General features: G+C 60.4%; 110 protein-coding genes and 1 pseudogene. 86 read left to right on the top strand and 25 right to left on the bottom strand.

Translation table 11 applies throughout. The features are described from left to right. The first annotated feature begins 627 nt into the window (after positions 1-627). Together EJA72_RS23475 and arfB are read left to right on the top strand one after the other, a co-directional pair. Positions 628-2,040: an amino acid permease gene (locus EJA72_RS23475; protein ID WP_157714243.1), complete on the top strand. Its 1,413-nt coding sequence runs from the start codon at positions 628-630 to the stop codon at positions 2,038-2,040. Positions 2,041-2,241: 201 nt separating this feature from the next. Then, a complete protein-coding gene (arfB, locus tag EJA72_RS23470) occupies positions 2,242-2,655 on the top strand; it encodes an alternative ribosome rescue aminoacyl-tRNA hydrolase ArfB (protein WP_157714241.1) in 414 nt (137 codons plus the stop codon). Here arfB and EJA72_RS23465 read toward each other — a convergent pair. The 6 genes from EJA72_RS23465 to phhA form a co-directional block, all read right to left on the bottom strand. Next, on the bottom strand, positions 2,652-3,851 hold the full coding sequence (locus EJA72_RS23465) for an MFS transporter (protein ID WP_157714239.1): 1,200 nt from the start codon (positions 3,849-3,851) through the stop codon (positions 2,652-2,654). The genes arfB and EJA72_RS23465 overlap by 4 nt on opposite strands. A 104-nt stretch (positions 3,852-3,955) precedes the next feature. Beyond that, positions 3,956-4,138 carry a hypothetical protein gene (locus EJA72_RS23460; RefSeq protein ID WP_034146244.1) on the bottom strand — a complete coding sequence of 61 codons (183 nt, stop codon included), beginning with the start codon at positions 4,136-4,138 and terminating at the stop codon, positions 3,956-3,958. A gap of 74 nt (positions 4,139-4,212) precedes the next feature. After that, positions 4,213-4,344 (bottom strand): hypothetical protein, encoded by a 132-nt coding sequence (locus EJA72_RS29385; protein ID WP_256679748.1) that lies wholly within the window; start codon positions 4,342-4,344, stop codon positions 4,213-4,215. A gap of 309 nt (positions 4,345-4,653) precedes the next feature. Further along, the gene (locus EJA72_RS23455; RefSeq protein ID WP_157714237.1) at positions 4,654-5,847 is read right to left on the bottom strand and encodes an amino acid aminotransferase; all 1,194 of its coding nucleotides are present in this window, start codon (positions 5,845-5,847) and stop codon (positions 4,654-4,656) included. Beyond that, positions 5,847-6,203 carry a 4a-hydroxytetrahydrobiopterin dehydratase gene (locus EJA72_RS23450; protein WP_157714234.1) on the bottom strand — a complete coding sequence of 119 codons (357 nt, stop codon included), beginning with the start codon at positions 6,201-6,203 and terminating at the stop codon, positions 5,847-5,849. The genes EJA72_RS23455 and EJA72_RS23450 overlap by 1 nt, the downstream gene beginning before the upstream one ends. 104 nt (positions 6,204-6,307) lie before the next feature. Continuing rightward, positions 6,308-7,096, bottom strand: a complete 789-nt coding sequence (gene phhA, locus EJA72_RS23445) for a phenylalanine 4-monooxygenase (protein ID WP_157714232.1) — start codon at positions 7,094-7,096, stop codon at positions 6,308-6,310. A 377-nt stretch (positions 7,097-7,473) separates the two neighbouring features. Between phhA and EJA72_RS23440 the strand changes: the two genes are divergently transcribed. The 51 genes from EJA72_RS23440 to flhB all read left to right on the top strand — a co-directional run bounded on the left by EJA72_RS23440 (position 7,474) and on the right by flhB (position 63,119). Beyond that, positions 7,474-9,036 (top strand): sigma-54-dependent transcriptional regulator, encoded by a 1,563-nt coding sequence (locus EJA72_RS23440; RefSeq protein WP_157714230.1) that lies wholly within the window; start codon positions 7,474-7,476, stop codon positions 9,034-9,036. Positions 9,037-9,383: 347 nt separating this feature from the next. Continuing rightward, complete coding sequence (locus EJA72_RS23435) at positions 9,384-10,124, top strand: flagellar basal body rod protein FlgF (protein WP_178129546.1); 741 nt, start codon at positions 9,384-9,386, stop codon at positions 10,122-10,124. Positions 10,125-10,169: 45 nt separating this feature from the next. Next, positions 10,170-10,955 (top strand): flagellar basal-body rod protein FlgG, encoded by a 786-nt coding sequence (gene flgG / locus EJA72_RS23430; protein WP_157714228.1) that lies wholly within the window; start codon positions 10,170-10,172, stop codon positions 10,953-10,955. Between the two features lie 52 nt (positions 10,956-11,007). Continuing rightward, positions 11,008-11,703, top strand: coding sequence for a flagellar basal body L-ring protein FlgH (gene flgH, locus EJA72_RS23425; RefSeq protein WP_157714227.1), 696 nt, complete (start codon positions 11,008-11,010; stop codon positions 11,701-11,703). A 27-nt stretch (positions 11,704-11,730) separates the two neighbouring features. After that, a complete protein-coding gene (locus EJA72_RS23420; RefSeq protein ID WP_157714266.1) occupies positions 11,731-12,819 on the top strand; it encodes a flagellar basal body P-ring protein FlgI in 1,089 nt (362 codons plus the stop codon). 11 nt (positions 12,820-12,830) lie between these two features. Beyond that, positions 12,831-14,129 carry a flagellar assembly peptidoglycan hydrolase FlgJ gene (gene flgJ, locus EJA72_RS23415; RefSeq protein ID WP_157714225.1) on the top strand — a complete coding sequence of 433 codons (1,299 nt, stop codon included), beginning with the start codon at positions 12,831-12,833 and terminating at the stop codon, positions 14,127-14,129. Positions 14,130-14,153: 24 nt separating this feature from the next. Further along, entirely contained in the window at positions 14,154-16,217 is a 2,064-nt protein-coding gene (gene flgK, locus EJA72_RS23410) for a flagellar hook-associated protein FlgK (RefSeq protein WP_157714222.1), read from the top strand. 13 nt (positions 16,218-16,230) lie between these two features. Then, positions 16,231-17,802 carry a flagellar hook-associated protein 3 gene (locus EJA72_RS23405; RefSeq protein WP_157714220.1) on the top strand — a complete coding sequence of 524 codons (1,572 nt, stop codon included), beginning with the start codon at positions 16,231-16,233 and terminating at the stop codon, positions 17,800-17,802. Between the two features lie 114 nt (positions 17,803-17,916). Then, positions 17,917-21,513 carry a glycosyltransferase gene (locus EJA72_RS23400; RefSeq protein ID WP_178129545.1) on the top strand — a complete coding sequence of 1,199 codons (3,597 nt, stop codon included), beginning with the start codon at positions 17,917-17,919 and terminating at the stop codon, positions 21,511-21,513. 217 nt (positions 21,514-21,730) lie between these two features. Then, the gene (gene rfbF, locus EJA72_RS23395; protein ID WP_157714218.1) at positions 21,731-22,504 is read left to right on the top strand and encodes a glucose-1-phosphate cytidylyltransferase; all 774 of its coding nucleotides are present in this window, start codon (positions 21,731-21,733) and stop codon (positions 22,502-22,504) included. After that, positions 22,486-23,568, top strand: coding sequence for a CDP-glucose 4,6-dehydratase (rfbG, locus tag EJA72_RS23390; protein ID WP_157714216.1), 1,083 nt, complete (start codon positions 22,486-22,488; stop codon positions 23,566-23,568). The genes rfbF and rfbG overlap by 19 nt, the downstream gene beginning before the upstream one ends. After that, positions 23,565-24,125, top strand: a complete 561-nt coding sequence (locus EJA72_RS23385; RefSeq protein ID WP_178129544.1) for a dTDP-4-dehydrorhamnose 3,5-epimerase — start codon at positions 23,565-23,567, stop codon at positions 24,123-24,125. The genes rfbG and EJA72_RS23385 overlap by 4 nt, the downstream gene beginning before the upstream one ends. Then, on the top strand, positions 24,122-25,348 hold the full coding sequence (locus EJA72_RS23380; RefSeq protein ID WP_157714214.1) for a class I SAM-dependent methyltransferase: 1,227 nt from the start codon (positions 24,122-24,124) through the stop codon (positions 25,346-25,348). Before EJA72_RS23385 ends, EJA72_RS23380 begins: the two co-directional genes overlap by 4 nt. Further along, complete coding sequence (locus EJA72_RS23375; RefSeq protein WP_178129547.1) at positions 25,345-26,202, top strand: NAD(P)-dependent oxidoreductase; 858 nt, start codon at positions 25,345-25,347, stop codon at positions 26,200-26,202. Before EJA72_RS23380 ends, EJA72_RS23375 begins: the two co-directional genes overlap by 4 nt. Next, entirely contained in the window at positions 26,192-27,262 is a 1,071-nt protein-coding gene (locus EJA72_RS23370) for a class I SAM-dependent methyltransferase (RefSeq protein ID WP_157714212.1), read from the top strand. Before EJA72_RS23375 ends, EJA72_RS23370 begins: the two co-directional genes overlap by 11 nt. Positions 27,263-27,279: 17 nt before the next feature. After that, positions 27,280-28,017, top strand: a complete 738-nt coding sequence (locus EJA72_RS23365; RefSeq protein WP_157714210.1) for a cephalosporin hydroxylase family protein — start codon at positions 27,280-27,282, stop codon at positions 28,015-28,017. A 54-nt stretch (positions 28,018-28,071) separates the two neighbouring features. Beyond that, positions 28,072-31,002, top strand: a complete 2,931-nt coding sequence (locus tag EJA72_RS23360; RefSeq protein ID WP_157714208.1) for a TIGR00180 family glycosyltransferase — start codon at positions 28,072-28,074, stop codon at positions 31,000-31,002. Between the two features lie 30 nt (positions 31,003-31,032). Beyond that, positions 31,033-32,034, top strand: coding sequence for a UDP-N-acetylglucosamine 4,6-dehydratase (inverting) (pseB, locus tag EJA72_RS23355; protein WP_157714206.1), 1,002 nt, complete (start codon positions 31,033-31,035; stop codon positions 32,032-32,034). Next, a complete protein-coding gene (gene pseC, locus EJA72_RS23350; RefSeq protein ID WP_157714204.1) occupies positions 32,031-33,194 on the top strand; it encodes a UDP-4-amino-4,6-dideoxy-N-acetyl-beta-L-altrosamine transaminase in 1,164 nt (387 codons plus the stop codon). Before pseB ends, pseC begins: the two co-directional genes overlap by 4 nt. A 4-nt stretch (positions 33,195-33,198) precedes the next feature. Further along, a complete protein-coding gene (gene pseF / locus EJA72_RS23345; RefSeq protein WP_157714202.1) occupies positions 33,199-33,894 on the top strand; it encodes a pseudaminic acid cytidylyltransferase in 696 nt (231 codons plus the stop codon). Then, positions 33,891-35,396 carry a UDP-2,4-diacetamido-2,4,6-trideoxy-beta-L-altropyranose hydrolase gene (gene pseG / locus EJA72_RS23340; protein ID WP_157714200.1) on the top strand — a complete coding sequence of 502 codons (1,506 nt, stop codon included), beginning with the start codon at positions 33,891-33,893 and terminating at the stop codon, positions 35,394-35,396. Before pseF ends, pseG begins: the two co-directional genes overlap by 4 nt. Beyond that, a complete protein-coding gene (pseI, locus tag EJA72_RS23335) occupies positions 35,389-36,441 on the top strand; it encodes a pseudaminic acid synthase (RefSeq protein WP_157714198.1) in 1,053 nt (350 codons plus the stop codon). The genes pseG and pseI overlap by 8 nt, the downstream gene beginning before the upstream one ends. A gap of 228 nt (positions 36,442-36,669) precedes the next feature. Then, a complete protein-coding gene (locus EJA72_RS23330) occupies positions 36,670-37,596 on the top strand; it encodes a ketoacyl-ACP synthase III (RefSeq protein WP_157714196.1) in 927 nt (308 codons plus the stop codon). Positions 37,597-37,675: 79 nt separating this feature from the next. Continuing rightward, positions 37,676-38,968: a motility associated factor glycosyltransferase family protein gene (locus EJA72_RS23325; RefSeq protein WP_157714194.1), complete on the top strand. Its 1,293-nt coding sequence runs from the start codon at positions 37,676-37,678 to the stop codon at positions 38,966-38,968. Continuing rightward, the gene (locus EJA72_RS23320; protein WP_178129543.1) at positions 38,965-39,237 is read left to right on the top strand and encodes a hypothetical protein; all 273 of its coding nucleotides are present in this window, start codon (positions 38,965-38,967) and stop codon (positions 39,235-39,237) included. Before EJA72_RS23325 ends, EJA72_RS23320 begins: the two co-directional genes overlap by 4 nt. A 237-nt stretch (positions 39,238-39,474) precedes the next feature. Continuing rightward, positions 39,475-40,326, top strand: a complete 852-nt coding sequence (locus EJA72_RS23315) for a flagellin domain-containing protein (protein ID WP_157714192.1) — start codon at positions 39,475-39,477, stop codon at positions 40,324-40,326. A 70-nt stretch (positions 40,327-40,396) separates the two neighbouring features. Then, positions 40,397-40,753 carry a flagellar protein FlaG gene (locus EJA72_RS23310; protein ID WP_157714190.1) on the top strand — a complete coding sequence of 119 codons (357 nt, stop codon included), beginning with the start codon at positions 40,397-40,399 and terminating at the stop codon, positions 40,751-40,753. Positions 40,754-40,836: 83 nt separating this feature from the next. Continuing rightward, positions 40,837-42,279: a flagellar filament capping protein FliD gene (gene fliD / locus EJA72_RS23305; protein ID WP_157714188.1), complete on the top strand. Its 1,443-nt coding sequence runs from the start codon at positions 40,837-40,839 to the stop codon at positions 42,277-42,279. A gap of 134 nt (positions 42,280-42,413) precedes the next feature. Further along, entirely contained in the window at positions 42,414-42,809 is a 396-nt protein-coding gene (fliS, locus tag EJA72_RS23300; protein WP_157714186.1) for a flagellar export chaperone FliS, read from the top strand. A 10-nt stretch (positions 42,810-42,819) separates the two neighbouring features. Further along, positions 42,820-43,116, top strand: coding sequence for a flagellar protein FliT (locus tag EJA72_RS23295; protein WP_157714184.1), 297 nt, complete (start codon positions 42,820-42,822; stop codon positions 43,114-43,116). Between the two features lie 173 nt (positions 43,117-43,289). Further along, entirely contained in the window at positions 43,290-44,765 is a 1,476-nt protein-coding gene (locus EJA72_RS23290; protein WP_157714182.1) for a sigma-54 dependent transcriptional regulator, read from the top strand. A gap of 109 nt (positions 44,766-44,874) precedes the next feature. Then, a complete protein-coding gene (locus EJA72_RS23285; RefSeq protein ID WP_157714180.1) occupies positions 44,875-46,086 on the top strand; it encodes a PAS domain-containing sensor histidine kinase in 1,212 nt (403 codons plus the stop codon). Positions 46,087-46,091: 5 nt separating this feature from the next. Continuing rightward, positions 46,092-47,477, top strand: a complete 1,386-nt coding sequence (locus tag EJA72_RS23280; protein ID WP_157714178.1) for a sigma-54 dependent transcriptional regulator — start codon at positions 46,092-46,094, stop codon at positions 47,475-47,477. 230 nt (positions 47,478-47,707) lie between these two features. After that, positions 47,708-48,037 carry a flagellar hook-basal body complex protein FliE gene (gene fliE, locus EJA72_RS23275; RefSeq protein ID WP_008072611.1) on the top strand — a complete coding sequence of 110 codons (330 nt, stop codon included), beginning with the start codon at positions 47,708-47,710 and terminating at the stop codon, positions 48,035-48,037. A gap of 14 nt (positions 48,038-48,051) precedes the next feature. Next, positions 48,052-49,839: a flagellar basal-body MS-ring/collar protein FliF gene (gene fliF / locus EJA72_RS23270; RefSeq protein WP_157714176.1), complete on the top strand. Its 1,788-nt coding sequence runs from the start codon at positions 48,052-48,054 to the stop codon at positions 49,837-49,839. Next, complete coding sequence (gene fliG / locus EJA72_RS23265) at positions 49,832-50,851, top strand: flagellar motor switch protein FliG (protein WP_007894195.1); 1,020 nt, start codon at positions 49,832-49,834, stop codon at positions 50,849-50,851. Before fliF ends, fliG begins: the two co-directional genes overlap by 8 nt. A gap of 7 nt (positions 50,852-50,858) precedes the next feature. Further along, positions 50,859-51,659 carry a flagellar assembly protein FliH gene (gene fliH, locus EJA72_RS23260; RefSeq protein WP_157714174.1) on the top strand — a complete coding sequence of 267 codons (801 nt, stop codon included), beginning with the start codon at positions 50,859-50,861 and terminating at the stop codon, positions 51,657-51,659. Continuing rightward, positions 51,649-53,007 (top strand): flagellar protein export ATPase FliI, encoded by a 1,359-nt coding sequence (fliI, locus tag EJA72_RS23255; protein WP_157714172.1) that lies wholly within the window; start codon positions 51,649-51,651, stop codon positions 53,005-53,007. Before fliH ends, fliI begins: the two co-directional genes overlap by 11 nt. Positions 53,008-53,013: 6 nt before the next feature. Beyond that, entirely contained in the window at positions 53,014-53,463 is a 450-nt protein-coding gene (gene fliJ, locus EJA72_RS23250; RefSeq protein ID WP_157714170.1) for a flagellar export protein FliJ, read from the top strand. A 188-nt stretch (positions 53,464-53,651) separates the two neighbouring features. Next, the gene (locus EJA72_RS23245; protein ID WP_157714168.1) at positions 53,652-53,951 is read left to right on the top strand and encodes an STAS domain-containing protein; all 300 of its coding nucleotides are present in this window, start codon (positions 53,652-53,654) and stop codon (positions 53,949-53,951) included. Positions 53,952-53,956: 5 nt separating this feature from the next. Next, positions 53,957-55,663 carry a fused response regulator/phosphatase gene (locus EJA72_RS23240; protein WP_178129542.1) on the top strand — a complete coding sequence of 569 codons (1,707 nt, stop codon included), beginning with the start codon at positions 53,957-53,959 and terminating at the stop codon, positions 55,661-55,663. 30 nt (positions 55,664-55,693) lie between these two features. Then, positions 55,694-56,062, top strand: coding sequence for an Hpt domain-containing protein (locus EJA72_RS23235; RefSeq protein ID WP_178129541.1), 369 nt, complete (start codon positions 55,694-55,696; stop codon positions 56,060-56,062). Between the two features lie 83 nt (positions 56,063-56,145). Further along, the gene (locus EJA72_RS23230; RefSeq protein ID WP_157714128.1) at positions 56,146-57,525 is read left to right on the top strand and encodes a flagellar hook-length control protein FliK; all 1,380 of its coding nucleotides are present in this window, start codon (positions 56,146-56,148) and stop codon (positions 57,523-57,525) included. Between the two features lie 183 nt (positions 57,526-57,708). Continuing rightward, positions 57,709-58,209, top strand: coding sequence for a flagellar basal body-associated protein FliL (gene fliL / locus EJA72_RS23225; protein WP_157714121.1), 501 nt, complete (start codon positions 57,709-57,711; stop codon positions 58,207-58,209). 9 nt (positions 58,210-58,218) lie between these two features. Beyond that, positions 58,219-59,187, top strand: a complete 969-nt coding sequence (gene fliM / locus EJA72_RS23220; protein WP_157714113.1) for a flagellar motor switch protein FliM — start codon at positions 58,219-58,221, stop codon at positions 59,185-59,187. A gap of 70 nt (positions 59,188-59,257) precedes the next feature. Continuing rightward, positions 59,258-59,716 carry a flagellar motor switch protein FliN gene (gene fliN / locus EJA72_RS23215; protein ID WP_157714105.1) on the top strand — a complete coding sequence of 153 codons (459 nt, stop codon included), beginning with the start codon at positions 59,258-59,260 and terminating at the stop codon, positions 59,714-59,716. Beyond that, positions 59,717-60,166 (top strand): flagellar biosynthetic protein FliO, encoded by a 450-nt coding sequence (fliO, locus tag EJA72_RS23210; protein ID WP_178129540.1) that lies wholly within the window; start codon positions 59,717-59,719, stop codon positions 60,164-60,166. Further along, complete coding sequence (fliP, locus tag EJA72_RS23205) at positions 60,166-60,924, top strand: flagellar type III secretion system pore protein FliP (protein WP_157714103.1); 759 nt, start codon at positions 60,166-60,168, stop codon at positions 60,922-60,924. Before fliO ends, fliP begins: the two co-directional genes overlap by 1 nt. Continuing rightward, positions 60,921-61,190: a flagellar biosynthesis protein FliQ gene (gene fliQ / locus EJA72_RS23200; protein WP_010456946.1), complete on the top strand. Its 270-nt coding sequence runs from the start codon at positions 60,921-60,923 to the stop codon at positions 61,188-61,190. The genes fliP and fliQ overlap by 4 nt, the downstream gene beginning before the upstream one ends. 3 nt (positions 61,191-61,193) lie before the next feature. Beyond that, positions 61,194-61,976, top strand: a complete 783-nt coding sequence (fliR, locus tag EJA72_RS23195; protein ID WP_157714101.1) for a flagellar biosynthetic protein FliR — start codon at positions 61,194-61,196, stop codon at positions 61,974-61,976. A 3-nt stretch (positions 61,977-61,979) separates the two neighbouring features. Then, on the top strand, positions 61,980-63,119 hold the full coding sequence (gene flhB, locus EJA72_RS23190) for a flagellar biosynthesis protein FlhB (RefSeq protein ID WP_157714098.1): 1,140 nt from the start codon (positions 61,980-61,982) through the stop codon (positions 63,117-63,119). A gap of 12 nt (positions 63,120-63,131) precedes the next feature. Here the strand turns inward: flhB and EJA72_RS29380 are convergent, their stop codons facing one another. Next, positions 63,132-64,247 carry an RHS repeat-associated core domain-containing protein gene (locus EJA72_RS29380; protein ID WP_256679746.1) on the bottom strand — a complete coding sequence of 372 codons (1,116 nt, stop codon included), beginning with the start codon at positions 64,245-64,247 and terminating at the stop codon, positions 63,132-63,134. Between the two features lie 356 nt (positions 64,248-64,603). On the opposite strand from EJA72_RS29380, the gene flhA reads away from it, so the two are divergent. The 14 genes from flhA (at position 64,604) to EJA72_RS23115 (ending at position 78,940) form a co-directional block, all read left to right on the top strand. Beyond that, complete coding sequence (gene flhA / locus EJA72_RS23180) at positions 64,604-66,733, top strand: flagellar biosynthesis protein FlhA (protein ID WP_178129539.1); 2,130 nt, start codon at positions 64,604-64,606, stop codon at positions 66,731-66,733. An 11-nt stretch (positions 66,734-66,744) separates the two neighbouring features. Next, a complete protein-coding gene (gene flhF / locus EJA72_RS23175) occupies positions 66,745-68,073 on the top strand; it encodes a flagellar biosynthesis protein FlhF (protein ID WP_157714096.1) in 1,329 nt (442 codons plus the stop codon). 116 nt (positions 68,074-68,189) lie between these two features. Beyond that, a complete protein-coding gene (gene fleN, locus EJA72_RS23170; protein ID WP_008001746.1) occupies positions 68,190-69,020 on the top strand; it encodes a flagellar synthesis regulator FleN in 831 nt (276 codons plus the stop codon). Next, a complete protein-coding gene (gene fliA / locus EJA72_RS23165; protein ID WP_007894214.1) occupies positions 69,017-69,757 on the top strand; it encodes an RNA polymerase sigma factor FliA in 741 nt (246 codons plus the stop codon). The genes fleN and fliA overlap by 4 nt, the downstream gene beginning before the upstream one ends. A gap of 167 nt (positions 69,758-69,924) precedes the next feature. Continuing rightward, complete coding sequence (locus tag EJA72_RS23160) at positions 69,925-70,296, top strand: chemotaxis response regulator CheY (RefSeq protein ID WP_003183998.1); 372 nt, start codon at positions 69,925-69,927, stop codon at positions 70,294-70,296. Between the two features lie 22 nt (positions 70,297-70,318). Then, positions 70,319-71,107, top strand: coding sequence for a protein phosphatase CheZ (locus EJA72_RS23155; RefSeq protein ID WP_157714094.1), 789 nt, complete (start codon positions 70,319-70,321; stop codon positions 71,105-71,107). 47 nt (positions 71,108-71,154) lie between these two features. Beyond that, a complete protein-coding gene (locus EJA72_RS23150) occupies positions 71,155-73,410 on the top strand; it encodes a chemotaxis protein CheA (protein ID WP_157714092.1) in 2,256 nt (751 codons plus the stop codon). Positions 73,411-73,459: 49 nt separating this feature from the next. Next, entirely contained in the window at positions 73,460-74,611 is a 1,152-nt protein-coding gene (locus EJA72_RS23145; RefSeq protein WP_157714090.1) for a chemotaxis response regulator protein-glutamate methylesterase, read from the top strand. After that, positions 74,611-75,351, top strand: coding sequence for a flagellar motor protein (locus EJA72_RS23140; RefSeq protein WP_157714088.1), 741 nt, complete (start codon positions 74,611-74,613; stop codon positions 75,349-75,351). The genes EJA72_RS23145 and EJA72_RS23140 overlap by 1 nt, the downstream gene beginning before the upstream one ends. A gap of 15 nt (positions 75,352-75,366) precedes the next feature. After that, complete coding sequence (motD, locus tag EJA72_RS23135) at positions 75,367-76,257, top strand: flagellar motor protein MotD (RefSeq protein WP_157714086.1); 891 nt, start codon at positions 75,367-75,369, stop codon at positions 76,255-76,257. Positions 76,258-76,300: 43 nt separating this feature from the next. Continuing rightward, the gene (locus EJA72_RS23130; protein WP_157714084.1) at positions 76,301-77,089 is read left to right on the top strand and encodes a ParA family protein; all 789 of its coding nucleotides are present in this window, start codon (positions 76,301-76,303) and stop codon (positions 77,087-77,089) included. 1 nt (position 77,090) lies between these two features. Beyond that, positions 77,091-77,987, top strand: a complete 897-nt coding sequence (locus tag EJA72_RS23125) for a CheW domain-containing protein (protein WP_157714082.1) — start codon at positions 77,091-77,093, stop codon at positions 77,985-77,987. A gap of 74 nt (positions 77,988-78,061) precedes the next feature. Then, the gene (locus tag EJA72_RS23120) at positions 78,062-78,547 is read left to right on the top strand and encodes a chemotaxis protein CheW (RefSeq protein ID WP_131061597.1); all 486 of its coding nucleotides are present in this window, start codon (positions 78,062-78,064) and stop codon (positions 78,545-78,547) included. Next, the gene (locus EJA72_RS23115) at positions 78,548-78,940 is read left to right on the top strand and encodes a DUF2802 domain-containing protein (RefSeq protein WP_157714080.1); all 393 of its coding nucleotides are present in this window, start codon (positions 78,548-78,550) and stop codon (positions 78,938-78,940) included. A 345-nt stretch (positions 78,941-79,285) separates the two neighbouring features. On the opposite strand, the gene EJA72_RS23110 is transcribed toward EJA72_RS23115, so the two are convergent. Both EJA72_RS23110 and EJA72_RS23105 read right to left on the bottom strand, forming a co-directional pair. Beyond that, positions 79,286-79,615 (bottom strand): EscU/YscU/HrcU family type III secretion system export apparatus switch protein, encoded by a 330-nt coding sequence (locus EJA72_RS23110; protein ID WP_157714078.1) that lies wholly within the window; start codon positions 79,613-79,615, stop codon positions 79,286-79,288. Next, entirely contained in the window at positions 79,612-81,186 is a 1,575-nt protein-coding gene (locus EJA72_RS23105) for a flagellar hook-length control protein FliK (protein WP_157714076.1), read from the bottom strand. Before EJA72_RS23105 ends, EJA72_RS23110 begins: the two co-directional genes overlap by 4 nt. A 196-nt stretch (positions 81,187-81,382) precedes the next feature. On the opposite strand from EJA72_RS23105, the gene ccmA reads away from it, so the two are divergent. The 10 genes from ccmA (at position 81,383) to EJA72_RS23055 (ending at position 88,753) form a co-directional block, all read left to right on the top strand. Continuing rightward, positions 81,383-82,018 (top strand): cytochrome c biogenesis heme-transporting ATPase CcmA, encoded by a 636-nt coding sequence (gene ccmA, locus EJA72_RS23100; protein ID WP_157714074.1) that lies wholly within the window; start codon positions 81,383-81,385, stop codon positions 82,016-82,018. Then, the gene (gene ccmB / locus EJA72_RS23095) at positions 82,015-82,683 is read left to right on the top strand and encodes a heme exporter protein CcmB (protein WP_157714072.1); all 669 of its coding nucleotides are present in this window, start codon (positions 82,015-82,017) and stop codon (positions 82,681-82,683) included. Before ccmA ends, ccmB begins: the two co-directional genes overlap by 4 nt. Positions 82,684-82,763: 80 nt before the next feature. Continuing rightward, positions 82,764-83,519: a heme ABC transporter permease gene (locus EJA72_RS23090; protein ID WP_157714069.1), complete on the top strand. Its 756-nt coding sequence runs from the start codon at positions 82,764-82,766 to the stop codon at positions 83,517-83,519. After that, positions 83,516-83,692 (top strand): heme exporter protein CcmD, encoded by a 177-nt coding sequence (gene ccmD, locus EJA72_RS23085; RefSeq protein WP_157714067.1) that lies wholly within the window; start codon positions 83,516-83,518, stop codon positions 83,690-83,692. The genes EJA72_RS23090 and ccmD overlap by 4 nt, the downstream gene beginning before the upstream one ends. Beyond that, positions 83,689-84,144 carry a cytochrome c maturation protein CcmE gene (gene ccmE / locus EJA72_RS23080; protein WP_008026817.1) on the top strand — a complete coding sequence of 152 codons (456 nt, stop codon included), beginning with the start codon at positions 83,689-83,691 and terminating at the stop codon, positions 84,142-84,144. Before ccmD ends, ccmE begins: the two co-directional genes overlap by 4 nt. 3 nt (positions 84,145-84,147) lie before the next feature. After that, positions 84,148-86,136 (top strand): heme lyase CcmF/NrfE family subunit, encoded by a 1,989-nt coding sequence (locus EJA72_RS23075; protein ID WP_157714065.1) that lies wholly within the window; start codon positions 84,148-84,150, stop codon positions 86,134-86,136. Next, positions 86,133-86,669 (top strand): DsbE family thiol:disulfide interchange protein, encoded by a 537-nt coding sequence (locus EJA72_RS23070; RefSeq protein WP_157714063.1) that lies wholly within the window; start codon positions 86,133-86,135, stop codon positions 86,667-86,669. The genes EJA72_RS23075 and EJA72_RS23070 overlap by 4 nt, the downstream gene beginning before the upstream one ends. Further along, a complete protein-coding gene (locus EJA72_RS23065; RefSeq protein ID WP_157714061.1) occupies positions 86,666-87,139 on the top strand; it encodes a cytochrome c-type biogenesis protein in 474 nt (157 codons plus the stop codon). The genes EJA72_RS23070 and EJA72_RS23065 overlap by 4 nt, the downstream gene beginning before the upstream one ends. Next, positions 87,132-88,334, top strand: a complete 1,203-nt coding sequence (gene ccmI, locus EJA72_RS23060) for a c-type cytochrome biogenesis protein CcmI (protein WP_157714059.1) — start codon at positions 87,132-87,134, stop codon at positions 88,332-88,334. The genes EJA72_RS23065 and ccmI overlap by 8 nt, the downstream gene beginning before the upstream one ends. Positions 88,335-88,348: 14 nt before the next feature. Beyond that, positions 88,349-88,753, top strand: coding sequence for a hypothetical protein (locus EJA72_RS23055; protein ID WP_157714057.1), 405 nt, complete (start codon positions 88,349-88,351; stop codon positions 88,751-88,753). Positions 88,754-88,810: 57 nt separating this feature from the next. Here the strand turns inward: EJA72_RS23055 and EJA72_RS23050 are convergent, their stop codons facing one another. The 3 genes from EJA72_RS23050 to EJA72_RS23040 form a co-directional block, all read right to left on the bottom strand. After that, a complete protein-coding gene (locus EJA72_RS23050; RefSeq protein WP_178129538.1) occupies positions 88,811-89,386 on the bottom strand; it encodes a PIN domain-containing protein in 576 nt (191 codons plus the stop codon). After that, on the bottom strand, positions 89,383-89,850 hold the full coding sequence (locus EJA72_RS23045) for a helix-turn-helix domain-containing protein (RefSeq protein WP_157714055.1): 468 nt from the start codon (positions 89,848-89,850) through the stop codon (positions 89,383-89,385). Before EJA72_RS23045 ends, EJA72_RS23050 begins: the two co-directional genes overlap by 4 nt. Positions 89,851-89,995: 145 nt before the next feature. Next, positions 89,996-90,715: an SDR family oxidoreductase gene (locus EJA72_RS23040; RefSeq protein ID WP_157714053.1), complete on the bottom strand. Its 720-nt coding sequence runs from the start codon at positions 90,713-90,715 to the stop codon at positions 89,996-89,998. 209 nt (positions 90,716-90,924) lie between these two features. Here EJA72_RS23040 and EJA72_RS23035 point away from each other — a divergent pair. After that, positions 90,925-91,227 (top strand): annotated as a pseudogene (locus EJA72_RS23035) (type II toxin-antitoxin system HicB family antitoxin); the annotation flags it as partial. 58 nt (positions 91,228-91,285) lie between these two features. Here the strand turns inward: EJA72_RS23035 and EJA72_RS23030 are convergent. Then, positions 91,286-92,491, bottom strand: coding sequence for an MFS transporter (locus EJA72_RS23030; RefSeq protein WP_157714051.1), 1,206 nt, complete (start codon positions 92,489-92,491; stop codon positions 91,286-91,288). A gap of 235 nt (positions 92,492-92,726) precedes the next feature. Here EJA72_RS23030 and EJA72_RS23025 point away from each other — a divergent pair, with 235 nt between their 5' ends. Further along, positions 92,727-93,356, top strand: a complete 630-nt coding sequence (locus EJA72_RS23025) for a DUF5666 domain-containing protein (RefSeq protein ID WP_157714049.1) — start codon at positions 92,727-92,729, stop codon at positions 93,354-93,356. A gap of 191 nt (positions 93,357-93,547) precedes the next feature. On the opposite strand, the gene EJA72_RS23020 is transcribed toward EJA72_RS23025, so the two are convergent. From EJA72_RS23020 to gcl, 8 genes are all read right to left on the bottom strand, one after another. Then, positions 93,548-94,543 (bottom strand): sulfate ABC transporter substrate-binding protein, encoded by a 996-nt coding sequence (locus EJA72_RS23020; RefSeq protein WP_178129537.1) that lies wholly within the window; start codon positions 94,541-94,543, stop codon positions 93,548-93,550. Positions 94,544-94,636: 93 nt separating this feature from the next. After that, positions 94,637-95,461, bottom strand: a complete 825-nt coding sequence (locus tag EJA72_RS23015; protein ID WP_157714047.1) for an ion transporter — start codon at positions 95,459-95,461, stop codon at positions 94,637-94,639. A gap of 21 nt (positions 95,462-95,482) precedes the next feature. Beyond that, positions 95,483-96,400 (bottom strand): urea transporter, encoded by a 918-nt coding sequence (locus EJA72_RS23010; protein ID WP_157714045.1) that lies wholly within the window; start codon positions 96,398-96,400, stop codon positions 95,483-95,485. A gap of 190 nt (positions 96,401-96,590) precedes the next feature. Continuing rightward, positions 96,591-98,006 carry a pyruvate kinase gene (gene pyk, locus EJA72_RS23005; protein WP_157714043.1) on the bottom strand — a complete coding sequence of 472 codons (1,416 nt, stop codon included), beginning with the start codon at positions 98,004-98,006 and terminating at the stop codon, positions 96,591-96,593. Then, complete coding sequence (locus tag EJA72_RS23000) at positions 97,996-99,276, bottom strand: glycerate kinase (protein WP_157714041.1); 1,281 nt, start codon at positions 99,274-99,276, stop codon at positions 97,996-97,998. The genes pyk and EJA72_RS23000 overlap by 11 nt, the downstream gene beginning before the upstream one ends. 144 nt (positions 99,277-99,420) lie before the next feature. Further along, positions 99,421-100,314, bottom strand: a complete 894-nt coding sequence (locus tag EJA72_RS22995) for a 2-hydroxy-3-oxopropionate reductase (protein ID WP_157714039.1) — start codon at positions 100,312-100,314, stop codon at positions 99,421-99,423. Positions 100,315-100,512: 198 nt separating this feature from the next. Then, on the bottom strand, positions 100,513-101,295 hold the full coding sequence (gene hyi, locus EJA72_RS22990) for a hydroxypyruvate isomerase (protein ID WP_157714037.1): 783 nt from the start codon (positions 101,293-101,295) through the stop codon (positions 100,513-100,515). Between the two features lie 143 nt (positions 101,296-101,438). After that, the gene (gene gcl, locus EJA72_RS22985) at positions 101,439-103,214 is read right to left on the bottom strand and encodes a glyoxylate carboligase (RefSeq protein ID WP_157714035.1); all 1,776 of its coding nucleotides are present in this window, start codon (positions 103,212-103,214) and stop codon (positions 101,439-101,441) included. A 267-nt stretch (positions 103,215-103,481) separates the two neighbouring features. Between gcl and EJA72_RS22980 the strand changes: the two genes are divergently transcribed. Together EJA72_RS22980 and EJA72_RS22975 are read left to right on the top strand one after the other, a co-directional pair. Beyond that, positions 103,482-103,922: a heme-binding protein gene (locus EJA72_RS22980; RefSeq protein WP_157714032.1), complete on the top strand. Its 441-nt coding sequence runs from the start codon at positions 103,482-103,484 to the stop codon at positions 103,920-103,922. A 196-nt stretch (positions 103,923-104,118) separates the two neighbouring features. Next, positions 104,119-104,577 carry a transposase gene (locus tag EJA72_RS22975; RefSeq protein WP_157714246.1) on the top strand — a complete coding sequence of 153 codons (459 nt, stop codon included), beginning with the start codon at positions 104,119-104,121 and terminating at the stop codon, positions 104,575-104,577. A gap of 133 nt (positions 104,578-104,710) precedes the next feature. Here the strand turns inward: EJA72_RS22975 and EJA72_RS22970 are convergent, their stop codons facing one another. Next, positions 104,711-105,316 carry a TetR/AcrR family transcriptional regulator gene (locus EJA72_RS22970; RefSeq protein WP_157714030.1) on the bottom strand — a complete coding sequence of 202 codons (606 nt, stop codon included), beginning with the start codon at positions 105,314-105,316 and terminating at the stop codon, positions 104,711-104,713. A gap of 134 nt (positions 105,317-105,450) precedes the next feature. Between EJA72_RS22970 and EJA72_RS22965 the strand changes: the two genes are divergently transcribed. After that, complete coding sequence (locus EJA72_RS22965; protein WP_157714028.1) at positions 105,451-106,365, top strand: DUF808 domain-containing protein; 915 nt, start codon at positions 105,451-105,453, stop codon at positions 106,363-106,365. Between the two features lie 66 nt (positions 106,366-106,431). On the opposite strand, the gene EJA72_RS22960 is transcribed toward EJA72_RS22965, so the two are convergent. Both EJA72_RS22960 and EJA72_RS22955 read right to left on the bottom strand, forming a co-directional pair. Beyond that, a complete protein-coding gene (locus EJA72_RS22960) occupies positions 106,432-107,220 on the bottom strand; it encodes a VacJ family lipoprotein (RefSeq protein WP_178129536.1) in 789 nt (262 codons plus the stop codon). Continuing rightward, a complete protein-coding gene (locus tag EJA72_RS22955; RefSeq protein WP_157714026.1) occupies positions 107,213-108,511 on the bottom strand; it encodes a serine/threonine protein kinase in 1,299 nt (432 codons plus the stop codon). The genes EJA72_RS22960 and EJA72_RS22955 overlap by 8 nt, the downstream gene beginning before the upstream one ends. Before the next feature lie 223 nt (positions 108,512-108,734). Between EJA72_RS22955 and EJA72_RS22950 the strand changes: the two genes are divergently transcribed. Further along, a complete protein-coding gene (locus tag EJA72_RS22950) occupies positions 108,735-109,103 on the top strand; it encodes a hypothetical protein (RefSeq protein WP_157714024.1) in 369 nt (122 codons plus the stop codon). 125 nt (positions 109,104-109,228) lie between these two features. Here the strand turns inward: EJA72_RS22950 and EJA72_RS22945 are convergent, their stop codons facing one another. Next, the gene (locus tag EJA72_RS22945) at positions 109,229-110,824 is read right to left on the bottom strand and encodes a beta (1-6) glucans synthase (protein WP_157714022.1); all 1,596 of its coding nucleotides are present in this window, start codon (positions 110,822-110,824) and stop codon (positions 109,229-109,231) included. Between the two features lie 286 nt (positions 110,825-111,110). Here EJA72_RS22945 and EJA72_RS22940 point away from each other — a divergent pair, with 286 nt between their 5' ends. The 3 genes from EJA72_RS22940 to EJA72_RS22930 all read left to right on the top strand — a co-directional run bounded on the left by EJA72_RS22940 (position 111,111) and on the right by EJA72_RS22930 (position 114,215). After that, positions 111,111-111,962, top strand: a complete 852-nt coding sequence (locus EJA72_RS22940; RefSeq protein WP_157714020.1) for a glycine betaine ABC transporter substrate-binding protein — start codon at positions 111,111-111,113, stop codon at positions 111,960-111,962. Positions 111,963-112,248: 286 nt separating this feature from the next. Beyond that, positions 112,249-112,560 carry a DUF485 domain-containing protein gene (locus tag EJA72_RS22935; RefSeq protein ID WP_157714018.1) on the top strand — a complete coding sequence of 104 codons (312 nt, stop codon included), beginning with the start codon at positions 112,249-112,251 and terminating at the stop codon, positions 112,558-112,560. Further along, a complete protein-coding gene (locus tag EJA72_RS22930) occupies positions 112,557-114,215 on the top strand; it encodes a cation acetate symporter (RefSeq protein WP_157714016.1) in 1,659 nt (552 codons plus the stop codon). Before EJA72_RS22935 ends, EJA72_RS22930 begins: the two co-directional genes overlap by 4 nt. Positions 114,216-114,712: the final 497 nt, after the last annotated feature.

Genomic DNA, 114,712 nt, shown 5'->3' with positions numbered 1-114,712 from the left:
TCAAATGTGGGAGCGAGCCTGCTCGCGATGGGGCCTGTCGCAGCGCTGCACTATCCCGGTTGGAATGTCGGCGTTACGGCATGTAACGAAAAATTGACGAAGACCGCTGATTGTCCAAGTGAAATCGTCGCCAGCTGAGTGCTGTAAGAAAATACTTACGTCCACAACCCGACCGAACGCCTTCTCGCGCTCTAGCCCGCTTGTTTCGTTGCCCCCGGACAGGTCAGATGCCCCCCACGCCTGTCGTGCAGGTGCATAACAAGAAGGAGGCGCAATGAACGCCGTGACTCATCTCCATTTCCCCTCGGGGCGTGATTGCCCAATCACCCCCGTCGAAGGCCCGCAAAGGTCTGACTACCTTTTTGCAGCCGCCCGAAAACGTCGGGGCGGACACAGGCAATCCCGGCATCCGACACGCTGATCCAGCGATGTCTGGCAGCAGGGGGTTACCGGTGTACAATGCGCCGCGTTTTACCTGTGACCTCCTGCGCACCTGCGCAAACCTCAAGGCTATCCGCCTTGTTCACTCCGCCGCGTCACAAGCGCGTCGGGTTCGATTTCGTCACAGATAAAAACAAACAGGTGACGCATGACCGTAGCAAATACGCTGAACGTGGGACCCCTTTCATGAGTGGACAAAACGCGCAAACAGGCGAGCTGAAACGCGGCCTGAAGAATCGCCATATCCAACTGATCGCCCTCGGTGGCGCGATCGGTACCGGTTTGTTTCTCGGCTCGGCCGGTGTACTGAAGTCCGCTGGCCCGTCGATGATCCTCGGCTATGCCATCTGCGGCTTCATTGCTTTCATGATCATGCGCCAACTCGGCGAAATGATCGTTGAAGAGCCCGTCGCCGGTTCCTTCAGCCACTTCGCGCACAAATACTGGGGCGGTTTTGCCGGCTTCCTGTCGGGCTGGAACTGCTGGATCCTGTACATTCTGGTGGGCATGTCGGAGCTGACCGCAGTCGGCAAATACATCCACTACTGGGCGCCGGACATCCCGACCTGGGTCTCTGCCGCCGGCTTCTTCGTGCTGATCAACCTGATCAACCTGGCCAACGTCAAAGTCTTTGGCGAGGCGGAGTTCTGGTTCGCGATCATCAAGGTCGTGGCGATTGTCGGCATGATTGCCCTGGGAAGCTACCTGCTGGTCAGCGGGCACGGCGGGCCGCAAGCGTCGGTGACCAACCTGTGGTCCCACGGTGGTTTCTTCCCCAACGGCATCAGCGGTCTGGTGATGGCCATGGCGATCATCATGTTCTCCTTCGGCGGCCTGGAAATGCTCGGTTTCACCGCAGCGGAAGCCGACAAACCGAAAACCGTGATCCCGAAAGCCATCAACCAGGTGATCTACCGGATCCTGATTTTCTACATCGGCGCACTGGTCATCCTGTTGTCGCTGACGCCGTGGGACAGCCTGCTGGCAACCCTCAATGCGTCCGGCGATTCCTACAGCGGCAGCCCGTTCGTGCAAGTGTTCTCGATGCTCGGCAGCAACACCGCCGCGCACATCCTCAACTTCGTGGTGCTGACGGCGGCGTTGTCGGTCTACAACAGCGGCACCTACTGCAACAGCCGCATGCTGCTGGGCATGGCCGAGCAGGGCGATGCGCCGAAAGCCCTGGCGAAAATCGACAAGCGCGGTGTGCCGGTGCGTTCGATCCTGGCGTCGGCGGCGGTCACGCTGATCGCGGTGTTGCTGAACTACCTGATCCCGCAAAACGCGCTGGAACTGTTGATGTCGCTGGTGGTGGCCACCCTGGTAATCAACTGGGCGATGATCAGTTTCTCGCACTTCAAATTCCGTCAGCACATGAACAAGACTAAGCAAACGCCGCTGTTCAAGGCACTGTGGTATCCCTACGGGAACTACATCTGCCTGGCGTTCGTGTTGTTCATCCTAGGCGTGATGCTGTTGATTCCGGGAATCCAGATCTCGGTGTACGCGATTCCGGTGTGGGTTGCGTTCATGTGGGTTTGCTATGGCATCAAGAACAAGCGCAGTGCTCAGCATGCGTTGCAGGCTGCCGTGAAATAACGCAGCGCGCAGAAACAACAAACCCGGCCATGTGCCGGGTTTTTTGTGGACGCTGCAAAACCCTGTAGGAGTGAGCCTGCTCGCGATGGGGTCGTATAAGTCGACATCACTGTTGCCTGACACGGCCCCATCGCGAGCAGGCTCACTCCTACAGAATCCTATTCGCGGTATCCTGCGCGTTCTGAATATGGACGCTTTTCCATGCTGGTGATTTCCAACAACGTGCATCTGCCGGATGCCGAGATCGAATTGACCGCCATTCGCGCGCAAGGTGCGGGTGGGCAGAACGTCAACAAGGTCTCCAGCGCCGTGCACCTGCGGTTCGATATTCCGGCCTCGTCCTTGCCCGAGTTCTACAAGGAACGGCTGCTGGCGCTGCGCGACAGTCGCATCACCAGCGAAGGCGTGTTGATCATCAAGGCCCAGCAATACCGGACGCAGGAGGCCAACCGCGCCGATGCGCTGGAGCGGCTGACCGAGCTGATCCTCAGCGCAATCAAAGTTGAAAAGAAGCGCCGGCCGACCAAACCGACGCTGGGTTCGAAGAAGCGTCGGCTCGAATCCAAGACCAAGCGCGGCAGCATCAAGGCCGGCCGCGGCAAGGTGGATTTCTAGCGCGCGTCGCGTTCTTCGCGATACTTTGGCGCCTGTCGGTACAGATAAATGCTGAGCGCCAACCCGCTCAACGCGGCGAGTGCGGCGAACAGGAAGATCGAGGCAAAGCCAAATCCTGCCGCAATCGCACCGGCCACCGGCCCGGTAACCCCCAGCGACAAATCGATAAACAGCGAATAGGCCCCGACTGCCGCCCCACGGCTGGATGCCGGCACCAAATTGACCGCTTCGACCCCAAGCGCCGGGAATACCAGCGAAAAACCGAAGCCGCTCAGGGCTGCACCGGCCAATGCCCAATGAGCATCTGGCGCCAGCCACAGCAGCAATAACCCAAGGGTTTCCACCGACAAGCAGGCAATCGCCACGCGAAAGCCGCCGAGGCGGTTGATCAGGTTGCCAAACAACAACCGCGCACCAATGAAGCTGGCGCCGAACAGGCTCAGGCACAGCACCGCGTTGGACCAATGCTGAGTGGCGTAATACAGGGTGATAAAGGTGGCGATGGTGCCAAAGCCAATGGAGCCCAGCGCCAGTCCGCAGCCGTGCGGCAGCACGCGACCCAGCACATGCATGAACGGCAGGCGTTCCCCGACCACAATCGGCGCCGCAGTCTTCGGCCAGGCCAGCGCCAGGCCCAACAAGGCGAGCAAGACGATGCTCACGCCCATGCTCCACAAGCCCAACTGACTGACCAACAGCACCCCCAACGGTGCGCCAACCGCCAGCGCACCATAACTGGCGATGCCGTTCCAGGAGATCACCTTGGCGGTATTCACTGCGCCAACCCGGCCGATGCCCCAGCCAATCGAACCGGAGCCCACCAGGCTTTCCGCGCTGCCGAGCACCAGTCGGCCAATCAACAGGCTGATCAGGCTCAACACCGGCAGGCTTTGGGTAAAGGCCGAAATCAGCATGAACACACCGCTCAAGCCACAGCCGGCAAGGCCATACATCACCGCCAGTTTGCTGCCCTTGTTGTCGATGATTTTCCCGGCATACGGCCGGCTGAGCAGGGTGGCCAGGTATTGCACGCTGATCACCAGGCCGGCGACCACCGCTCCGAAACCGAGGTCGCTGTGGACATAGCCCGGCAACACGGCCAGGGGAATGCCGATATTCAGGTAGCCGATGAAGGTGAACAGGACGATGGAGACAACTTGCAGCGTGACCGCCAGGGGGCGCTGTTTTTCAGACATGGGTAAAGGTCCACGGGAAAGCAGGATAGATAGGCTGCTTATGATAGCGGCGCGAGCGGCCGTGGCGCGTGAAAAAGTAAAACTATTTGCCGGGCGGCAATGGATCAAGGCTTGGCGGGGGCGACCAATTGCGTCGTGACCAGCGCGGCCAGGGCGTTTTCTTCGCTGCCGAATCGGGCCAGCAGGGCAGCCTGTTTTTCGGGGGAGAGCCGATTCCAGATCTCGATCATCTTCTCGGCGGTGCCGATCAGGACGCTGGCCTGGGTTTCAGTGAAATCATCGGTCATGGCGGGGCTCGCAGTTCAGGCGGTGTGGAAAGCGCATGTTAGCGCTTTCCACACGGTCTGGTCGTGCGGGTGTTTCAGTCTTCGCTGTCAGCCTTGCGACTGTCGGTGGCTTCTTTCGGCTCGGGCTGTTGGGCGCCGGCTTGTTGCGTGGGTGTCTGCTCAGTTTCGTGCAGGCTTGGGAAGGGGAGATTAGGGATCTCGTGCATGTTTCGCGCTCCTCGCAAAGTCTGTTGATAGATCTGGTAGATCCGCGCTTTTACAAAGCTTGAGCAGGATACAGCAGGGGAAATGACAAATAGACTTTTATATCCATTTGTTTCGACGGATGGGCTTGTCTAGACAGGTTTGGAAGAGCTCCACGGAGCCACTGTGGCGAGGGAGCTTGCTCCCGCTGGGCTGCGGAGCGGCCCCATTCTAAGACGGGCAGGTAGATCACGGCTTGCATTGATTGCGACCGCTGCGCGCTCGAGCGGGAGCAAGCTCCCTCGCCACAAGGAACCTGCCATTGCATCGGGTTATTTGCAAACTTCGGCGATGGCCTCGGCCAGCAAATCCAGGCGCGTCGCATCGATGCCCGCCACGTTCGCCCGACCAGAGTTGACCATGTAGACGCTGTGGTGATCACGCAGTTGCTTGACCTGATCCGGCGTCAATCCGGTGTAGGAAAACATCCCGCGCTGCACGCCGATATGCGCAAACCGCTCGCGCAAACCGTGAGGTTCCAGCGCTTCCACCAGACCGCTGCGCAATTGGGCAATGCGCAAGCGCATGGTCTCGACTTCGTCGGCCCAGAGGCATTTCAACTCGGGGTCACCGAGGATGGTGGCGACCACGGCCGCACCGTGATCCGGCGGTGTCGACCACAGGTTGCGGGCGATGTTGGCCAGTTGACTGCGGATATCCACCAGTTTCTCGGCGGTTTTCGCGCAGACGATCAGCGCACCCGTGCGATCGCGATACAGGCCGAAGTTCTTCGAGCAGGAGCTGGTTATCAGGACTTCCGGCAATTCGGCCGCGAACAACCGGGTCGACCAGGCATCCTGTTCCAGGCCATCGCCAAAGCCCTGGTAGGCGAAGTCGATCAATGGCACCAGGTCACGACTGCGCACCACCTCCAGCACCCGGCGCCAGTCGTCATGGGACAGGTCGAAGCCGGTCGGGTTGTGGCAGCAGGCGTGCAGCAGCACGACATCGCCCTTTGGCGCGGCTTTCAGGGTTGTGAGCATCGCCTCGACATCGAGACGGTTGTCACTGCCGACATAAGGGTAGTGACTGACCTTGACCCCGGCCGCCGCGAAAATGGTTTCGTGAATCGGCCAGGTCGGGTTGCTCAGCCACACGCCTCGACCCGGCAGGCACTGGGCGATGAAGTCTGCACTCAAGCGCAGTGCGCCGGTGCCGCCCGGCGTCTGGGTGGCGCCGGCCCGTTGTTCGGCGATCAGCGCGGAATCGGCGCCGAGCACCAGCGTACTGATCGCTTTGCCGAAGGCCGGTTCACCGTGACCGCCGATGTAAGTCTTGGTGGTCTGGCGATCCACCAGGCGTTGCTCGGCGAGCTTCACGGCCTGGGGGATGGGTGTCAGGCCCTGAGCGTCTTTGTAGACGCCCACGCCGAGGTCGAATTTGCGCGGGTTGGGGTCCTGCGCATAGGCCTCCATCAGGCCGAGGATCGGGTCGCCGGGCACCCGGCCGATGGCGTCGAAATGCATTATTTGCGGCCCTCGGCGTCCTTCGCTACTTCGTCGGTACGCGCAGCCATGATGAAGTCGTTGCGGTGCAAGCCCTTGATGGAGTGGCTCCACCAGGTCACGGTGACCGAGCCCCACTCAGTCAGCAGGCCTGGGTGGTGGCCTTCGGCCTCGGAGATTTCACCGACCGCGTTGGTGAACGCCAGCGCGTGTTTGAAGTTCTTGAACAGGAAAATCTTTTCCAGCTGCATGACGCCGTCGCGAACTTCGATGTTCCAGTCGGGGATCTGCTTGATCAGTACCGGCAGTTCTTCGTCGCTGACTTGTGGGGCATCGGCGCGGCAGGCTTCGCAATGGGCTTGGTTCAATGTGGACATGATATGTTCCTGAAATCGAATGATTGGAAATCGGCCGTCAGTGGCGCCACGCTAAACCAAAGCGTCGGTTCCTGACAGGCTCACTTGATTCTAAAAGCTGCGGATCACGCCGCTTTCTTAGGTGGGAATTTCGGCGCGTGCAACCCCAGCTGCATGCCTTGCTTGACCATGCCCATGATGTCTTCATGCGCCAGGTCGAACAGGCGCTTGAGGTTCGGCAGGACAAAATACAGCGGTTGCAGGATGTCGATGCGGTACGGGGTGCGCATGCATTCCAGCGGGTCGAAGGCTTGATGCTCCGGTTCGTCCGACAGGCAATACACGGTTTCTTTCGGGGAGGAGAGAATGCCGCCGCCGTAGATGCGTTGGCCTTGCGGCGTATCCACCAGGCCGAACTCGATGGTCATCCAGTACAGACGCGCCAGGTACACGCGTTCTTCCTTGGAAGCCTGTAGGCCGAGTTTGCCGTAGGTGTGGGTAAATTCTGCAAACCAGGGGTTGGTCAGCAGCGGGCAGTGGCCAAAGATCTCGTGGAAAATGTCCGGCTCTTGCAGGTAATCCAGTTCTTCGCGGGTACGAATAAACGTCGCCACGGGAAACTGCTTGCTGGCGAGCAATTCGAAAAAGGTCTGGAAGGGGATCAGTGCCGGCACCCGTGCAACCTGCCAGCCGGTGGTTTCACCGAGGACTTTGTTGATCTCACCGAGTTGCGGGATGCGGTCGTGGGGCAGACCGAGTTTTTCGATACCGTCCAGGTATTCCTGGCACGCACGACCCTCGATCACTTTCAGTTGGCGAGTAATCAGCGTGTTCCACACCGCATGTTCCTCGGCGGGGTAGTCGATAAAACCTTGCGCATCGGGCTCGCGAGCCACGTATTGCGTCTGCTTCATGCTGCTCTCCTGCTAGGGGATTTCGTTCTTGTTATGTCCTGCTATGGACTTAGAAATACCTGAAGGATTGCAGTGGTGCAGCATGTGAGTCCCATGTCGCGTAGGAAAATTCGCTGTTTTTTGTAAAGTATTCGTTACGGTTTGGTCTGTATGGCGCAGGTATTGAGTTTTCACGGTTTGAAAAGCTGTGTGCCTGTCACATAATCTTGACGACTATCTGAGCGCTCTCGCAAAAAAATTCCCTGTGGGAGCGAGCCTGCTCGCGAAAGCGTCGGCACATCCAGCATTGATGTATCAGACAGACCGCTATCGCGAGCAGGCTCGCTCCCACAGGTTTTGTGTTCGGCACTCACTCACCGTTTTTTCGGGCCTTTTATATGCGTATCAAAGTCCACTGCCAGAACCGCATCGGCATCCTGCGCGACATTCTCAACTTGCTGGTCGAGTACGGGATCAACGTTGCTCGCGGCGAAGTGGGGGGCGAGCATGGCAATGCGATCTACCTGCACTGCCCAAACCTGATCAACATCCAGTTCCAGGCGTTGCGTCCGAAATTTGAATCGATTGCCGGGGTTTTTGGCGTCAAGCGTGTAGGGCTGATGCCCAGCGAGCGCCGGCACATGGAGCTCAATGCCCTGCTCGGTGCTCTGGAATTCCCGGTGCTGTCGATCGACATGGGCGGCTCCATCGTCGCCGCCAACCGTGCGGCGGCGCAGTTGCTCGGCGTGCGGGTGGATGAGGTGCCGGGCATTCCGCTGTCACGCTACGCCGAGGATTTCGACCTGCCGGAATTGGTGCGAGCCAATAAATCGCGGATCAACGGATTGCGGGTGAAGGTCAAGGGCGACGTGTTCCTCGCCGACATCGCGCCCCTGCAATCGGAGCATGACGACAGCGAAGCCATGGCCGGCGCGGTGCTGACGCTGCACCGCGCCGACCGGGTGGGGGAGCGCATCTATAACGTGCGCAAGCAGGAACTGCGCGGGTTCGACAGCATCTTCCAGAGTTCGAAAGTGATGGCCGCGGTGGTGCGTGAGGCACGGCGCATGGCACCGCTGGATGCGCCGCTATTGATAGAGGGTGAAACCGGCACGGGTAAAGAACTACTGGCGCGGGCCTGTCACCTGGCGAGCCCACGCGGGCAATCGCCCTTGATGGCGCTTAATTGCGCGGGGTTGCCAGAGTCGATGGCCGAGACCGAGTTGTTCGGCTACGGTCCGGGAGCCTTCGAAGGCGCACGGGCCGAAGGCAAGCTGGGGCTGTTGGAGCTGACGGCGGGCGGTACGCTGTTTCTCGACGGCGTCGGAGAAATGAGCCCGCGCTTGCAGGTGAAATTGCTGCGTTTCCTGCAGGACGGATGCTTCCGTCGTGTAGGCAGTGATGAAGAGGTTTATCTGGATGTGCGTGTGATCTGTGCGACGCAGGTCGACCTGTCCGAGCTGTGTGCTCGCGGTGAGTTTCGCCAGGATTTGTATCACCGTTTGAACGTGCTTTCGTTGCACATTCCACCGCTGCGCGAATGCCTGGATGGCTTGACGCCGCTGGTGGAGCATTTCCTCGATCAGGCCAGTCGCCAGATTGGTTGCCCGCTGCCAAAACTGGCGCCGGCTGCCATGGAACGGCTCAGTCACTACCATTGGCCAGGCAATGTGCGGCAGCTGGAAAACGTGCTGTTCCAGGCGGTTTCGCTATGCGACGGCGGGACGGTAAAGGCCGAGCATATCCGCCTGCCGGACTACGGCGTGCGTCAGCCGCTTGGCGATTTCTCGCTCGAGGGTGGGCTGGATGCGATTGTCGGGCGGTTCGAGAAGGCAGTGCTGGAACGCTTGTACTCAGAGCACCCGAGCAGCCGGCAGCTGGGCAAGCGGTTGGGGGTTTCGCACACGACCATTGCCAACAAGTTGCGTGAGTATGAAGTCGGTAAAGAACCCGGCGCTTAAGTACTGCAATGATATTTTGTGGCGAGGGAGCTTGCTCCCGCTCGGGCGCGAAGCGGCCGCAAAACCACCCGGCGCGATCTACCTGTCAGATCTCGACAGTCCTTCTTGGGGCTGCTGTGCAGCCCAGCGGGAGCAAGCTCCCTCGCCACAAAGAGCGAGTCGTTGCCACTTACCGGCATAACACCGCCGGTTTTTCGACTTTGACACAATCCCCCATTCCTCTCTGAACCCCTCAAGTCCTTTGTTTGCCGGGCCCGGCGCCGTCAGAAAAAAGTTGGTCTGCAAATTGCTTATGGTCCAGCAGTACAGCAGTGGGCGGCAAACGTCCGGCATGCAGAGGAAAGAGTGTGGACAAGTACCTTTATGTGGCAATGACCGGCGCCAGCCAGAATGCACTGGCGCAGAAGGCTCATGCCAACAACCTGGCGAACATCTCCACGAACGGCTTCCAGAAAGACCTGGAGCAGGCGCGTTCGATGCCGGTGTTCGGTGACAGCTTTCCGGCGCGTGCGTTTGCGATGTCCGAACGTCCGGCCACCGACTTCTCTCCGGGTGCCATGATCGAAACCGGCCGCGACCTCGATGTCGCCGTGCAGGGCAATGGCTGGATCGCCGTGCAGAACCCCGATGGCGGCGAAAGCTACGTGCGCACCGGCAGCCTGAACGTTGACGCCCTGGGCGTGCTGCGTGCCGGCAACGGCATGCCGGTCATGGGCAACGGCGGGCCGATTGCCGTGCCGCCCGAGCAGCAGATCGAAGTGGGCGAGGACGGCACCATCAGCATCCGTGCGATGGGTGAAGGTCCTCGCGTGATGGCCGAAGTCGATCGCATCAAGCTGGTCAACCCTGACTTCAAGAACATGACCAAAGGCCTGGACGGCTCGATCCACACCAAGGACGGCCAGCCGGCGCAAGCCGATTCCGGCGTCAAGCTGATCTCCGGTTTCCTGGAGTCGAGCAACGTCAATGCCGTGGAAGAAATGACGTCGGTACTGGCTTTGTCCAAGCAGTTCGAGCTGCACATCAAGATGATGAACACCGCCAAAGACGATGACCAGGCCATGGCTCGGGTCTTGCAGATCAGCTAATTATCAGAACGTCGCGCCGTAAAACAGGCGCACGAGGAGAATCGAATGCTTCCGGCTCTATGGGTTGCCAAAACAGGTCTGTCCGCCCAGGACACTAACCTGACGACCATTTCCAACAACCTGGCGAACGTGTCGACCACGGGTTTCAAACGTGACCGCGCCGAGTTCCAGGACTTGCTCTACCAGATCAAGCGCCAGCCAGGCGCCCAGTCGACCCAGGACAGCGAATTGCCGTCCGGTCTGCAATTGGGTACCGGTGTGCGCATTGTCGGCACCCAGAAGAACTTCACCGCCGGCAGCCTGCAAACCACTGAGCAGCCGTTGGACCTGGCAGTCGACGGTCGCGGTTTCTTCCAGATTCTGCAGCCGGATGGCACCACGTCCTACACCCGTGACGGTACGTTCCACCTGGACTCCAACGGCCAGATCGTGAACGCCAGCGGCTTCGCCCTGGAACCGGCCATTGTCATCCCGAACGATGCCCAGACCTTCACGGTCGGTCGAGACGGCACCGTGTCCATCACCGTTGCCGGCAACCCGGCTTCCCAGGTGATCGGCAACCTGCAGACCGCCGACTTCATCAACCCGGCCGGCCTGCAAGCAGTGGGTAACAACCTGTTCCTGGAAACCGCTGCCAGCGGCGCGCCGCAAATCGGTACGCCGGGCCTCGCAGGTTTCGGCACCACGCTGCAGAACACCCTGGAAACGTCCAACGTCAGCACCGTTGAGGAGATGGTCAACATGATCACCACCCAGCGCGCCTACGAGATGAACTCCAAGGTGATCTCCACTGCCGACCAGATGCTCTCGTTCGTAACGCAGAATCTGTAATCAAGTCTATGAGGCGGCCATGAGGCCGCCTGCAACACCGTGAGGTAGGGTCATGAATCGCTTTGTATCTGTTCTGGCACTGAGTGGAGTCGCCGCGCTGGCCGGTTGCGTCGGTCCGACGCCCAAGCCCAATGACCCTTATTACGCCCCGGTGTTGCCGCGTACGCCGTTGCCGGCTGCCGCGAACAACGGCTCGATCTACCAGGCCGGTTTCGAACAGAACCTGTACGGCGACCGCAAGGCTTTCCGGGTCGGTGACATCATCACCATCACCCTGAACGAGAAGACCCAGGCCAGCAAGAATGCCAACTCGCAGGTCGGCAAGACCAGCAAGACCAGCATTGGCCTGTCCTCCTTGTTTGGCAGCACGCCGAACACGAATAACCCGCTCGGCAGCGGCGACCTGAGCCTGGATGCCGCGTACAGCGGTGACCGTGCGACCAAGGGTGACAGCAAGGCCGGGCAGGGCAACAGCCTGACCGGTTCGATCACCGTGACCGTCGCCGACGTATTGCCCAACGGCATCATTGCCGTGCGCGGCGAGAAGTGGATGACCCTCAATACCGGTGATGAGCTGGTGCGGATTGCCGGTCTGGTCCGGGCCGATGACATCGCCACCGATAACACCGTTTCGTCGACACGCATTGCCGATGCACGCATAACCTACTCGGGCACCGGTTCCTTTGCCGATGCGAGTCAGCCAGGCTGGTTCGACCGTTTCTTCCTCAGCCCGCTGTTCCCTTTCTAGGTGGCTACGTTGAATTTCAAACACCTGATGGTGGCTGCGTGCCTGATGTCCGCAGCCTTCGGTGCTCAAGCCGAGCGGCTGAAAGACATCGCCAGTATTTCCGGCGTGCGGTCCAACCAATTGATCGGCTACGGCCTGGTGGTCGGGCTTAACGGTACCGGCGACCAGACGACGCAGACGCCGTTCACCCTGCAGACCTTCAACAACATGCTCTCGCAGTTCGGCATCAAGGTACCGCCGGGTTCGGGCAACGTGCAGTTGAAGAACGTCGCGGCGGTCTCGATCAGCGCCGACCTGCCGGCATTTGCCAAGCCGGGTCAGCAAGTCGACATCACTGTCTCGTCCATCGGTAACTCCAAGAGCCTGCGTGGCGGCACCTTGCTGCTGACACCGCTCAAGGGTATCGACGGCAACGTGTATGCGGTCGCCCAGGGCAACCTGGTGGTCGGCGGTTTCGATGCGGAAGGTCGCGACGGTTCGAAGATCACCGTCAACGTTCCGTCGGCCGGTCGCATCCCTGGCGGTGCATCGGTTGAACGAGCGGTGCCGAGTGGTTTCAACCAGGGCAACAGCCTGACCCTGAACCTGAACCGTTCAGACTTCACCACTGCCAAGCGCATCGTCGACAAGATCAACAACATGCTCGGCCCTGGCGTCGCCCAGGCCATCGACGGTGGTTCGATTCGCGTCAGTGCGCCGCTCGATCCGAGCCAGCGGGTCGATTACCTGTCGATCCTCGAAAACCTCGAAGTCGATCCGGGGCAGGCGGTGGCGAAAGTCATCATCAACTCCCGAACCGGCACCATCGTGATCGGGCAGAACGTCAAGGTGTCCCCGGCCGCCGTCACCCACGGCAGCCTGACCGTGACCATCACCGAAGACCCGATCGTCAGCCAGCCCGGCCCTCTGTCCAATGGTCAGACGGCGGTCGTGCCGCGCTCGCGTGTCAACGCCCAGCAGGAAGCCAAGCCGATGTTCAAGTTCGGCCCAGGCACCACCCTCGACGAAATCGTGCGTGCGGTGAACCAGGTCGGCGCCGCGCCGGGTGACTTGATGGCGATTCTCGAAGCACTGAAGCAGGCTGGCGCGTTGCAAGCCGACCTGATTGTGATCTGAGGACGGCGACCATGGATATGCGCAAGAGCGGTCTGGTCAGCAGCAGCGACTCGGGTTCTTACTCGGACCTGAATCGACTGAACCAGCTCAAGGTCGGCGACAAGGACAGCGACGGCAACATGCGCAAAGTGGCGCAGGAGTTCGAGTCGCTGTTCCTGGGTGAAATGCTCAAGTCCATGCGCTCGGCCACCGAAGCGTTGGGGCAGGACAATCCACTCAACACGCCGGCCGCCAAGCAGTACCAGGAAATGTACGACCAGCAGTTGGCCGTTTCCATGTCCCGCGAAGGCGGCGGCATCGGTTTGGCCGACGTGCTGATGCGTCAGATGTCGAAGAACAAACCGCTGGCGCCGGGCGAGGCCGCCGCCGCGTCCGAAGCCAAGCAGGCTGCGGCGAAAGCCGCGGTGGAAACGCCGATTGCCGCTGGCACGGTCGCCACCAACGGACCGCTATCGCGCCTCAATGGCGAGCGTCCATTGTGGGCCTCGCGTTCGGTGCGCGCGCCGCAAGCGGCGGGTGAGGGCGGGCATCGCAATGACATGGCGCTGATCAATCAGCGACGCCTGGCACTGCCGCCGAAACTGGCGGATCGTTTGCTCGCGGGCCTGGTGCCCTCGGCAGCGACCAACGCACCGACTGCAGCCAAGGCACTCAATCAAATCCAGTTGCCGCAGAGCACCAGGACCGGTGTCGGTCCGCTGTACAACGGCGACTGGCTGGCCTCGCAAACCGGTTCGGCCTCGAGTGGCCAGATGCAGGTTTACGGCCGCGCCATGGCGCAGATTCCGCTGGCGCCCGCGAAGAAAGCTTTCAGTTCCGCCGACGAATTCGTCAACACCATGCTGCCAATGGCCAAGGAAGCGGCCGACCGCATCGGTGTCGACCCACGTTACCTGGTGGCTCAGGCCGCCCTGGAAACCGGTTGGGGCAAATCGGTCATGCGCGCCCAGGACGGCAGCAGCAGCCATAACCTGTTCGGCATCAAGACCGGCAGCAACTGGAAGGGCGATTCGGCGCGGGCGATCACCAGCGAATTCAGAAATGGCGAGATGGTCAAGGAGACGGCCGAGTTCCGTTCCTACGACTCGTACAAAGACAGCTTCCATGATCTCGTGACGCTGCTGCAAACCAATAATCGCTATCAAGATGTTGTGAAGTCGGCCGATAACCCAGAACAGTTTGTGCGCGAGCTGCAAAAGGCCGGTTATGCAACCGACCCGGAATACGCAAGCAAGATTTCGCAGATAGCCAAGCAGATGACGAGTTACCAGAACTACGCTGCGGCGGGCGCCTCCACTACGCCTCTTTGAGGCATAAGTTATAAGGTCTGAACCATGAGTTTGCTCAATATCGGGATGTCGGGGCTGTCAGCCAGCCAATCGTCGTTGGTGACTACGGGTAACAACATCGCCAACGTCGATACCGCTGGTTATTCGCGCCAGCAGACCGTGCAGGGCACCAAGGCTTCGCAGCAGTTCGGCAATGTGTTCATCGGCACCGGGACGACCCTGGCCGATGTCCGTCGGGTCTACAACAGCTACCTCGACGCGCAATTGCAGACCAGCACCTCGCTCAACAGTGATTCGGCTGCTTACCTGGGTCAGGTCACGCCGCTCGATACCCTGCTGTCGGACAGCAACACGGGCCTGGACGGCGCCCTGACCAAGTTTTTCGCTTCGGTGCAGAACGTCAACGCCAAGCCGGGTGACGATGCCTCCCGCCAGTTGTTGCTCAGTGATGCCCAGGCCTTGAGCAACCGTTTCAACTCGATGTCGAGCCAGTTGACCGCGCAGAACGCGAGCATCAACGGTAACCTCGCGAACATGGCCGATCAGGTCAACAAACTGGCCGCCACCGTGGCGCAGTTGAACCAGAAGATTTCCGAGATCTCCAACTCCGGCGGTATGCCGAACGACTTGCTCGACGCGCGTAACGAGACCGTCCGCCAGCTGTCGACCTTTACCGGCGCGCAAGTGGTCGAGCGCGAAGGCAATATCGACATTTACCTGGGCAGCGGCCAGCCGCTGGTCATGGGCAACACAGTCAACAAGCTGGAGACGGTGCCGAGCAAGGGTGATCCTAGTCGCCTGGGCCTGCAGCTGAACCGTGGTTCGAGCACCATCGATATCACCTCCATCATGACCGGCGGCGAAATCGGTGGCCTGCTGCGCTATCGCAGCACCGTGCTCGACCCGGCCATGAACGAACTGGGGCGCGTGGCCCTGGTCGTCGCCGACCAGATGAACAGTCTCCAGGCGCAAGGCATCGACAAGAACGGTGACTTCGGTTCGAACCTGTTCAACAGCATCAACAGTGCCACGCAAGTGGCTCAGCGCAGTGTGGCCTCTTTGGGCAACAGTGCGGGGTCGGGCAACTTCGGTGTGACCATCGAAGACTCCGGCAAGCTGACCATCAATGATTACCAGGTCACCTTCACCAGCGCCACCAATTACACCGTGCAGCGCCTGCCGGAAGGTACCTCCATGGGCTCCTTCAGTACGGCACCACCGGCAACGGCACCGGTCATCGATGGCTTCTCGTTGAACTTCGGCGGTGGTACTTCCGCGGCGGGCGATTCCTTCCGGATTACCCCGACGCGTAACGCGGCGACGAACATCAAGACCGAGATGACCGACTCCAAGCGCCTGGCCATCGCCGCGCCGTTGAGTGCGGCCATCGCTCCTGGCGGCAGCGGTACGCTGTCCATTTCGTCCAGCGGCCAGCCGACCCTGACGACTCAGTTCGATATCTACGATCCGGCTACCAGCAAGATCATGCAGGACGGGCTGAAGAACTCGACGCCGGTCAAAGTTGTGTTCGGTGCAGCCGGTGGTGCGACCCAGACGTATCAGATGCTGGATGCCCAGGGCAACCTGCTCAGCAGCGGCAGCATCGTGCCGAACCAGAACAACACCCTGAGCCTGACGGTTCCACTGGTGGATGCCAGCGGCGCAGCGATCATGGACCCGGGTCCACCTTCGGTACAACGGACCGTATCGTTCGACATGACCGTTGCAGGCTCGCCGGGCGCAGCGTCGGCGATCAACATTTCCCTCGCTCAGGCGGGCACGCTGGACAACCGTAACGGTACGGCACTGGCCGGTTTGCAGACCAAGCAGGTGGTGGATACCGGCAGCGGCAGCAAGGGTATTTCCCTGACCGACGCCTACGGCAAACTGGTTGAAGGCGTGGGCTCCAAAGCGGCCCAGGGCAAGCTCGACAGCGCTGCGACCGATGCGATCCTGGCCAATGCCAAAGGCGCTCGCGACTCGTTGTCGGGTGTCGACCTCGATGAGGAGACCGGCAACCTGGTCAAGTATCAGCAGTACTACACCGCCTCTTCGCAGATCATCAAGGCTGCGCAGGAAATCTTCAGCACACTGATCAACAGTCTTTAAGGAGTCGTAGCCCATGCGCATTTCCACCGGCCAGTTTTACGAGTCCACGGCTGCAAACTATCAAAAGAACTTCGCCAACGCGGTCAAGACCAGTCAAGAGGCCAGCAGCCTGGTGCGCGTCAACACCGCTGCCGATGATCCGGTCGGTGCCTCGCGCCTGCTGCAACTGGGTCAGCAGTCTTCGATGCTCGATCAGTACAACGCCAACACCAACACGATCAAGGCGACCCTGGGCCAGACCGAATCGGTCATGACCAGCATCAACAACGTGTTGCAGCGTGCGCGGGAATTGGCCATTGGCGTCGGCAACAGCGGTTACACCGATGCCGATCGCCAGGCCAACGCCTCGGAGCTGGGCCAGATCGAAGATCAACTGCTGAGCCTGATGAACACCAAGGATGAAAATGGCACGTACATTTTCTCCGGCTCCAAGGGTGATACCGCGCCGTTCTCGCGCAACGCCGACGGTACCTACAGCTACAACGGCGACCAGGTGACCCTCGATTTGCCGGTGGGCGATACCATGTCGATGGCCACCAACAGCACTGGTTGGGAAGTGTTCCAGCAGGCGATCAATACCAGCCGCAGCCAGGTCACCCTGACCGCGCCGGCGGTGGATGACGGTCGTGTGGCCCTGTCCAACGGCCAGGTGTCTTCGAACGTTACCTACAACAGCAAATTCCGCAGCGGTGAGCCGTACACGGTCAGCTTTGTCAGCGGCACCCAGCTGAAAATCACCGACTCGAGTGGTACTGATGTCACCGCCGAAGCCAGTCAGGGCGGCGTGTTTGACTCGACGGGTTCGCAAACCCAGGGTGTCACTTTCCGCGGTGTCGAACTGAGCCTCAACATCAACCTGCAGCCCGGTGATGTTGCAGGTACCGTGCTGCCTGGCCATAGCTTCACGCTGGCTGCCCAGCCGGATACCTTCACCGCGACCCGCGCCCCGGGCAACCCGACGACGTCGCAGGTGACGTCGACCAGCATCACCAACTCGGCCAACTACCACGCCAGTTTCCCGTCGGGCGCGGCTGTCCTGAAATTCACCAGCGCCACCGCTTTCGATCTCTACGCGGCGCCATTGACCGCCGACAGCAAGCCGGTGTCCTCCGGGACCATGGTCGGCAACGTTGCCACCGCATCGGGTGTGAGTTTCACCATGAGCGCTGCACCGGCGCCGGGGCCGAACGATCAATTCAACATCGCCGTCAACACTCACGAAACCCAGAACATTCTGGATACCGTGAGCCAGTTGAAGACCGCCCTGAACACGCCAACCAATGGCAATGCGCTCCTGATCCAGAAGCAGCAAGCCGCCGTGGCCTCGGGCATCGCCAACCTGGCCAGTGGCAACGATCAGTTGTCCAGCGCCTTGAGTTCGGTGGGCGGGCGCGGCGCGGCCCTGGATAACCAGGCCGAGATCAACCAAAGCCTGAAGATGGCCAACACAACGACCCAGTCGTCCATCCGCGATTCCGATCCGGCTGAAGTGATGACGCGCCTGACCTTGCAGCAAACCATGTTGCAGGCCTCGCAATTGGCGTTCAGCAAAATCACTCAGCTGGGTCTGTTCAACAAAATCTAAAGGCGTCGGGCGCGAAAGCGCCCGGCCGTAATTCGTCGAAGTCCAATCGCCTTTTTTCAGCGGTTTCAAAGGCTCACCCGGCCGGGTGAGCGCCCGCCGCTTGAGAGTCCCGCCGTGAACCCAGTCTCGTTAGTCAGCGTCGTCATTCCCGCCTTCAATCCACGCTTTTTCGCCCGGGCGCTGCGCAGTGCACTGGTCCAGCAATACGCCAACCTCGAAATCATTGTGTGCGACGACAGTCGCGGCGATGAGATCCGCCAGGTTGTCGAGTCGCTGACGGGCGATGCAGCGCTGCGGGTGCGATATGTACGAAACCCGCAGACCTTGGGTTTTGTCGGCAACCTGCTGGCGTGCCTGGGCGAAGCCAAAGGCGAGTACATCAAATTCCTGTGCGATGACGATCAGCTGTCGCCTGCCTGCATCGAACGTCAAGCGCAGGTGTTGGCTGAGAATGCCGACATCAATCTGGTGCTGGCTCAGCGTTTGTTCTGGGATGCTGACGATCACCCGTTGCCGTCGCGGTTGGAGAACAGCACGCTGTCGCCCGTTTGCGGAATCTTCAAGGGCGATGACCTGCTGGCGATTCTCGAGAACTTTCCGGTCAACTTTCTCGGGGGATTCAGTAATGCGCTGTTCCGCCGCGAAGACGTCCAGGAGCTGATGCCTGCCCTGACGCAACCCGGTCATTGCTTTGTTGCCTCCCTCGATTTGGCCTTGTACATCTGCCTGATGCGGCGGGGCAACATGGCGCAACTCAACTTCGTGCTGAGTGTCGAGCGTCTGCACACGCAGCGCTTGTCTCGCCAGCAAGCGATGAAAGACGCGACCGAGGTGGAAAGGCAATGGCTGGTGCAGATGCTCAAGGGGCGCGGTGGCGAAGGTGCGCCTGCGGGCGGATGGGCGCGTTACCTGCCATTGAGCCGCAACAAGGAAGAGCCGCGCGTCTGGGATGAGTTGCCCCTGGCTCGAACCCTGGGTGCCAGCCAGGCCAACCAGCAACATCGAGTGGGCATCGCCAGCGAGAGTTTTTCCCAGCTGTACGCCCAATGGCTGGCGTGCCGCACGCTCAACGACATTCAGCGACAACAATTGCCGGACACCTTGGCCGGCTGGTCGCGGCAACCGAAAATCGTCCCGATCATCATTGATGACCAGGCCAGTCGTGCCGGCCTGGACCTCACGCTTCAGAGCCTGGCCGCACAGCTTTACGCGCCGGACCTGATCCTGGTGTTGTCCAGCGCCTGCACCGAAGCGCAACTCGACGAGCGCGTGTTCAATGTGCCGTTGCAGGACGACTGGCAAGGGCAGGTCAACGGCTTGCTCGCGCAGCTTGACGGGGTTGACTGGTTCTATGTGGTGCGCGCCGGCGATCGTCTGGTGGAGCCCGCGCTGCTGCTGCTGGCCGAGCGCATCAGTGTCTCGCCGAATGCGTTGTGTCTCTATGGCGATGAAGGCGGATTGCGCGACGGTGAGTCGGAAGACCCGGTCTTCAAGCCGGATTTCAACCTGGACCTGATGCGCAGCTATCCCTACGTGGGGCGTTCGCTGGCGTTTCAGCGCGAGCGCTTCCTCGCACTCGGCGGCTTCAATCCGGGCTACGGCGAAATGGCGCCTCACGATGTGCTGTGGCGCATGGTCGAAGAAGACGGTGTCGATGTCGTCGAACATATTGCCGAGGTGCTGCTGGAGTCGACGTTCGGTCTCGCGCAGTGGCTGGCCCTGCCGGAAGTCATTGAACTCAACCCGCAGGTCGTGGAAGCGCATCTTCAGCGGTTGGGCGTTGCCCATGAGATTCGCCAGGGCAGTTACACCTCGCTCAATCGCGTCGATTACCTGCACGCAACGCGGCCGTTGGTGTCGATCATCATTGTCTGCAAGGACCAGTTAGCCGCCGTGCAGCGTTGCGTTGAAACGCTTCTCGAGCAAACCGCCTACAGCGAATACGAGTTGCTGTTGATCGACAATGGCAGCGAATCACCGCAGACCGTCGAGTGGCTCAATGGCATGGCGCAGTTGGGCAGCGACCGGTTGCGGGTGGAGGCGTTCGCGCAGCAAGGGAATGTCGCGGCAACGCGCAACTTCGCGGCGCAACAGGCTCGCGGTGAATATTTGCTGATGCTCGATCCCTATGCGGTGATCACCCGTGGCGACTGGCTGGACGAACTGCTCAATCATGCGCAACGTCCGGAAGTCGGCGTGGTCGGGGCCAAGCTGTTCAATCCTGACGGTCTGGTGGTGCATGCCGGTCTGATCCTGGGCCTGCAAGGGCCGGCTGGCTCACCGTTTTTCGGTGACCCGCTGAGCTCGGCGGGCTACATGCACCGCTTGCAGGTGGTTCAGGACATGAGCGCGGTCGGTGCCCATTGCCTGATGGTACGCAAAGAGCTATTCGTCAGTGTGGGAGGTCTGCAGGCGCAGGACTTTGCCTTGACCCTCAATGAAGTGGACCTGTGTCTGCGCATCCGTCAAAACGGCTACCTGGTGGTGTGGACACCGTATGCGCAACTGGCCCTCGGGACAGCGCCTGCGGTAGACGTGAGTGCGGCCGAGCAGGCGGTTTGCGTTCAGGAGCAGGAAACGTTTTACCACCGCTGGTTGCCCGTCATTGCCCGCGATCCGGCCTACAACCCTAACCTGATGCTGAATACCCCCGGGGGCTCCAGTTTTGGTCTGGAGCCAGGCTTGCGCACCGGGTGGAGCCCGTTTTCCGCTCGGCAAGTGCCCAAGGTCATGGCTGTGCCAATCAACGCTTCGGCGGTCGGGCATTACCGGGCGATCCAGCCGCTAATCGAGTTGGAGAAAGCCGGTCGGGCCACCGGGCGGATCTACTATGAAATGCCGTCGGTCATCGAAATCGAGCGTCAGTCGCCGGACGTCATCATTTTGCAGGGGCGCTACAGCGAGGGGCCGGTCAACGAGATCGCGGCCTTCAAGCCCTACACCAATGCGCGCCTGATTTTCGAACTGGATGACTACGTCATCAAGGCACCGAAGAAGAATCTGCACATTCGCAACATGCCGGATAACGTCGAGATGGAGCGTCTGGTCCGTCGCGCCATTGGCCTGTGCGATCGGGTGGTGGTCTCGACGCAGCCACTGGCCGACTCGTTGTCGTCCATGCACCACGACATTCGGGTGGTGCCGAACATGCTCGCCACGGACATGTGGAGCAATCTGCGCAGTCAGCGCAAGACGTCGAAAAAGCCACGGGTTGGCTGGGGCGGCGGTACCAGTCACTCGGGGGACCTGGCGATCATTGCCGACGTGGTTCGCGAACTGGCCAACGAGGTGGATTGGGTGTTCTTCGGCATGTGTCCCGAAGAGTTGATGCCTTACATGCATGAATTCCACGGGGTGATCGACCTGAGCGTCTACCCGGCGAAGCTGGCCAGTCTGAACCTGGACCTGGCGCTGGCACCGTTGGAATTCCATATCTTCAACGACTGCAAGAGCAACCTGCGCTTGCTGGAATACGGCGCATGCGGCTACCCGGTGGTCTGTACCGATACCGAGGCCTACCGGGGTTATCTGCCTTGCACTCGAGTCATCACCAACTCCACCGAAGAGTGGTTGCAAGCCATCCGCATGCACCTGAACGATCCGGATGCCAGCTACCGCATGGGCGATGAATTGCGCGAGGCCGTGCTGCGCGATTTCATGCTGCGCGGTGACAACGTGCGCTACTGGGAAAACGGCTGGCTGGCCGATTGATGCATCCCTCCAAGGTCGCCGCTGCCCAACGGTAGCGGCGGCTGCAGCGCCGCCGTTCGAGCTGGCGCGTTTCCTGCAAGTCCCCTGAAAATCGCCATAAATCTAGCATGTGCGACGCAGCCAGAAGCTGAAGGTTGCTGCCTCATGCGATTTATCCAGATGGTCGCCACGCCTTGTCAGGCTGGAGCAGGCCCTGTGACGAACAAGAGGGGAAACGATGAAGGCAGTTATTCTGGCGGGTGGTCTGGGCACGCGGATCAGCGAAGAGTCGCACCTCAAGCCCAAGCCCATGATCGAGATCGGTGGCAAGCCAATTCTCTGGCACATCATGAAGCAGTATTCCGCACACGGAATTCACGACTTCGTGATTTGCCTGGGCTACAAGGGCTACGCGATCAAGGATTTCTTCGCCAACTACTTCCTGCACACCTCTGACGTCACGTTCGACATGTGCAACAACCGCATGGACGTTCACCAGAACTACAGCGAGCCTTGGCGCGTGACCCTGATCGACACCGGCGAAGACACCATGACCGGTGGCCGCCTGCGTCGCGCCGCCCGTTACCTGGAAGGCGAGCAAGCCTTCTGCTTCACCTACGGCGACGGCGTTTCTGACCTCAATATCGGTGCGTTGGTGGACTTCCACCTGACGCACGGCAAACTCGCGACCGTGACCGCCGTGCAGCCGCCGGGTCGGTACGGTGCGCTGGAACGCGACGGTGACAGCGTCAAAGGTTTCGTGGAAAAACCACGCGGCGACGGCGGCTGGATCAATGGCGGCTTCTTCGTGCTGTCGCCGAAAGTGCTGCCGTACATCGCCGATGACCAGACGTCCTGGGAAGCCGAACCGCTCGCCGCACTGGCCAGCGAGCAACAGTTGCAAGCGTTCCAGCACGATGGCTTCTGGCACCCGATGGACACCCTGCGCGACAAAAACCACCTTGAGCACCTGTGGCAGAGCGGGGAGGCCCCATGGAAGCAATGGGACTGAGCCCGGAGTTCTGGCGCGGCAAGCGAGTCCTGCTGACCGGCCACACTGGTTTCAAAGGCAGTTGGTTGACGCTGTGGCTGCAAAGCCTGGGCGCCGAGGTCAGCGGTTTTTCGCTGGACCCTTCGACCGAGCCGAGCCTGTTCGAACTGGCACGTGTTCACGAAGGCATCAACGACCAGCGCGGCGACTTGCGCGACCTGGGCGCCTTGCTGGAATTGATCGCTGAAACCCAGCCGGAAATCGTCCTGCACCTGGCGGCCCAGCCGTTGGTGCGTGAAGGCTATCGCGACCCGTTGGGGACTTATTCCAGCAACGTGATGGGCACGCTCAACCTGCTCGAAGCGATTCGTCAGGTTGGCGGCGTGCGCGCCTGCGTGCTGGTGACCACCGACAAGGTCTACGCCAATCAGGAATGGTTGTGGCCTTACCGTGAGAACGAAGCCCTCGGCGGCCACGATCCCTACAGCAGCAGTAAAGCCTGCTGCGAATTGCTGGCGCAGTCTTACGCCGCTTCGTTCTTCCCGGCCGAGAAACATGCCGAACACGGCCTGGCCCTGGCCACGGCCCGCGCCGGCAACGTGCTGGGCGGCGGTGACTTTGCGCCGGAGCGCTTGATTCCGGATGTATTGAAAGCCTGGACCGCCGACGAGCCAGTCACCTTGCGTTACCCGCAAGCCGTGCGCCCATGGCAGCACGCACTGGAACCGCTGGCCGGTTACCTGCAACTGGCGGCCGGCCTCTACGAGCAAGGCCCGGAGTTTGCCGGCGCGTGGAACTTTGGCCCGAGCGAGGCGGACATGTGCAGCGTCGGCGAAGTGGTCGAGTTACTCGCCAATCGCTGGCCGCAAGCGCGTGGCTTGCGCATCGAACCGAGTGAATTGCATGAAGCAGGCCTGTTGCGCTTGGACAGCAGCCGCGCTCGTCAATTGCTGAACTGGCAGCCGCGCTGGTCGTTGCAACAGTGCCTGACCCAAACCCTCGATTGGCACCTGGCCTGGCAGAACGGCGACGACATGCGCGCCATCACCCTGGGTCAACTGAACCTGTACCGGGGCGCGCTGTGAGCGAATTTCTGTTGAAGCCGTTGCCGCTGGCCGGCCTGTTCAGCGTGCAACACAAACGCGTTGAAGATGACCGCGGACATTTCGCGCGACTGTTTTGCGAAGGCAGCCTGAGTGCATTTGGCCAACCCTTTCATATCCGTCAGATCAATCATTCCTGTACCCGCGAACGCGGCACCGTGCGTGGCCTGCATTATCAGGACGCCAACGCGCCGGAAGCGAAATTGATCACTTGTCTGCGCGGTGAAGTCTGGGATGTTGCAGTGGACTTGCGCCCCGACTCCGAGACCTTCCTGCACTGGCACGCCGAACACCTGCGCGCCGGCGATGGCCGCAGTCTGTTGATCCCGGCCGGGTTCGCCCATGGTTTCCAGACCCTCACCGACGACGCCGAATTGCTCTACCTGCACAGCGCGGACTACACGCCGGCGCACGAGGGTGGTTTGAGCGTCAACGATCCGCGGCTGGCCATCGCCTGGCCGCTGCCTGTCAATAATCTGTCGGCCAGGGATTCCAGCCATCCCTTGCTCGATGACCACTTCGCTGGAGTGCGAGTATGAACTGCCGTGGTTGCGGGACTTCCCTGGCCTTGCCGCTGATCGACCTCGGCACCTCGCCGCCGTCCAATGCCTACGTGCGCGCCGATCAGCTGGAGCAAGCCGAGCAATGGGTGCCGTTGAAAGTGGCGGTGTGTCAGCAATGCTGGCTGGTGCAGACCGAGGATTACACCAGCGCCGACAGCCTGTTCGACGCCGAGTACGCCTACTTCAGTTCGTTCTCCAGCACCTGGCTGGCCCACGCCGAGCGCTATGTCGCCGAAATGGCCGAGCGTTTCAGCCTGACGGCCGACAGCCGCGTGGTGGAAATCGCTGCCAACGACGGTTACCTGTTGCAGTACGTGGCCAAGCGCGGCATTCCTTGCCTGGGCGTCGAGCCCACCCGCAGCACCGCGCAAGCGGCGCGGGAAAAAGGCCTGGAGATCCGTGAGCTGTTCTTCGGTCGCGACACCGCTGCGCAATTGGTCAGCGAAGGCTGGTCGGCGGACTTGATGGCCGCCAACAACGTGCTGGCTCACGTGCCGGACATCAATGATTTTCTCGGTGGATTCGCGACCTTGCTCAAGCCGACCGGCGTGGCCACGTTCGAGTTTCCGCAACTGCTGACGCTGATGGCTGGCCAGCAATTCGACACGCTGTATCACGAGCACTATTCCTATTTGTCGCTGACCGCCGTGCAAACCTTGTGCGCGCGCAATGGCCTGGAAGTGTTCGACGTCAGCCAGTTGTCGACCCACGGCGGATCGCTGCGGGTCTTCGTGCAGCGCGCCGATGGCATTCGCCGCGACGTGCAGCCAGCGGTTGCCCGGCAGCTGCAAGCCGAGGTCAACGCCGGGGTGAAAAGCCCTGAGTACTACGCGACCCTCGCGCCGGCCGCCGAACGCATCAAGCATCAATTGCTGCGCTTCCTGTTGCAGGCCAAGGCCGACGGCAAACGCGTGGTCGGTTACGGCGCTGCCGCCAAGGGCAACACCTTGCTCAACTACGCCGGGATCAAGCCGGACCTGTTGGCCTGGGTCGCCGATGCCAACCCGCACAAGCAGGGCAAGTATCTGCCGGGCAGTCGCATCCCGATTGTGTCGCCAGCGCAGATCGATCTCGAAAAACCCGATTACGTGCTGGTCCTGCCGTGGAACCTGCTGCACGAAGTCAGTCAGCAACTGGCCCAGGTGCGTCAGTGGGATGGCCGTTTCGTGATCGCCGTGCCCGAGTTGACCGTCCTGTGAAAGTGCTGGTGACCGGTGCCACCGGGTTCGTCGGCCGCCATCTGGTCGAGGCCTTGCTTGCCCGTGGCTGCGAAGTCCGGGCCGTGGCGCGTAACGCCGAGACTGCCGCGCGACTGCCGTGGATCAATGCGGTGGAGTTCGTCGCGGCGGATATTCACGCCGCCGACCTGGACATCGTCGCGTTGACCGAAGGCGTCGATGCCCTGGCGCACCTGGCGTGGCCTGGCTTGCCGAACTATCAGGCGCTGTTTCACTTCGAGCACAACCTGATGGCCGATTACCGGTTCATCAAGGGTGCGGTCGAGGCGGGCGTGTCGCAGGTGCTGGTCACCGGGACCTGTTTCGAATACGGCCTGCAAAGCGGCCCGCTCAGCGAGCAGACCGCCGCGCAGCCAGGCAACCCCTACGGTTTGGCGAAGAACACGCTGCGGCTGTTTCTCGAAAACCTGCAGCGGGTTCAACCGTTCACCCTGCAATGGACGCGGCTGTTTTACCTGCACGGCGAGGGGCAAAACCCCAACAGTTTGTTGGCGGCGCTGGACCGGGCAATCGATGCCGGTGACACCAGTTTCAACATGTCGGCCGGCGAGCAGTTGCGTGATTATCTGGCCATCGATACCGCCGCGACTTACCTCGCCGCGATCCTGCAACAGCGCGACTTCGATGGCGTGATCAACTGCGCCAGCGGTCAGCCGATCTCGGTGCGGGCGCTGGTCGAGCAGCGGGTGCGCGAACGCGGCGCGTCGATCCATTTGAACCTGGGGCATTACCCCTACCCGACCCACGAGCCGATGGCGTTCTGGGGCGTGGCGGACCGTTTGCAACAGCTACTGGGAGCAGAGCATGAGGCATGAGTTGTATCGGGTCGCCGACCTGCCGGTATTGCAGAACCGAACCTTCGCCGATCCGGCGTCGGCCAGGGCTTCGGCGTGCGCGGACATGGTGCTGGTGCAGGATGAACAGAGCGGGTTGATCTTCAACCAGGCCTTCGATGCCGACAAGCTCAGCTACGACGCCGATTACCAGAACGAGCAAGCGCATTCCGGCCAGTTCCAGAAACACCTGGGCGACGTCGAAGGCATCATTGCCCGTCATTTCAAGGGTCAGGAACTGATCGAAGTCGGCTGCGGCAAGGGCTACTTTCTTGAGCTGCTCAAGGGCCTGGGCTACGCCATCACCGGCATCGACCCAGCCTATGAAGGCGACAACGCTGACGTGATCAAGGCGCCGTTCACCCGTGGCCTGGGCCTGGCGGCCGACGCCATCGTGCTGCGCCATGTGCTGGAACACATTCAGGACCCGGTGAGTTTTCTCGCCGAGATGGCCGACGCCAATCAGGGCGGGCAGATCTACATCGAGGTGCCGTGCTTCGACTGGATCCTCGAGCACCGCGCCTGGTTCGACCTGTTCTACGAGCACGTCAATTATTTCCGCCTCGATGACCTGCGCCGGATGTTCGGCACCGTGCACGAGGCCGGTCACCTGTTCGGTGGCCAATACCTGTACATCGTTGCGGACCTGGCCACGTTGCGCCTGACGCCCGAGCAACCGGTGCCGCGCCTGGCGTTGCCACAGGGTTTCACCAGCAGCCTGGAGCGCGCGGTACAGATTATTCAAGCCGCACCCGAACAAGGTTCGGCGATCTGGGGCGCGTCGTCCAAAGGCGTGATCTATTCGCTGTTCCTGCAACGGGCCGGTGTGGCGGTGGATCGCGTGGTGGATATCAACCCGGCCAAACAGGGGCGCTTCCTGCCCCTGAGCGGCGTGCGCGTGTCCTCGCCACAAGAAGCCATGGACGCCTTGCCCGAAGGCGCCAACCTGTTTGTGATGAATTCCAACTACCTCGAAGAAATCAAGCGGATGACCGGTGGACGCTACGTCTATCACGCCGTCGACAGCGCTTCGTTCCAGTGACTATTGAGATTAGAAAAATGACCGACAACACCATCAATAAAGCATTCGAAGCCCAATGCCAGGCAGAAATCGCGGCCCAGGGCGATGATCAGAAACTCACGGGCCTGGCCCAGGACTTCTTCAACGAGTCGGCCAAGCACAAGTACAGCTACCACTTTTCGTGGATGGGTCGTCCGATCATCCAGCTGCCGCAAGACATGATGGCGATGCAGGAAATCATCTGGCAGGTCAAACCCGACCTGGTGATCGAATGCGGCATCGCCCACGGCGGTTCGATCATCTACTACGCCTCGCTGCTGGAGCTGCAAGGCCACGGTGAAGTGCTCGGCATCGACCTCGACATTCGCCCGCACAACCGCGAAGCCATCGAGAGCCATCCGATGAGCAAGCGCATCAAGATGATCGAAGGTTCGAGCATTGATGCCGACATCGCCGGCCAGGTCCGTGCGGCCGCCGAAGGCAAGAAAGTCATCCTGGTGCTGGACTCCAACCACACCCACGACCACGTGCTCGAAGAGCTGCGCCTCTACGCACCACTGGTGTCGGTGGACAGCTACTGCGTGGTCATGGACACCGTGGTTGAAGACATGCCGGCCGATTTCTTCCCGGACCGTCCTTGGGGCCCGGGCGACAACCCGAAGACCGCCGTGTGGAAATACCTCGAAGAGAACGCTGACTTCGAGATCGATCGTCAGTTGCAGAACAAGCTGCTGATCACTGTGGCGCCGGACGGCTACCTGCGTCGCGTTCGCTAAGCAACGACATCATTGTTGAGTTCATCGGGCGAAATGCCGGTTGTGGGGAAGAAAATGCAAGGCAATTACGGTTCTGAAAGCGGATTACCACTGAACGAGTTGTTGACGGTGGTGATGGTCACCCATAACCGTCCGGCCTTTGCGCGCCGGGCAATCAAGTTTTACAGCACCTTGCCTTGCAGGATCCTGTTGCTGGATTCCTCGACCCAGGTCACCGACGGCATCGACGGCGTTTACCCCTCGGTCGATTACCGCCATGTGCCGCAGTTCGGCTACCAGGGCCTGCGGGCCAAGCTGGACTACGGCGTGAAGGAGGTGACCACGCCGTACATGGTGTTCGCCGCCGACGATGACTTCATTCTGCATGACGGGATCAAGTCTGCGGTCTCGTTCCTGGAAGACAATGCCGATTACGGCATGTGCCACGGCTACTGCCTGATGTACCTGACCCTGGCCAGCAGCGTGAGCTACTACCGCCGGGACAAGAAAGTCTGTGAAGACTATTCGTCGGAGCGTGCTCAGGACCGGGTCATCGATTTCATGCAGCAGTACATTCCGCCGTTCTACGCGGTTCACCGCGTCGAGCTGCTGCGCGACTGGTACGCGACCATGCCGGAGAACATCAGCTTCGAATGGCAGGAAATCGGCCACGCGTACTACATGCTGGCACGGTCCAAGGCCCGCATGCTGCCGATCCCGTACGTGGTGCGCGAGGTCAACTACATGGTCTCGGAGCACAAGACCGAGGTCTACACCACCCTGGCCGCCAACGACGCGAAATCGGTGGCAGAGCGCGAAGCGTTCGCCGAGCTGCTGTCGACCTTGCCACGCGAGCACACCGGTCTCGACCCGGCGCAGGGCAAGCAGTTGGCGCTGGAGAGTTTCGACGCCATGGCGGACTGCCTGCGCACCGGGCGCTCGCTGACCTCCGAACCGATTATCGAGTCGCGCTGGACCAACGTGCAGAAGGGGCCGGAACGTCGGTTTGGGCTGTTTCAGTACGTCGAGTTGCCTTACTACAACCAGCCGTTCTTCGATCTGTTGAGCGAGATCGAGTTTCTGCTGCACGCCATGCCGGCCGGCCGCGTTCAGCTGCAGGGGCTTGAAGGGATCTGGGCTGATCAGGAAAACATGATGCGCCCGCGCAACAACGACACCGCCGAAAGCGTGGTCGATCGGTTGTGGCATGCGTATGACGCGGGGCCTTTCAACCGCCAGGTGGTCAAGCGCCTGGTGCAGCAGTTGGAGCTTCTGGGCGAAGAGGAACCGGCGCGGGACATGCGCGCCTGGTCCGAGCGCTTGAATGCGGTATCGACACAAGGCAACGAAGAGGCGTTCGGTGCCATGCGCTCCGGCCGCCTGCTCAATTGGTTGGCGGCGCGTGCCCCTGATGCTGACGAAGTGGCGGCGACGTCGCGCTATCTGGCCGAGCACCGTGGCGGCCCGCAATTCGGCATTCTGGTGCTGGACCTCGACAACGACGCCGCCAAGTTGCAAATTACCCTCGACAGCTTGCTGGAAGGTCGCAACCACGCCTTCAAGATCGTGGTGTTCACCACGGGCGAACCGCTGGCGGCAACGACCGAGCACAACACGCTGCACTTTGTGCGCGTGACGCTGGCCAACCATGTCGACAAGCTCAACCAGGTGGTCCGTCAATCGGCGTGCGACTGGATGATTTTGACCGAGGCAGGTGACGAGTTCACCGCTGGCGGCCTGTTGCGCGCCGGTCTGGAACTGCTGGCCGCGCCGGAATGCCGCGCGGTGGCGTCGGACGAAATCCATCGCGACGCCCATGGCGCGCTGGTGGATGTATTCCGTCCTGGCTTCAACCTCGATCTGCTGCAAAGCCTGCCCGCGCTGATGGCGCGTCACTGGCTGATCCGCAAGGACGTGTTGCTGGCCGCCGGCGGTTATCAGGCCGACTTCAGCAAAGCGCTGGAATTCGACGTGCTGCTGCGCATCATCGAAGAGGGCGGCCTGGCCTGGCTGGCTCATCTGGACGAACCGCTGATGATCGCCCGCACGCCAGTGCTGGAAGACAATGCCCACGAACGTCAGGCCCTGGTCCGACACCTCGCTACCCGTGGCTACAAGGCGCAAGTCAGCTCGGAAGAGCCGGGCACTTACCGCATTGACTACCGTCATGCTGAACGTCCGCTGGTGTCGATCATCGTCCCGAGCCAGGACAACCTGGAGTCGTTGCAGCGTTGCCTGACCGGCATCTTGCAACGCACCCGCTACACCCGTTACGAAATAGTGATCGCCGACAACGCTAGCCAGTCCCCAGAGCTGCTGCAGTGGCTGGACGGTCTCGGCCAGCCGGGCGACCGCGTCCGCGTGCTGCGCTCCCATGAGCGTCTCAGCGAGTCGGCGCTGTTCAACGAAGCCAGTCGACAAGCCGAGGGTGAATACCTGGTGCTGCTGGCGGCGGACGGCGAAGTGGTCAACCCGAACTGGCTCGAATCCCTGCTCAACCAGGCCCAGCGCCCGGAAGTCGGCGTGGTCGGCACCAAGTTGCAGGACCACGACGGCAACGTGACCCAGGCCGGCCTGATCCTGGGCATGAACGACGGTGTCGGTTCGGCCTTTGTCGGCGAGAAGAAAGATGCCAAGGGCTACCTGAATCGTCTGGTGCTGGAGCAGAACTATTCGGCCGTTTCCGCCGTATGCCTGATGATCCGCAAAGCTTTGTTCGATGAAGTGGGCGGTCTGGACGAGGCTGCGTTCGCCGAGGCTTTCGCCGATGTCGACCTGTGCCTCAAGGCCGGGCAGGCGGGCTATCTGGTGGTGTGGACACCGCAAGTCCAGGTCATTCACCCGGGCACCTTGCCTGATGCGCCACAAGCCCTTCAGGCCTTGCGTGAAAAGTGGGCGGACGCGTTCCAGCATGACCTGGCGTACAACAAAAACCTCGCCCTGACCGGCAAGGGTTTCACCCTTGGCAACAACTCCAGTGTGAACTGGGCGCGGTTGCTGGCTTAAGTCTGGTGCACAGGTAAAAGGATTCGCGGCATGTTCAACGGTAAATCGATTTTCATATCCGGCGGCACCGGCTCGTTCGGGCGCAACTTCATCCGCCGGTTGCTGGAGCAATACCAGCCCAAGCGCGTGGTGGTGTTTTCGCGCGATGAGCTCAAGCAATACGAAATGCAGCAGACGTTCAACGCGCCGTGCATGCGTTACTTCCTGGGCGACGTGCGCGATGGCGAGCGTTTGCGTCAGGCCATGCGCGGCATCGACTACGTGGTGCACGCCGCCGCCCTCAAGCAAGTGCCGGCGGCGGAGTACAACCCCACAGAATGCATTCGCACCAACGTCAACGGCGCGGAAAATATCATTGCCGCCGCCATCGACAACGGCGTGAAGCAAGTCGTCGCGCTGTCCACCGACAAGGCGGCCAGCCCGATCAACCTGTACGGCGCGACCAAACTGCTGTCGGACAAACTGTTCGTGGCGGCCAACAACATTGCCGGCGAACAGCAGACTCGCTTTGCCGTGGTGCGCTACGGCAACGTGGCCGGCTCGCGCGGCTCAGTCGTGCCGTTTTTCAGCAAGCTGATCGCCGAAGGCGCGCAAGAGCTGCCGATCACCGATGAGCGCATGACGCGCTTCTGGATCACCCTCGATCACGGCGTGCAGTTCGTGCTCGACAGCTTCGCCCGCATGCATGGCGGCGAAGTGTTCGTGCCGAAGATTCCGTCGATTCGCGTCGTCGATCTGGCTCGGGGCATGGCCGAGCACCTGCCGCACAAAAACGTCGGCATTCGTCCGGGCGAAAAACTCCATGAACTGATGGTGCCGCTGGACGATGCCCGCATGACCCTGGAGTTCGCCGACCACTACACGATCCAGCCGTCGATTCGCTTCACCAGCGTCGATGTGGATTTTGCCGTGGACAAACTGGGCGAGCGGGGCCGGCCAGTGAGCGAAGATTTCGAGTACCGCTCCGACACCAACCCGCACTTCCTCTCGGTGGGCCAGATCGCTGACCTGCACGCGGAGCTGTCGGCATGATTCCCTATGGTCGGCAAAGTCTCGATCAGGCAGACATCGATGCGGTTGTCGCCGTGTTGCAGTCCGACTGGCTGACACAAGGGCCGACCATCGAGCGATTCGAGCAGGCCATGGCCGAACGGTGCCAGGCCCGTCACGCGGTGGCCGTGTGCAACGCCACTGCGGCGCTGCACATCGCCTGCCTGGCGGCGGGGCTCGGGCCGGGCGACCGGCTGTGGACCACGCCCAACACCTTCCTGGCATCGGCCAATTGCGGTCGCTACTGCGGGGCCGAGGTCGACTTCGTCGACATCGATCCGCTGACCTGGAATCTGGACGCCCATGGGCTGGCGGCAAAACTTGAACAGGCCGAGCGCGACGGCACCTTGCCCAAGGTGCTGGTGGCGGTGGCGTTCTCCGGCCAGAGTTGCGACTTGCGCATGATCGCCGGGCTGGCGGAGCGTTATGGCTTTACCGTGATCGAAGACGCCTCCCATGCGGTCGGCGCGAGCTACGCCGGGCGTCCTGTGGGTTGCGGTGAGTTCGCGGCGATGACGGTGTTCAGTTTCCACCCGGTGAAGATCATCACCACCGCCGAGGGCGGCATGGTCCTGACCAACCGCCCGGAGCTGGCCGAGCGTTTGCAGCGCCTGCGCAGCCACGGCATGACCCGCGATCCGCGACAGATGACCGAAGCCAGTCACGGCCCTTGGTATTACCAGCAAGTAGAGCTGGGCTTCAATTACCGAATCACTGATCTGCAGGCCGCCCTCGGCCTGTCGCAGTTGAGCAAGCTGGACGGTTTTATCGAACGTCGACGGGAACTGGCGGCGCGTTATGCGCGGTTGCTCGCCGACCTGCCCCTGACGTTGCCCTGTGCGCAACCCGAGGCTGAGTCGGCGTGGCACCTGTACGTGGTGCGGTTGCAGACGGACCGGATCAGCCTCAGCCATCGACAGGTGTTCGAAGGCTTGCGGGCTGCCGGCGTCGGTGTAAACCTGCATTACATCCCGGTGCATTTGCAGCCGTACTATCGCGACCTGGGTTTCGCCGGGGGCGATTTTCCGCAGGCCGAACGTTACTACGCCGAGGCGATCAGCCTGCCGCTGTTCCCCTTGCTGAGCGATGAACAACAGGACTACGTGGTCGAGCATTTGCGGCGGCTGGTCCTTGAGGAGTAAGACCTTGAGCAGCGTTGCGATCATTCCAGCGCGTGGCGGCAGCAAGCGAATCCCGCGCAAGAACCTCAAGCCGTTCGACGGTGTGCCGATGATCGTCCGGTCGATCCGCACCGCACTGGATTCGGCCCTGTTCGATCAGGTGATCGTCAGCACCGACGATGAAGAAATCGCCGACGTGGCGCGGGCGCACGGTGCGCAAGTGCCATTTATGCGGCCCGCGGCACTGGCCGACGATTTCACCGGCACCGCGGCGGTCGTGGTGCATGCCTTGCAGCAACTGCCGGCGTTCGATTTTGCCTGTTGCATCTATGCCACTGCGCCGCTGTTGCAGGCGCGTTATTTGCGTCAGGGGCAGGAGCTGCTGGTCCAGCATCCACACAAGTCCTTCGCGTTTTCCGTCGCCGGTTTCGGCTTCCCGGTGCAGCGTGCGCTGGTCCTCGACGAGGAGGGCGCCTTGACGTCGCTCTACCCGGAATTTCGCCAGACCCGTTCCCAGGATCTCCCTGAAGCCTTCCAGGACGCCGGCCAGTTTTATTGGGGGCGCAGCGACGCCTGGCTGCGCGGTGATGCGTTGTTTTCGACGGCAAGCCTGCCGGTGATCCTGCCCAGGCATCTGGTGCAAGACATCGACACCGCCGAAGACTGGAAGCGTGCCGAATACCTGTACGCCGCGCTCAAGGCCGGTGGTGAAGTGCAATGAGAGTGCTGATTCGCGCCGATGCGTCGCCCACCATTGGCAGCGGCCATATCGCTCGCTTGTTGCCGCTGGCCAGAACCTTGCGCCAGCAAGGCTCGCACGTCGCGTTTGCCTGCCGCCAGTTGCCCGGGCATCGGCTGGACATGCTCGCGGCGGAAGGTTTTGAAACCTTCGCGCTGCCGGCTCGTTATCCCGATGAAGACCCGCAGCAGGCCATCGAATCGATGTTGCCGTGGCAGGCGGACATCGATGCATTGGCACTCGCGCTGGAAAACCAATCGGCGTATGACTGGATCATCGTCGACCACTACGGCCTCGATCATCATTGGCAAACCGCAGCCCGACACTGGGCGCCACGGATTGCCGCGGTGGACGACCTGGCGACGCGCACTTACAGCGTCGATCTGCTGCTCAATCAGAATTTGTCCGGCACGCCGGAGGCTTACACCGCGTTGCTGCCACGCGGATGCCAAGCGTTGCTCGGCCCGGGTTTTGCCCTGCTGCGAGAGGAATTCTGCGGCGCGGCGATCGAGATCAAACCCCGGGCGAAGCGGGTGCTGGTGAACTTCGGCGGCTTCGATGCCGCGATGCAGACGCACCACGCGATGCTGGCGCTGGCAGAATTGCCCGGGCTTGAAGTCGATTTTGTGGCCGGTGCCGAGAACCCGGCCTGGGAAAAAATGCAGCGGCTGGCGGCCAATCGTCCGAACTGGCGCCTGCACCGTTTTGTCAGCGACTTCTACCGATTGATGACCGAGGCCGACCTGTTTGTCGGCGCCGGCGGCGGTACCAGTTGGGAGCGCGCGGCCCTGGGGCTGCCGACGATCTGCATCGCGGTGTCGAATAATCAGCAAGCCAATGGCGAGGTGATGGCAACGTCGGGCGCGCATGTGTACCTGGGGCCTCGCGAGCAGGTCAGCGTTGAACAATTGCGTCAGGCGATCGGTTTTGTCGCCGGCAATCAAGGGCTGCGCCAGAGCCTGGCCGAACGTTCGCGGCAGCTGGTCGATGGTCGGGGCGCGAAGCGCGTTGCGGCAGCGCTGGCCGGTGCGGTGTTGCGGGTGCGTCCGGCAACGTCAGACGACGCACGGTTGCTGTTCGACGGGCGTAATGCCGAAGCGGTGCGGCGCTGGTCGCTGGACTCCGGCATCATTGACTGGCAGCAACATCAAGACTGGCTGACGGCCAGTTTGAGCAATCCGCAGCGTTTGCTGCTGATCGCCGAAGCCGATGACGGCCCGGTCGGTGTGCTGCGTTACGACCTGCGCGACGTTGAAACGGAGGTCTCGATTTACCTGTTCGAAGGTCGATTCGGCCTGGGATGGGGCAGGGCGCTATTGGCGCAAGGCGAAGCGTTCGTGCGCGCCCTCTGGCCGCAACTGCAGGCCATCACGGCCCAAGTGTTGCCAGAGAACCAGCCCTCGTTGAAAGTGTTCCGCGAAGCCGGTTTTACTCAGAGTGCCTGCGCGTTCACGCGCGTATTGAAGGATGACAGCAATGACTAGTTTCAAGATCGGCAATCGCTCCATCGGTGCCGATGCGCCGCCGTTCATCATTGCCGAAATGAGTGGCAACCATAACCAGTCCCTTGAGGTGGCGCTGCAGATCGTCGACGCCGCGGCCAAGGCCGGCGCGCATGCCTTGAAGCTGCAAACCTACACCGCCGAGACCATGACCCTGGACCTGTCCGAGGGCGAGTTCTTCATCAAGGACCCGAACAGCCTGTGGGCCGGTACTTCGCTGTACGCGCTGTACGAAAAGGCGCATACGCCCTGGGAATGGCACGCGCCGATTTTCGCCCGGGCCAAGGAATTGGGCATGCTCGCCTTCTCGACGCCGTTCGATGACAGCGCCGTGGACTTTCTCGAAAGCCTCGACGTGCCGGCTTACAAGATCGCCAGTTTCGAGAACACTGATCTGCCGTTGATTCGGCGGGTGGCCGCGACGGGCAAGCCGTTGATCATTTCCACTGGCATGGCCAGCATCGCCGAACTCGACGAGACCGTGCGCGCCGCCCGCGAGGCCGGCTGCAAGGACCTGGTCTTGCTCAAATGCACCAGCACCTACCCGGCGACGCCCGCCAACAGCAACGTGCGCACGATTGCGCATCTGCGTGAATTGTTCGGCTGTGAAGTCGGCCTGTCCGATCACTCCATGGGCGTTGGCGTGTCCGTGGCGGCAGTGGCGCTTGGGGCGACGGTGGTGGAAAAGCACTTCACCCTCGACCGCTCGGCCGGTGGCGTGGACGCCAGTTTTTCACTGGAGCCCGCTGAACTGGCGAGCCTGGTGATCGAAACCGAGCGCGCCTGGCAGGCCATGGGCCAGGTGCATTACGGCGTCACCGAAGCCGAGCAGAAGTCGCTGGTGTACCGGCGGTCGCTGTATGTCACTCAGGACATGGTGGCCGGTGAAGCGTTCTCGAGCGCCAATGTGCGCGCCATTCGTCCAGGCCTGGGGCTGGCCCCCAAACACGCGCAAACCCTTCTGGAACGCCGCGCGCGCCACGCCATCAAGCGTGGGACGCCGCTGGACTGGTCGTTGGTCGAATAACGGCTCATCGCTTTGATTCGGCAAAATAGCGTGACCTGCGAGTCATAACGCGCATCTTCACTGTATTGTATCAATCGGGAAGGTGGCGCCTGGTCTGTGTCTGGCCCAGTGATAGCCCTTTGCTCTTCCCGCTGTCGCCTCTTCGGGGCGACGTTTTTCTTTGTTTGTCGGCGCCCCTCGAATCATTACGAGCGGTGGTATTGGGCTGTTTATTATTGGGAAGCCGTAATGATTGGCATAAAAAGCATTGCGAGCTACGTTCCTGTAGCCGGCGTGGACAATTACGCACAAGGTGCAAAATTCGAGAAGGATGAAGAATTCATCCTGGGCAAGATCGGTTCCGCTTTCCTGCCACGCAAAGACGATGGTCAGGAAACGTCGGACCTGTGTGTCGAAGCAGCCAACGCGCTGTTCGCCAACACCCCTGATTTGAAACGTGAAGCCATCGACGTGCTGATCGTTGTCACCCAGAACGGTGACGAAGAAGGCCTGCCACACACCGCGGCCATCGTTCAGGACAAACTGGGCCTGCCAACGACCGTGGCGGCATTCGACATTTCCCTGGGCTGCTCCGGCTATGTCTATGGCCTCTACGCGATCAAGGGCTTCATGGAAGCCGCGGGCCTGAAGAATGGTCTGCTGATCACCGCCGATCCGTATTCGAAGATTGTCGACCCGGAAGACCGCAACACCACCATGCTGTTCGGCGACGCCGCCACCGCGACCTGGATGGGCGAAAACGCACCCTGGCTGCTGGGCAAGGCGAAGTTCGGCACCGACGGTTCCGGTGCACCGCACCTGAAAGTGACCGATGGCGTGTTCTTCATGAACGGCCGCCAGGTGTTCAACTTCGCACTGCTCAAAGTCCCGGCGCATTTGCATGAACTGCTGGCCGATTCGCAACTGACCGCTGACGATGTCGATGCCTTCTGCATTCACCAGGGCAGCGCGGCAATTGTCGACGCGGTGGCGCGACGCTTCGAAGGTGAGCCGGAAAAGTTCATCAAGGACATGGTCGAGACCGGCAATACCGTGTCGTCGAGCATTCCGTTGCTCCTGGAAAAACACGTTCTCGATTCCAGCTGGAAGCGCGTCGCGCTGAGCGGTTTCGGGGTCGGCCTGTCCTGGGGTTCGGCGATCATTTATCGCCCTTGACGTGAACTTTGTGGCATAAAAAATAGCGCTCAAGGTGTAATCTTGAGCGCTATTTTTTTTGTATGGCGAGCGAGGCGATATGAGCGACAGCTTTGACCACAATGCTCAGGTGATAGAGCGACGCTGGCCGGCGCTGTTTGCGCGCTTGATCACTGAACGCAGCATGCAAGAGCAGGCTGAACTGGTGGAAGGCCTGGGCTCGACCCTGAGCATTTCCGGCATTCAGCTCACCAGTCGCCATGACCGCACGCGTGAAGCACGCCTGCAGGCTGCCAGCCTGCCGTCGGACGCCCCAGTGGTGCACGTCTATGGCACGGGCCTGGGCGACTTGCCGACCGTACTGCTTGAAAACGCCGATATTCAGCGTGTGTTCGTGCATATCCTCAACGGCGCGATTTTCCGGTTGACCCTGCAGTTGCTCGATCAACAGCACTGGCTCAACGACCCGCGGATCGAGTTGAGGTACGCCGGTGATGCGCCGGACATCTACATGCCGTTTTTTGCCTTGCCCGCCGAGATGCTGCTGGCGGACGACTTCAACGCGAAGATCCGTGATCGGCTGATCAGCGAAGTGCACCTGGCCTTCAACAATCGCGAGTTCGATCCGAACTCTCCGGAGATCATTCAGCGACTGGAAGAGAGTCTTGAACTCGTCAGCCAGGACGCCGACGTTGCTGAGCTGTTCTCGACCTGCTCAGGGCGAGAGGTGTACGTCATCGCCACGGGGCCTAGCCTCGAACACCACTTCGAACAGCTTCGTGCCATCCGCGAGCAAGAACCTCGGCCGTTGTTCATCAGCGTCGACACCGCCTACCGTCCCTTGCGCGAGCACGGCATTGCGCCGGACATCGTGGTCAGCATCGACCAGCGCATCGGCTTCAGGCACTTGCCGCCCGAGGACACGGGCGACATCCCCTTGGTCTATTTGCCCCTGAGCGACCCGCAGGTCCTGGCCGCCTGGCAAGGTGCCCGTTACGTCGGGTACTCCGCCAGCCCGGTTTATGCCGCGTTGCGTCAGGCGCTACCCAAGGCTGAGCTGTACGTGGGCGGCAGCGTGATTCATCCGGCGGTGGACCTCGCGGTGAAAATGGGCGCGGACCGCATCACCCTGTTCGGCGCCGATTTTGCGTTCCCCATGAATAAAACCCATGCCGGCTGGGGCGATGGCGACCTGGGGCCGGGCGTGAGCCAGGCCCGGCACTGGGTGCTCGACGGCAATGGCCAGCGGGTCAGCACGCAGTTGAATTTCCGCAGTTACCTGTGCGAACTGGAGCGCTACATCGCCGGGCACCCGAAGGTAAGTTTTTTCAACAGCAGTCGGGCGGGCGCGATGATTGTCGGTACCACGTTCAATCAGGAGTTCGTACAGTGAACGGGTTCGCACACTGCATCAGCGATTGCCGCCAATGCGCGCAGTTGTTCCGTCTGGGGCGTGATGTCGAGGCGGCGCTAAACATGGTCGATGTCTTCGAAAAGTCGCAGGCACTGTTCGATCAAATGCCTCAGGCAATTCAGCAACAGTGGGCGCAATTGCTCATGTCGATGTTCGCCGCCCAGGAAGCGCAGGACTGGCTGGGGTTGGCGGACTCGATGGAATACGAATTGGTTGATTTGCTCGAAACGGGCCAGTCCCGGGTTTGAATGTTCATTGCCGGTTGATGCGATTGAAGTCGCCGGCAATTCTCTGACGTCATTTTTCCTCTCTCGGGTGTCTTGCAAGCCTTTGTTTTCTTAGGGGTGGCAGTGTGATGGCAAATTTTTTTCAAAAAGCCCTCAAGCAACCTGCAATCGCGACGATAACTACTACGAAGGTTCTCTAGGCCATACCCGGCGGTTGCCAGGGCCGGAAGCCAGTACCCAACCAACGAGGAATTCATCATGCCATTAGGCGTAAACACTAACGTTGCATCCCTGAACGTTCAAAAGAACCTGGGCCGTGCTTCGGATGCTCTGTCGACCTCCATGACTCGCTTGTCTTCCGGCCTGAAAATCAACAGCGCTAAAGACGACGCCGCCGGCCTGCAGATCTCTACTCGTATGACCAGCCAGATCCGTGGTCAGACCGTAGCCATCAAAAACGCCAACGATGGTATCTCGATGGCGCAGACCGCTGAAGGCGCGCTGCAAGAGACCACCAACATTCTGCAGCGTATGCGTGAACTGGCTGTTCAAGCCCGTAACGGTACCAACATCACTGCTGACCGTACCGCAACCAACGCCGAATTCATCCAGCTGTCGGACGAGATCACTCGTATCGCTTCCAGCACCAACCTGAACGGCAAAAACCTGCTGGACGGTTCGGCTGGTTCGATGGTTCTGCAAGTAGGTTCCAACACCGGTACCAACAACCAGATCACCCTGACCCTGAGCACCAGCTTCGCTGCTTCCAGCCTGTCTGTTGGTTCGGGTACTACTGTTCTGACTGGTGCTACCTCGGCTGCTGCTTTCTCGGCAATCGACGGTGCAATCACCGCGATCGACTCGGCTCTGGCAACAGTCAACGCCGTCCGCGCCAACCTCGGTGCTTCGCAAAACCGTCTGACCAGCACCATCTCCAACCTGCAGAACGTTAACGAAAACGCCTCTGCTGCATTGGGTCGTGTACAAGACACCGACTTCGCTGCTGAAACTGCCAACCTGACCAAACAGCAAACTCTGCAACAAGCTTCCACCGCTGTTCTGGCTCAAGCCAACCAGTTGCCTTCCGCTGTACTGAAACTGCTTCAGTAATTCGGTTGAGTTTTAGCGGGGGAGTGCGCTTGTCGTGCTCTCTCGCTTTTTAGTTTCAGGAGTGATGGACATGGACATGAGCGTAAAGCTGAACTTGTCTTACCCGGCGGCTCAACCGGCGAACGCGGCGGTTGCTCAATCGGCTGGCGTTTCCTACAGCGCAAGCGATACCGATCAGTCGGTGGCTGGCAGTAAAGACTCGGATCCGAACAAGCTGAAACTGGCTGTGCAGGAAATCGAGAAGTTCGTCCAGTCGATCAAGCGGAATCTGGAATTCTCGATTGATGAGGCGTCCGGAAAAGTGGTTGTTAAAGTGATTGCCACGGAATCCGGTGAAGTGGTGCGACAGATCCCTTCCGAAGAAGCCTTGAAGCTGGCGGAAAGTTTGAACACTGCAAGCAACGTGCTGTTTGACGCCAAAGCCTGACAGCTGGCATGAATCGTGTTTGTGCGTTGATATGACGGCGTGATCGGTCAAAAGACCGGCGGCAGACATTTAGGGAGATGTACATGGCAAGTCCAATTACAACCGGTACGGGCCTTGGCTCCAACCTGGACATCAGTTCGATCGTAACCGCACTGGTCAACGCCGACAGTTCGGCCAAGCAGAACCAGATCAAAACCCAGACCACGATCAACACCGCGAAAATTTCGGGTGTCGGCGCGCTCAAAAGTGCCCTGGCCGCCTATCAGGCCGCGATGGATAAACTGAGCAGTGCGACCAGCCCCTCGTTCAGCGGTTTCGCAGCGACGTCGTCGGCGTCCACAGTACTGACCGCGACCTCTGACAACACCGCCGTCAATGGCACTTACACCATCAAAGTCAACAATCTGGCTACCAGCTCCAAAGTTGCCAGTGCTAATTTCTCCGGCGGTGCGAGCAGTGCCATTCCGACTGGTACTCTGAAAATCAGTCAAAATGGCACTGACTACAGCGTTGCTATTCCTGCCGGTGCGACGCTGCAGACCACTCGCGATGCGATCAACACCACGCTGAGCGCCCAGGGTATTTCGGCCAACATCGTCACTGACAGCAACGGCTCGCGGCTGGTCATCGGGTCGACCACGACCGGCAAGGGCTCGGACATGGTGGTCAGCGGTATCGCAGGCCTGAACATCGACGGCACGCAGGTGATGGGGACCATTCCCGATCCTTCGAACCCGGGGCAGACCCTGCCGGATCCGGCCAGTTCCGGAACCATCGGTGCGTTGGCCACTGATGCGAGCCTGTCGATCGATGGCCTGGCGGTGACCAGCAAAACCAACACCGTCAGCTCGGCGGTGAGCGGCTTGAGCATGACCCTGGTGGCTGCGGGCACTTCGACCGTGACCGTTGCGACCAACACGACCGGTTTGCAGACGTCGATCCAGTCGTTCGTCGATGCCTACAACACGCTGGTAAAAACAGTTAACTCGCTGACACAGGCCACTGCCGACGCTGATGGCAAGCTGACGGTCTCTGCACCTATGACCGGTGACTCCCTGCCGCGTTCGCTCCTTGCCGATATCCGCAAAGAGCTGACCACCCCAGGCCCTGGTGGGCAACTGTCGGTGCTGGCGCAATTGGGTATCACCACTGATCAGAAAGCCGGTACCTTGAACTTTGACACCACCAAGTTCAACACGGCGATGAAAGACAAATCGCTGGGCAGTCAGGTGCAAACGCTGTTCACCGGTACGAACAGCACCAACGGTCTGCTGGCCCGGATGAAAACGGCGATGAGCCCGTACGCGTCCACCGGCGGCATCCTGGACCAGCGCTCCACGAGCCTGAGCAAGCAGAAGACCGACCTGACGACTCAGCAGGCCGCACTGGATCTGCGCGTGGAGTCGATGACGAAAACGCTGACCGCCAAGTACAATGCGATGGACCTGTTGGTCGGGCAGATGAAGGCGACGGCGAGCAACATTACTTCGTTCTTCGACACCATGAATGCTCAAGCCAAAGCCTGATCGTTAAATTTATGGTACAAAAAAACCCGGCTGCGTTTTGAACGCGCCGGGTTTTTGTCTTCTGCTATAAAGTTTTTTGACTCGCCGACGATATATTGGTCAGGCGAGCCCTAGAGTTGTGATGAGGTAAGAACATGAATCCGATGTTGGCCCTTCGGCAATATCAGAAAGTTGGAGCGCAAGCTCAAGTCTCCGAGGCCAGTCCGTACCGTCTGGTGCAGATGCTGATGGAGGGTGGGCTGGATCGCATCGCTCAGGCCAAAGGGGCCATGGAGCGTAACGACATTCCGGGTAAAGGTGTCTTGATCAGCAAGGCCATTGGCATCATTGGCGGCCTGCGCGAGGGCCTGGATCTTGAGAACAAGGCCGACGAAGTCGAGCGCCTGGATAATCTCTACGTCTACATGATGCAGCGCCTGACAGAGGCCAACATCAAGACCGATCCAGTGATCCTGGATGAAGTCGCCGATCTGCTTCGCACCGTCAAAGACGGCTGGGACGGCATCGCAGAGCCAAGTCCGCAGTTTTGAGGAGATCACCATGAGTCTTGTATTGCAGCGAATCGAACAGACCCGCGAAGCGTTGGTCGGTGCATTGGCCGAGCGCAACTGGGAAGCCATTGGTGAACTGGACCTGGCTTGCCGTTCCTGCATGGAAGACGTCTTGAGTGAGGCGATGCTGGATGAGGCCGCGTTGCGCGTTAACCTTGAGGAGTTGCTGGGGGTGTACAAGCAGCTGCTCGAGGCGGCCATGGGGGAAAGGCAGGCGATTGTCGACGAGATGTCGCAGATCCATCAAGCACAGAACGCCGCAAAGGTTTACCATCTGTTTGGTTAATTAATCCTCTGTTAATCCAAACTAAGTGCGCCATAAATTTGACTGTGCACGGTTTTTTGACTTAACTAGTGGCTGGTTCCAGATTTCAGGCGTCTACAGGCGTAACGTGTCTGCAAGCGTCTAGCTTGCCCCATCATTTCGGGCATTGAGTTGACTAGGGAAGTTGCTATTGCATGTGGCGTGAAACCAAAATTCTGCTGATTGATGACGATAGCGTCCGTCGCCGCGATTTGGCGGTGATCTTGAATTTTCTCGGTGAAGAAAATTTACCCTGCGGGAGCCATGACTGGCAGCAGGCTGTCGGCTCTTTGTCGTCAAGTCGTGAAGTGATCTGTGTCCTCATTGGAACGGTCAATGCACCTGGTGCACTTCCGGGCTTGTTAAAGACACTCTCTACCTGGGATGAGTTCCTTCCGGTTTTGTTAATGGGCGATAATTCTTCCGTTGACCTGCCGGACGACCAGCGCCGTCGAGTGCTGTCGACCCTGGAAATGCCACCCAGCTACAGCAAACTGCTCGACTCGCTGCACCGTGCCCAGGTCTATCGCGAGATGTACGACCAGGCCCGCGAGCGCGGTCGCCACCGTGAGCCCAATCTTTTCCGTAGCCTTGTCGGCACCAGCCGGGCGATTCAACACGTCCGCCAGATGATGCAGCAAGTCGCCGACACCGATGCCAGCGTGCTGATCCTCGGTGAGTCCGGCACCGGCAAGGAAGTGGTTGCGCGCAACCTGCACTATCACTCCAAGCGCCGCGAAGCGCCGTTCGTACCCGTCAACTGCGGGGCGATCCCGGCCGAGTTGCTGGAAAGCGAATTGTTCGGCCACGAGAAGGGCGCCTTTACCGGGGCGATCACCAGCCGTGCCGGGCGTTTCGAGCTGGCCAACGGCGGCACGCTGTTCCTCGACGAAATCGGCGACATGCCGCTGCCGATGCAGGTCAAGTTGCTGCGCGTGTTGCAGGAGCGCACCTTCGAGCGCGTGGGCAGCAACAAGACCCAGAGCGTTGACGTGCGCATCATCGCCGCGACCCACAAGAATCTCGAAAGCATGATCGAGATCGGCACCTTCCGCGAAGACTTGTACTACCGCCTGAACGTGTTCCCGATCGAGATGGCACCGTTGCGCGAACGCGTCGAAGACATTCCGTTGCTGATGAACGAATTGATCTCGCGCATGGAGCACGAGAAGCGTGGTTCGATCCGTTTCAACTCCGCAGCGATCATGTCGCTGTGCCGTCATGGCTGGCCGGGTAACGTGCGCGAGCTCGCCAACCTGGTGGAACGCATGGCGATCATGCATCCGTACGGCGTGATCGGCGTGGTCGAGTTGCCGAAGAAATTCCGCTACGTCGACGATGAAGACGAGCAGTTGGTCGACAGCCTGCGCAGCGATCTCGAAGAGCGCGTGGCCATCAACGGTCACACCCCGGATTTCTCTGCCGGCGCGATGTTGCCGCCGGAAGGCCTGGACCTCAAGGACTACCTCGGTGGCCTGGAGCAAGGGCTGATTCAGCAGGCGCTGGATGATGCCAATGGCATCGTGGCGCGTGCGGCAGAGCGCTTGCGTATTCGACGCACCACCCTGGTGGAGAAGATGCGCAAGTACGGCATGAGTCGTCGTGACGGTGATGAACAGGCGGATGATTGACGCCTGTTTTTCAAGTCATTCATTTGTAGGCAGTTTTTTTTAGGCACGGGTATTGCTAAGTCCCTCGCAACGTTCCGTTTAAATGACGGTCAGCCAGCGAGTGAGCACGATGCCCCAAGCCGCCCAGATATCTTATGTCCCTGACGCTACGTCCGTAGAGCAGGCAAGCCGGCTTGGCCTCGAGCAGGCATTCGCGCTGTTCAGCCAAATGTCGAGCCAGTTGACTGACTCCTACAGCATGCTCGAAGCCCGGGTGACCGAGCTCAAGGGTGAACTGGCAGTCGTCAGCGCCCAACGCATGCAGGAACTGGCGGAAAAAGAACGCCTGGCCAACCGGCTGCAAAACCTTCTGGATCTGTTGCCGGGCGGCGTCATTGTCATCGATGCCCAAGGCATCGTTCGCGAAGCCAACCCCGCTGCCATTGAATTGCTCGGCCTGCCCCTCGAAGGCGAGTTGTGGCGCCATGTGATTGCGCGTTGTTTTGCGCCGCGTGAGGACGACGGTCACGAAATCTCCCTCAAGGACGGTCGGCGTCTTTCCATCGCGACTCGCTCGCTGGACGCAGAGCCCGGTCAGTTGGTGTTGCTCAATGACCTGACTGAAACCCGGCACCTGCAAGATCAACTGGCGCGGCACGAGCGCTTGTCGTCCCTCGGCAGAATGGTCGCATCGCTGGCTCATCAAATCCGTACGCCCTTGTCCGCAGCGCTGCTCTACGCCAGTCATTTGACTGAGCAAGCGTTGCCGGTCGCCACCCAGCAACGATTTGCCGGGCGCCTGAAAGAGCGTCTGCACGAGCTGGAGCATCAGGTTCGCGACATGCTGGTGTTCGCTCGCGGTGAGTTGCCGCTGACGGATCGCGTCACGCCGAAGCTGTTGATGCAGGCGCTGCAAGCGGCAGCGCTGACTCACGTTCAGGATCTGCCGGTCCGCTGGCAGTGCGACAGCCATGCGGGTGAGTTGTTGTGTAATCGCGACACCTTGGTCGGCGCGATCCTCAACCTGATCGAGAACGCCATCCAGGCCAGTGCCGGCAATGTGCGTCTGAAAGTCCATCTCTATACCCGCGACAACGCCCTGCGCCTGTGTGTCAGTGACAGCGGTAGTGGCATCGACAGCAAGGTGCTGGCGCGTTTGGGTGAGCCTTTTTTCACCACCAAAACCACCGGGACCGGCCTTGGGCTGACCGTGGTCAAGGCTGTGGCGCGAGCTCATCAAGGTGAATTGCAGCTGCGCTCGCGACCCGGTCGCGGCACGTGCGCGCAGCTGATCCTGCCGCTGTTTTCGAATGAGAAACCCAGCGTTCAGGGTGCGGAGTAGAGGACATGGGGATCAAGGTTTTACTGGTCGAGGATGACCGCGCGCTACGCGAAGCGTTGACCGATACGCTGTTGCTCGCCGGGCACGATTACAAGGCCGTGGGTTCGGCGGAAGAAGCGCTGGAGGCGGTCGGCGCCGAGGCCTTCAGCCTTGTGCTGAGTGACGTCAACATGCCGGGCATGGACGGTCATCAGTTGCTCGGATGGCTGCGGGCTCGCCAGCCGCAATTGCCGGTGTTGCTGATGACCGCTCACGGCGCCGTCGAGCGTGCCGTCGATGCGATGCGTCAGGGCGCGGTCGATTATCTGGTCAAGCCGTTCGAGCCCAAGGCGTTGCTCGACCTGGTGGCGCGTCATGCGCTGGGTAGTCTCGGTGTTGCCGACAGCGAGGGGCCTGTGGCGTTTGAACCAGCCAGTGCGCAGCTGCTGGAATTGGCCGCGCGGGTTGCGCGCAGTGATTCCACGGTGCTGATCTCCGGTGAGTCCGGGACCGGCAAGGAGGTGCTGGCGCGCTACATCCATCAGCACTCCCATCGCGCCCGTCAGCCGTTCATTGCGATCAACTGCGCGGCGATTCCCGACAACATGCTTGAAGCCACATTGTTCGGTCATGAGAAGGGCTCGTTTACCGGCGCCATCGCGGCCCAGGCCGGCAAGTTTGAGCAGGCCGATGGTGGCACTATCCTGCTCGATGAGATCTCTGAAATGCCCCTCGGTCTCCAGGCCAAGTTGCTGCGGGTGTTGCAAGAGCGCGAAGTTGAACGGGTAGGTGCGCGCAAGCCGATCGCGCTGGATATTCGGGTCGTCGCGACCACCAACCGGGATCTGGCCGGGGAAGTGGCGGCGGGGCGTTTCCGTGAAGACCTTTACTATCGCCTCTCGGTGTTCCCGCTGGCCTGGCGCCCGCTGCGCGAGCGCACCGCCGACATCCTGCCGCTGGCCGAGCGTCTCTTGGCCAAACACGTCAATAAAATGAAGCATGCCGCGGCGCGACTGTCGCCTGAAGCTCAGGCGTGCCTGATCGGTTATCCGTGGCCGGGCAACGTGCGCGAGCTGGATAACGCCATTCAGCGGGCATTGATTCTGCAGCAGGGCGGATTGATCCAGCCGCAGGATTTCTGCCTCGCCGGGCCGGTCGCCTGCGCGCCGTTGCCGGCATTGACGGCGACACCTGTGCGAATTGTTGAAGCCGAGGCTGAGTCCGCCGGTGCGCTGGGCGATGACCTGCGTCGCCGTGAATTTCAGATGATCATTGACACGCTGCGCGCCGAGCGCGGCCGTCGAAAGGAAGCGGCCGAGCGTCTGGGCATCAGCCCGCGCACGTTGCGCTACAAGTTGGCGCAAATGCGAGATGCGGGAATGGACGTGGAAGCCTACCTGTTCGCCACCTGATTCAACCCCGTAGGAGCGAGCTTGCTCGCGATGGACTAAAGAGCGCCGAGCCAATCCTGTTGCCCCGCGTTTTTATTCGCGACCATCGCGAGCACGCTCGCTCCTACAGGTTGCACGTTAATGAAGGGCTTTTGTTTAAAGTGGCCATGGAGCTGGCACCCTTGTTGCTAACACCTCACTACCCGCCGAGTGAGTGTCAAAAAATTGCGGGTCGCCAACGAGAATAGACGATGAGCCAAGGTATTGAATTTAATCGGTTGATGCTGGATATGCGTTCCATGCAAATGGATGCCATGTCTGCGCCTAAATCGACTGCCGCAGTCCCTGAACTGGGTGGCAGCAGCTTTTCCGACATGCTCGGTCAGGCCGTCAATAAAGTGAACGACACGCAGCAAGCGTCGAATCAACTGGCCAGTGCCTTCGAAATCGGCAAAAGCGGCGTCGACCTGACGGACGTGATGATTTCCTCGCAAAAGGCCAGCGTGTCCTTTCAGGCGTTGACCCAAGTGCGTAACAAGTTGGTTCAGGCATACCAAGACATCATGCAGATGCCGGTTTAAGGACGAATTGAGTCATGGCAGAAGCAGTCGCCGATAACGTTCCGGCCAAGGCCACCCCGATAGACGGCAAACCGCCGCTGTTCGGATTGTCAGTCCTGGAAAACCTCTCCGAGATGACCATGTTGCGTCAGGTGGGCCTGTTGGTCGGCCTGGCTGCGAGCGTGGCGATTGGCTTTGCCGTGGTGTTGTGGTCCCAGCAACCGGACTACCGGCCCCTGTACGGCAGCCTTGCCGGCATGGACGCCAAACAGGTCATGGATACCCTGGCCTCCGCCGATATTCCCTACACCGTAGAACCCAATTCCGGAGCTTTGCTGGTCAAGGCCGATGACCTGTCCCGTGCGCGGCTCAAGCTCGCGGCCGCTGGTGTCACTCCCAGCGACGGCAACATCGGTTTTGAAATCCTCGACAAGGACCAGGGCCTGGGCACCAGCCAGTTCATGGAAGCGACCCGTTATCGTCGCGGCCTCGAAGGTGAACTGGCGCGCACCATTTCCAGCCTGAACAACGTCAAGGGCGCCCGCGTGCACCTGGCGATTCCGAAAAGCTCGGTATTCGTGCGCGACGAGCGCAAGCCGAGCGCCTCGGTACTCGTGGAGCTGTATTCCGGTCGTTCGCTGGAGCCAGGCCAGGTACTGGCGATCATTAACCTGGTCGCGACCAGCGTTCCCGAGCTCAGCAAATCCCAGATTACCGTCGTCGACCAGAAGGGCACATTGCTCTCGGATCAGGCGGAAAACTCTGAACTGACCATGGCCGGCAAGCAATTCGATTACAGCCGTCGCATGGAAAGCATGCTCACCCAGCGCGTGCACAACATTCTGCAACCGGTACTGGGCAACGACCGCTATAAAGCCGAAGTCTCGGCGGATGTGGATTTCAGTGCCGTCGAGTCCACCTCCGAGCAGTTCAACCCGGACCAGCCGGCGTTGCGCAGCGAGCAGTCGGTCAATGAGCAGCGCACCGCCAGCAATGGTCCTCAAGGTGTGCCGGGGGCGTTGAGCAATCAACCGCCAGCACCGGCTTCCGCGCCGCAAACCACCGGTGGTTCGACCGCATCGGCAGGCATGGTGCAACCAGGCCAGCCACTGATTGACGCCAACGGTCAGCAAATCATGGACCCGGCCACCGGGCAGCCGATGCTGGCGCCGTACCCGGCCGACAAGCGTCAACAATCCACCAAGAACTTCGAGCTGGATCGCTCCATCAGCCACACCAAACAGCAGCAGGGCCGGTTGAATCGCCTGTCGGTGTCGGTGGTGGTCGATGATCAGGTCAAGATCAACGCCGCCAACGGTGAAACCACTCGCGCACCCTGGAGCGCCGACGAATTGGCGCGTTTCACTCGCCTGGTGCAGGACGCCGTCGGTTTCGACGCCAGCCGTGGTGACAGCGTCAGCGTGATCAACATGCCGTTCTCCGCCGAGCGCGGTGAAGTGATTGCCGATATTCCGTTCTACTCGCAGCCGTGGTTCTGGGACATCGTCAAACAGGTCCTGGGCGTGTTGTTCATTCTGGTGCTGGTGTTCGGTGTGCTGCGTCCGGTGCTCAACAACATCACCGGTGGCGGCAAAGGCAAACAGCTGGCCGGCATTGGCAGCGACGTCGAGTTGGGTGGCATGGGCGGCCTGGATGGCGAACTGGCCAACGACCGCGTCAGCCTCGGCGGCCCGCAAAGCATCCTGCTGCCGAGCCCGAGCGAAGGCTATGACGCACAGTTGAATGCAATCAAGAGTCTGGTGGCAGAAGATCCGGGTCGCGTGGCCCAGGTCGTGAAAGAGTGGATTAACGCAGATGAGTGATAACCGAGCCGTTGCCGCCAAACTGACCAAGGTCGACAAAGCCGCGATTCTGCTGCTGTCCCTCGGTTCGACTGATGCTGCCCAGGTGTTGCGCCACATGGGGCCCAAAGAGGTCCAGCGTGTGGGTGTGGCGATGGCCCAGATGGGCAACGTGCACCGCGAGCAGGTCGAGCAGGTCATGAGCGAGTTCGTCGACATCGTCGGCGACCAGACCAGCCTGGGCGTCGGCTCCGACGACTATGTGCGCAAAATGCTCACCCAGGCACTGGGCGAAGACAAGGCCAACGGCCTGATCGACCGCATCCTGCTGGGCGGCAACACCAGTGGCCTCGACAGCCTGAAGTGGATGGAACCGCGCGCCGTCGCCGACGTGATTCGTTACGAACACCCGCAGATCCAGGCGATTGTCGTGGCGTACCTCGACCCCGACCAGGCCGGCGAAGTGCTGGGCAACTTCGACCACAAGGTGCGACTGGACATCATTCTGCGGGTTTCCTCGCTGAATACCGTGCAGCCGGCCGCGTTGAAAGAGCTCAACCAGATTCTCGAGAAGCAGTTCTCCGGCAACTCGAATGCCTCGCGCACCACCCTGGGTGGCATCAAGCGTGCGGCCGACATCATGAACTTCCTCGACAGCTCGATCGAAGGTCAGCTGATGGACTCGATCCGCGAAGTCGACGAAGACCTGTCCGGTCAGATCGAAGACCTCATGTTCGTGTTCAACAACCTGTCCGATGTCGACGACCGTGGCATCCAGGCCCTGTTGCGCGAAGTGTCCTCCGACGTGCTGGTGCTGGCCCTCAAGGGTTCGGACGAAGGCGTCAAGGAGAAGATCTTCAAGAACATGTCCAAACGTGCCGCCGAACTGTTGCGCGACGACCTCGAGGCCAAGGGCCCGGTCCGCGTCAGCGACGTGGAAACCGCACAGAAAGAAATCCTCACCATTGCCCGCCGTATGGCCGAAGCCGGAGAAATCGTTCTCGGCGGGAAGGGCGGCGAAGAGATGATCTAAGGTCACTATGTCGTCCAAACATGATGAGTCCCAGACCGACCTGATTCGTGCCAAGGACGTCGGTGGTTTCGACGTTTGGTCGTTGCCCAGTTTCGACCCTTTCGTGCCGGAACCCGAGCCGGAACCCGAGCCCGAGCCTCCGGAAATGGAGGAAGTGCCGCTGGAAGAAGTCCAGCCACTGACCCTGGAAGAACTGGAAGGCATTCGCCAGGAAGCCTACAACGAAGGCTTCGCCACCGGCGAACGAGAGGGTTTCCACAGCACCACACTCAAGGTCCGTCAGGAGGCCGACGTGGCGCTGGCGGCCAAGATTGCTGGCCTGGAGCAGCTGATGGGGAACCTGTTCGAGCCCATCGCCGAGCAGGACACACAGATTGAAAAGTCCTTGGTCGACCTCGTGCAGCACATCACCAAACAGGTGATTCAGCGCGAGCTGGCCATCGATTCGACGCAGATCGAACACGTCATGCGCGAAGCCCTCAAGCTCTTGCCGCTGGGTGTGGGCAATGTGCGCCTGTACATCAATCCACAGGATTTCGAACAGGTCAAAGCCCTGCGCGAGCGCCATGAGGAAACCTGGCGCATCGTCGAGGACGAAGCTCTTTTGCCTGGCGGTTGCCGGGTCGAGACCGAGCACAGTCGCATCGACGCCACGGTCGAAACCCGTGTTGCGCGGGTCATGGACAAACTGTTCGATCAGTTGCACGAACAGGCCCTGCACCCGGCCGCGCCGGATCTGAGCCTGCAATTGCCGGTCGACGACAAACCTGCGGTCGCCCCGGCACTGGAAGATCCCGATGCGCCTTGATCGCACCAGCTTCGCCAAGCGCCTGGGCAGCTACGCCGAGGCCACGGAGCTGGCCGGCGCACCGATCCTCGAAGGTCGCCTGCTGCGCATGGTCGGCCTGACCCTCGAAGCCGAAGGCTTGCGCGCCGCCATGGGCAGTCGCTGCATGGTCATCAATGACGACAGCTATCACCCGGTGCAGGTCGAAGCCGAAGTCATGGGCTTTTCCGGCAGCAAAGTATTCCTGATGCCCGTCGGCAGCGTGGCCGGTATTGCGCCCGGTGCCCGCGTGGTGCCGATGGCCGATACCGGTCGCTTGCCGATGGGCATGAGCATGCTCGGACGGGTGCTCGATGGCGCCGGTCGCGCGCTGGACGGCAAGGGCGGGATGAAGGCTGAAGACTGGGTGCCGATGGATGGCCCGACGATTAACCCGCTCAAGCGCGAACCGATCAGCGAGCCGCTGGACGTGGGCATCCGCTCCATCAACGGTTTGTTGACGGTCGGTCGCGGCCAGCGTCTCGGCCTGTTCGCCGGTACCGGCGTCGGCAAGAGTGTGCTGCTGGGCATGATGACCCGCTTCACCGAGGCCGACATCATTGTCGTCGGCCTGATCGGTGAGCGGGGTCGTGAGGTCAAGGAATTCATCGAACACATCCTCGGTGAAGAAGGCCTCAAGCGTTCCGTCGTCGTCGCCTCGCCGGCGGATGATGCGCCACTGATGCGCCTGCGTGCTGCCATGTATTGCACGCGAATCGCCGAATATTTTCGCGACAAGGGCAAGAACGTCCTGTTGCTGATGGACTCCCTGACCCGTTTCGCCCAGGCCCAGCGGGAAATTGCCCTGGCCATTGGCGAGCCGCCCGCGACCAAGGGCTATCCGCCTTCGGTTTTCGCCAAGTTGCCGAAACTGGTGGAGCGGGCCGGTAACGCGGAGAAGGGCGGCGGTTCGATCACCGCGTTCTACACCGTATTGTCCGAAGGCGACGACCAGCAGGACCCGATCGCCGATGCGGCGCGGGGCGTGCTCGACGGGCACATTGTATTGTCCCGGCGTCTTGCGGAAGAAGGCCATTACCCGGCCATCGACATCGAAGCGTCCATCAGCCGGGTCATGCCGTCGGTGGTGTCGCCTGAACACATGATGCGCGCCCAGTATTTCAAGCAGCTGTGGTCGCGCTATCAACAGAGTCGGGACCTGATCAGTGTCGGCGCCTACGTTGCCGGCGGCGACCGGGAAACCGATCTCGCGATTTCCTTGCAGCCGCAGTTGGTCAGCTACCTGCGCCAGGGCCTGAACGACAGCATCGGCTTGGGCGAAAGCGAAGCCTATCTCGGCTCGATCTTCGCCCCTGCGGCAGGCGGCTAATCGACCATGGCCCAGAGTCGGGCAGGGCGTCTGGCGCCAGTGGTTCAAATGGCCGAAAAGACCGAGAAGACCGCCGCTCAGCGTTTGGGGCACTTCCAGGGGCAGGTTCGCCTGGCCGAAAGCAAGCTCGCCGACCTCGAAGCGTTTCGCCTCGACTATCAGGAACAGTGGATCGTGCGCGGCAGCAGCGGCGTATCGGGGCAATGGTTGCTGGGTTATCAGGGGTTTCTCGCGCAACTGGGGACGGCCATTGATCAGCAGCGACAGAGCCTGGCCTGGCATCAGAACAACCTGAACAAAGCGCGTGAAACCTGGCAGGCGGCGTTCGCCCGGGTTGAAGGCTTGCGCAAGCTGGTGCAGCGTTACGCCGATGAGGCGCGGCAGCTGGAAGACAAGCGCGAGCAGAAATTGCTGGATGAGTTGTCCCAGCGGTTGCCGCGTCAGGATCCGTATTGAGTCAGGTGGACCGCGTTATCGTTCTTCGCGAGCAGGCTCACTCCCACAGGGGATACGGTCAACCTGTGGGAGCGAGCCTGCTCGCGATGGCGTACTCAAGGACCCCGCACCGTTCCAACCTTGCCCCGACCTCTACCAAATGCTAAACCTTGTACAACCACGATCCCAAAAGACAAGGATGCCGTTCAATGTCAGTCGTTACCGAAGTCTCCCCGGATGGGCAAAAGCTGACGATCTCGATCAAGGGACGATTCGATTTCGCCAAGCATCAGGAGTTTCGTGAGTCATACGAGAGCAGGGATCTCGCAGAGGTCGTCATCGACCTGAAAGAAGCGACCTACCTCGACAGCTCCGCGCTGGGCATGCTGCTCCTTCTGCGCGATCACGCCGGCGGCGACGACTCGGATATTCGGGTCGTCAACAGCAGCTCGGATGTGAGAAAAATCCTCGCCATCTCCAATTTCGACAAGCTGTTCGACATCACTTGATCAGCGTGCAATCGCCATTCGAATCGCTGACGATACTGATCGCCGAAGACAGCGCGGCCGATCGCATGCTGCTGTCGAGCATCGTCCGGCGCCAGGGACATCAGGTGCTGACGGCCGCCAACGGCGCCGAAGCTGTCGAAGCGTTCCGCCAGCAACGTCCGCAACTGGTGTTGATGGACGCGATGATGCCGGTCATGGACGGTTTCGAGGCGGCGCAGCAGATCAAGGCGCTGGCCGGGGAAACCCTGGTGCCGATCATCTTCCTGACCTCGCTCAGTGAAAGCGAAGCACTGGCCCGCTGCCTGGAAGCCGGGGGCGACGACTTTCTGGCAAAGCCCTACAACCAGGTGATCCTCGCCGCCAAGATCAAGGCAATGGACCGCTTGCGACGTTTGCAGGCCACCGTCCTGCAACAGCGCGACCAGATCGCCAGGCACCATGACTACCTGCTCAACGAGCAGCGCGTGGCCAAGGCCGTGTTCGACAAAGTCGCCCACTCGGGCTGTCTGAACGCGGCCAATATTCGTTACCTGCAATCGCCCTATGCGCTGTTCAACGGTGATCTGCTGCTGGCGGCGTTTACGCCCGCCGGCGACATGCACGTGTTGCTGGGTGATTTCACCGGCCACGGTTTGCCGGCAGCGGTGGGCGCGATGCCCCTGGCCGAAGTCTTCTACGGCATGACCGCCAAGGGCTACGGCCTGTCGGAAACCCTGCGCGAGATGAACGCCAAGCTCAAGCGCATCTTGCCGGTGGACATGTTCTGTTGTGCAACGCTGTTATCCCTGAGCTTTCAGCGGCGCTCGGTGGAGGTCTGGAACGGCGGGATGCCGGACGGCTACCTGCACACTATTGTCAGTGGAGCGCGCATACCGCTGAAGGCACGGCATCTTCCGCTCGGCGTGTTGAGTCCGCAGACGTTTGATGATCGGACTGAAGTATTCCCGATGGCCGTCGGCGATCGGGTTTTCCTGTTGTCCGACGGCGTGATCGATACCTGCGATGCCAACGATCAGTTGTTTGGCGTGGAGCGATTGCAGCAGGTGTTTGCCGCCAATCGACAGCCCGACGAGTTGTTCGAGGAGATCGAGCAGGCGCTGCGGGATTTTCGTGGCGAGGCCCGCGACGATGTGAGCATGGTCGAGATCCGACTGTTGGATGCGGCACAAGTGAGTCCGCCGGCGCTGGTCTATTCCGACAGCGGCCAGTCCTGCCCGCTGGACTGGTCGGTGAGTTTCGAGTTTCGCGCAGCCACGCTCAAGCGCTTCAATCCGCTGCCGTACCTCCTGCAATTGTTGCTGGAGGTCCATGGGCTGCGGGGCCAGAGCGGGGCGCTGTACAGCGTGCTGGCCGAACTCTATTCCAACGCGCTGGAGCACGGCGTGCTTGGCCTGGACTCGAGCCTCAAGCGCGATGTCACAGGTTTTGCCCGCTATTATCAACAGCGCAATGAGCGCCTGGACGCCTTGCAGGATGGTTTTGTGCGGGTGCATTTGCAGGTGACACCCAAAGGCGAGGGCGGTTGCCTGACGGTGCGCGTCGAGGACAGCGGTCAGGGCTTCGACGTGGAGACCGTGATGGCCCGGCCCCTCGACAGCGTCCGTTTGTCGGGGCGTGGGGTCAGCCTGATTCGCCAACTGGGCCGCAACGCCAGTTGGTCCGACGATGGTCGAAGTGCCCGCGTGGAGTTTTTCTGGGAGGCTCTGGCATAATTCACCCATTCTTGATCAGGGAGTGAGCAAGTGGCTGACACACATCTGGACCTGGAGGTGCTGAGCGCATTGCGGGAGGTCATGGAAGACGAGTATCCGATGTTGCTGGATACCTTTCTTGCCGACTCCGAGGTGCGACTGAAGCTGTTGCGCGAGAGCGCCGATACCGCACAACTCATGGATACCGCCCATAGTTTCAAGGGCAGCAGCAGTAACATGGGCGCCATTCGCCTGGCTGCGCTGTGCCATGACCTGGAGCGGGGAGCCAGGCGACACAGCCTCGCCGACATAAAAAAACTGGTCGAGGAAATCGACAGGGAATACGCCACCGTTCGACCGCTTTACGAAGCGGAGCGCAAGCGCTTTCTCACGGCTAATTCGCGGCTTCAACGCTATTAACCCTGCCGAGCAAAAACTGGCTCGACCCTTGCAGTAATCTCGGTCAACTGTACCTACGATCCCAGTGCAGCGGAGACCGTGTCATGCCCGTTACCCCCAATATTCTGCTTCAGGCCGCCGCGCAGGCCAAGACTCAAGCCGCTTCCGCCAATACCCCGGCGGTGGCTGCCGAGCCCGGGGACAAGGCGTCCAGCTTCGCTCAGGTCTATGCCAATCAAGCCCAGAACAAGCCCGCCACCGTGAGCAGCGCTCCGGCCAAATCCGCGCGTGATCAAGCCCCGGACAGCGCCGGCAAGAAAGACGTCAGCAGCGACAAGCCTGCCGCCACCGAACCGGCCGTTGCCGATAGCGGCAATTCCTTGCCCGCCGAAAAACCGGCGCCTAGCGACGATCAGGCGACCAGTGACGATACCTCGTCGGATACGCCTGAAACGCCAGTTGTCGATGCCGCACCTGTCGACCCGACGCTCGATCCCGCCTTGATGCAGGCAGCGGTGACCTCTCCAGTGCTGACCGTTGCGCCAGTGGAGGCTTCAGTGGCCGCGCCGGTTGAAGCGCCGGTTGCCGCAGTTAAAACGACGGCGAGTGCGCCTGTTGCCACAGCGGCCGTTGCCACTACCGATACCGATTTCGACCCGGAAGCCGATCCTCTCGACGCGCTGCCAGCCGTGCGCATGGCCATGGAGCAGAGCGGGCACGTCTCCGCTTCCAGTCAGTCCCAGCCTAAAGCCGCAGCGACTTCAGCCCAGGCCCAGGCCGACGGTGAACAAACCTCGGCGCAGACCTTTGCCGCCGGCATGGCCAGCATGCTGGATGTGCAAACCGACAAGGACAGCACCAGCCAGGGTGGCGACAAGGCTTTCAGTGGCTTGATCGATGACGGCCTCAAGGACCTGAAGTCGGCCAGCAGCGACACCCGAGTCGATGACTTCGCCAACCGTCTGGCGGCGCTGACCCAGGCCGCCACACCGAAAACCGCCAACGCATTGCCGGTGAATCAGCCGATCGCCATGCATCAGAGCGGCTGGACCGAAGAAGTAGTGAACCGGGTCATGTACCTGTCCAGCGCCAATCTGAAGGCGGCGGACATTCAATTGCAGCCGGCCGAGCTGGGGCGTCTGGATATCCGGGTCAACATGGTCCCGGATCAGCAGACCCAGGTGACGTTCATGAGCGCGCACCCCAGCGTGCGTGAAGCGCTCGATGGCCAGATGCACCGCTTGCGCGACATGTTTGCGCAGCAGGGCATGGGCCAGGTTGACGTCAACGTATCCGACCAGTCCCGTGGCTGGCAGGGTCAGGGGCAGGACCAATCGCAGCAGGGCCAAGGCCAGGGCGGACGCACCAGCGCCAGTGGCGGTCGTGTCGACGCCATGGACGAAGAGCTGACCCCGACCGTCGCCGAAGTGGCTGCCACCGCGACCAGCGTGATCGGCTCCAGCGCCGTCGACTACTACGCCTGATCCAACGCAAAACCCCTGTAGGAGCGAGCTTGCTCGCGATGGAATTGAACGATAACGCGTGCTTCGCTGAAAAAATGCGTCGCTTTCAAATTCATCGCGAGCAAGCTCGCTCCTACATGGCATAACACTTGCTCTTGCCTTGCCGTGCGACTGTGAAAACCCGAATAGTGACGGATTATTGGCATGGCGAAGAGCGACGCAGCAGTAAAAGACCCCGCAACCAAAGGCAAACTCAAGCTGATCATCGTGATCGTGGTGGCCCTGCTGCTGGCGATCGGCGTGTCCGTGGGGGCGACCTGGTACTTCATGCACAGCGCCCAGAGCAAGCCTGTTGCCGCCGTGGATGCAGCCCCGGTGGGCAAGCAGCCTGCGATTTTCGAGGCCATGGCGCCGGCCTTCGTGGCCAACTACAACCAGAACGGCCGTCAGCGCTACATGCAGGTGAGCATCACCATGCAGGGGCGTAACCAGGCTGATCTGGAGGCGCTCAAGGTCCACATGCCGGTGATCCGCAATAACCTGGTCATGCTGTTCTCCGCCCAGGACTTCGCCACGCTGGCATCGCCGGTCGGCCAGGAAATGTTGCGTCAGAAGGCCACGGCCAGCGTCCAGGAAGTGGCGCAGAAAGAGCTCGGCAAAGTGGTCATCGAACAGTTGCTTTTCACTAATTTCGTACTGCAGTAGGAACACGACATGGCCGTGCAGGACCTGCTGTCCCAGGATGAGATCGATGCGCTGTTGCATGGCGTCGACGATGGTCTGGTACAGACCGATACCGCTGCCGAACCCGGCACCGTCAAAAGCTACGACCTGACCAGCCAGGATCGCATCGTCCGTGGACGCATGCCGACCCTGGAAATGATCAACGAGCGTTTCGCCCGCTACACCCGCATCAGCATGTTCAACATGCTGCGCCGCTCGGCGGACGTTGCCGTCGGTGGCGTGCAGGTGATGAAGTTCGGCGAATACGTGCACTCGCTGTACGTGCCGACCAGCCTCAACCTGGTCAAGATCAAACCGTTGCGCGGCACGGCGTTGTTCATCCTCGACGCCAAGCTGGTGTTCAAGCTGGTGGACAACTTCTTCGGCGGCGACGGCCGTCACGCCAAGATCGAAGGGCGTGAGTTCACCCCGACCGAACTGCGTGTGGTGCGCATGGTGCTCGAGCAAGCCTTCGTCGATTTGAAGGAGGCCTGGCAGGCGATCATGGAAGTGAACTTCGAGTACATCAACTCGGAAGTGAACCCGGCCATGGCCAACATCGTCGGCCCGAGCGAAGCCGTGGTGGTATCGACGTTCCACATCGAACTCGATGGCGGTGGCGGTGACCTGCACGTGACCATGCCGTACTCGATGATCGAGCCGGTGCGCGAAATGCTCGACGCCGGCTTCCAGTCGGACCTCGACGATCAGGACGAGCGCTGGGTCAACGCCTTGCGCCAGGACGTGCTGGACGTGGACGTGCCGATTGGTGCCACCGTTGCCCGTCGCCAATTGCGCCTGCGGGACATCCTGCACATGCAGCCGGGGGACATCATCCCGGTCGAGATGCCGGAAGACATGATCATGCGCGCCAATGGCGTGCCTGCGTTCAAGGTCAAGATGGGCTCGCACAAGGGCAACCTCGCGTTGCAAGTGATCGAGCCGATCGAGCGCCGCTGAGCGGCGCCTCCCGATTCGCTTTAACTGACCGCCCCTAATTGATTGAATTTTTGCCCGCCGAGGACAAATGATGGCTGACGATATGAATACCCAGGACGACCAGGCGCTGGCCGATGAATGGGCTGCTGCCCTGGAAGAAACCGGCGACGCCGGCCAGGACGACATCGACGCCCTGCTGGCGGCCGACGCTGCCAGCTCGCCGTCCAACCGTCTGCCCATGGAAGAGTTCGGCAGCGTGCCGAAGAACAACGACCCGGTCAGCCTCGAAGGCCCGAACCTGGACGTGATTCTCGACATCCCGGTGTCGATTTCCATGGAAGTCGGCAGCACCGACATCAACATCCGCAACCTGCTGCAACTCAACCAGGGCTCGGTGATCGAGCTGGATCGCCTGGCCGGTGAGCCGCTGGACGTGCTGGTCAACGGCACCCTCATCGCCCACGGCGAAGTGGTCGTGGTCAACGAGAAGTTCGGCATCCGCCTGACCGACGTGATCAGCCCAAGCGAACGCATCAAGAAGCTGCGCTAAGTGAAAAAGGTTCTGGGGTTCTTGCCGGCGCTGCCGCTCAGCGTCCTGGCTGCCGAGCCGGTGGCCACTGCCGCCACCGTGGCTGCGGCACCGGTGGTCAGCAGTGGCGTGGCCGGGCAATTGACGCAGTTGGTGCTCGGCTTGCTGCTGGTGCTGGGGTTGATCTTCCTCCTGGCCTGGCTGTTGCGTCGGGTCCAGCAGGCCGGGCCCGCCGGCAAAGGGCAGGTGATCGAGCTGATCGGTTCCCGCGCGCTCGGGCCCCGTGACCGCTTGATGCTGGTCCAGGTCGGCAACGAGCAAATTCTGCTTGGCCTCAGCCCTGGCACCATCACCGCGCTGCATGTCATGAAAGAGCCGATTGAAGTGCCGACCAGCGCCGAGAAAGCGACGCCGGAGTTTGCCCAGCATCTGATGAGGATGCTCGGCAAGGATCAGAAGGATACGAAGTAATGGGTGCGCTACGCATCGTCTTGACGCTGGCCCTGGTGCTGGCGACGCCGCTGGTGTTCGCCGCCGATCCGTTGTCGATCCCGGCAATCACCCTGGGCACCAATGCCAACGGCGCCCAGGAATACTCGGTCAGCCTGCAAATCCTGCTGATCATGACCGCGCTGAGCTTTATCCCGGCGTTCGTCATGCTGATGACCAGTTTCACCCGGATCATCATCGTCTTCTCGATTCTGCGTCAGGCCCTGGGCCTGCAGCAGACGCCCTCGAACCAGATCCTCACGGGCATGGCGCTGTTCCTGACCCTGTTCATCATGGCGCCGGTGTTTGACCGGGTGAACCAGGACGCCTTGCAACCGTACCTCGCGGAAAAAATGACCGCTCAGGATGCCGTGGCCAAGGCCCAGGTGCCGATCAAGGACTTCATGCTCGCCCAGACCCGCACCAGCGATCTGGAGCTGTTCATGCGCTTGTCCAAGCGCACCGACATCGCCACGCCGGATCAGGCGCCGCTGACCATTCTGGTGCCGGCGTTCGTTACCTCTGAACTGAAAACCGCGTTCCAGATCGGCTTCATGATCTTCATCCCGTTCCTGATCATCGACCTGGTCGTGGCCAGTGTGCTGATGGCCATGGGCATGATGATGCTCTCGCCGCTGATCATTTCCCTGCCGTTCAAGATCATGCTGTTTGTGCTGGTGGATGGCTGGGCGCTGATCATCGGCACCCTGGCGAGCAGTTTTGGCGGTGTCTCGCCATGACGCCAGAAGTTGCGGTAGACATCTTCCGGGAAGCGCTGTGGTTGACCACCATGATGGTCGCCGTGCTGGTGATCCCGAGCTTGCTGGTGGGCCTGTTAGTGGCGATGTTCCAGGCCGCGACCCAGATCAACGAACAGACCCTGAGCTTCCTCCCGCGCTTGCTGGTGATGCTGGTGACGCTGATCGTCGCCGGTCCGTGGCTGGTGCAGACGTTCATGGAATACATCCTGCAGTTGTACGGCAACATTCCTCAGGTCATTGGCTAAGCCATGTCCCTGCTGCAGCTGACCGATACCCAGATCAGCACCTGGGTGGCGACGTTCATGTTGCCGCTGTTTCGCATCGGCTCCCTGTTGATGGTCATGCCGGTGTTTGGCACGACCCTGGTGCCCAAGCGCGTACGTCTCTATTTCGCCTTGGCGATTACGGTGGTGATTGCCCCGGGGCTGCCACCGATGCCGCCGGTCAATGCGCTGGACCTGAGCGGGTTGATGCTGATTGCCGAGCAGATTCTCATCGGCGCGGTGCTGGGTTTTTCCTTGCAGCTGTTCTTCCAGGCCTTCGTGATCGCCGGGCAAATCATCGCGATTCAGATGGGCATGGGCTTCGCGTCCATGGTCGACCCCACCAACGGCGTATCGGTGGCGGTGATCGGCCAGTTCTTCACCATGCTCGTGACCCTGATGTTCCTGTCGATGAACGGCCATCTGGTGGTGTTCGAGGTCCTCACCGAAAGCTTTACCACGTTGCCGGTCGGCAGCGGTTTGATGGTCAATCATTTCTGGGAGCTGGCCGGCAAACTGGGCTGGGTGCTCGGCGCTGCGCTGATGCTGGTGCTGCCGGCGATCACCGCGCTGCTGGTGGTCAACATCGCGTTTGGCGTGATGACTCGGGCAGCGCCGCAGCTCAACATTTTCTCCATCGGCTTCCCGATGATTCTGGTGCTTGGGCTGTTCATTGTCTGGGTCGGCCTGGCAGACATTCTCAATCAGTATCAACCGCTGGCCTCCGAGGCCTTGCAGTTTTTACGCGAACTGGCGCGGGCGAGTTAAGCCATGGCTGAGAGCGAAAGCGGTCAGGACAAAACAGAAGACCCCACGGACAAACGCAAAAAAGACTCCCGGGACAAGGGCGAGATCGCGCGCTCCAAGGAGCTCAACACCCTGGCGATCATGCTCGCCGGTGCCGGCGCGCTGCTGATCTTCGGTGGTGCGTTGGCCCAGGACTTGATGGAGCTGATGCGGCTCAACTTCACGCTCTCGCGGGAAGTGATTCTGGATCAGCGCAACATGGCGACTTTCCTGCTGCACTCCGGCCAGATCGCGCTGATAGCGGTCCAGCCGGTGATGATCACCTTACTGCTCGCCGCCGTGATCGGCCCGATCTCCCTCGGCGGCTGGCTGTTCGCCGCCGGCTCCATGGCACCCAAATTCAGCCGCATGAACCCCGGCCCCGGGCTGAAACGGATGTTCTCCACCAAGGCCCTGGTGGAGCTGCTCAAGGCCCTGGCAAAATTTATCATCGTGTTGTTTGTGGCGCTGGCGGTGTTGTCCTCAGACATCGACGACCTGCTGCGCATCGCCCACGAACCGATGGATCAGGCGATTATTCACAGCCTGCAAGTGGTCGGCTGGAGCACCTTGTGGATGGCCTGCGGGCTGATCATCATCGCCGCCGTCGACGTTCCGGTTCAGCTCTGGGAAAGCCACAAAAAGCTGTTGATGACCAAGCAGGAAGTACGCGACGAGCACAAGGACCAGGAAGGGCGGCCAGAGGTCAAACAGCGCATTCGCCAGTTGCAGCGCGAAATGTCCCAGCGGCGGATGATGGCGGCGATTCCCGACGCCGACGTGGTCATCACCAACCCGACCCACTACGCCGTGGCGCTCAAATACGACCCGGACAAGGGTGGGGCGCCGATGCTGATTGCCAAGGGCAGTGATTTCCTGGCACTCAAAATTCGCGAGATTGCAGTGGCGAATGAGGTGTTGTTGCTGGAGTCGCCGGCGTTGGCGCGGTCGATCTATTACTCCACGGAGTTGGAGCAGGAGATTCCTGGCGGGTTGTACCTGGCCGTTGCTCAGGTGCTGGCTTACGTTTACCAGATTCGCCAGCACCGGGCAGGGAAGGGCAAGCGGCCGGATCCGCTTAAGGATGATTTGCCGATTCCGCCGGATTTGCGGCGGGATTCTTGAAGAACCTAGTGTTTATTGAAAATACTGACGGCGAATACGATATTTTTCAGCCAGTAAATCGGCGACTTGGCCAGGTATGGCTGAATTCATTCTTTTTTCGTATGAGGAAATTAATCCTTGATCCAGACCTTCACGACTTATGAGTGCAAGCCGGATTGAAATGTTAGGACCATGCATCTGTTTCAATCGATTGAATAGAATGCGATAACCTGCTTGGTCAGTAGCTGCTGCGTTAGTTATAAGGTTTTTGTAAGGCATTTCGAATGGATGCGCTATGTATTTCGGCTCCATAAATGTGCGGCTTTCGGGGCGTGCTGCCCTGTAAGCAAGTTGTTCAAGTCGCATGGAAGCCTGGGGTGGATTGCTGAATTCAGATGCGTCCAAATCGAACTGGTCACCTCTGAAGACCGACAGTTGAGCATCACTTATTAGCTCGGGTATTTGGGCTTCTATTTCAATAATTCGGGTATGAGCGCGCTTAACTTCTTCAGGGGTTATGCCTGGTCTTGATACAAATCGATCAGCAAACCTTTTAATTGGTGTTGGTGTTGGTGTTGAGGGTTGCCAGCCCAGTAGACGGGCAAAAAACTCTCGAACATGTCCTGTTGGATCGGTATTGTTAATTGGATCTCCCAAACAATACACATACGAATTCAACCCACCCCTCCCAAACGGACTCCAGCTATCCGGACTATTAAATCGCATTAACACCGGATTGAATGCCCGATACCCATTTCCCAATAAATAATGCCCGGTTACCGGATCGGGCCGCTCGCCGTTAAAACCGAGGAGGCTGAGTAACCCACTCGCATCGGGGCGGTGACCGTAGGACGAATACGTAATGGGTTGTCGTGGATGATTGGCCTTAAGCGTGTTTAACATCGAGCGCTGCTGATCGGTGGCCAGTAGGGTGGCATCGGGTGCTTCGCCCTCGCTCTGCTGTTGTGCTAACAGCTGATCGCCGTACTGGAATATCGAATACCGTTTCGCGCCCTGGATCTCGGTGGCCAAGCGACTCTTGCAATAAAACCGCTGATGCTCAGCTGTGCTCGGCGGCGCATTGGCGATCAACCGATCGAGAGCGTCGTAGTAATACTGGCAAAGCAGGGTTTCGCGCGCCGATTGCATGAACAGGTGCTCCAAGGATCCGAAAGGCTGGTACTCAGTATTCGCGATTACGCAACGATCGAGAACTAACAGAACTGATAGTTTTGGCGACACCATTCCCGAACTTCGCACCTGTAGCAGCTGCCGAGCCCGCGAGGCTGCGTTCGAGGACGCAGTCCTCGCCGGATTTTACGACGGCTGCGCAGCCGGACGCAGCCTCGCGGGCTCGGCAACTGCTACAGGGCTATCCAGTCAGTCCAGACATACCTGAAATGGCTCTATTTTCAGCCCCGGCTAAAGTTGGAAAGCTTCTTGCAGTACCCGTCCTGCGCCTGCTTCAGGCGTCAAAAGTTTGCTTTAAGGAACGGGGAAAACCGGTGGATCGCTCTCAGTTACTCAACAGTGCCCGCACAAACGTTGCCGACTTAAGTCGGGGCAATCTGGGCGTGCCGTTGTTGCTGCTGGTCATGCTCGCCATGATGATGCTGCCGGTGCCGCCGTTCCTGCTGGACGTGTTTTTCACGTTCAACATTGCGTTGTCGATCGTCGTCTTGCTGGTCTGCGTCTATGCGCTGCGGCCGCTGGATTTTGCGGTGTTCCCGACCATTCTGCTGGTGGCGACGCTGCTGCGGCTGGCGCTCAACGTAGCGTCCACGCGGGTGGTGATGCTTCACGGCCAGGACGGTCACGCCGCTGCCGGTAAGGTCATCCAGGCCTTCGGCGAGGTGGTGATCGGCGGTAATTACGTGGTCGGTATCGTGGTCTTCGCGATTTTGATGATCATCAACTTCGTCGTGGTGACCAAGGGTGCCGGGCGGATTTCCGAGGTGAGCGCGCGTTTCACCCTCGATGCGATGCCCGGTAAACAGATGGCCATCGACGCCGACTTGAACGCCGGTCTGATCGATCAGAACCAGGCCAAACTGCGCCGGATGGAAGTGGCCCAGGAAGCCGAGTTCTACGGGTCCATGGACGGTGCCAGCAAATTCGTCCGCGGTGACGCCATCGCCGGCCTGCTGATCCTGTTCATCAACCTGATCGGCGGCATGGCGGTCGGTATCTTCCAGCACGGCATGAGCTTTGGCGATGCCGGCAAGGTGTACGCGCTGCTGACCATCGGTGACGGTTTGGTGGCGCAATTGCCATCACTGTTGTTATCAACAGCGGCGGCGATCATGGTGACCCGTGCTTCCGGTTCGGAAGACATGGGCAAGCAGATCAATCGCCAGATGTTTGCCTCGCCCAAGGCGCTGGCAGTGGCGGCCGGCCTGATGGCCGTCATGGGCCTGGTGCCCGGCATGCCGCACTTCTCCTTCCTGACCATGGCGGCCCTGGCGGCTGGCGGCGCGTACCTGTTCTGGAAGAAGCAAAACATCGTCAAGGTGCAGGCCTTGCAAGAGGTCAAGCGTCAGCAGGAACTGCTGCCATCACCAGCCCGCGCCCAGGAAACCAAGGAGTTGGGCTGGGACGATGTGACCCCGATCGACATGATTGGCCTTGAAGTGGGTTATCGCCTGATCCCGCTGGTGGACCGTAATCAGGGTGGCCAGTTGCTGGCGCGGATCAAGGGCGTGCGCAAGAAGCTGTCCCAGGACCTGGGCTTCCTGATGCCGACCGTGCATATCCGTGACAACCTCGACTTGGCCCCAAGCGCCTATCGCCTGACCTTGATGGGCGTGATCCTGGCGGAAGCGGAGATCTACCCGGACCGCGAACTGGCCATCAACCCCGGTCAGGTATACGGTTCCCTCAATGGCATAACCGCCAAAGATCCGGCTTTCGGGCTGGAGGCGGTCTGGATCGAAATCAGCCAGCGTGCGCAGGCGCAATCCCTCGGTTACACCGTGGTCGATGCCAGTACGGTGGTGGCGACTCACTTGAACCAGATTCTGTACAAGCACTCCAGCGAACTGATCGGTCACGAAGAAGTCCAGCAACTGATGCAATTGCTGGCCAAAAGCTCGCCAAAACTGGCGGAAGAGCTGGTGCCGGGCGTGGTTTCGCTGTCGCAGCTGCTCAAGGTCTTGCAGGCGCTGTTGGCCGAACAAGTGCCGGTACGCGACATCCGCAGCATTGCCGAAGCCATCGCGAACAATGCCGCCAAGAGTCAAGATACTGCCGCCTTGGTGGCCGCGGTGCGCGTCGGCGTATCCCGCGCAATCGTCCAAAGCATTGTAGGGACTGAGTCCGAGCTGCCAGTTATCACCCTGGAGCCAAGGTTGGAACAAATATTGCTCAATAGTCTTCAGAAGGCAGGACAAGGCTCGGAAGAGGGCGTTCTGCTGGAACCAAGCATGGCTGAGAAGCTGCAGCGCTCGTTGATCGATGCGGCGCAGCGCCAGGAGATGCAAGGTCAACCGGTGATTCTGCTGGTGGCCGGTCCGGTACGCGCAATGTTGTCGCGCTTCGGCCGGTTGGCAGTCCCGGGTTTGCATGTGTTGGCTTACCAGGAAATTCCTGACAACAAGCAAGTGACCATCGTTGCGACAGTAGGGCCGAACGGCTGAGGTAGTGGTGTATGCAAGTTAAGCGTTTTTTCGCCGCCGATATGCGTCAGGCCATGAAACTGGTTCGTGATGAGCTGGGCGCTGATGCCGCCATCATTGGCAATCGCCGTATCGCCGGCGGTGTCGAGCTGACGGCTGCCCTCGATTACAAATTGTCTGCGCTGGCCCCGCGTGTTCCGAACATGGAACTCGAGGACGAGCTGCGCAAGACCCAGTCGCGGATCGTCACCGCCCAGGCCGAGTTGAGCCTGCGTGGCGATGGCGAGAGCGACAAGAGCACCAATCGCCAGTTGTTCGCCGGCCTGCCACTGACCGCCGCCGAGCCGCTGATCGAGCCGACCTACGCCGAACCTCGTCGTCCTGCGCCGGCCCCTGCGCCCGCCTCGACCGGTGTTGACCCGCGTGCGTTCGACTCGATGCGCTTCGAACTCAACAGCCTGCGTGAACTGATGGAAGTTCAACTGGGCTCCCTGGCCTGGAATCAGCTGCAAGGTAGCCGTCCGGCCCAGGCCAATCTCTGGCGACGCCTGCAGCGCATTGGCCTGTCCGGTCCGTTGTCGCGCGATTTGCTGGCGCTGATTACCGATATCGAAGAACCCCGTCAGGCCTGGCGCATGTTGCTGGCGCATCTGGCGCGGATGATCGCCACCCCGGAAGTCGAGCCGCTGGAAGAGGGCGGTGTGATTGCAATGGTCGGCCCTGCCGGTATGGGCAAGACCACCACCCTGGCCAAGCTCGCGGCCCGTTACGTGCTGAAATACGGTGCGCAGAACATCGCGCTGGTGAGCATGGACAGCTACCGTATTGGTGCCCAGGAGCAACTCAAGACGCTTGGGCGGATTCTCAATGTGTCGGTGACCCACGTCGACCCGGGCCAATCGCTGGTTCAGGCGCTGGATCCATTGCTGCGCAAACGCGTGGTGCTGATCGATACCGCCGGCCTGCAAGCCAGCGATCCGGCGCTGCGCATGCAGCTCGAGAGCCTGGCCGGGCGTGGCATCCGGTCAAAAAATTATCTGGTTCTGGCAACCACCAGCCAGAAACAGGTTCTAACTGCCGCTTATCACAGTTACAAGCGCTGCGGGCTCGCTGGCTGCATCCTGACTAAACTGGATGAAACGGCAAGCTTGGGCGAGGTGTTGAGCCTGGCCATCAGTCATGAATTGCCGGTGGCGTACCTGACCGATGGCCCGCGGATTCCGGATGATTTGCATCTGCCGCGCCGTCATCAGTTGGTCAGTCGCGCCGTGAGCGTGCAAATGCAGGAAGAACCCAGCGAAGAAGCCATGGCTGACATGTTCGCTGATATTTACCACAGCCCGACCAAGCAGGTTGGCTGAGGTATTAATGAACAGTTTTTGTACCTACATCGATGGTCTGCCATGCATTGTTCCGTTTGCGAACGCGCAGCCAGTAATGTGGCCTCCGTCTATGCAAGACAAGGTAAAGAAATAACATGGGCAGCATGCATCCCGTACAGGTGATCGCGGTGACCGGCGGCAAAGGTGGCGTCGGCAAGACTAACGTGTCAGTGAATTTGTCATTGGCCCTGGCTGAGCTCGGCCGTCGCGTCATGCTGTTGGACGCCGACCTGGGTTTGGCAAACGTCGACGTCCTGCTGGGACTGACACCCAAACGCACACTGGCCGACGTGATCGAAGGCCGCTGCGAGCTGCGCGACGTGTTGTTGCAGGGCCCTGGCGGCATCCGCATCGTCCCGGCCGCGTCCGGCACCCAGAGCATGGTTCATCTGAGCCCGGCGCAACACGCCGGCCTGATCCAGGCGTTCAGCGACATCGGCGACAATCTCGACGTATTGGTGATCGACACCGCTGCGGGTATAGGTGACTCGGTAGTCAGTTTTGTCCGCGCCGCGCAGGAAGTCCTGCTGGTGGTGTGCGACGAGCCGACCTCGATCACGGACGCCTACGCCCTGATCAAACTGCTGAACCGCGATTACGGCATGAACCGCTTCCGCGTCCTGGCCAACATGGCCCAGAGCCCGCAGGAAGGTCGCAACCTGTTCGCCAAGTTGACCAAGGTCACGGACCGTTTCCTCGACGTCGCATTGCAATACGTCGGTGCGGTGCCGTACGACGAAAGCGTGCGCAAGGCCGTGCAGAAGCAACGTGCCGTGTACGAAGCCTTCCCGCGTTCCAAGTGTTCGCTGGCCTTCAAGGCGATTGCCCAGAAGGTCGACACCTGGCCGCTGCCTGCCAACCCGCGTGGGCACCTTGAATTTTTCGTCGAGCGCCTCGTGCAACAAACGGCAGGACCTGTTCTATGACAGCCAGCGGTTACAACCTCTACAAGAAGTCGGCACGTGACGCGCAGTACGAGTTGATCGAGCGTTACGCGCCACTGGTTAAACGCATTGCCTACCACCTGCTGGCCCGTCTGCCGGCCAGCGTCCAGGTCGAAGACCTGATCCAGGCCGGGATGATCGGTCTGCTGGAAGTGTCGACCAAATACGACGCCAGCAAAGGTGCGAGTTTCGAGACGTACGCGGGCATCCGGATCCGCGGCGCCATGCTCGATGAAGTCCGCAAGGGGGACTGGGCGCCACGTTCGGTCCACCGCAATACCCGGATGGTCAGCGACGCAATTCGCTCGATTGAAGCTAAAACCGGTCGTGACGCTAAAGATCACGAGGTTGCGGCCGAACTCCAATTGAGTCTCGACGATTATTACGGGATTTTGAACGACACCTTGGGTAGCCGGTTATTCAGTTTCGACGATCTGTTGCAGGACGGCGAGCACGAAGGGCTGCACGAGGATGGCGCGAGTGCTCATCTCGAGCCGTCACGCGATCTGGAAGATGAACGCTTCCAGGCGGCGCTGGCGGACGCGATTGCCAATTTGCCGGAGCGTGAGCGACTGGTGTTGGCGCTGTACTACGACGAAGAGCTGAATCTCAAGGAAATCGGCGAGGTCCTGGGGGTCAGCGAATCTCGGGTCAGCCAGTTACACAGCCAGTGCGCGGCCCGTTTGCGGGGGCGTTTGGGGGAGTGGCGAGCGCGCTGAAGGCAGTGTGGGGACACTGCGAACGTGGCTGGTGTGGTGTTGAACTGCACCGGTCTCGATCTGCTGTGCTCCAGACAGTCATCGAGTGCTTTGCCGGATTGATTGAAATGGCGCGTCCAGGTGCTGGGCGCGTTTAAGACTGCTTGGAGGTCGAATTGGACAAGAACATGAAAATCCTCATCGTTGATGACTTCTCAACGATGCGGCGGATCATAAAAAACCTGTTGCGTGACCTTGGGTTCACCAACACGGTCGAGGCCGACGATGGCACTACCGCCATTCCGGTTCTCAACAGCGGGAGCATCGACTTTCTGGTAACGGACTGGAACATGCCTGGCATGACCGGTATCGATCTGCTGCGCCACGTGCGCGCCGATGAAAAGCTCAAGCACCTGCCAGTGCTGATGGTGACCGCTGAAGCCAAGCGCGAGCAGATCATCGAAGCAGCCCAGGCCGGCGTAAACGGCTATGTGGTCAAACCCTTCACGGCCCAGGCGTTGAAAGAAAAAATCGAGAAGATTTTCGAACGCATCGGTTGATGGACTGCGCCACGGGGGAGCTATGGAGCATAAAGAATCTTCATTGGGCGATTTTGAATCGACCCTGAAAAAACATGCGGTCGAATTGGTCGAAAGCCTTGAAAAAGGCAAGTTCGGCGACGCTGTGCAACTGATCCATGAGCTCAATCAGACCCGTGACCGTGGCCTGTATCAGGAAGTGGGCAAGCTCACCCGTGAGCTGCACAGTGCGATCGTCAATTTCCAGATCGACCCGAACATGCCGCAAGCCGAGGAAGTGTCACAGATCACCGACGCCACCGAGCGTCTGGGGTATGTGGTCAAGCTGACCGAGGCTGCGGCCAATCGCACCATGGACCTGGTGGAAAACGCCACGCCGCTGGTCAACCGCCTGAGCGACGAAGCCCAGGCCTTGAGCACGGACTGGGGTCGGTTCATGCGTCGCGAAGTCGGTGCTGAAGAGTTTCGTGAGCTGGCCCGTCGAGTCGACGGTTTCCTGACACGCAGCAGTGAAGACAGCCGCGTAGTGTCGAGCAACCTCAACGACATTCTGCTGGCCCAGGATTACCAGGACCTCACAGGTCAGGTGATCAAGCGTGTGACCCAGCTGGTCACCGAAGTTGAAAGCAACCTGCTCAAGCTCGTGCTCATGGCCAGTCAGGTGGACCGCTTTGCGGGCATCGAACATGACCGTGCGTCGATCCTTGCAGAAAAAGATCCGCAAAAACATCTCTCTCAGGGTGAAGGTCCGCAGATTCATGCCGATAAAAGAGAAGACGTTGTGTCCGGTCAGGACGATGTGGACGATTTGCTATCCAGCCTAGGGTTTTAGGATTTTAGGTTTTTTAGGTTTTTAGACCTGTTAGGAGCACCCCATACATGAGCTTCGGCGCCGATGAAGAGATCCTTCAGGATTTTCTGGTTGAGGCCGGCGAGATTCTGGAGCAACTGTCCGAACAGCTGGTCGAGCTTGAAAGCCGACCGGATGATGCGGACTTGCTCAATGCAATTTTTCGCGGTTTTCACACTGTAAAAGGGGGCGCCGGCTTCCTCCAGCTCAACGAGCTGGTGGAGTGCTGTCACATCGCCGAGAACGTGTTCGACATCCTGCGCAAGGGTGAGCGACGCGTCGACTCGGAACTGATGGACGTGGTTCTCGAAGCGCTGGACGCGGTGAACAGCATGTTTACCGAAGTCCGCGAACGCAGCCCGATCACGGCGGCGACGCCGGAGTTGCTTGCGGCGCTGGCGCGTCTGGCCGAGCCGCAAACCGCCGATGAATCGGCCGTGTTTGCCGAAGTCGTCGAAGAGCCTGTCGCTGAAAGCGAATCGGGCGACATCACCGATAACGAATTTGAACAACTGCTGGACTCGCTGAATGCCGTCAAGGCCCAGGCCGAGGCTCCTGCGGTAGCTGCTCCGCTGCCTGCCGGCGATGCCGCCGGCAGCGACGAAATTACCGATGCCGAGTTCGAGTCACTGCTCGATCAGTTGCACGGCAAAGGCCAGTTCGCCGTCGACGCGGTGGCCGCGCCTGCTGCACCCGCAGCACCGGCCGCGCCGAAAGCGGCGGGTGACAGTTCCGACATTACCGACGACGAGTTTGAAGCACTGCTCGACCAGCTGCACGGCAAGGGTAACTTTGCTGTCGATGCGCTGGAATCGGCCATTGCCTCTGTGCCAACCCCGGCTGCGCCGGCTGCCGCGGCGGCAGGCAGCGATCTGATCTCGGATCACGAGTTCGAATCGTTGCTCGACGAGTTGCACGGCAAAGGCAAGTTCACTGAAGTCGGTTCCGCTTCGGCGGCGTCTTCGGTGGCTGCGCCTGTTGCCAAGGCTGTTGCTCCCAAGCCGGTTGCCAAGTCACCCGAGCCCAAGGCTGAAGCACCGAAACCGGCTGCCGCTGCTGCACCGGCTCCGGCCCGTGCGCCGTCCGCACCGCCGCCTGAAAAACCGGCCAGCGAAGCCGAGACCACCGTGCGGGTCGACACCGCGCGTCTCGACGAAATCATGAACATGGTTGGCGAACTGGTGCTGGTGCGTAACCGCCTGGTCCGCCTCGGTGCCAACAGCGCCGACGAAGCCATGTCCAAGGCTGTGTCCAACCTCGACGTGGTCACGGCCGACCTGCAAACCGCGGTCATGAAGACCCGGATGCAACCGATCAAGAAGGTCTTCGGGCGCTTCCCGCGCCTGGTTCGCGACCTGGCTCGCCAGCTCAAGAAAGAGATCAACCTGGAACTCGTCGGCGAAGAAACCGACCTCGACAAGAACCTCGTCGAGGCCCTGGCCGACCCGCTGGTCCACTTGGTGCGCAACGCGGTCGACCACGGCATCGAGTCGCCGGAAGAACGCGAAGCGTCGGGCAAGTCCCGCGGCGGCAAGGTGATCCTCGCGGCCGAACAGGAAGGCGACCATATCCTGCTGTCGATCTCCGATGACGGCAAAGGCATGGACCCGAATGTGCTGCGTTCCATCGCCGTCAAACGCGGTGTGATGGACAAGGACGCGGCCGATCGTTTGAGCGATACCGAGTGCTACAACCTGATTTTCGCGCCGGGTTTCTCGACCAAAACCGAGATCTCCGACGTGTCGGGTCGTGGCGTGGGCATGGACGTGGTGAAAACCAAGATTTCCCAGCTCAACGGTTCGATCAATATCTTCTCGGCCAAGGGCCAGGGCTCGAAAATCGTCATCAAGGTCCCGTTGACCCTGGCGATCATGCCGACGCTGATGGTCATGCTCGGCAACCAGGCGTTCGCGTTCCCGCTGGTGAACGTCAACGAGATTTTCCACCTCGACCTGTCGCGCACCAACGTGGTGGACGGCCAGGAAGTGGTGATCGTGCGGGACAAGGCACTGCCACTGTTCTACCTCAAGCGCTGGCTGGTCAGCTCCGCCGCTCACGAAGAGCAGCGCGAAGGCCATGTGGTGATCCTTTCGGTGGGCACCCAGCGGATCGGCTTCGTCGTCGATCAACTGGTTGGCCAGGAAGAAGTGGTCATCAAGCCATTGGGCAAAATGCTCCAGGGAACCCCGGGCATGTCGGGCGCCACCATCACCGGTGACGGCCGCATTGCGCTGATTCTCGATGTTCCGAGCATGCTCAAGCGTTACGCCGCACGGCGTATTTGATTCTGGTGGGGCGGGGCGACTGAGCCTCGCTCCGTCTAACGGAGTGTTTATGGCAGTCAAAGTCCTGGTGGTGGACGATTCGGGGTTTTTCCGCCGCCGCGTCTCGGAAATTCTTTCAGCGGATCCGAACATCCAGGTCGTCGGCACGGCGACCAACGGAAAAGAGGCGATCGATCAGGCCCTGGCCCTCAAGCCTGACGTGATCACCATGGACTACGAGATGCCAATGATGGACGGCATCACGGCGGTGCGGCACATCATGCAGCGCTGCCCGACGCCGGTCTTGATGTTTTCCTCGCTGACGCACGAAGGCGCCCGGGTCACCCTGGACGCGCTGGATGCGGGGGCCGTGGACTTCCTGCCGAAGAACTTCGAAGACATCTCGCGCAATCCCGAGAAGGTCAAGCAATTGCTGTGCGAGAAGATTCTGAGCATCTCGCGCAGCAACCGTCGTGCCAGCGCCTACAGCGCTCCGGCACACGTCGCCGCGCCAGCCCCGACACCGACACCGGCGCCTTCGAGCATCGGCAGTTACGGCAACAGTGCGCCGGCACGTCCAGCACCGACACCGATTCCGGCCCCAACGCGTACCCACGCACCGGCCTCCTCGGGTCCGTCGTCGCCTGCGCCAAAACGCAAGAACTACAAACTGGTTGCCATCGGCACCTCCACCGGTGGCCCGGTTGCGCTGCAACGGGTGCTGACCCAGTTGCCGGCCAGCTTCCCTGCGCCGATCGTCTTGGTCCAGCACATGCCGGCCGCGTTCACCAAAGCGTTCGCCGAGCGCCTGGACAAACTCTGCCGCATCCACGTCAAGGAAGCCGAGGATGGCGACATCCTGCGTCCGGGCCTGGCGTTGTTGGCACCGGGTGGCAAGCAAATGATGATCGACGGCCGTGGCGCGGTGAAAATCCTGCCGGGCGACGAGCGTCTGAATTACAAACCCTGCGTGGACATTACCTTCGGTTCCGCGGCCAAGTCCTACGGCGACAAAGTTCTGGCGGTCGTGCTGACAGGGATGGGCGCTGACGGTCGCGAAGGCGCGCGTCTGCTCAAACAGGGCGGCAGTTCGATCTGGGCTCAGGACGAAGCCAGTTGCGTGATCTACGGCATGCCGATGGCCATCGTCAAAGCCGAGCTCGCCGACGCGGTGTACAGCCTCGATGACATTGGCAAGCATTTGGTCGAGGCGTGTATCTGATGGATGTTCTAAGCCTGATTGGCATCATCATGGCGTTCGTCGCCATCATTGGCGGCAACTACCTGGAGGGCGGTCACCTCGGCGCCCTGGCCAACGGCCCGGCGGCGTTGATCGTACTCGGCGGGACCATCGGCGCAGCGTTGCTGCAATCGCCGGTAAGCGCCTTCAAGCGTGCCATGCAGATACTCGGCTGGATCCTGTTTCCGCCTCGCGTGGACCTGGCCGGCGGTATCGATCGCGTTGTGAACTGGAGCCTGACCGCACGCAAGGAAGGTCTGCTCGGTCTGGAAGGGGTGGCCGACACCGAACCCGACAGTTACTCGCGCAAGGGTCTGCAACTGTTGGTGGACGGCGCCGAGCCGGAAGCGATTCGCAGCATTCTGGAAGTCGATTTCTACACCCAGGAAAGCCGCGACATCGAAGCCGCCAAGGTGTTCGAAAGCATGGGCGGCTACGCGCCGACCATCGGCATCATCGGTGCCGTGATGGGCCTGATCCATGTCATGGGCAATCTGGGCGATCCGTCGCAACTGGGCAGCGGCATCGCCGTGGCCTTCGTCGCGACCATCTACGGCGTGGCCAGTGCCAACCTGGTGCTGCTGCCGATTGCCTCCAAACTCAAATCCGTTGCATTGCGTCAGTCGCGTTATCGCGAAATGTTGCTGGAAGGCATCCTGTCGATCGCCGAAGGTGAAAACCCTCGCTCTATTGAGTTGAAGCTTCAGGGCTTCATGGATTGATGGGGGTAATGGATTATGGCTCGTCGCCGGCAACCTGAAGAACACGTCAACCATGAACGCTGGCTCGTTTCCTACGCCGACTTCATCACGTTGCTGTTCGCGTTCTTTGTGGTTATGTACTCGATTTCTTCGATCAACGAAGGCAAGTACAAGGTCATTTCCCAGGCGCTGATCGGCGTCTTTACCGACGCTGATCGCTCCCTCAAGCCGATTCCGATTGGCGAAGAGCGACCGAAGACGGTTACCCCGGCCAAACCGTTGGTCAAGGACAGCGAGCAGGTCGATGCCGGCGTCGCCGGTGCCAGCGATCCCCTGAAAAGCATCGCCGATGACATCAGCGCCGCGTTCGGCGACCTGATCAGCTCCAACCAGATGACCGTGCGCGGCAACGAGCTGTGGGTGGAAATCGAGCTCAATTCCAGCCTGTTGTTCGGCAGCGGCGATGCCATGCCCAGCGACATGGCGTTCAACATCATCGACAAGGTCGCCACGATCCTGAAACCGTTCGACAACCCGATTCACGTCGAAGGGTTCACCGACGATCAACCGATCCGCACCTCGCAGTACCCGACCAACTGGGAGCTGTCGTCGGCCCGTTCGGCCAGTATCGTGCGCATGATGGCGATGCAGGGCGTGAACCCGAGTCGCCTGGCGTCGGTGGGTTACGGCGAGTTCCAGCCGGTGGCCAACAACGCCACTGCCGAAGGCCGGGCGCGCAACCGTCGGGTGGTGTTGGTGGTGTCGCGAAATCTCGATGTCCGCCGCAGCCTGACCGGCACCGGTACCGCGAATGCAAAACCGGACGCCGCATTGAAGCGTGCTGGCACACAAACTGCACCGACCCCGGTCAAGTCGCCGGGACGAGAGAGCGCCGTCAATTCTCCGTCACCCGCATTAACACGCTGAGCTATTTCTCGGCCGACCTTGTCGGCCGGGAGGAACAATCCGAATGAGAGTCTGGGCAGTCGCCAATCAAAAGGGTGGTGTCGGTAAAACCACTTCCTCTATCGCTTTAGCCGGTTTACTGGCCGAGGCGGGCAAGCGCGTGGTTGTGGTCGATCTCGACCCCCACGGCTCCATGACCAGTTACTTCGGTTACGACCCCGATAGCCTGGAACACAGCAGCTACGACCTGTTTCTGCACAAGGGCAGCGTGCCGCAAGGCTTGCCCGGTCAGTTGTTGTTGCCCACCAGTCACGACAGTATTTCCTTGTTGCCATCGAGTACCGCGCTGGCAACCCTCGAGCGCCAGTCGCCGGGCCAGAGTGGCCTGGGCCTGGTGATTGCCAAGAGCCTGGCGCAACTGTGGCAGGACTTCGATTACGCCGTGATCGACAGCCCGCCGTTGCTCGGCGTGCTGATGGTCAATGCCTTGGCGGCGAGCCAGCAGTTAGTGATCCCGGTGCAGACCGAGCACCTGGCCGTCAAAGGCCTGGAGCGCATGGTCAACACGCTCGAGATGATCAACCGCTCGCGCAAGCAGGCTTTGCCTTTCAGCATCGTGCCGACCCTGTTCGACCGTCGCACACAGGCATCCCTCGGGACGCTGCGCGTGCTGCGTGACAAGTACCCGGAAGAAATCTGGCAGGGCTACATCCCGGTCGACACGCGGTTGCGTGACGCCAGCCGGGCAGGGGTCACGCCTTCGCAATTCGACGGCAAGAGCCGTGGAGTCCTCGCTTACCGCGCACTGCTCAAGCATCTGCTTGCCCAGCAGCTCGTTCCGCAGGTGGCCTGAGATGAATCGGCCGGTAAAAATCACCTCCCGTCCGCAACTGGCGCTCCAGTCTTATCTCGACAGCCTGCTGCAGGACGCGACCGAAGAATTACCGCTGGAAGTCCAGGCGCTTAACGAAGTCGTCGAGGTGGTCGAAGCGGTCGAGGTTGAAGCCGCGCTGGACGAGTTCCAGGCTGCGGTGCTGGAAGAACAGGCCCGCGATGCGCAGAAACCTGCGGTGGTGGCTGCACCGGTTGCCGCGCCGGTGGTCACTCCAGTCGAGAAAGCCCCGCTTGCGTTGATCGAAGCGCCGACGCCGATCCTCGCGCCCGTATCGACCATCGCGCCGATGCTGCAAGCCTTGGTGCCGCCGGTGGTTGAAGTCCATCTGCCGCCGAGCAACACGCCACCGCCGGTGGAAACCGACGGTCGCCCGTCCTGGGCAGCCGAGCCGTTCGAATGCCTGTTGTTCGATGTCGCCGGGTTGACCCTTGCCGTGCCGCTGGTGTGCCTGGGATCGATTTATTCACTGGCCGGGCATGAGCTGACACCGCTGTTCGGTCAGCCGGAATGGTTCCTCGGCATCCTGCCGAGCCAAGCCGGCAACCTGAAGGTGCTGGATACCGCGCGCTGGGTCATGCCCGATCGTTATCGCGATGATTTCCGTCAGGGCCTGCAATACGTTATTTCGGTTCAGGGCTACGAGTGGGGGCTGGCGGTGCATCAGGTCAGCCGATCGTTACGCCTGGACCCGAACGAAATCAAATGGCGCAGCCACCGTGGTCAACGGCCATGGCTGGCGGGCACGGTGATTGAACACATGTGTGCGTTGCTCGATGTTTCCGCATTGGCCGAGTTGATCGCCAGCGGTGGGGCAAAGCACATGGGCGGCAGCAAGCCGCCGCAAAAGCTGACATAACAAGCACGCGACGGCATTGTTGAATGCCGCCACAGAACACACACCGCTAGGGCGGTTTTTTGAGGGGTCAGGGTATGAATGATAAGGCGTCGTCTGCAAAGGGTTCCGAAGATCCGATCCTGCAATGGGTAACCTTCAAACTGGACAATGAAACCTACGGCATCAACGTGATGCGCGTTCAGGAAGTCCTGCGCTACACCGAAATCGCCCCGGTCCCGGGTGCTCCGAGCTACGTGCTGGGCATCATCAACCTGCGCGGTAACGTGGTCACCGTAATCGACACCCGTCAGCGCTTCGGCCTGATGAATGCCGAGATCAGCGACAACACCCGTATCGTCATCATCGAAGCCGACAAGCAAGTGGTCGGGATCATGGTCGACAGCGTGGCCGAAGTGGTTTACCTGCGTCAGTCGGAAATCGAAACCGCGCCGAACGTCGGTAACGAAGAATCCGCCAAGTTCATTCAAGGCGTGTGCAACAAGAACAACGAACTGCTGATCCTCGTCGAACTGGACAAGATGATGAGCGAAGAAGAATGGTCGGACCTGGAGAACATCTGATTGATTCTTGAGGTAGCGGTCATTGTCCTGTTCCTGTTCTGGGCAGGCACGCTGGCGATGTTTCTGGCGTACATACGCGGCCAACGGCTGATCGCGGCGCAACAGGCCGAGGGCGATGCGCTGCGCGATCAGCGCATCAAGGACCTGGCCAAACGCGTCGACAACTACCAGAGCGGCAACGTGCGCATGGGTGAAGACCTGCACGAACTGCGCGCGGTAGTCGGCCCGTTGCCGGACAAACTGGCTCAACTGGAGCAGCGTGACCCGTCGAGCCTGTCGTTTGCCCAAGCGGCAAAACTGGTCGGCATGGGCGCAAGCGTCGATGAATTGACCCAGTCCTGCGGGTTGACCCAGGCCGAGGCGGAATTGATGAGCAAGTTGCACAAGAACTGATTTTTTCGATTCGGCTGATACCGCTTTCGCGAACAGGCTCGCTCCCACATTTGCTTGGTGGTGGACACAAAATGTGTGACCGCCGCCAGTTCCAATGTGGGAGTGAGTCTGCTCGCGATGGCGCTGTGTCAGTCACCGTTGATGTTGAACATGGTGCCGCCTTCGCGGGCAAGCCTCGCTCCTACAGGTGATGCAGTCCGAACACATAATACGTGAGCGCCGCCGAACCCTGTAGGAGCGAGCTTGCTCGCGATGGACTCAATGGCGACGCGTGCATTCTGAAGAAACGCGGCGTTCATGCCTCCATCGCGAGCAAGCTCGCTCCTACAGGGTGTTGTTGATACCTCAGTAGTCGTCGCCACGCGCAGTGATGTCCTTCTCGACCATCACTGCCTGCGGATCATGCCCCGCCGGAAATTTGCCCTTCAGATTCCACGCAAACGCGATGATCTCGGCAATCGTGCGATACAACTCTTCCGGAATACTGTCCCCTAATTCCATCCGCGCGAGCAGTTTCACCAGCTCGGGGTTTTCGTAGATCGGCACCTCACAATCGCGGGCGATCTTCAGAATGGCTTCGGCCAGTTCTTCGTCGCCTTTTGCCGTGAGGGTCGGGGCGTGGGTGCCGTCGTATTTGAGGGCGATGGCCTGGCGGGGGGCGTTAGGGGTACTCATGCGGTTTCGTCGACCCAGCGTTGTTCGAGGCGGGTTTGCGGGCCTTGCGGCGGTGTTCCGAGGTGGCAATCAAGATCGCCGACGTTAAGGCCTGACGCCAGTAAGCGTTCGCGCAGTCCGGCCAGATTGCTCTCGATCAGGCTGGCGGTGTACGGCCGTTCGGCCCAGAGCTGACTGGACAGGCTGCCCCTGATCAACTGCGCCTGGACTTGCAGCGGGCCCAACGGCTCCATGTCGAACGCCAGGTCGACGCGCCACAATGGCTGTTTGGGTTCACGTTCGTCGCGGCGTTCGTGGGGTTGCTCTTTCTCGGGGGCTTCTTCGCGCTGCAACTTGACCTGCAACGGCACGATGTCTTGCAGGTTGCGCATCGGGATTTCCAGCTGCCAGGTGCTGAGCAGGCGACCGTCGTCGGTCACGCCGGTCTGTTCGAGGCTCGACAGCTGATGGCTTTGCAGGCGCGACACCGCTGCAGCGGCCAGCCGCAACAAGTGCTCCAGGTCGCCTTCGCCGTCCATGCTTTGCAACAGGCGTTCGGGGATCGGAAAACTGGTGGGTAGCGGTTTCGCGCTGACCTGGCCGAGCATGCCGAGGGCGCTGCGCACGAAGCTCGGCATCGCCTGGGCCAGCGTGTTGGCGGCGATGATCGCATTCAGATTGGTATTGGCCGGCAATCCCGGCGTCAGTTGGGCGATCAGCTTGAGCAGGTCGCCCTTCATGTCTGGCGCCAGCGTCGGATTCTGCCCGGTCAACAGTTTGGCCTCGAGGAACAGGCCGCTATTGGCCAGCGCCTGGGCGAGGCCTTTCGGCGAGCTGAGCTGTTGAACGTCCGGCAGACCGGCGAGCAGCTTCTCTACCGCAACGCGCAGGTCACTGGACGTCTGATCGGACTGCGGCAGGTTTTGCAGGAGTTTGATCAAGCCATCCAGCGAGCCTTGGCGGCTTTGCTGGCTGACCAGTTGCTGGGTCACGGCCAGTTGTTCTTGACGGCTACTCAAGGGCACGAACTTCAGGGTCTGCGTGTCCTGCACCAAGGCGCTCAACAACGTGCCGATGCGCAGGGGCGTCGGGCTGTCGATGCTCAACGTGCTGCCGCTCAACGCGGTGTTGAGCAGGCTCACCATCGACCGAAACACCGTCGGCTGGCCCGGCACCTGCGGCATTACCTGCGAAGTCAGTACTTTGCCTTGCAACAGGGTGCCGACCGGCAGTTGCGCGGTGTCGATGCGGGTGAGGGTGGCGACGCTGGACGCGATGGCCTGTTGCACAGTGATCGCCAGGTTGCTCGCCGACGGCTGGGTGATCGCCAGGCTGGTGCCTTGTGGCAACGGCTGCGTGCTGGTGGCCTGGACCGTGGTCTGGCGGCCGCTGTCGGTTGTCACCTTCAGCAATAATTGAAACGTCTGATCCGCCTGCTTGAGCGACAGCACTTCGGCTTTCGCGGTCTGGCCGGCCGTGATCAAGCCCTCCATCGGCGCCAGCAGCTTCAGCAGGTCGCCACTCACCATCAGCGGCCGCGTGGTCGCGGGCGTGGTTTGCGGTAGCGGGAGGATGTTCATTTCGCCTGTCATACGCGGTCACAACCTGAGGAAAATGCACTCTTTAGAGTAGGGCATGGCATGTATAATGCCGCCCGTCTTTCGGGGAGTGGCGAAAACATTGCAATTGTTTGACGCAGCTCTCTAGAACAGGCCGCCAATGCATCTATGCTGCATCTCTTTAGCGGCCGCTACGCCGCCGACTTGAACCGTAAAGGCCCGTGATCTCTTGACCAGTCCTGTCCTGCAAACCGTTGCCCTCGCTTGTGAGCGAGACCTCCGGCTGCTCTTCGAAAATCTCGAATTGAGACTGGCCAGTGGCGAAATGCTACAGATCAGCGGCCCCAACGGCAGTGGCAAGACCAGCCTGTTGCGCCTGCTGAGCGGTCTGATGCAGCCGACCGCCGGTCACGTGTTGCTCAACGGCCAGCCGCTGAACGAGCAACGCAGTGAGCTGGCGCGCAACCTGCTGTGGATCGGTCATGCCGCCGGCATCAAGGATCTGCTGACCCCGGAAGAGAACCTCAGCTGGCTCTGCGCTCTGCATCAACCGGCCTCCCACGACGCCATTGGGCAAGCGCTGGCTGCCGTCGGACTGCGCGGGTTCGAAGATGTTCCCTGTCACACCCTGTCCGCTGGGCAGCAACGCCGTGTGGCACTGGCGCGCTTGTACCTCGACAGCCCGCCGCTGTGGATTCTCGATGAGCCCTTCACGGCGCTGGACAAGCAAGGCGTGGCGCAACTCGAAGAACACCTGGCCGCGCACTGCGAACGCGGTGGCATGGTGGTGTTGACCACGCACCACACGCTGACCCGAATGCCGACCGGCTATCGCGACATTGATCTGGGGAACTGGGCAGTATGAGTGTTTTCGGCCTGTTGGTCGCCCGTGAGGCCCGTTTGCTGTTTCGCCGTCCGGCGGAGTTGGCCAATCCGCTGGTGTTCTTCGCGATTGTGGTGTCGCTGTTCCCGCTGGCGGTGGGTCCCGAGACTCAATTGTTGCAAACCTTGTCTCCGGGACTGGTCTGGGTCGCGGCCCTTTTATCGGTTCTGCTCTCGCTGGACGGGCTTTTCCGCAGTGATTTCGAAGATGGATCCCTCGAACAGTGGGTCCTTTCGCCGCACCCCCTGCCTCTTCTGGTTTTGGCCAAGGTGCTGGCACACTGGTCGTTTTCCGGGCTGGCACTGGTTTTGCTCGCTCCACTGCTGGCGTTGATGCTCGGTTTACCAACCGCTTGTCTGCCGGTGTTGCTGCTTTCTTTATTGCTGGGTACACCGGTGCTGAGCCTGCTCGGTGCGGTGGGCGCGGCCCTGACGGTGGGATTGAAACGTGGCGGCCTGTTGTTGGCGCTGCTGATTCTGCCGCTGTACATCCCGGTGTTGATTCTTGGCAGTGGCGCCTTGCAGGCAGCCTTGCAGGGCATGCCGGCGACCGGTTATCTCTTGTGGCTTGGTAGCCTGACCGCCCTGGCGATAACCCTGACACCCTTTGCAATAGCTGCTGGCCTGAAGATCAGCGTCGGCGAATAATGAGGTCTGATCAATATTTGATCAGTAAAGACCCTTTGGCTGCTTCGTGAACACGAACGGCAACCGTGATGGAAACAGTAATGAACTGGACCTGGTTTCATAAGCTCGGCTCACCCAAGTGGTTCTACGGCATCAGCGGCAAACTGCTGCCATGGCTGAGCATCGCTGCGTTGCTGCTGATTGGCGTCGGTGTCGTGTGGGGCCTCGCCTTCGCGCCGCCGGACTACCAGCAAGGCAACAGCTTTCGCATCATCTATATCCACGTTCCGGCCGCCATGCTTGCGCAGTCCATCTACGTGATGCTGGCGGTGTGCGGCATCGTCGGGCTGGTGTGGAAGATGAAACTGGCGGACGTTGCCCTGCAGTGCGCGGCGCCGATTGGTGCCTGGATGACCGCCGTGGCGCTGGTCACCGGCGCAATCTGGGGCAAACCGACGTGGGGCTCGTGGTGGGTCTGGGATGCACGACTGACGTCCATGCTGATTCTGCTGTTCCTGTATTTCGGTCTCATCGCGCTGGGCAACGCCATCAGCAATCGCGACAGCGCCGCCAAGGCCTGCGCGGTGCTGGCGATTGTCGGTGTGATCAACATCCCGATCATCAAGTACTCGGTGGAGTGGTGGAACACCCTGCACCAGGGCGCGACGTTTACCCTGACCGAAAAACCGGCGATGCCGGCCGAGATGTGGTTGCCATTGCTGCTGACGGCGCTGGGTTTCTACTGTTTCTTTGGCGCGGTGCTGCTGCTGCGCATGCGCCTTGAAGTGCTCAAGCGCGAAGCTCGCGCCAGTTGGGTCAAGGCCGAAGTGCAGAACAGCCTGGAGGCCGCTCGATGAGTTTTGCTTCATTCGGCGACTTCCTCGCCATGGGTCATCATGCCCTGTATGTCTGGTCAGCCTATGGCATCTGCCTGGCGGTGCTGGGCCTTAACGTGGCGGCGCCAATCCTGGCCCGCAAGCGGTATCTGCAACAAGAGGCGCGTCGTCTGCGCCGGGAGAACGGCAAGTGAATCCGCTGCGTAAAAAGCGTCTTATCATCATTCTCGCGATCCTGGTCGGTGTCGGCGCTGCCGTCGGCCTGGCCTTGAGTGCCCTGCAGCAGAACATCAACCTGTTTTACACCCCGACCCAGATCGCCAACGGCGAAGCCCCGCAAGACACGCGTATTCGGGCGGGCGGCATGGTCGAGAAAGGTTCGCTGCAACGTTCCGGCGATTCCCTGGACGTGAAATTCATCGTCACCGACTTCAACAAATCCGTGACCATCAGCTACCGCGGCATCCTCCCGGACCTGTTCCGCGAAGGGCAGGGCATCGTCGCACTGGGCAAGCTCAACGCCGATGGCGTGGTCGTGGCCGATGAAGTGCTGGCCAAGCACGACGAAAAGTACATGCCACCGGAAGTGACCAAGGCGTTGAAAGACAGTGGTCAATCCGCCCCAACACCCGCGAAGGAGGGTTGATCGATGACTTCCGGCATTTTTATTCCTGAGTTGGGCCACCTGGCCATGATCCTCGCGCTGTGTTTCGCGCTGGTTCAGGCCGTGGTGCCGTTGCTGGGTGCATGGCGCGGTGACCGCTTGTGGATGAGCCTCGCCCAGCCCGCCGCCTGGGGGCAGTTCGCGTTTCTGGTGTTCGCCTTCGGTTGCCTGACATACGCGTTCATGACTGATGACTTCTCGGTCGCCTACGTAGCCAGCAACTCCAACAGCGCCTTGCCGTGGTATTACAAATTCAGCGCCGTGTGGGGCGCGCACGAAGGGTCATTGCTGCTCTGGGCCTTGATCCTTGGGGGCTGGACCTTCGCGGTGTCGGTGTTCTCCCGCCAGTTGCCGCAAGTGATGCTGGCGCGGGTGCTGGCAGTGATGGGCATGATCAGCACCGGTTTCCTGCTGTTCCTGATCCTCACCTCCAACCCGTTCTCCCGGATCCTGCCGCAGATTCCTGCCGACGGTCGCGACCTCAATCCGTTGCTGCAAGACATCGGCCTGATCGTTCACCCTCCGATGCTCTACATGGGTTATGTCGGTTTCTCCGTGGCATTCGCGTTCGCCATCGCCGCGTTGCTCGGTGGTCGTCTTGATGCAGCGTGGGCGCGCTGGTCGCGTCCGTGGACCATCGTCGCCTGGGCTTTCCTCGGCATTGGCATCACGTTGGGCTCATGGTGGGCGTATTACGAACTCGGCTGGGGTGGCTGGTGGTTCTGGGACCCGGTGGAAAACGCCTCGTTCATGCCATGGCTGGTGGGCACGGCGCTGATTCACTCCCTGGCCGTCACGGAAAAACGTGGCGTGTTCAAGAGCTGGACCGTGTTGCTGGCCATCGCGGCGTTCTCGCTGAGTTTGCTCGGGACCTTCCTGGTGCGTTCCGGCGTGCTGACTTCGGTGCATGCCTTTGCGTCGGACCCTGAGCGCGGAGTGTTCATCCTGATATTCCTGCTGTTCGTGGTCGGCGGTTCGCTGACGCTGTTCGCCCTGCGCGCGCCGGTGGTCAAGAGCCATGTCGGCTTCAACCTCTGGTCCCGGGAAACCCTGCTGCTGGGCAATAACCTGGTGCTGGTGGTCGCGGCGTCGATGATCCTGCTCGGTACGCTGTACCCGCTGATTCTGGATGCGATGACCGGCGCCAAGCTGTCGGTCGGCCCGCCGTACTTCAACGCGCTGTTCATTCCGTTGATGGCGTTGCTGATGGTGGTGATGGCTGTCGGGATGCTGGTGCGCTGGAAAGACACCCCGGTCAAATGGCTCATGAGCATGCTGACGCCGGTGTTTCTCGGCAGCGCTGCGTTGGCGGTGGTGGCCGGCGTCGCCTACGGCGATTTCAACTGGGCGGTGATCGCGACGTTCATGCTCGCAGCCTGGGTATTACTCGCCGGTGTGCGCGACATCTTCGACAAGACGCGTCACAAAGGCCTGATCAAAGGCCTGCCGACCCTGACCCGCAGTTATTGGGGCATGCAGGTCGCTCACCTCGGCATCGCCGTGTGCGCGCTGGGTGTCGTGTTGTCGAGCCAGAACAGTGCCGAGCGTGATTTGCGCCTGGCACCGGGCGAGTCCATGGACCTGGCCGGTTACCACTTCGTGTTCGAAGGCGCCAAGCACTTCGAGGGCCCGAACTTCACGTCCGACAAGGGCACCGTGCGGGTGATCCGCGATGGCAAGGAAGTCAGCGTGCTGCACCCGGAAAAACGTCTCTACACCGTGCAGAACTCGGTGATGACCGAAGCCGGGATCGACGCCGGTTTCACCCGCGACCTCTACGTCGCCCTCGGCGAACCGCTGGGTGATGGCGCCTGGGCCGTGCGCGTCCACGTCAAGCCGTTTGTGCGCTGGATCTGGTTCGGCGGACTGCTCACCGGCCTGGGCGGGTTGTTGGCGGCGTTGGATCGCCGTTATCGGGTCAAGGTAAAAAGCCGCGTGCGCGAAGCGCTGGGCATGACGGGAGCCACTGCATGAGACGTTGGTTGATGCTGTTGCCACTGGCGATATTTCTGGTGGTGGCTGTTTTCCTTTATCGCGGGCTGTATCTGGACCCGGCCGAGCTGCCATCGGCCATGATCAACAAGCCGTTCCCGGAGTTCTCCCTGCCTGCGGTGCAGGACGGCAAGACCCTGACCAAGGCCGACATTCTCGGCAAGCCGGCACTGGTGAACGTCTGGGGCACCTGGTGCATCTCGTGCCGGGTCGAACACCCGGTGCTGAACAAACTGGCCGAGAAAGGCGTGGTGATTTACGGCATCAACTACAAGGACACCAATGCGGACGCCTTGAAGTGGCTGGTGGAATTTCATAATCCGTACCAGCTGAATATCCGTGACGATGAAGGCTCGCTGGGCCTGAACCTTGGCGTGTACGGTGCTCCGGAAACGTTTTTTGTCGACGCCAAGGGCATCATTCGCGACAAGTTCGTCGGCGTGATCGACGAGCAGGTCTGGCGTGAAAAACTGGCGGCCAAGTATCAGGCGCTGGTCGACGAGGCCAAGCCATGAAACGCTGGATCGCCGCCGCAGTATTGGGCTTGAGCATGGCTGGCGTGGCGCACGCGGCCATCGACACCTACGAGTTTGCCAAAGAAAGCGATCGCGAGCGTTTTCGCGAGCTGACCAAAGAGCTGCGTTGCCCCAAGTGCCAGAATCAGGACATCGCCGATTCCAATGCGCCGATTGCCGCCGACCTGCGCAAAGAGATTTTCCGCATGTTGGGCGAGGGCAAGGACAATCAGCAGATCATTGACTTCATGGTCGACCGCTACGGTGATTTCGTCCGCTACAAACCTGCGCTGAACGCTAAAACCGCACTGCTCTGGTTCGGCCCTGCCGGCCTGTTGCTGGGCGGCTTTGTGGTCATTGCCGTGATCGTCCGCCGTCGTCGCGTGCAACGCGCTGACACCCGGGACGATCTCTCCCTTGATGAGCGCGAGCGCCTCGACCACCTGTTGGAAAAAACCAAGAATGATTGATTTCTGGCTCGCTGCAGGTCTGCTGCTTCTGGTTGCCCTGAGTTTTCTGCTGATCCCCGTTTTGCGTGGCCGCCGTGCTCAACTCGAAGAGGATCGTACGGCCCTGAACGTCGCGCTGTATCAGGAACGCGTGGCTGAGTTACAGACTCAGCAGGAGGAGGGCGTTCTCGACGCGGCGCAAATGGACACCGGTCGCGCTGAAGCGGCGCGTGAATTGCTCGCCGACACCGAAGGTGTCGAGGCACTGCGGGTGTCCCGCTTGGGCAAGCCGTTGCCACTGCTGGCCGCGCTACTGGTGCCGGTGTTGGGCCTTGGTCTTTACCTGCATTTCGGCGCCAGCGACAAGGTTGAACTGACCCGTGAATTCGCCCAGGCGCCGCAGTCAATGGAAGAGATGACCCGTCGTCTGGAACGGGCTGTCGCGGCGCAACCGGACTCGGCCGAAGGCCTGTATTTCCTGGGGCGCACGTACATGGCACAGGATCGTCCTGACGATGCGGCGAAAATCTTCGAGCGCACCGTGAACCTGGCCGGTCGCCAGCCGGAGTTGCTGGGTCAGTGGGCGCAGGCTCAATACTTCGCCGACGGTAAAAGGTGGTCGGACAAAGTGCAGGCGCTGACCGACGAAGCGCTGAAGGCTGATCCAAAGGAAGTCACCAGCCTTGGCCTGCTCGGCATCGCGGCCTTCGAAGGCCAGCGTTACCAGGACGCAATCAACTACTGGAATCGCCTGCTGGCGCAACTGCCTCCGGACGACAACTCGCGAGAAGCCTTGCAAGGCGGAATCACCCGAGCCACCGAGAAACTGCAAGCCAGCGGTGGCAAGGTGGCCGAGGCTCCGGCGGCCAAAGCGGCAGCGCGGCTTAAAGTTACCGTCGACCTGGCGCCCGGCCTGAAGGACAAAGTCCAGCCAGGTGACAGCGTCTTCATCTTTGCCCGCGCCACCTCCGGCCCGCCAGCACCGCTGGCCGCCAAGCGCCTGACCGTGGCCGACCTGCCGGCAACCGTCGAACTGGGCGATGCCGACGCGATGATGCCGCAATTGAAACTGTCGAACTTCCCTGAAGTCCAACTGGTTGCGCGCGTCTCCCGTGCCGGCCAACCGACTGCCGGTGAATGGATCGGTCGCGGCCAGCCCTTGGCCAGCAGCACCACCGCGCCGCAACAACTGACCATCGACAGTCCCGACAAATAACAGGAACTCCCGCTATGACCGCCATCGCTCGTATCACCCTGCTCAGCCTGGTTCTGGGGTTAAGCGCCTGTGCGGTCCAGCGGCCGGAACCGACGTCACTGCCACCGATCCCGCCGTCGCAGCCACGTCCTACTCCGTCTCCGACGCCAACACCGGGCAAGCCGAGCATTCCGGCCAAACCCGCCAAGCCGATGCCACGCACCTCCGCCAGCTTCGCCCCGCCGCCGGGTGGCAACAGCCATTGGGATGCCAAAATGGGCGTTTACGTGCTTGATGATCAGCCCAACACCTTCTACCGCCAGCGCACGTACTACCGTTGGAACAACGGCTGGAGCCGGTCGATCAGCCCGAACGGGCCTTGGGAAGAGACCGACATCCATGGCGTGCCGGGTGGGTTGGGACGGCAATTCGGGCAGTAAATGGAAACGGCGATCCCAGCATCGCCGTTTTGCTGTCTGGGGTTTGGAAAAGACGTTTTAGAGAATCGCGCGGTACTCGGTCAATGCCTTGCTTGACTGAACCAATCCCTGGCGTAACAGAAGATCAAGGTATTTGCCGACATCCATCGGCGGCAGCTTCAGCTGTTTGCGTTGCCGTTGCGCCGCCGCGACCACCGCTGCCGGGTCCAGATCGAAAAGATTATCGACAAACTCGTCCGGGTGCTGAGCTTCAATACCGAAGGGACTCAGTGCGGCGCAGGGGAAGTCTTTCTGATTGAAGGTCACGATGACGCTGGCATTGCAGTGAATGGCAGCAGCCAGGACATGTCGGTCATCGACGTCGGGTAGCGTCAGTCCTTCAATCAGCGCCTCGTAGCCGGACACACAAGCGTCGGGTAATGCCTGATCCATCAGTTCTGACGTGCGGTTTAATTGTCCTGCGGTCAGATCCGGACGGTTTTTGAGCAAATTGCGTTTCCATTCGCAGTGTATCTCCAGAGTCCATTTCGCTCTAAAACGTCCGGAGAGTGCGAGCCACATCAGAAAATCTCTCAGCGGTGCGGGGTAAAGCACACATGCGTCATATACAGCGGTAAAAGAGGATTGCCTCACTCGTAGCCTGTCCTTAACGCTTGTGCCTGCTCGGCGAGAAGCGTCATTGCTCGCTCGCTGGCGGTATCGCGTCGGGATTTATAGTCCATCAAATCAGCAAAGCGCACACGTCGGTGCTTGCCGGTTTTGTGGTAGGACAAGTCGCCAGATTCCAGCAGTTTGATCAGGTGCGGGCGTGAGACATTGAGCAAGTCTGCCGCTTCCTGAGTGGTGAGTTCCGCGTGGACCGGGACCACTTTGACGGCGTTGCCTGCGGCAAGCTCAGCCAGGATGTCGACCAGCAACCGGAGTGCCGAGGTAGGCAGTTCAACGGTGTGAGCTTCGTTTTGTTCGTCAAAAATCTGAATGTGTTGAGTTTCGAATTGAGTCGCCAGATAAGCCGCCAACGCCCGTTGGCCTTCAATAGCAGCCTGTATTTCGCGTGCGAGGGGCAGTTTGGTTGGTGGGTGAATGAGGTTTTGCATGGTGATTTTCAGCGTCCTGAATCAGCGATGCTGGCAGGCTATTCGAATTATTCGAAAATCGCAATAAACGAAACTGATAGGGGTTTCTAAACCTCTTTCAATAAAAATCCCCCCCATATACTCCACAAGCAGTCGAGCCTTTCCGCTAGAACGCCGCTTTGCCAATCGAAGCACCGCCATCGACAAACAGCGTTTGCCCCGTGATAAACCCGCTTTGCTCGGACAACAAAAACGCAATCGCCGCCGCGATTTCCTGTGGATGCCCCAGACGCCCCATCGGCACGCCGGCCAGATAACGTGCCTCGCCCTCGCTGCCTGGCGGGTTGTTGGCGCGGAACAGTTCGGTTTCGGTGGGCCCCGGGGCCACGGCGTTGACCGTCACACCGGTTTGCGCCAGTTCCAGCGCCCAGGATCGCGTGAAGCTGATCAGCGCCGCCTTCGCCGCCGCATAAGCCGTGCGCTGGGTGATGCCGAGCACGGTCAAGCTGGAAATGTTGACGATTCGTCCCCACGCTTTGGTGCGCATGTTCGGCAGCAGTGCCTGTGTGGCCTGCAGGGCTGAATGCAGGTTGACTCGCATGACGTCGTCGAAGGTGTCCAGATCGATGTCACCCAGCCCTTGCGGGCGCACCAGGCCGACGTTGTTCACCAGACCGTCAAACTCATAGCTCCGGGCCAGGTCTGCCAGCACTTCCTGAGTCAGCACCCGGTCGCTCAAATCCAGCGGAAACAAAATGCCCGGAAAGCTCAAGTCAGGTGTCCGGGCAATGCCGACCACCCGGTGCCCGGCCCGGTCCAGATGCTCGGCCACTGCGCGGCCAATGCCTTTGCTGGCGCCGGTGATGAGAAAAGTACGTCGGGTCATTTCAAGCTCCTTGAAAGAACATGCCGCGAGTCGGACAGCATTTGAAAGGGTCGGCCGCGAATGGCATCCAGCATCGCTTGAGGCTCAGTTGGCTGAGTGTAATCGGTGTTGATGTCGGTGTGACGGCTGTCATTGCGCAAAAGAATCATTCCTGGGAAACATGCAGTCGATCCCATCACATTCTGCAAAACAACTGAACGTCGAGAGCGGACGCCTACAATGCGGTGGTCGAGATTGCCCACATCATGCTTCAGGAGATTGCGGCTGACGGGGAGTCCATTCCCATGCCGACGTCTGCCGCTGCACACCGTGGGAACGCGGAGTTTGCCGACATGGGCTGGGGGATGCTGGAGCTGGACATTTCGCCCTACATGGGCAAAACCGAGAAGGTCAACGTGACGCTGCCCGGCTATGTCATTCAGCGCATTGACCGGTATGTGCGAGAACACAATGTGAAGAGTCGTTCTTCTTTTCTGGCCGATGCGGCGATGGAGAAGCTGGTTCGACACTAAGCAACATCGCCCGGACCCACTAAGCTCCGGGCGACGCACCGACGATGGGTATGAAGCGTCAAGCCGTCGCGAGTGATGCCTTCTGCGAAACGCTCAAGAACCGCAGCAACGCCAACAACGGAAACGCACTGCCGACTATCACGATCCATAACCAGCCGCCGTGTTCATACACCGCGCTGGCCACCGAAGAGCCAAACGCGCCGCCAATGAAGATGCTGGTCATGTACAGCGCGTTCAGACGGCTGCGGCTCTTGGCGTCGAGGGCATAGACCGCGCGTTGGCCCAGGACCATGTTCATCTGCACGCAGAAGTCGAGCACCACGCCGGTGACGGCGAGGCCGATCACGCTGTAGGCCGGATGGATGAATGCCGGCAGGAAACTCAGGCTGGCGAACAGCAACGCCAGCAGCGATGCAATGCGAGTATGGCCGGCGTCGGCCAGTCGACCGGCAATCGGCGCAGCGATGGCGCCGATGGCACCGACCAGGGCGAAGATCGCGATCTGGGTTTGCGACAAACCATGATTGCGCGCCAGTTCCAGCGGCACGGCGGTCCAGAACAGGCTGAACGTGGCGAACATGCAACCCTGGTAAAACGCGCGCTGACGCAACACAGGTTGTTGGCGCAACAGCGTCCACAGCGAACCCAACAGCTGGCCGTAGGAGGCGCTGTGATCGGGCTGGCGCTTGGGGATCGTCAGGGCCAGCACGATGCTGATCGCTGCCATCAACACCGCCGCAATCACAAACATCGCCCGCCAGCCAAAGTGGTCGGCCACGACACTGGACACCGGACGCGCCAATAGAATGCCCAGCAGCAAACCGCCCATGATTCCGCCGACCACGCGGCCACGGGATTCCTCGGGTGCCAGGTGCGCGGCCAGCGGAATCAGGATCTGTACCGACACCGAACTGAAACCCACCAACAACGAGATCAGCAAAAACACATTCGGCTGATCGGTGAACGCTGCGCCCAGCAGACTGGCAATCGCCACGAGGGTGGTGATGATCATCAACCGGCGGTTTTCCAGCAGATCGCCCAGCGGCACGAGGAAGAACAGGCCCAGCGCATAACCAATCTGAGTCAGTGAGACAATCAGGCTGGCCATGGTGCTGGTCAGGCCGATGTCCGGCGCAATCAAGCCAATGATCGGTTGGGCATAATAAATGTTGGCCACGATGGCACCGCAGCAGAAGGCAAATAGCAGCACCATGCCTTTGGTCATTGTCGTGGCACCGTGGGGCGCCTGAGTGGCTGAGGTCATTACGTGTCTCGCTGAACAGAGGGGAATGCGCGAAGGCTAAAGAAGGATCGGATTCGGCAGAAGAGGGAATGGAGTGATAGTCATCATGCCGTTGAGCAATGATTGACGGACCTGAGTGATGTCTATCGATGAACCTTGCGTCAAAACGTTGAGGTCCGATGATACATTCACTTACATCCTGTTCGATAGCGTGCTTATGTTCTCTCCTCACGTTTCATAACCGGAAGGCACTTCCATGAATGCGATGTTTCGTCACCTGGTTCACGGCGTTTCAGTTGTTACCTTGATTGGCCTGTTCACGGCAGGCCTCGCCCTGGCCGCCGACGCGCCGGGCACGCGCATCGGCGTGCGTGGCGAGATAACGGGGGTCAGTCCCGACGCGTTGAAAGTCCACGCCAACAGCGGCGAAAACGTGGTGATCAACCTGACCAGCGACACCAAGGTCCGTGCGGTCACCCTGGCCAATATCGAAGACATCAAACCCGGCAGCTACATCGGCTCGGCGGCCATTCCGCAGGACGATGGCACCCTCAAGGCGCTGGAAGTCCATGTCTTCCCACCGGAACTGGCCGGCAGCGGCGATGGGCATCGGCCCTTTGATCTGGTCAAGGGCAGCAGCATGACCAACGGCAGTGTGGGCGACCTGGTGGTCAGCAATGGGCGGGTGTTGACGGTGAACTACAAGGGCGGGCAGCAGAAGATTCTGGTGCCGGAAGATGTGCCGATCGTCAACCTGATGCCGGGGGATCGCAGCTTGCTGAAGGTGGGGGTGAAGATCGTGACGTTCGTGACCCAAAGTGCGGACGGGACGTTGACGGCTCAATCCATCTCGGCGGGCAAGGATGGCGTCACGCCGCCGATGTAGCTACATGTCGCAGATCCTGTGGGAGCGAGCCTGCTCGCGATGGCGGCGTATCAGCCACCATCAATGTGAATGACCCACCGCTATCGCGAGCAGGTTCGCTCCCACAGTGGATCTCCAGCGACCACAAATCTTCCATCAGATGCAGAAAAGGCGACCTTCTCAGGTCGCCTTTTTCATTAGGCTATCAGCCTTTACTGAGCGTAAATCTGATCAAAGATCCCGCCATCATTGAAGTGCGTTTTCTGCACGGTCCGCCAGTCACCAAAGGTCTTCTCGACCGACAGGAAGTCCACTTTCGGGAAACGGTCGGTGTACTTGGCCAGTACCGCAGGATCGCGCGGGCGCAGGTAGTTCGCCGCAGCAATTTCCTGACCTTCCGGCGACCACAGGTACTTCAGGTATTCTTCGGCGGCCGCGCGGGTGCCTTTCTTCTCGACGACTTTGTCGACCACCGACACCGGTGGCTCGGCTTCAGCGGAAACGCTTGGGTAGATCACTTCGAACTGGTCACGTCCAAACTCGCGGGCAATCATTTCCGCTTCGTTTTCGAAGGTCACCAGCACGTCACCGATCTGGTTGGTCATGAACGTGGTGGTCGCTGCACGGCCGCCGGTGTCCAGTACGGGCGCTTGCTTGAACAGTTTGCCGACGAAGGCCTTGGCCTTGTTCTCGTCGCCACCATTCTTCAGCACATAACCCCAGGCCGAGAGGTAGGTGTAGCGGCCGTTGCCCGAGGTTTTCGGGTTAGGCACGATCACTTGCACGCCGTCCTTGAGCAGATCCGGCCAGTCTTTCAGGGCTTTCGGGTTGCCTTTGCGGACAATGAACACCGTGGCCGAGGTGAACGGCGCGCTGTTGTTTGGCAGGCGGGTGACCCAGTTGTCCGGGACCAGTTTGCCGTTGTCCGCCAGGGCGTTGATGTCGGTGGCCATGTTCATGGTGATGACGTCAGCCGGCAGGCCGTCGATGACCGAACGCGCCTGTTTGCTCGAACCGCCGAAGGACATCTGCAACGTGATGTTTTCGTTGTGCTCGGCTTGCCAGTGTTTCTGGAAGGCAGTGTTGTAGTCCTTGTAGAAATCGCGCATCACGTCGTAGGAAACGTTAAGCAGGGTCGGTGCGGCCTGAGCCACGCTGGTCAATGCCAGGCCAGCGGCCAGAAGTGAGGCGCCAAAGAGTTTTTTCACTGCGCAGTCCTTGTTCTATTTTAAAAATGAGGCAATTTGCCAGCGACTATAACTGGGCTCGCATAGTCCTTTAAAGATTAAAAAGCACTTTGCTTATTCCAGTTTTTTGAACAGCTGATTGCCGCAGCGTGAGCAGAACGCCGCGCCGTGTTCGTGGCTGTTTTTCTTGCACACCGGGCAGTCATGTTGCAGTTGTTCACCGCGCATGGCGTTGGCCAGCTCGGCGGTAAAAATCCCGGTCGGCACCGCGATGATCGAGTAACCCGTAATCATCACCAGCGACGAAATCACCTGGCCCAGCGGCGTCTTGGGCACGATGTCGCCGAAGCCCACCGTGGTCAATGTCACGATAGCCCAGTAGATGCCCTTGGGGATGCTGGTGAAGCCGTGTTCAGGGCCTTCGATCACGTACATCAACGTACCGAACACTGTCACAAGCGTGCAGACGCTGACCAGGAACACCACGATCTTCTGCTTGCTGCCGCGCAGCGCCGACATCAGATAGTTGGCTTGCTTGAGGTAGGGGCTGAGCTTGAGTACCCGGAAAATCCGCAGCATCCGGATGATCCGGATAATCAGCAGGTACTGCGCATCGGCGTAATACAGCGCGAGAATGCCGGGCACGATGGCCAGCAGATCCACCAACCCATAGAAGCTGAACGCATAGCGCAGCGGCTTGGGCGAGCAGTACAGGCGCAGGCCGTATTCGATGGCAAAGATGACCGTGAAGCCCCACTCGATGTATGCCAGCACGTCGGCGTAGTTCTGGTGGATCGCGTCGATGCTGTCGAGCATCACGATGATGATGCTGGCGAGAATGATCAACAGCAGGATGCCGTCGAAGCGACGCCCTGCCTTGGTGTCGCTCTGGAAAACCATGACGTAAAGCTCTTCACGCCAGTTTTTGCTGCTGTCCATGGATACCGCCTGAATCGAGAATCAGCGAAGCCTAGGTTGATTCTCCTCCAGAGCGCAAGGCGTAGCGGTGACAGAGGTTTTGCCGAACATCTGAACCAGCGTGCGGATCAGCCAGCAGGCGAGGATGAACGGCGCGGTCAGCGTCGGCAGGCCGATGGCAGCAAACATCGGGGTCAACAACAGCGCTGAGGCAATGCCGACCGCCGGTAGCCACGGTTGCTGGCGCTGCGAGCTGAAGGCGAGGGCGGCGAGTATCGCGTTATATCCGCCGAGGCCGATCAGCGCGGTGTAGAAGTCGTGATGCAACAGGCTCCAGCCCATGCCCGCAACAGACGCCAACATGGCCCAGCAAAAGGCGCGGCGATCCGCGATCAGCAAACCCGCGGCAATCATCGCACCGGCCAGCGGATGTCCGAGAAACATCACCTGGCCGAAACCTTTCAGTGGGGCGGCGAGCATGTTCAGCGTGTTGATTTCGATCAGGTGCGCTGTTGCAGAGGGAGGAGTGGCAAAGCACAGCAGCAACCAGCCCATCCCCACGAAAGGCGCGGTGTAGGCAGGCAGGTAGTGGCTGAGCCGGACGCGTTTTAGCCACTGTTGAGTGATCATCGCGCTCAGGCCACCGGCGGCGAGGATCAGCAGCGGAAGCATCGCGGACCAGGGGAAATACAGGCTCAGCAGCAAGCCGAGCAGCACGCCGTTGTAACTGAAGAGCCCGGCCTGGCGATCGGCCTTGGCGTAATTGCGCCGTTGCGCGGTGAGCAAACCGGCGACGCCGCCCAGCAGCGCACCTCCGAGCAAGGCTGGCGCGGTAAACAGAATGGCCAACAGGCACAGCAGCCCGAACAGCGGATGACGCTGGAGGAAGATCTGGCTGAAACCGTTGAACAGGGCAGTCGCCCAATCGGGGCAATGGGTGTTGAAGTGGTTGGCAGGCATTATGGGGTCTAAGGGCAGAGGGAAGTCCAAGGTCTTGCATTGCCTGTGTGGCGAGGGAGCTTGCTCCCGCTGGGCTGCAAAGCAGCCCCAAAATCGGCGAATGCGGTCGTTCTGGTGGAACCGTCATGCCGAAGCGACGACTGCTTCGCAGCCGAGCGGGAGCAAGCTCCCTCGCCACAGAGGTGATTTTTTAAATCAATGTTTCTATTCGTAGAGAGTTAGTCGACCCCGGCTGCCCGAAAGGCACACCCGCCGTGATCAATAACGTATCGCCGCGCTTGGCCATCCCTTGCGCCTGTGCAATCTCCAGCGCCGTCGAACACACCTCGTCAACCTGCCGCAACCGATCATTGACCACCGAGTGCACCCCCCACGCCACCGTCAACCGGCGCGCGGTCTGAAGGTTCGGCGTCAGGTTCAGGATCGGCACCGTCGGCCGTTCCCGCGCCGCTCGCAGGCTCGATGTCCCGGACTCGCTGTAATTCACCAGCACCGCCACTGGCAGCACGTTACTGATGCGGCGTATCGCGCAGCTGATCGCATCGGAAACGGTCGCCTCGGCTTTCGGCCGGCTCACATCCAGTTGCGTTTGGTAATCCGGGCCGTTTTCCACTTGGCGAATGATCTTGCTCATCATCTGCACGGCTTCCATCGGGTACTCGCCGGAGGCGGTTTCCGCTGACAGCATCACGGCATCCGCACCTTCGGCCACGGCGTTGGCAACATCGGTTACCTCGGCACGAGTCGGCGCTGGAGAGAAGCGCATCGACTCCAGCATCTGCGTCGCCACCACCACCGGTTTACCGAGCTCGCGGCAAAGGCTGATGATGTTTTTCTGAATCTGCGGCACGCTCTCGGCCGGCACTTCGACGCCAAGGTCGCCACGCGCGACCATGATTGCGTCGCTCAATTCGGCGATTTCCCGCAGCTGGGTCACCGCCGAAGGCTTCTCGATCTTGGCCATCAGGAAGGCTTTGTCGCCGATCAGTTCACGGGCCTCGCGAATGTCTTCCGGGCGTTGCACGAACGACAGCGCCACCCAGTCCACGCCCAACTCCAGGCCGAAGCTCAAGTCGCGACGATCCTTGGCAGTCAGCGGGCTCAGCTCCAGCACCGCTTGCGGCACGTTCACGCCTTTGCGGTCGGACAGTTCGCCGCCATTGAGCACCGTGGTGTCGATGGCATCGGAATACTTGGTGACCACGCGCAGACGCAACTTGCCGTCGTCCAGCAGCAGGTCCATGCCCGGCTCCAGCGCGGCGATGATTTCCGGGTGGGGCAGGTTGACGCGACGTTGATCGCCCGGCGTCGGGTCCAGGTCCAGGCGCAACGCCTGTCCGCGATGCAGCTGCACCTTGCCCTCAGCGAATTTGCCGACCCGCAGTTTCGGTCCTTGCAGGTCCATCAGGATCCCGAGCGGATAATTCAGCTGGCGCTCGACTTCACGAATCCATTGATAACGCTGGGCGTGGTCGGCGTGATCGCCGTGGCTGAAGTTCAGGCGGAAGATGTTGACCCCGGCCCGCACCAGTTCACGGATGTCTTCGAGCCCATCGGTGGCCGGGCCGAGGGTGGCGAGGATTTTGACTTTTTTGTCAGGCGTCATGTTTAGGGCTCTCGAGAATCAGAATGGCGCGGAAGTCGTTGACGTTGGTACGGGTTGGCTCGGTGACGATCAATGCGTCCAGCGCCTCGAAATAGCCGTAGCCATTGTTGTTATCGAGTTCATCGCTGGCGCTCAGGCCAAGGGCGGCGGCGCGGGCGTAGCTGTCCGGGGTCATGATTGCGCCGGCGTTGTCTTCGGAGCCGTCGATGCCGTCGGTGTCACCGGCCAGGGCATACACGCCGGGCAGGCCTTTGAGGCTGTCGGTCAGGCTCAGCAAGAATTCGGCGTTGCGCCCGCCGCGACCATTACCGCGCACGGTGACGGTGGTTTCACCGCCCGAGAGGATCACGCACGGCGCCGCCAGCGGTTGGCCATGCAAGACCACTTGCCGCGCGATGCCGGCGTGAACCTTGGCCACTTCCCGGGATTCGCCTTCCAGATCGCCGAGAATCAGCGGGCTGAAACCGGCTTGCCGCGCTTTCACCGCCGCCGCTTCCAGCGACTGCTGCGGGCGGGCGATCAACTGGAAGTGGCTGCGTGCGAGGCACGGATCGCCGGGTTTGACGGTTTCCGATTCCGGGCTTTGCAGCCAGTTGCGCATGGACACCGGCACTTCAATGCCATAGCGCTTGAGGATCGCCAGGGCTTCAGCCGAAGTGCTCGGATCGGCCACGGTGGGGCCGGAAGCGATGACCGTAGCGAGGTCGCCCGGTACATCGGAAATCGCATAGGTATAAACAGTCGCCGGCCAGCAGGCCTTGCCGAGACGGCCGCCCTTGATCGCCGAGAGGTGCTTGCGCACGCAATTCATCTCGCCGATGGTTGCGCCGGATTTGAGCAGGGCTTTGTTGATCGACTGCTTGTCGGCCAAGGTGATGCCGGCGGCCGGAAGGGCCAGCAACGCGGAACCGCCGCCCGAGAGCAGAAAGATGACGCGGTCGTCTTCAGTCAGGTCGCTGACCAGTTCCAGTACCCGTTGGGCGACGGCCAGGCCCGCCGCATCCGGTACCGGGTGAGCGGCTTCGACGACTTCGATTTTTTCGCACGGGGCACCGTGGCCGTAGCGGGTGACCACCAGACCCGACACTTCACCCTGCCAGCAGCGCTCGACCACCTGGGCCATGGCGGCTGCGGCCTTGCCGGCGCCGATGACGATCACGCGGCCGCTGCGATCAGCGGGCAAATGGGCTTCGAGGACTTGCTGCGGATGGGCCGCGTCAATGGCTGTGGCAAACAGCTCGCGCAGGAATTGTTGCGGATCGACCGACATGGCGGGCTCCCGGAATTCTTGTTATTGGAGGGCGGAGCAACCTTGTGGGAGCCAGCCTGCTGGCGATTCAGGCGCCGCGGTCTATCAGACACACCGCGTTGATTTCATCGCCAGCAGGCTGGCTCCCACAGGTTCAGGCAAGGCTTACTGCTTATCGCGAATCGAGAAATTCGCCATGTGCTCCAGCCCTTTGATCAGCGCCGAGTGGTCCCAGTTGCTGCCGCCGATGGCCGCGCAGGTGCTGAACACTTGCTGGGTGTTGGCGGTGTTCGGCAGGTTGATGTTCAGTTCCTTGGCGCCTTGCAGGGCCAGGTTCAGGTCCTTCTGGTGCAGGCTGATGCGGAAGCCTGGATCGAAGGTGCCCTTGATCATGCGCTCGCCGTGCACTTCGAGGATCTTCGACGAAGCGAAACCGCCCATCAGCGCCTCACGCACCTTGGCGGGATCGGCACCGTTTTTCGAGGCGAACAACAGCGCTTCGGCCACGGCCTGGATGTTCAGCGCGACGATGATCTGGTTCGCCACTTTCGCGGTTTGACCGTCGCCGTTACCGCCCACCAGCGTGATGTTCTTGCCCATGGCCTGGAACAGCGGCAGCGCGCGTTCGAAGGCATCGGCATCGCCGCCGACCATGATGCTCAGGGTCGCGGCCTTGGCACCGACTTCACCGCCGGACACCGGGGCGTCGAGGTACTGCGCGCCTTTTTCGTTGATCCTGGCGGCGAACGCTTTGGTGGCGGTCGGCGAGATCGAGCTCATGTCGATGACGATTTTGCCCTTGCCCACGCCGGCTGCAATGCCGTCGGCACGGAACAGCACGTCATCGACCTGCGGGGTGTCCGGAACCATGACGATGATGAATTCGGCTTCCTGGGCGACTTCTTTCGGGTTCGCCAGGGCAACGGCGCCAGCAGCGATCAGATCGGCCGGGGCCGCGTCGTGGTGCGCCGACAGGAACAGGCTGTGACCGGCTTTCTGCAGGTTCAACGCCATTGGGTGGCCCATGATGCCGGTGCCGATAAATCCGATTTTAGCCATGAGAAATTCCTCTTGTTTTTGTCTTGCTCAATTATTTGTACGACACACCCTGTGGCAAGGGAGCTTGCTCCCGCTGGGTCGCGAAGCGGCCCCAATCAGCCACCGAGGTGTATCAGGCAAAACCGGTTTGCAGTGTTTACGACTGCTGCGCAGCCGAGCGGGAGCAAGCTCCCTCGCCACAATGATTTTGCTTAAACTTCAGATCGCGTTATGGGTTTTCAACCAGCCCAGACCCGCTTCCGTGGTGGTCAGCGGCTTGTATTCACAGCCAACCCACCCCTGATACCCAATGCGGTCCAGGTGTTCGAACAGGAAGCGGTAGTTGATCTCACCGGTGCCCGGTTCGTTGCGCCCCGGGTTGTCGGCCAACTGGATATGGTTGATCTCGCCCAGGTGCGCGGCCATGGTCCGGGCCAGGTCACCCTCCATGATTTGCATGTGGTAGATGTCGTATTGCAGGAACAGATTGGCGCTGCCCACCTGCTCGCGAATCGAAAGAGCTTGCGCCGTGTTGTTCAGGTAGAAGCCCGGGATGTCGCGGGTGTTGATCGCTTCCATCACCAGCTTGATGCCCACCGCTTGCAGCTTGTCGGCGGCGTACTTGAGGTTGGCGACGAAGGTGTTTTCCACGGTGGCATCGTCCACGCCTTGTGGGCGGATACCGGCCAGGCAATTGACCTGGGTGTTGCCCAGCACTTGCGCGTAGGCGATTGCCAGATCGACACCGGCGCGGAACTCTTCGACCCGATCCGGCAGGCACGCGATACCGCGCTCGCCCTTGGCCCAGTCACCGGCCGGCAGGTTGAACAGCACCTGGGTCAGGCCATTGGCGTCGAGCTTGGCCTTGATGTCGGCCGAGCTGAAATCGTAAGGGAACAGGTACTCGACACCACTGAAACCGGCCTTGGCGGCCGCTTCGAAACGGGCAAGAAAATCCTGCTCAGTGAACAGCATGGACAGGTTGGCGGCGAAACGCGGCATGGTGGTCTCCTGTAAAAATAGTGACCTGTAGCAGCTGCCGAGGTACGAGGCTGCGTCGGGCTGCGAAGCGGCCCCTGACGGCGGTCCTGCGGACGCGCAACGCAGCCTCGTGCCTCGACAGCTGCTACAGGTTTCAGGTCATCTTAATCAAGCAACGAAATCGCCGTTGGCGCATCGTTGCCGACCAGCGCCAGGTCTTCGAACTCGTTGACGGCGTTGATCTCGGTACCCATGGAAATGTTGGTCACGCGCTCCAGAATAATCTCGACGATGACCGGCACCTTGAACTCTTCGATCAGTTCCTGGGCCTTGCGCAGGGCAGGCTGGATCTGGGCCGGTTCGAACACACGCAGCGCCTTGCAACCGAGGCCTTCGGCGACGGCGACGTGATCGACACCGTAACCGTTGAGTTCCGGAGCGTTCAGGTTATCGAAGGACAGCTGCACGCAGTAGTCCATGTCGAAACCGCGCTGAGCCTGACGAATCAGCCCCAGGTACGAATTGTTAACCACAACGTGGATGTACGGCAGCTTGAACTGCGCGCCCACCGCCAACTCTTCGATCATGAACTGGAAGTCATAGTCGCCCGACAGTGCCACGACCTTGCGGCTCGGGTCGGCCTTGACCACGCCCAATGCTGCCGGAATGGTCCAGCCCAGCGGGCCGGCCTGACCGCAGTTGATCCAGTGACGCGGTTTGTAGACGTGCAGGAACTGCGCGCCGGCAATCTGCGACAGACCGATGGTGCTGACGTAGCAGGTGTCTTTGCCGAACACTTGGTTCATCTCTTCGTAAACACGCTGCGGCTTGACCGGCACGTTGTCGAAGTGGGTCTTGCGCTGCAGGCTGGCCTTGCGCTGCTGGCAGTCTTGCAGCCAGGCACTGCGGTTTTTCAGCTTGCCGGCGGCTTGCCATTCGCGAGCGACTTCGATGAACACGGTCAGCGCAGCTGCAGCGTCGGACACGATGCCCAGGTCCGGGTTGAACACGCGGCCGATTTGCGTCGGCTCGATGTCGACGTGAATGAACTTGCGGCCTTCGGTGTACACGTCGATCGAACCGGTGTGACGGTTGGCCCAACGGTTGCCCACGCCCAGCACCACGTCGGATTTCAACAGGGTGGCGTTACCGTAACGGTGCGATGTTTGCAGGCCGACCATGCCGACCATCAACGGGTGATCGTCCGGGATCGTGCCCCAGCCCATCAGGGTCGGGATCACGGGAATACCGGTCAACTCGGCGAATTCCACCAGCAATTCGCTGGCGTCGGCATTGATGATGCCGCCACCGGCAACCAGCAATGGGCGTTCGGCCTGATCGAGCATGGCCAGGGCCTTCTCGATTTGCACACGGTTAGCGGTCGGATTGGCCAGTGGCAGGGGTTCGTAGGCGTCGATGTCGAATTCGATTTCAGCCATCTGCACGTCGAACGGCAGGTCGATCAGCACCGGGCCTGGGCGGCCGGAGCGCATTTCGTAGAAGGCTTTCTGGAACGCGTAAGGCACCTGGCCCGGTTCCATGACGGTGGTTGCCCACTTGGTGACTGGCTTGACGATGGTGGTGATGTCCACCGCCTGGAAGTCTTCCTTGTGCATACGGGCGCGGGGTGCTTGCCCGGTGATGCACAGGATTGGAATCGAGTCGGCCGAGGCGCTGTAGAGCCCGGTGACCATGTCGGTACCGGCCGGGCCGGAAGTGCCGATGCATACGCCGATGTTGCCGGCCTTGGTGCGGGTGTAGCCCTCGGCCATGTGCGAGGCGCCTTCAACGTGGCGAGCGAGGACGTGATCGATGCCACCGACCTTTTGCAGGGCCGAGTACAGCGGGTTGATCGCGGCGCCCGGGATGCCAAAAGCGGTATCAACCCCTTCACGGCGCATCACCAGAACGGCGGCTTCGATTGCTCTCATTTTGCTCATGGTTTTGTGCCTCTTACGTTTTGTAATTGTATACAAGTGGCTTTGCGCCGAGTGTATTCACGCCGGACGCTGCAGGTCAATCCATTTTCTCAAGCGACCGTTTCATTCGTCGGAAGCCCTTCAAGCTGTGGCTTTTCGTCGCATGTGGCGCTTTTCGATAATTATTGTATACAAAAAAATAATTCATTGTGTTCTATTTGTTGCATCGGGCTGCGGCACAAACGCGCAGTCCAACAGCTTTCCCTATAACAAAATGAGGACGGCACCATGAGCGCTTTAACCTTGAAAGTGGCAGTCAACCTGACCAGTCAGGCCATCACCGCCGCGCGCGCAATTTCCGCGGCCCCGTTGACCATCGCCGTGCTGGACGCCGGCGGGCACCTGGTCACCCTGCAGCGCGAAGATGGCGCGAGCCTGCTTCGCCCACAAATCGCCATCGGCAAAGCCTGGGGTGCCATCGCCCTGGGCAAAGGCTCACGCCTGCTGGCGCTGGATGCGCAACAACGACCGGCGTTTATTGCCGCACTTAACAGCCTGGGGCAGGGCAGCGTCGTGCCGGCACCGGGTGGTGTGTTGATTCGGGATCAGGAAGGGAACGTGCTGGGGGCGGTGGGGATCAGCGGGGATATTTCTGATGTGGACGAGCAGTGTGCAATCAATGCGATCGAGGCGTTGGGGTTGGTGGCGGATGCTGGGGTTGTTGCTTGATTTGTGGTGAATGAATGGCCGCACCCACAGAAGGCAGATGGCGCCCACAAAATATGTGAACGCCTCGAATCCCTGTGGGAGCGGGCTTGCCCGCGATGACTGCCTACCAGACACATCCAGCTAAAAGTCTGCCGCAGTACTTGGCAATCACAGGTCTAGTCTTCTCATGAATTTTCATCATGAGAGTGGCAAAGGAATGCCTGACTTCCCTGCTTCACATCGCCTGCGAACCGGTCGCTATGCCGAACCCAATCGGATCTATTTGCTGACCACTAACACACTTGATCGCAAGCCGATTTTTACTGATTTCGCTTTGGGCAGATTGGTTGTTCATCAGTTTCGACTGGCACACCAATTAAGGTTGGTGAATTCGCTGGCATGGGTCGTTATGCCTGACCACTTTCACTGGTTGGTCGAACTGGAAAAATGTTCTCTTAGCAATTTGATGCGTCAAACCAAGTCTTTGAGTACTCGAGAGGTAAACCGGTCGAGCAAAAGGACAGGTGCACTCTGGCAGCAGGGATACCACGACCGGGCATTAAGGCGAGAAGAGGATTTGGTGAAGTTGGCGCGCTATGTTGTGGCCAATCCTTTGCGAGCAGGAGTTGTAGAGCGACTTGGCGACTATCCGCTTTGGGATGCAGTATGGCTTTAATATTTGGAATTGAGTCGCCACCAATCGCGGGCAAGCCCGCTCCCACAGGTTTTGGTGGATGAACGCAAAATCAGGTGAACACCTCAATAATTGTGGGAGCGGGCTTGCCCGCGATTGGGGTTCACCCAGTCTCTCAATCCGGCTCACACCCCTTAAGCACCAACCGGATAATCGTCTGCGCCGCCGCTTCGTAATCCTCTTCATCCAGCTTGGCCTTGCCGGTAATCGCGGTGATCTGCCAGTCGAAATCCGCGTAGGTCTGGGTCGCGGCCCAGATGCTGAACATCAGGTGGTTGGGGTCGATGGCGGCGATCTGGCCGCGGTCGATCCAGGTCTGGATGCAGTCGATATTGTGCTTGGCCTGGCCGTTAAGCTGTTCGACCAGGTCAGGGCTCAAGTGGGGAGCACCGTGCATGATTTCGCTGGCGAACACTTTCGAGGCAAAGGGCAAGTCGCGGGAGATGCGGATCTTTGAGCGGATGTAGCCGCTGAGCACTTCGCTGGGCACGCCGTCGGCGTTGAACGGCGTCGAGGCCTGCAGGATCGGCTCGATAATGCTTTCCAGGACCTCGCGGTAGAGGTTTTCCTTGGATTTGAAGTAGTAATAGACGTTCGGCTTGGGCAATCCCGCCTTGGCGGCGATGTCGCTGGTTTTGGTCGCAGCGAAGCCCTTGTCGGCAAATTCTTCACTGGCGGCACGCAGGATCAGTTCTTTGTTGCGCTCGCGGATTGTGCTCATAAACCAGGTGGTTCCTTGCCTGTTCTGGCGGTTGCGCATGGTAGCACCGGCCTCGCGCGCCGCTCAAGAAAGCCCCGCGCCGCAGCGGGCCGAGCTATGCTGCCCAGCATTCATTTCAGAAGGACACCCGATTCATGGCTGGAAGCAGTTTGCTGGTGCTGATCGACGACATCGCTGCCGTACTCGACGATGTGGCGTTGATGACCAAAATGGCCGCGAAGAAGACCGCCGGCGTCCTCGGCGACGACCTGGCGCTCAATGCCCAGCAGGTCAGCGGGGTGCGCGCCGAGCGGGAAATCCCGGTGGTGTGGGCGGTGGCCAAGGGCTCGTTCCGCAACAAACTGATATTGGTACCGTCGGCATTGGCCATCAGCGCGTTCATCCCGTGGCTGGTGACACCGTTGTTGATGATTGGCGGTGCCTACCTGTGTTTCGAGGGTTTTGAAAAGCTCGCGCATAAATTTCTGCACAGCAAGGATGAAGAACAGGCCGAGCATGCAGAGCTGGTCGAGGCCGTGGCCGATCCGGCCGTCGACCTGGTGGCTTTCGAACAGGACAAGATCAAGGGCGCTGTGCGCACTGACTTTATTCTCTCGGCAGAAATCATCGCCATTACCTTGGGAACGGTGGCGGGTGCCTCGCTAACCCAGCAAGTGATTGTGCTGTCGGGTATCGCTATCGTCATGACTGTCGGCGTCTATGGCCTGGTCGCCGGCATCGTCAAACTCGATGACCTCGGCCTGTGGCTGACGCAAAAGCCGGGTCAGATGGCGAGAAGCATCGGGGGCGGCATTTTGCGTGCGGCGCCGTACATGATGAAAAGCCTGTCGGTGATCGGCACGGCGGCGATGTTCCTGGTGGGCGGCGGTATTCTCACCCATGGCGTGCCGGTGGTTCATCACTGGATTGAAAGCGTCAGCGTAGGGGCGGGCGGTGCCGGGTTTGTCGTGCCGACGCTGCTGAATGCGGTGGCGGGGATTGTGGCGGGGGCGGTGGTATTGGCGGTGGTGATGGTTGCCGGAAAAATATGGCGTGCAGCGAAAAGTTGATGCCTGGGCGGGTATAAAAAAAGGCCATTCGATTCGCATCGAATGGCCTTTTTTGTGGCCGATGGATTACTCGGCGATCTGCAACTTGCGCGACTCGGTGTACACGTAACGCACTTTCTCGTACTCGAACGGCGAGTTCAGCTGGCCGTAGCGGAAACTGGTCTGGTAGCGCTTGTCGATACCGCGCAGGACCCAGATTTCCGGGTGGTTTTCGCTGACCTGGGCGACGTTCAGGAAGTTGATTGCCGATTCTGCGGTGAAATCGACCGCCAGGCCGCCGGTGTCACGCAGGTTGGATGGCCCAAGGATTGGCAGCACGAAGTAGGCGCCGCCCGGTACGCCGTAGAAGCCCAGTGTCTGGCCGAAGTCTTCGTTCTGGCGCGGCAGGCCCATGGCGGTGGCCGGGTCCCAAAGGCCAGCAATGCCGATGGTGGTGTTGAGCAGCAGCCGTCCGGTGATTTCCATTGAACGCTGGCCTTTGAACTGCAACAGGCTGTTCAACAGGTTAGGCACGTCGCCGAGGTTGTTGAAGAAGTTGCTGACGCCGGTGCGCAGGAAGCTGGGCGTGATGTAGCGATAGCCATCGACCACGGGCAGGAACACCCATTGGTCGAAACGGTAGTTGAAGTGATAAACCCGGCGATTCCACTCTTCCAGCGGATCATAGACCGCCAGTGCGCTGAGCGTTGAACGCTCGAATTCACGCTGATCCAGCCCCGGGTTGATTTTCAGTTTGCTCAGCGGTTCCTTGAAGCCGTCACTGTCGATGACGACCGGTGCGTTGGCCTTGCTGTTGTCGGCATTGGCGACGCCTGCGCAGAGGAGCGCTGCGATAAACAGGAGATATTTAGCCACGGAAGAACTCCAGCATGGCGTCGCTGTTGACGCGATAGTTAAGGTTGCCGCAATGGCCGCCCAGTGGATAAAGGGTCAAGCGGTCGCCAAACGTCTTGCGCAGGAAGCCGAGATCACCCGGGCCGAGGATCACGTCGTCGGCATTGTGCATGACGGCGATTTTCGGGCTGTCATGCAGGTAATCCTTCAGCGCATACAAGCTCACCTGGTCGATGAGTTGCAGCAGGCTGCCGCCGTCGGTGCGGGCGCGCCACATCGGGATGACCTGCTCGGTGATGTAGCAATCGAAGTCGCATTGCAGCGCACGCTTGAGGAATGGCGTGAGGCTGGTGCCTTCAGTGATCGGGTATTTCGGCGGGGTGATCAGGCCTCGACGGTTGATCAAGTCAGAGGTGAAAGCAATGTCGGCGGCCGAGAAGCGGAACGAGGTGCCGATCAGCATCGCCATCTGCTCGTTGGTCAGGTGTTGCTTGGACTGCTGGAAGTCATAGAGCAGGGCATCGTTGAGGTCGATGTAGCCTTTTTGCTGGAAGTAGCGGGTCAGCTTGTTCAGTACCAGCTCATAGAAGGTGGTGCTGTTGTTGATGCCCTTGACCTCGGTCTGGACCAGCTTGTCCAGGTTGGTGATCGAGGTGTAGAGGTTGACCGGCGGGTTGAGCAGCAGGACTTTCTTGAAGTTGAAGCTGCGGCGGGTTTCGTCAAGGTGCGCCACGAAGGCTGCGTCCAGCGCGCCCAGGCTGTAACCGGTCAGGTAGTAATCGGTGACGGCGACCCCCGGGTTTTGTGCCCGTACGGCCTGCATCACCCGGTACATGTCTTCGGCGTCTTCCTTGGTGATACCGGGGGTGGCAAAGCGTGAGGCGGCGCTGATGAAGTCGAAGCTGGTGGGCGACGACAGTTGCACCACGTGATAACCGGCCTTGTAGTAGAGCTTCTTGAGGTACTCGTTGAGGCTGCTGTCATAGCGTGCGCCGGTGCCGGCAATCAGGAAGATCAGCGGCGCGGCCTTGTCTTGCGTGGCGATGCGGTAGGTGAGCTTCTTGACCGGCCAGAAGTTGTCCGGCAGCTCGAAGGCGCGCTCCGGGCGCAGGGTCATGCTGCGTGTCTGTTGATTGATGTCATCGTCCAGTGGCAGCTCCGGACGCAAGTCCGGCGGTGTCGTGGCGATGGTCGCCTCGAACGGATTGGTCAAGGGGTAGCCATAACTGGCGGCGTCGATATCGACCGCCAGTGCGGACGCACTCAAAATAAGGCCGCCAAACAGGGCGGCGAAGCGCAAGGAACGGAGCATGACTAGATCCCTTAGAGAAGGTGCCGAATGAAGTTCGCAGGCTATGACCACTGGATTTGCGCCAAAGTGCCATGCAACGGCACCAATCAGGCTGAATTCTGAGTAATAGTAGCTGGACGATACACTTTGCAGTGATTGGCTGACCAGTTAAGTGTTGTTAGCGCTTGATTAAGGCTGCCGTCGGATTAAGCTGGCCGCCGTTTTTCGCTAATTGGAGTGCTTCATGTCCCGCCGCCTGCCCGTGATTCTGCTGCTCGTTTTGCTGCCTTTATGGCTGGCTGCCAGTTATGGCGCACGTTATGGCTTCATGGAGGATGCGCAATGGGTCGGCCTCTGCGTGGATGAAGCCAGTCGCTGGGAATGCCAGGTGCGTTCTAACCTGGGGTTAATGATTCACTTCGGTGTGTTGGGTTGGGCGGCACTGGCCGCTGCCGTGATCGGCTTTGTGCTGCCGGGGCGGGCAGGGTGGTGGTTGGCGGTGCTGGCGCTGGTGTTCGGGTTTCCGGCGCTGGCGTTGTACAACACGACGTTGGCGGTGTTTGCGGTGGTGATTGCCGGGTTGCGTCTGGTTCGGGCGTCTCGTAGCGCCTGATAGTCAGTCATCGCGAGCAGGCTCACTCCCACACTGGATCTTCACTGAACACTGACTCTGTGTACGGCGCAGATCAACTGTGGGAGCGAGCCTGCTCGCGATGAGGCCGCCCGCCTCACTGAAGATCAGCCCTGACGAACCCGCAAACTGCGCCACAACGCAGCCACCATCAGCACACTCACCAGCGCCCAGCCCCAGGCCTGCTGGTTTTGCAAACCTTCACGAAACAGCTGCGGCGCAATGCCGGCGCCGATGATGAAGGTCAGCAGGGCGATTTCCCGGCGCGGCACGCTCACCGGGCGGCACAGGTAAACCAGCGCCGGCAGAATGAACGCGACAGTCGGGAAGCTGCGATAGCGCGGATCGAACACGAGTTCCAGCATCATCACCGCCGCCGCAAACCCCGCTGCCGCGAGTAACCAACCCGCTCGACGTTCCAGCGCGTTGAATGCCCGTCCACGCCACCCGGTACGCGCACTCAGCGTCAGGGTCGCATGTGCCAGCACCAGCACATTCAGCGCCGTGAGCAGGGCGACCCACAACCATTCACTGGCGAATCGAGTAGTGACCCGTGCCAGATCGCCCCACGCACCAATCGAACAAGCGGCCAACGCGCCCAGCAAGGGCAGAACCAACGCCGCACGCGTGCTGCGAACACGACCGCCAAGAACCAGCGTGCCGAGGAAAATCAAACTGCCCAGCGCCAGCCATTGCGACCAGTACGGCACGTTCGAAACGGGCCCGGCCAACACGCCCTTGTCCTGACGATCCGCGTCGAACAGGCCCCAGTAACCACCGACCGCGCCTTCGCTGGCGCGTTTCCACGGTTGGTCAAAGGCTTCGATGAGGTTGTAGTGCCAACCCTGTTGCTCGGCCATGGTGACAAAACCACGAATGAACTTGGCTTCATTGACCCGGCTGGGCAGGGCGGTCTCGCGCTGACGGCCTTCGCTCGGCCAGCCGGTCTCACCGATCAATACGTCCTTGGGGGCGAACTTGTTGCCAAACACCTGGCGTACTTCGGCCACATGCTGCAGGGCCGCGTCGATGTTCGAGGGTTCGTCTTCCCAGTACGGCAGCAAATGGATGGTCAGGAAGTCCACGGCTGGCGCAACTTCCGGGTGCTTGAGCCAGAATTCCCAGACGTCGGCATACGTGACAGGCTGCTTGACCTGGCTTTTGACCTTGTTGATCAACTTGGCCAATTGCGCGCCGGTGACTTCCTTGCGCAGCAAGGTTTCATTGCCGACGATCACGGATGTCACCACGTCCGGGTTGGCGTTGGCCGAGGCGATCAGCAGGTCGACTTCCTTGGCAGTGTCCACCGGGTTGCTGTTGACCCAGGCACCGATCATCAGCTTCAGCCCATGCTTGCGCGCCAGGTCCGGCAGGGCTTCGAGCCCGGTCATCGAGTAGGTGCGGATGCATTCGAAACGGGTGGCCAGCAACGCGAGGTCGGCGTCCATGCGCTCCGGGCGCAATTTGAAGGGCTGATCGAACGGCGACTGGTCTTTGTCGAACGGCGTATAGGAAGCGCATTGCAGCTTGTGCGTCGCACTGGCCACATCAGCCAGGATCACCGGTTTGCCGAGGCCATACCAAAAGCCACCGAGGGCAAACAGCCCTAACAGGCAGGCGAATACATAGGCAAAAAAGGGAAAGCGTGATGTCGCGGACATGGTCAGGCCGTGTGGGAGCAAAGCCGCGCATGTTACCTGCATTTGCCGCGTACTTGGTGGCCTGCATTTTTTTGACATGCAAAGTTCGGGCGGATCGGCCCGGGTGCTTTACCTGCTGAGGATTAATGGCGTTCTGATGTCGTTTCTCGATGCCTTGAGGTCGCTGACAGCACAGGTCGCAGGCGGCGCGAGGTTGATTATCAGGGCGTCAGTACTCCGCTGATGATTAGACGAGTTTGCGGTGGGCGTGATGGGGGCGCTGTGCACCATAACAATACGTTGACGCGACTCGGCACCCGTCGAGCGCAGCACTTTCGGGGAAGTAACGATGAAGATGCGACGACTTTTAGGCGCAGGTGCCGCTCTGGTGCTTGCGATTGGCTCCACGATGGCCAATGCCGAGAGCAAGACCCTGAGCATCGGTTACGTTGACGGTTGGTCCGACAGCGTCGCGACCACGCATGTGGCCGCCGAAGTGATCAAGCAGAAGCTGGGTTATGACGTGAAGCTGCAAGCCGTCGCGACCGGGATCATGTGGCAAGGTGTGGCCACCGGCAAACTCGACGCCATGTTGTCCGCCTGGTTGCCTGTGACTCACGGCGAATACTGGGCCAAGAACAAGGACCAGGTCGTCGATTACGGCCCGAACTTCAAAGACGCGAAAATCGGCTTGATCGTGCCTGAGTACGTCAAGGCCAAGACCCTTGATGATCTGAAAACCGACGACAGCTTCAAGAAACGCATTGTTGGCATCGACGCCGGTTCAGGCGTCATGCTCAAAACCGAGCAGGCGATCAAGGACTACGACCTGACCGGCTATCAACTCAAGGCCAGTTCCGGCGCCGGCATGATTGCCGAGCTGACCCGTGCCGAGAAGAAAAACGAATCCATTGCCGTCACCGGTTGGGTGCCGCACTGGATGTTCGCCAAGTGGAAACTGCGCTTCCTGGACGACCCGAAAGGCGTTTATGGCGCGGCTGAAACCGTGAACAGCATCGGCAGCAAAGAACTGGCAACCAAGGCACCGGAAGTGGCCAAGTTCCTGAAGAACTTCCAGTGGGCGTCGAAAGATGAAATCGGCGAAGTCATGCTGGCGATTCAAGATGGCGCCAAGCCTGAAGCGGCGGCGAAGGATTGGGTGGCAAAACACCCTGAGCGCGTTGCAGACTGGACCAAATGATTTGAGCTGACGCGTCTGGTCAGCACCTTTCAAGGCCGCTTGGCGTAACTGCCAAGCGGCCTTTTGCTTTTCCATGTAGGAGCGAGTCTGCTCGCGATGGACTTGAACGAAAGCGCGTACTGTCTGAAAAAATGCGCTGCCTTTTGGTTTTTCGCGAGCAAGCTCGCTCCTGCAAAATGGCAATTCTGTCATGTCGTTCTAATACTAAGGTCGTCTGGAACCTGCCCCGCAGCCGCATAGAGTGGTTAACGTTCTAACAATAATCTGTGCTGCGAGGATAAAAACAATGAACGACAGCATTTACCTCTCGATTCAAAATAGCCCGCGCTTCAAGGAGCTGGTTAGCAAGAGGGAACGATTCGCCTGGATTCTGTCGGCGATCATGCTTGGGCTTTACTCCGGATTCATCCTTTTGATTGCCTACGGGCCGCATGTACTGGGGGCAAAAATCGGCCCTGAGTCATCGATTACCTGGGGGATACCGATTGGTGTCGGGCTGATTCTCTCGGCCTTTGTCCTGACCGCAATCTACGTACGACGCGCCAATGGCGAATTCGACGACCTGAACAATGCGATTCTCAAGGAGGCTCAGCAATGATCCGGCGTCTAATGGCTCTATTGAGCATCGCAGCCTTTGCACCGGGTGCCTGGGCGGCTGAAGCCCTGACGGGCGAAGTGCACAAACAACCTCTTAACGTTTCCGCGATCCTGATGTTTGTGGCGTTTGTCGGTTTGACCCTGTGCATCACTTACTGGGCCTCCAAGCGCAACAATTCTGCGGCCGACTACTATGCGGCGGGCGGCAAGATCACCGGTTTCCAGAACGGTCTGGCGATTGCCGGTGACTACATGTCGGCGGCGTCCTTCCTGGGTATTTCCGCGCTGGTTTTCACCTCCGGATACGACGGCCTGATCTATTCGATCGGCTTCCTGGTGGGCTGGCCGATCATTCTGTTCCTGATCGCCGAGCGCCTGCGTAACCTGGGCAAATACACCTTTGCCGACGTGGCGTCCTACCGCCTCGGGCAAACCCAGATCCGCACGCTGTCCGCGTGCGGTTCGCTGGTGGTGGTGGCGTTCTACCTGATCGCGCAAATGGTGGGCGCCGGCAAGCTGATCCAGCTGCTGTTCGGTCTCGACTACTACGTCGCGGTGATTCTGGTCGGTATCCTGATGTGCCTGTACGTGCTGTTCGGCGGCATGCTGGCGACCACCTGGGTTCAGATCATCAAGGCCGTGCTGTTGCTGTCCGGTGCCTCGTTCATGGCGCTGATGGTGATGAAGCACGTCAACTTTGACTTCAACGTGCTGTTTTCCGAGGCGATCAAGGTTCACCCTAAAGGTGAAGCGATCATGAGCCCGGGCGGTCTGGTCAAGGATCCGATTTCGGCATTCTCCCTGGGCCTGGCCCTGATGTTCGGTACCGCTGGCCTGCCACACATTCTGATGCGCTTCTTCACCGTGAGTGACGCGAAAGAAGCTCGCAAGAGCGTGCTGTACGCAACGGGCTTCATTGGCTACTTCTACATCCTGACGTTCATCATCGGTTTCGGCGCGATCCTGCTGGTCAGCACCAACCCGGCGTTCAAGGATGCGGCTGGCGCGTTGTTGGGCGGTAACAACATGGCGGCGGTGCACCTGGCCAACGCGGTGGGTGGCAGTATCTTCCTGGGCTTTATCTCTGCGGTAGCGTTCGCGACCATCCTGGCCGTTGTGGCTGGCTTGACCCTGGCTGGTGCGACGGCGGTGTCTCACGACCTGTACGCCAGCGTGATCAAGAAGGGCAAGGCCAACGACAAGGACGAGATCCGTGTCTCGAAAATCACCACCATCGCGCTGGGCGTACTGGCGATTGGTCTGGGTATTCTGTTCGAAAGCCAGAACATTGCGTTCATGGTCGGCCTGGCGTTCTCCATCGCGGCGAGCTGTAACTTCCCGGTGCTGTTGCTTTCCATGTACTGGAAGAAGCTGACCACCCGTGGTGCGATGATTGGCGGCTGGATGGGGCTGATCAGTGCTGTTGGCTTGATGGTGCTTGGGCCGACCATCTGGGTGCAGATCATGCATCACGAGAAGGCTATCTTCCCGTATGAGTACCCGGCGTTGTTCTCGATGGCGATTGCCTTTGTCGGGATCTGGTTCTTCTCGATTACTGACAAGTCGACAGCGGCTGACAATGAGCGGGCGTTGTTCTTCCCGCAGTTTGTTCGTTCTCAGACGGGGTTGGGGTCGAGTGGGGCGGTTTCGCACTAAGGGTTTGGTTGTGTAAGTTGTGTTGATATAGGAAATGCCCCGGTCGAGAGATCGGGGCATTTTTTTTGGATGGAGTGTGTGTACATATCCGTTTCTGCGGTAACGGCTACTTAGGGTTTCGCCCTTACGGCGAGTCCCTTTTTCAAACGCCAAAAAGGAACCAAAAGGCTCTTGCCCCACCACTTGGTGCCTCGCTTAGGCTCGGCATGCCCTCACTCCGGCATTGCTCCGTGGGTCGCCGCGATGGGCCATCCCTGGCCCAGCGCGGCTAAACCGGCGTCCTGCCGGTTTCCCCACGGAGCAACGCCTGCGTTCGGCCATCGTGGTTTAACGGGGCGCCTAAATCAAAAACAAAGCGAGGCGGCCTTAAAGCCGACCTGATTTTTCTGGTTCGCGCACTTCCCCCCTGTGGGAGCCAGCCTGCTGGCGATGGACGTCAACGATAACGCACCCTTTCTGGATGATCGTGGTGTCTGTGCGGCCATCGCCAGCAGGCT

The sequence above is a fragment of the Pseudomonas sp. PB120 genome (assembly GCF_009761815.1).
Classification (GTDB): Bacteria; Pseudomonadota; Gammaproteobacteria; order Pseudomonadales; family Pseudomonadaceae; genus Aquipseudomonas.
The sequence above is the reverse complement of the archived record's forward strand: the minus strand, read 5'-3'. Positions and strand labels throughout refer to the sequence as shown.

Coding starts and splice junctions, on each gene's coding strand:
- pyk (WP_157714043.1), bottom strand. CDS start 98,006: ATGACGCCTGACAAAAAAGTCAAAATCCTCGCCACCCTCGGCCCGGCC.
- EJA72_RS23360 (WP_157714208.1), top strand. CDS start 28,072: ATGCAAGGCAATTACGGTTCTGAAAGCGGATTACCACTGAACGAGTTG.
- fliM (WP_157714113.1), top strand. CDS start 58,219: ATGGCCGTGCAGGACCTGCTGTCCCAGGATGAGATCGATGCGCTGTTG.
- EJA72_RS22930 (WP_157714016.1), top strand. CDS start 112,557: ATGATCCGGCGTCTAATGGCTCTATTGAGCATCGCAGCCTTTGCACCG.
- EJA72_RS23150 (WP_157714092.1), top strand. CDS start 71,155: ATGAGCTTCGGCGCCGATGAAGAGATCCTTCAGGATTTTCTGGTTGAG.
- flgJ (WP_157714225.1), top strand. CDS start 12,831: ATGGATATGCGCAAGAGCGGTCTGGTCAGCAGCAGCGACTCGGGTTCT.
- EJA72_RS23245 (WP_157714168.1), top strand. CDS start 53,652: ATGTCAGTCGTTACCGAAGTCTCCCCGGATGGGCAAAAGCTGACGATC.
- fliI (WP_157714172.1), top strand. CDS start 51,649: ATGCGCCTTGATCGCACCAGCTTCGCCAAGCGCCTGGGCAGCTACGCC.
- EJA72_RS23450 (WP_157714234.1), bottom strand. CDS start 6,203: ATGTCCACATTGAACCAAGCCCATTGCGAAGCCTGCCGCGCCGATGCC.
- EJA72_RS23000 (WP_157714041.1), bottom strand. CDS start 99,276: ATGTCGGTCGATCCGCAACAATTCCTGCGCGAGCTGTTTGCCACAGCC.
- EJA72_RS22935 (WP_157714018.1), top strand. CDS start 112,249: ATGAACGACAGCATTTACCTCTCGATTCAAAATAGCCCGCGCTTCAAG.
- EJA72_RS23125 (WP_157714082.1), top strand. CDS start 77,091: ATGAATCGGCCGGTAAAAATCACCTCCCGTCCGCAACTGGCGCTCCAG.
- EJA72_RS29380 (WP_256679746.1), bottom strand. CDS start 64,247: ATGCAATCGGCGCGCGAAACCCTGCTTTGCCAGTATTACTACGACGCT.
- EJA72_RS23370 (WP_157714212.1), top strand. CDS start 26,192: ATGAGGCATGAGTTGTATCGGGTCGCCGACCTGCCGGTATTGCAGAAC.
- EJA72_RS23405 (WP_157714220.1), top strand. CDS start 16,231: ATGCGCATTTCCACCGGCCAGTTTTACGAGTCCACGGCTGCAAACTAT.
- EJA72_RS22940 (WP_157714020.1), top strand. CDS start 111,111: ATGAAGATGCGACGACTTTTAGGCGCAGGTGCCGCTCTGGTGCTTGCG.
- rfbF (WP_157714218.1), top strand. CDS start 21,731: ATGAAGGCAGTTATTCTGGCGGGTGGTCTGGGCACGCGGATCAGCGAA.
- fleN (WP_008001746.1), top strand. CDS start 68,190: ATGGGCAGCATGCATCCCGTACAGGTGATCGCGGTGACCGGCGGCAAA.
- EJA72_RS23310 (WP_157714190.1), top strand. CDS start 40,397: ATGGACATGAGCGTAAAGCTGAACTTGTCTTACCCGGCGGCTCAACCG.
- EJA72_RS22965 (WP_157714028.1), top strand. CDS start 105,451: ATGGCTGGAAGCAGTTTGCTGGTGCTGATCGACGACATCGCTGCCGTA.
- flgK (WP_157714222.1), top strand. CDS start 14,154: ATGAGTTTGCTCAATATCGGGATGTCGGGGCTGTCAGCCAGCCAATCG.
- EJA72_RS23465 (WP_157714239.1), bottom strand. CDS start 3,851: ATGTCTGAAAAACAGCGCCCCCTGGCGGTCACGCTGCAAGTTGTCTCC.
- EJA72_RS23075 (WP_157714065.1), top strand. CDS start 84,148: ATGACTTCCGGCATTTTTATTCCTGAGTTGGGCCACCTGGCCATGATC.
- EJA72_RS23230 (WP_157714128.1), top strand. CDS start 56,146: ATGCCCGTTACCCCCAATATTCTGCTTCAGGCCGCCGCGCAGGCCAAG.
- EJA72_RS22955 (WP_157714026.1), bottom strand. CDS start 108,511: ATGCTCCGTTCCTTGCGCTTCGCCGCCCTGTTTGGCGGCCTTATTTTG.
- EJA72_RS23130 (WP_157714084.1), top strand. CDS start 76,301: ATGAGAGTCTGGGCAGTCGCCAATCAAAAGGGTGGTGTCGGTAAAACC.
- EJA72_RS23380 (WP_157714214.1), top strand. CDS start 24,122: ATGAACTGCCGTGGTTGCGGGACTTCCCTGGCCTTGCCGCTGATCGAC.
- flgH (WP_157714227.1), top strand. CDS start 11,008: ATGAATCGCTTTGTATCTGTTCTGGCACTGAGTGGAGTCGCCGCGCTG.
- ccmD (WP_157714067.1), top strand. CDS start 83,516: ATGAGTTTTGCTTCATTCGGCGACTTCCTCGCCATGGGTCATCATGCC.
- EJA72_RS23315 (WP_157714192.1), top strand. CDS start 39,475: ATGCCATTAGGCGTAAACACTAACGTTGCATCCCTGAACGTTCAAAAG.
- EJA72_RS23105 (WP_157714076.1), bottom strand. CDS start 81,186: ATGACAGGCGAAATGAACATCCTCCCGCTACCGCAAACCACGCCCGCG.
- EJA72_RS23160 (WP_003183998.1), top strand. CDS start 69,925: ATGAAAATCCTCATCGTTGATGACTTCTCAACGATGCGGCGGATCATA.
- pseG (WP_157714200.1), top strand. CDS start 33,891: ATGAGAGTGCTGATTCGCGCCGATGCGTCGCCCACCATTGGCAGCGGC.
- ccmI (WP_157714059.1), top strand. CDS start 87,132: ATGATTGATTTCTGGCTCGCTGCAGGTCTGCTGCTTCTGGTTGCCCTG.
- gcl (WP_157714035.1), bottom strand. CDS start 103,214: ATGAGCAAAATGAGAGCAATCGAAGCCGCCGTTCTGGTGATGCGCCGT.
- motD (WP_157714086.1), top strand. CDS start 75,367: ATGGCTCGTCGCCGGCAACCTGAAGAACACGTCAACCATGAACGCTGG.
- EJA72_RS23030 (WP_157714051.1), bottom strand. CDS start 92,491: ATGACCTCAGCCACTCAGGCGCCCCACGGTGCCACGACAATGACCAAA.
- fliN (WP_157714105.1), top strand. CDS start 59,258: ATGGCTGACGATATGAATACCCAGGACGACCAGGCGCTGGCCGATGAA.
- EJA72_RS23110 (WP_157714078.1), bottom strand. CDS start 79,615: ATGAGTACCCCTAACGCCCCCCGCCAGGCCATCGCCCTCAAATACGAC.
- pseI (WP_157714198.1), top strand. CDS start 35,389: ATGACTAGTTTCAAGATCGGCAATCGCTCCATCGGTGCCGATGCGCCG.
- fliG (WP_007894195.1), top strand. CDS start 49,832: ATGAGTGATAACCGAGCCGTTGCCGCCAAACTGACCAAGGTCGACAAA.
- EJA72_RS23475 (WP_157714243.1), top strand. CDS start 628: ATGAGTGGACAAAACGCGCAAACAGGCGAGCTGAAACGCGGCCTGAAG.
- EJA72_RS23295 (WP_157714184.1), top strand. CDS start 42,820: ATGAGTCTTGTATTGCAGCGAATCGAACAGACCCGCGAAGCGTTGGTC.
- EJA72_RS23140 (WP_157714088.1), top strand. CDS start 74,611: ATGGATGTTCTAAGCCTGATTGGCATCATCATGGCGTTCGTCGCCATC.
- EJA72_RS23440 (WP_157714230.1), top strand. CDS start 7,474: ATGCGTATCAAAGTCCACTGCCAGAACCGCATCGGCATCCTGCGCGAC.
- flhB (WP_157714098.1), top strand. CDS start 61,980: ATGGCTGAGAGCGAAAGCGGTCAGGACAAAACAGAAGACCCCACGGAC.
- phhA (WP_157714232.1), bottom strand. CDS start 7,096: ATGAAGCAGACGCAATACGTGGCTCGCGAGCCCGATGCGCAAGGTTTT.
- arfB (WP_157714241.1), top strand. CDS start 2,242: ATGCTGGTGATTTCCAACAACGTGCATCTGCCGGATGCCGAGATCGAA.
- EJA72_RS23460 (WP_034146244.1), bottom strand. CDS start 4,138: ATGACCGATGATTTCACTGAAACCCAGGCCAGCGTCCTGATCGGCACC.
- EJA72_RS23120 (WP_131061597.1), top strand. CDS start 78,062: ATGAATGATAAGGCGTCGTCTGCAAAGGGTTCCGAAGATCCGATCCTG.
- fliQ (WP_010456946.1), top strand. CDS start 60,921: ATGACGCCAGAAGTTGCGGTAGACATCTTCCGGGAAGCGCTGTGGTTG.
- fliH (WP_157714174.1), top strand. CDS start 50,859: ATGTCGTCCAAACATGATGAGTCCCAGACCGACCTGATTCGTGCCAAG.
- EJA72_RS23290 (WP_157714182.1), top strand. CDS start 43,290: ATGTGGCGTGAAACCAAAATTCTGCTGATTGATGACGATAGCGTCCGT.
- fliP (WP_157714103.1), top strand. CDS start 60,166: ATGGGTGCGCTACGCATCGTCTTGACGCTGGCCCTGGTGCTGGCGACG.
- flhF (WP_157714096.1), top strand. CDS start 66,745: ATGCAAGTTAAGCGTTTTTTCGCCGCCGATATGCGTCAGGCCATGAAA.
- EJA72_RS23330 (WP_157714196.1), top strand. CDS start 36,670: ATGATTGGCATAAAAAGCATTGCGAGCTACGTTCCTGTAGCCGGCGTG.
- fliA (WP_007894214.1), top strand. CDS start 69,017: ATGACAGCCAGCGGTTACAACCTCTACAAGAAGTCGGCACGTGACGCG.
- EJA72_RS23040 (WP_157714053.1), bottom strand. CDS start 90,715: ATGACCCGACGTACTTTTCTCATCACCGGCGCCAGCAAAGGCATTGGC.
- EJA72_RS23045 (WP_157714055.1), bottom strand. CDS start 89,850: ATGCAAAACCTCATTCACCCACCAACCAAACTGCCCCTCGCACGCGAA.
- EJA72_RS23155 (WP_157714094.1), top strand. CDS start 70,319: ATGGAGCATAAAGAATCTTCATTGGGCGATTTTGAATCGACCCTGAAA.
- EJA72_RS23325 (WP_157714194.1), top strand. CDS start 37,676: ATGAGCGACAGCTTTGACCACAATGCTCAGGTGATAGAGCGACGCTGG.
- pseC (WP_157714204.1), top strand. CDS start 32,031: ATGATTCCCTATGGTCGGCAAAGTCTCGATCAGGCAGACATCGATGCG.
- rfbG (WP_157714216.1), top strand. CDS start 22,486: ATGGAAGCAATGGGACTGAGCCCGGAGTTCTGGCGCGGCAAGCGAGTC.
- EJA72_RS23420 (WP_157714266.1), top strand. CDS start 11,731: ATGGTGGCTGCGTGCCTGATGTCCGCAGCCTTCGGTGCTCAAGCCGAG.
- fliF (WP_157714176.1), top strand. CDS start 48,052: ATGGCAGAAGCAGTCGCCGATAACGTTCCGGCCAAGGCCACCCCGATA.
- EJA72_RS23285 (WP_157714180.1), top strand. CDS start 44,875: ATGCCCCAAGCCGCCCAGATATCTTATGTCCCTGACGCTACGTCCGTA.
- pseB (WP_157714206.1), top strand. CDS start 31,033: ATGTTCAACGGTAAATCGATTTTCATATCCGGCGGCACCGGCTCGTTC.
- EJA72_RS22970 (WP_157714030.1), bottom strand. CDS start 105,316: ATGAGCACAATCCGCGAGCGCAACAAAGAACTGATCCTGCGTGCCGCC.
- EJA72_RS23010 (WP_157714045.1), bottom strand. CDS start 96,400: ATGCCTGCCAACCACTTCAACACCCATTGCCCCGATTGGGCGACTGCC.
- fliR (WP_157714101.1), top strand. CDS start 61,194: ATGTCCCTGCTGCAGCTGACCGATACCCAGATCAGCACCTGGGTGGCG.
- EJA72_RS23145 (WP_157714090.1), top strand. CDS start 73,460: ATGGCAGTCAAAGTCCTGGTGGTGGACGATTCGGGGTTTTTCCGCCGC.
- EJA72_RS23090 (WP_157714069.1), top strand. CDS start 82,764: ATGAACTGGACCTGGTTTCATAAGCTCGGCTCACCCAAGTGGTTCTAC.
- EJA72_RS23025 (WP_157714049.1), top strand. CDS start 92,727: ATGAATGCGATGTTTCGTCACCTGGTTCACGGCGTTTCAGTTGTTACC.
- fliL (WP_157714121.1), top strand. CDS start 57,709: ATGGCGAAGAGCGACGCAGCAGTAAAAGACCCCGCAACCAAAGGCAAA.
- EJA72_RS22980 (WP_157714032.1), top strand. CDS start 103,482: ATGAGCGCTTTAACCTTGAAAGTGGCAGTCAACCTGACCAGTCAGGCC.
- fliJ (WP_157714170.1), top strand. CDS start 53,014: ATGGCCCAGAGTCGGGCAGGGCGTCTGGCGCCAGTGGTTCAAATGGCC.
- EJA72_RS29385 (WP_256679748.1), bottom strand. CDS start 4,344: ATGCACGAGATCCCTAATCTCCCCTTCCCAAGCCTGCACGAAACTGAG.
- EJA72_RS23070 (WP_157714063.1), top strand. CDS start 86,133: ATGAGACGTTGGTTGATGCTGTTGCCACTGGCGATATTTCTGGTGGTG.
- EJA72_RS23065 (WP_157714061.1), top strand. CDS start 86,666: ATGAAACGCTGGATCGCCGCCGCAGTATTGGGCTTGAGCATGGCTGGC.
- EJA72_RS22945 (WP_157714022.1), bottom strand. CDS start 110,824: ATGCAGGTAACATGCGCGGCTTTGCTCCCACACGGCCTGACCATGTCC.
- flgG (WP_157714228.1), top strand. CDS start 10,170: ATGCTTCCGGCTCTATGGGTTGCCAAAACAGGTCTGTCCGCCCAGGAC.
- EJA72_RS22975 (WP_157714246.1), top strand. CDS start 104,119: ATGCCTGACTTCCCTGCTTCACATCGCCTGCGAACCGGTCGCTATGCC.
- EJA72_RS23015 (WP_157714047.1), bottom strand. CDS start 95,461: ATGGACAGCAGCAAAAACTGGCGTGAAGAGCTTTACGTCATGGTTTTC.
- EJA72_RS22995 (WP_157714039.1), bottom strand. CDS start 100,314: ATGGCTAAAATCGGATTTATCGGCACCGGCATCATGGGCCACCCAATG.
- fliD (WP_157714188.1), top strand. CDS start 40,837: ATGGCAAGTCCAATTACAACCGGTACGGGCCTTGGCTCCAACCTGGAC.
- EJA72_RS23055 (WP_157714057.1), top strand. CDS start 88,349: ATGACCGCCATCGCTCGTATCACCCTGCTCAGCCTGGTTCTGGGGTTA.
- EJA72_RS22950 (WP_157714024.1), top strand. CDS start 108,735: ATGTCCCGCCGCCTGCCCGTGATTCTGCTGCTCGTTTTGCTGCCTTTA.
- fliE (WP_008072611.1), top strand. CDS start 47,708: ATGAGCCAAGGTATTGAATTTAATCGGTTGATGCTGGATATGCGTTCC.
- EJA72_RS23280 (WP_157714178.1), top strand. CDS start 46,092: ATGGGGATCAAGGTTTTACTGGTCGAGGATGACCGCGCGCTACGCGAA.
- EJA72_RS23455 (WP_157714237.1), bottom strand. CDS start 5,847: ATGCATTTCGACGCCATCGGCCGGGTGCCCGGCGACCCGATCCTCGGC.
- hyi (WP_157714037.1), bottom strand. CDS start 101,295: ATGCCGCGTTTCGCCGCCAACCTGTCCATGCTGTTCACTGAGCAGGAT.
- ccmB (WP_157714072.1), top strand. CDS start 82,015: ATGAGTGTTTTCGGCCTGTTGGTCGCCCGTGAGGCCCGTTTGCTGTTT.
- EJA72_RS23365 (WP_157714210.1), top strand. CDS start 27,280: ATGACCGACAACACCATCAATAAAGCATTCGAAGCCCAATGCCAGGCA.
- fliS (WP_157714186.1), top strand. CDS start 42,414: ATGAATCCGATGTTGGCCCTTCGGCAATATCAGAAAGTTGGAGCGCAA.